Source organism: Luteimonas terricola (assembly GCF_004352845.1).
Classification (GTDB): Bacteria; Pseudomonadota; Gammaproteobacteria; order Xanthomonadales; family Xanthomonadaceae; genus Luteimonas; species Luteimonas terricola.
In genome coordinates, this window is the sequence record NZ_SJRX01000001.1 from 679,596 (window position 1) to 791,266 (window position 111,671).

General features: G+C 70.1%; 106 protein-coding genes, 10 tRNA genes and 1 other RNA gene (2 of these 117 cut by a window edge). 40 read left to right on the forward strand and 77 right to left on the reverse strand.

The features are described from left to right. From rlmD to E2169_RS03100, 3 genes are all read right to left on the reverse strand, one after another. Nucleotides 1-286, reverse strand: the 5' portion of a protein-coding gene (gene rlmD, locus E2169_RS03090) for a 23S rRNA (uracil(1939)-C(5))-methyltransferase RlmD (protein ID WP_132985122.1). Its footprint begins 1,058 nt before the window's first position; 286 of the gene's 1,344 nt are visible here — the first part of the coding sequence; it begins with the start codon at nt 284-286; its stop codon lies off the left edge, out of view. Nucleotides 287-417: 131 nt separating this feature from the next. Further along, nucleotides 418-1,035: a YdbL family probable chaperone protein gene (locus tag E2169_RS03095; protein WP_132985123.1), complete on the reverse strand. Its 618-nt coding sequence runs from the start codon at nt 1,033-1,035 to the stop codon at nt 418-420. Between the two features lie 19 nt (nt 1,036-1,054). Then, nucleotides 1,055-3,070: a hypothetical protein gene (locus tag E2169_RS03100; RefSeq protein WP_132985124.1), complete on the reverse strand. Its 2,016-nt coding sequence runs from the start codon at nt 3,068-3,070 to the stop codon at nt 1,055-1,057. Nucleotides 3,071-3,104: 34 nt separating this feature from the next. Here E2169_RS03100 and E2169_RS03105 point away from each other — a divergent pair, with 34 nt between their 5' ends. Next, nucleotides 3,105-3,827, forward strand: a complete 723-nt coding sequence (locus E2169_RS03105) for a response regulator (RefSeq protein ID WP_132985125.1) — start codon at nt 3,105-3,107, stop codon at nt 3,825-3,827. On the opposite strand, the gene recO is transcribed toward E2169_RS03105, so the two are convergent. The 9 genes from recO to rpoE all read right to left on the reverse strand — a co-directional run bounded on the left by recO (nt 3,803) and on the right by rpoE (nt 12,716). Further along, nucleotides 3,803-4,558 carry a DNA repair protein RecO gene (gene recO / locus E2169_RS03110; protein ID WP_132985126.1) on the reverse strand — a complete coding sequence of 252 codons (756 nt, stop codon included), beginning with the start codon at nt 4,556-4,558 and terminating at the stop codon, nt 3,803-3,805. The two genes, E2169_RS03105 and recO, sit on opposite strands and share 25 nt — an antisense overlap. Nucleotides 4,559-4,609: 51 nt before the next feature. Beyond that, nucleotides 4,610-5,533: a GTPase Era gene (gene era / locus E2169_RS03115; RefSeq protein ID WP_132985127.1), complete on the reverse strand. Its 924-nt coding sequence runs from the start codon at nt 5,531-5,533 to the stop codon at nt 4,610-4,612. Next, the gene (rnc, locus tag E2169_RS03120) at nt 5,530-6,210 is read right to left on the reverse strand and encodes a ribonuclease III (protein WP_132985128.1); all 681 of its coding nucleotides are present in this window, start codon (nt 6,208-6,210) and stop codon (nt 5,530-5,532) included. Before rnc ends, era begins: the two co-directional genes overlap by 4 nt. Beyond that, complete coding sequence (locus E2169_RS03125; RefSeq protein ID WP_132985129.1) at nt 6,197-6,577, reverse strand: DUF4845 domain-containing protein; 381 nt, start codon at nt 6,575-6,577, stop codon at nt 6,197-6,199. Before E2169_RS03125 ends, rnc begins: the two co-directional genes overlap by 14 nt. 58 nt (nt 6,578-6,635) lie before the next feature. Then, nucleotides 6,636-7,427, reverse strand: coding sequence for a signal peptidase I (gene lepB / locus E2169_RS03130; protein ID WP_132985130.1), 792 nt, complete (start codon nt 7,425-7,427; stop codon nt 6,636-6,638). A gap of 37 nt (nt 7,428-7,464) precedes the next feature. Beyond that, the gene (gene lepA, locus E2169_RS03135; protein ID WP_165942328.1) at nt 7,465-9,258 is read right to left on the reverse strand and encodes a translation elongation factor 4; all 1,794 of its coding nucleotides are present in this window, start codon (nt 9,256-9,258) and stop codon (nt 7,465-7,467) included. Between the two features lie 133 nt (nt 9,259-9,391). Next, complete coding sequence (locus E2169_RS03140) at nt 9,392-10,903, reverse strand: Do family serine endopeptidase (protein ID WP_132985132.1); 1,512 nt, start codon at nt 10,901-10,903, stop codon at nt 9,392-9,394. A gap of 93 nt (nt 10,904-10,996) precedes the next feature. Then, complete coding sequence (locus tag E2169_RS03145; RefSeq protein WP_132985133.1) at nt 10,997-12,064, reverse strand: RseA family anti-sigma factor; 1,068 nt, start codon at nt 12,062-12,064, stop codon at nt 10,997-10,999. Nucleotides 12,065-12,071: 7 nt separating this feature from the next. Continuing rightward, entirely contained in the window at nt 12,072-12,716 is a 645-nt protein-coding gene (gene rpoE / locus E2169_RS03150; RefSeq protein WP_132985134.1) for an RNA polymerase sigma factor RpoE, read from the reverse strand. 195 nt (nt 12,717-12,911) lie between these two features. Between rpoE and E2169_RS03155 the strand changes: the two genes are divergently transcribed. Further along, entirely contained in the window at nt 12,912-14,966 is a 2,055-nt protein-coding gene (locus tag E2169_RS03155; protein ID WP_132985135.1) for a 3-hydroxyacyl-CoA dehydrogenase NAD-binding domain-containing protein, read from the forward strand. A 63-nt stretch (nt 14,967-15,029) separates the two neighbouring features. Here E2169_RS03155 and E2169_RS03160 read toward each other — a convergent pair whose 3' ends face one another. From E2169_RS03160 to E2169_RS03220, 13 genes are all read right to left on the reverse strand, one after another. After that, nucleotides 15,030-16,736 carry a tetratricopeptide repeat protein gene (locus tag E2169_RS03160; RefSeq protein ID WP_132985136.1) on the reverse strand — a complete coding sequence of 569 codons (1,707 nt, stop codon included), beginning with the start codon at nt 16,734-16,736 and terminating at the stop codon, nt 15,030-15,032. Nucleotides 16,737-16,885: 149 nt separating this feature from the next. Next, nucleotides 16,886-17,245: a PilZ domain-containing protein gene (locus tag E2169_RS03165; RefSeq protein WP_132985137.1), complete on the reverse strand. Its 360-nt coding sequence runs from the start codon at nt 17,243-17,245 to the stop codon at nt 16,886-16,888. After that, a complete protein-coding gene (locus E2169_RS03170; RefSeq protein ID WP_132985138.1) occupies nt 17,242-18,285 on the reverse strand; it encodes a DNA polymerase III subunit delta' in 1,044 nt (347 codons plus the stop codon). The genes E2169_RS03165 and E2169_RS03170 overlap by 4 nt, the downstream gene beginning before the upstream one ends. Then, a complete protein-coding gene (gene tmk, locus E2169_RS03175; protein ID WP_132985139.1) occupies nt 18,282-18,923 on the reverse strand; it encodes a dTMP kinase in 642 nt (213 codons plus the stop codon). The genes E2169_RS03170 and tmk overlap by 4 nt, the downstream gene beginning before the upstream one ends. Beyond that, complete coding sequence (gene mltG / locus E2169_RS03180) at nt 18,920-19,966, reverse strand: endolytic transglycosylase MltG (RefSeq protein WP_132985140.1); 1,047 nt, start codon at nt 19,964-19,966, stop codon at nt 18,920-18,922. The genes tmk and mltG overlap by 4 nt, the downstream gene beginning before the upstream one ends. Before the next feature lie 72 nt (nt 19,967-20,038). Then, entirely contained in the window at nt 20,039-21,409 is a 1,371-nt protein-coding gene (locus E2169_RS03185; RefSeq protein ID WP_132985141.1) for an aminodeoxychorismate synthase component I, read from the reverse strand. Nucleotides 21,410-21,442: 33 nt separating this feature from the next. Next, nucleotides 21,443-22,681 carry a beta-ketoacyl-ACP synthase II gene (gene fabF, locus E2169_RS03190; protein WP_132985142.1) on the reverse strand — a complete coding sequence of 413 codons (1,239 nt, stop codon included), beginning with the start codon at nt 22,679-22,681 and terminating at the stop codon, nt 21,443-21,445. A 113-nt stretch (nt 22,682-22,794) separates the two neighbouring features. Beyond that, nucleotides 22,795-23,034 (reverse strand): acyl carrier protein, encoded by a 240-nt coding sequence (acpP, locus tag E2169_RS03195; RefSeq protein WP_132985143.1) that lies wholly within the window; start codon nt 23,032-23,034, stop codon nt 22,795-22,797. 113 nt (nt 23,035-23,147) lie between these two features. Then, on the reverse strand, nt 23,148-23,891 hold the full coding sequence (gene fabG, locus E2169_RS03200) for a 3-oxoacyl-ACP reductase FabG (protein ID WP_132985144.1): 744 nt from the start codon (nt 23,889-23,891) through the stop codon (nt 23,148-23,150). A gap of 178 nt (nt 23,892-24,069) precedes the next feature. Continuing rightward, entirely contained in the window at nt 24,070-25,014 is a 945-nt protein-coding gene (gene fabD, locus E2169_RS03205) for an ACP S-malonyltransferase (protein WP_132985145.1), read from the reverse strand. A gap of 355 nt (nt 25,015-25,369) precedes the next feature. Beyond that, nucleotides 25,370-26,362, reverse strand: coding sequence for a beta-ketoacyl-ACP synthase III (locus E2169_RS03210; protein WP_132985146.1), 993 nt, complete (start codon nt 26,360-26,362; stop codon nt 25,370-25,372). Nucleotides 26,363-26,474: 112 nt separating this feature from the next. Further along, nucleotides 26,475-26,669 carry a 50S ribosomal protein L32 gene (rpmF, locus tag E2169_RS03215; RefSeq protein ID WP_132985147.1) on the reverse strand — a complete coding sequence of 65 codons (195 nt, stop codon included), beginning with the start codon at nt 26,667-26,669 and terminating at the stop codon, nt 26,475-26,477. Between the two features lie 30 nt (nt 26,670-26,699). Further along, nucleotides 26,700-27,224 carry a YceD family protein gene (locus E2169_RS03220; protein ID WP_132985148.1) on the reverse strand — a complete coding sequence of 175 codons (525 nt, stop codon included), beginning with the start codon at nt 27,222-27,224 and terminating at the stop codon, nt 26,700-26,702. Between the two features lie 134 nt (nt 27,225-27,358). Between E2169_RS03220 and E2169_RS14390 the strand changes: the two genes are divergently transcribed. Beyond that, nucleotides 27,359-27,718, forward strand: coding sequence for a hypothetical protein (locus tag E2169_RS14390; protein ID WP_229659101.1), 360 nt, complete (start codon nt 27,359-27,361; stop codon nt 27,716-27,718). Continuing rightward, a complete protein-coding gene (locus E2169_RS14395) occupies nt 27,715-28,296 on the forward strand; it encodes a Maf family protein (protein WP_229659100.1) in 582 nt (193 codons plus the stop codon). Before E2169_RS14390 ends, E2169_RS14395 begins: the two co-directional genes overlap by 4 nt. Nucleotides 28,297-28,299: 3 nt before the next feature. On the opposite strand, the gene E2169_RS03230 is transcribed toward E2169_RS14395, so the two are convergent. Beyond that, nucleotides 28,300-30,156 carry a glycosyltransferase family 39 protein gene (locus tag E2169_RS03230; protein WP_132985150.1) on the reverse strand — a complete coding sequence of 619 codons (1,857 nt, stop codon included), beginning with the start codon at nt 30,154-30,156 and terminating at the stop codon, nt 28,300-28,302. 47 nt (nt 30,157-30,203) lie between these two features. Here E2169_RS03230 and E2169_RS03235 point away from each other — a divergent pair, with 47 nt between their 5' ends. The 4 genes from E2169_RS03235 to E2169_RS03250 are packed head-to-tail and all read left to right on the forward strand — an operon-like array spanning nt 30,204 to nt 34,593. Further along, nucleotides 30,204-31,157, forward strand: coding sequence for an AAA family ATPase (locus E2169_RS03235; RefSeq protein ID WP_132985151.1), 954 nt, complete (start codon nt 30,204-30,206; stop codon nt 31,155-31,157). Between the two features lie 5 nt (nt 31,158-31,162). After that, nucleotides 31,163-32,134, forward strand: coding sequence for a DUF58 domain-containing protein (locus tag E2169_RS03240; RefSeq protein ID WP_165942329.1), 972 nt, complete (start codon nt 31,163-31,165; stop codon nt 32,132-32,134). After that, a complete protein-coding gene (locus E2169_RS03245; RefSeq protein ID WP_132985153.1) occupies nt 32,127-34,076 on the forward strand; it encodes a transglutaminase TgpA family protein in 1,950 nt (649 codons plus the stop codon). The genes E2169_RS03240 and E2169_RS03245 overlap by 8 nt, the downstream gene beginning before the upstream one ends. Nucleotides 34,077-34,110: 34 nt before the next feature. Then, complete coding sequence (locus tag E2169_RS03250) at nt 34,111-34,593, forward strand: Slp family lipoprotein (RefSeq protein ID WP_132985154.1); 483 nt, start codon at nt 34,111-34,113, stop codon at nt 34,591-34,593. A gap of 13 nt (nt 34,594-34,606) precedes the next feature. On the opposite strand, the gene E2169_RS03255 is transcribed toward E2169_RS03250, so the two are convergent. From E2169_RS03255 to dnaX, 4 genes are all read right to left on the reverse strand, one after another. Next, complete coding sequence (locus E2169_RS03255; RefSeq protein ID WP_132985155.1) at nt 34,607-34,954, reverse strand: histidine triad nucleotide-binding protein; 348 nt, start codon at nt 34,952-34,954, stop codon at nt 34,607-34,609. Nucleotides 34,955-35,016: 62 nt separating this feature from the next. Continuing rightward, nucleotides 35,017-35,613: a recombination mediator RecR gene (recR, locus tag E2169_RS03260; RefSeq protein WP_132985156.1), complete on the reverse strand. Its 597-nt coding sequence runs from the start codon at nt 35,611-35,613 to the stop codon at nt 35,017-35,019. A 28-nt stretch (nt 35,614-35,641) separates the two neighbouring features. Then, on the reverse strand, nt 35,642-35,962 hold the full coding sequence (locus E2169_RS03265; protein WP_132985157.1) for a YbaB/EbfC family nucleoid-associated protein: 321 nt from the start codon (nt 35,960-35,962) through the stop codon (nt 35,642-35,644). Between the two features lies 1 nt (nt 35,963). Then, a complete protein-coding gene (gene dnaX / locus E2169_RS03270; protein ID WP_132985158.1) occupies nt 35,964-37,904 on the reverse strand; it encodes a DNA polymerase III subunit gamma/tau in 1,941 nt (646 codons plus the stop codon). A gap of 406 nt (nt 37,905-38,310) precedes the next feature. Here dnaX and E2169_RS03275 point away from each other — a divergent pair. Both E2169_RS03275 and ffs read left to right on the forward strand, forming a co-directional pair. After that, nucleotides 38,311-38,403 (forward strand) — tRNA-Ser (locus E2169_RS03275). A 58-nt stretch (nt 38,404-38,461) separates the two neighbouring features. Next, an RNA gene (ffs, locus tag E2169_RS03280) (signal recognition particle sRNA small type) lies at nt 38,462-38,558 on the forward strand. A 9-nt stretch (nt 38,559-38,567) separates the two neighbouring features. Here the strand turns inward: ffs and E2169_RS03285 are convergent. The 3 genes from E2169_RS03285 to E2169_RS03295 form a co-directional block, all read right to left on the reverse strand. Further along, complete coding sequence (locus E2169_RS03285) at nt 38,568-39,629, reverse strand: YncE family protein (protein WP_132985159.1); 1,062 nt, start codon at nt 39,627-39,629, stop codon at nt 38,568-38,570. A gap of 63 nt (nt 39,630-39,692) precedes the next feature. Further along, nucleotides 39,693-40,451: an MBL fold metallo-hydrolase gene (locus E2169_RS03290; RefSeq protein ID WP_132985160.1), complete on the reverse strand. Its 759-nt coding sequence runs from the start codon at nt 40,449-40,451 to the stop codon at nt 39,693-39,695. A gap of 2 nt (nt 40,452-40,453) precedes the next feature. Continuing rightward, nucleotides 40,454-41,215, reverse strand: a complete 762-nt coding sequence (locus E2169_RS03295; RefSeq protein ID WP_132985161.1) for a 3-deoxy-D-manno-octulosonic acid kinase — start codon at nt 41,213-41,215, stop codon at nt 40,454-40,456. A gap of 34 nt (nt 41,216-41,249) precedes the next feature. On the opposite strand from E2169_RS03295, the gene E2169_RS03300 reads away from it, so the two are divergent. Next, nucleotides 41,250-42,293: a glycosyltransferase family 9 protein gene (locus E2169_RS03300; protein WP_229659186.1), complete on the forward strand. Its 1,044-nt coding sequence runs from the start codon at nt 41,250-41,252 to the stop codon at nt 42,291-42,293. A 60-nt stretch (nt 42,294-42,353) separates the two neighbouring features. Here E2169_RS03300 and E2169_RS03305 read toward each other — a convergent pair whose 3' ends face one another. Then, complete coding sequence (locus tag E2169_RS03305; protein WP_132985162.1) at nt 42,354-42,761, reverse strand: DUF6165 family protein; 408 nt, start codon at nt 42,759-42,761, stop codon at nt 42,354-42,356. 107 nt (nt 42,762-42,868) lie between these two features. Between E2169_RS03305 and E2169_RS03310 the strand changes: the two genes are divergently transcribed. Both E2169_RS03310 and E2169_RS03315 read left to right on the forward strand, forming a co-directional pair. After that, nucleotides 42,869-42,959, forward strand: a tRNA-Ser gene (locus tag E2169_RS03310). 373 nt (nt 42,960-43,332) lie between these two features. Beyond that, nucleotides 43,333-44,037 (forward strand): PP2C family protein-serine/threonine phosphatase, encoded by a 705-nt coding sequence (locus E2169_RS03315; protein WP_132985163.1) that lies wholly within the window; start codon nt 43,333-43,335, stop codon nt 44,035-44,037. Between the two features lie 16 nt (nt 44,038-44,053). On the opposite strand, the gene dnaQ is transcribed toward E2169_RS03315, so the two are convergent. From dnaQ to E2169_RS03330, 3 genes are read right to left on the reverse strand one after another with little or no spacing between them, the layout of a single operon-like run. Then, nucleotides 44,054-44,782, reverse strand: coding sequence for a DNA polymerase III subunit epsilon (gene dnaQ, locus E2169_RS03320; RefSeq protein ID WP_132985164.1), 729 nt, complete (start codon nt 44,780-44,782; stop codon nt 44,054-44,056). A gap of 47 nt (nt 44,783-44,829) precedes the next feature. Continuing rightward, nucleotides 44,830-45,276 (reverse strand): ribonuclease HI, encoded by a 447-nt coding sequence (rnhA, locus tag E2169_RS03325; RefSeq protein ID WP_132985165.1) that lies wholly within the window; start codon nt 45,274-45,276, stop codon nt 44,830-44,832. Beyond that, nucleotides 45,273-45,929: a class I SAM-dependent methyltransferase gene (locus tag E2169_RS03330; protein ID WP_132985166.1), complete on the reverse strand. Its 657-nt coding sequence runs from the start codon at nt 45,927-45,929 to the stop codon at nt 45,273-45,275. Before E2169_RS03330 ends, rnhA begins: the two co-directional genes overlap by 4 nt. Before the next feature lie 43 nt (nt 45,930-45,972). Between E2169_RS03330 and gloB the strand changes: the two genes are divergently transcribed. Genes gloB through E2169_RS03345 form a run of 3 tightly spaced genes read left to right on the forward strand, consistent with a single transcriptional unit; the run spans nt 45,973 to nt 48,638 of the window. Beyond that, nucleotides 45,973-46,749: a hydroxyacylglutathione hydrolase gene (gloB, locus tag E2169_RS03335; RefSeq protein ID WP_132985167.1), complete on the forward strand. Its 777-nt coding sequence runs from the start codon at nt 45,973-45,975 to the stop codon at nt 46,747-46,749. Next, nucleotides 46,746-47,789 carry a lytic transglycosylase domain-containing protein gene (locus tag E2169_RS03340; RefSeq protein WP_132985168.1) on the forward strand — a complete coding sequence of 348 codons (1,044 nt, stop codon included), beginning with the start codon at nt 46,746-46,748 and terminating at the stop codon, nt 47,787-47,789. The genes gloB and E2169_RS03340 overlap by 4 nt, the downstream gene beginning before the upstream one ends. Nucleotides 47,790-47,819: 30 nt before the next feature. Further along, on the forward strand, nt 47,820-48,638 hold the full coding sequence (locus E2169_RS03345) for an enoyl-ACP reductase FabI (RefSeq protein ID WP_132985169.1): 819 nt from the start codon (nt 47,820-47,822) through the stop codon (nt 48,636-48,638). Between the two features lie 102 nt (nt 48,639-48,740). Here E2169_RS03345 and E2169_RS03350 read toward each other — a convergent pair whose 3' ends face one another. From E2169_RS03350 to tig, 8 genes are all read right to left on the reverse strand, one after another. Next, nucleotides 48,741-50,720, reverse strand: a complete 1,980-nt coding sequence (locus E2169_RS03350) for a SurA N-terminal domain-containing protein (RefSeq protein ID WP_132985170.1) — start codon at nt 50,718-50,720, stop codon at nt 48,741-48,743. A gap of 111 nt (nt 50,721-50,831) precedes the next feature. Then, a tRNA-Asp gene (locus E2169_RS03355) sits at nt 50,832-50,908 on the reverse strand. 35 nt (nt 50,909-50,943) lie between these two features. Further along, nucleotides 50,944-51,018 (reverse strand) — tRNA-Val (locus E2169_RS03360). Between the two features lie 11 nt (nt 51,019-51,029). After that, nucleotides 51,030-51,302, reverse strand: a complete 273-nt coding sequence (locus E2169_RS03365) for an HU family DNA-binding protein (RefSeq protein ID WP_132985171.1) — start codon at nt 51,300-51,302, stop codon at nt 51,030-51,032. 162 nt (nt 51,303-51,464) lie between these two features. Then, on the reverse strand, nt 51,465-53,891 hold the full coding sequence (gene lon / locus E2169_RS03370; protein WP_132985172.1) for an endopeptidase La: 2,427 nt from the start codon (nt 53,889-53,891) through the stop codon (nt 51,465-51,467). A 227-nt stretch (nt 53,892-54,118) separates the two neighbouring features. After that, complete coding sequence (gene clpX, locus E2169_RS03375; protein ID WP_132985173.1) at nt 54,119-55,408, reverse strand: ATP-dependent Clp protease ATP-binding subunit ClpX; 1,290 nt, start codon at nt 55,406-55,408, stop codon at nt 54,119-54,121. A 130-nt stretch (nt 55,409-55,538) separates the two neighbouring features. Continuing rightward, nucleotides 55,539-56,165 carry an ATP-dependent Clp endopeptidase proteolytic subunit ClpP gene (clpP, locus tag E2169_RS03380; RefSeq protein ID WP_132985174.1) on the reverse strand — a complete coding sequence of 209 codons (627 nt, stop codon included), beginning with the start codon at nt 56,163-56,165 and terminating at the stop codon, nt 55,539-55,541. Nucleotides 56,166-56,189: 24 nt separating this feature from the next. Further along, nucleotides 56,190-57,494, reverse strand: a complete 1,305-nt coding sequence (gene tig, locus E2169_RS03385; protein ID WP_165942318.1) for a trigger factor — start codon at nt 57,492-57,494, stop codon at nt 56,190-56,192. 204 nt (nt 57,495-57,698) lie between these two features. Here tig and E2169_RS03390 point away from each other — a divergent pair. The 6 genes from E2169_RS03390 to E2169_RS03415 all read left to right on the forward strand — a co-directional run bounded on the left by E2169_RS03390 (nt 57,699) and on the right by E2169_RS03415 (nt 59,173). Continuing rightward, nucleotides 57,699-57,775 (forward strand) — tRNA-Pro (locus E2169_RS03390). Nucleotides 57,776-57,779: 4 nt separating this feature from the next. Beyond that, nucleotides 57,780-57,856 (forward strand) — tRNA-Arg (locus E2169_RS03395). A gap of 84 nt (nt 57,857-57,940) precedes the next feature. Further along, a tRNA-His gene (locus E2169_RS03400) sits at nt 57,941-58,017 on the forward strand. Between the two features lie 60 nt (nt 58,018-58,077). Next, nucleotides 58,078-58,153: transfer RNA gene (locus E2169_RS03405), tRNA-Lys, on the forward strand. Between the two features lie 86 nt (nt 58,154-58,239). Next, a tRNA-Leu gene (locus E2169_RS03410) sits at nt 58,240-58,324 on the forward strand. An 87-nt stretch (nt 58,325-58,411) separates the two neighbouring features. Continuing rightward, the gene (locus tag E2169_RS03415; protein WP_132985176.1) at nt 58,412-59,173 is read left to right on the forward strand and encodes a Bax inhibitor-1/YccA family protein; all 762 of its coding nucleotides are present in this window, start codon (nt 58,412-58,414) and stop codon (nt 59,171-59,173) included. A 331-nt stretch (nt 59,174-59,504) separates the two neighbouring features. On the opposite strand, the gene E2169_RS03420 is transcribed toward E2169_RS03415, so the two are convergent. From E2169_RS03420 to grxC, 4 genes are all read right to left on the reverse strand, one after another. Next, complete coding sequence (locus tag E2169_RS03420; protein ID WP_132985177.1) at nt 59,505-60,839, reverse strand: Na+/H+ antiporter NhaC family protein; 1,335 nt, start codon at nt 60,837-60,839, stop codon at nt 59,505-59,507. 160 nt (nt 60,840-60,999) lie between these two features. Further along, nucleotides 61,000-62,013: an isocitrate dehydrogenase gene (locus E2169_RS03425; RefSeq protein WP_132985178.1), complete on the reverse strand. Its 1,014-nt coding sequence runs from the start codon at nt 62,011-62,013 to the stop codon at nt 61,000-61,002. A 127-nt stretch (nt 62,014-62,140) separates the two neighbouring features. After that, on the reverse strand, nt 62,141-62,530 hold the full coding sequence (locus tag E2169_RS03430; protein ID WP_132985179.1) for a carboxymuconolactone decarboxylase family protein: 390 nt from the start codon (nt 62,528-62,530) through the stop codon (nt 62,141-62,143). After that, the gene (gene grxC, locus E2169_RS03435) at nt 62,527-62,805 is read right to left on the reverse strand and encodes a glutaredoxin 3 (protein ID WP_229659099.1); all 279 of its coding nucleotides are present in this window, start codon (nt 62,803-62,805) and stop codon (nt 62,527-62,529) included. Before grxC ends, E2169_RS03430 begins: the two co-directional genes overlap by 4 nt. 189 nt (nt 62,806-62,994) lie before the next feature. Here grxC and E2169_RS03440 point away from each other — a divergent pair, with 189 nt between their 5' ends. The 11 genes from E2169_RS03440 to E2169_RS03490 all read left to right on the forward strand — a co-directional run bounded on the left by E2169_RS03440 (nt 62,995) and on the right by E2169_RS03490 (nt 77,929). Beyond that, on the forward strand, nt 62,995-64,575 hold the full coding sequence (locus E2169_RS03440) for a M48 family metalloprotease (protein WP_132985180.1): 1,581 nt from the start codon (nt 62,995-62,997) through the stop codon (nt 64,573-64,575). 94 nt (nt 64,576-64,669) lie between these two features. Continuing rightward, on the forward strand, nt 64,670-65,359 hold the full coding sequence (gene phoB, locus E2169_RS03445; RefSeq protein WP_132985181.1) for a phosphate regulon transcriptional regulator PhoB: 690 nt from the start codon (nt 64,670-64,672) through the stop codon (nt 65,357-65,359). 9 nt (nt 65,360-65,368) lie between these two features. Continuing rightward, nucleotides 65,369-66,730: a phosphate regulon sensor histidine kinase PhoR gene (gene phoR, locus E2169_RS03450; protein ID WP_132985182.1), complete on the forward strand. Its 1,362-nt coding sequence runs from the start codon at nt 65,369-65,371 to the stop codon at nt 66,728-66,730. Next, nucleotides 66,699-68,855, forward strand: a complete 2,157-nt coding sequence (gene ppk1, locus E2169_RS03455; RefSeq protein WP_132985183.1) for a polyphosphate kinase 1 — start codon at nt 66,699-66,701, stop codon at nt 68,853-68,855. Before phoR ends, ppk1 begins: the two co-directional genes overlap by 32 nt. Beyond that, complete coding sequence (locus E2169_RS03460; protein ID WP_132985184.1) at nt 68,852-70,384, forward strand: Ppx/GppA phosphatase family protein; 1,533 nt, start codon at nt 68,852-68,854, stop codon at nt 70,382-70,384. The genes ppk1 and E2169_RS03460 overlap by 4 nt, the downstream gene beginning before the upstream one ends. A gap of 89 nt (nt 70,385-70,473) precedes the next feature. After that, nucleotides 70,474-70,953 (forward strand): LEA/WHy family protein, encoded by a 480-nt coding sequence (locus E2169_RS03465; RefSeq protein WP_132985185.1) that lies wholly within the window; start codon nt 70,474-70,476, stop codon nt 70,951-70,953. Nucleotides 70,954-70,994: 41 nt separating this feature from the next. Further along, the gene (locus E2169_RS03470; protein ID WP_132985186.1) at nt 70,995-72,785 is read left to right on the forward strand and encodes an acyl-CoA dehydrogenase C-terminal domain-containing protein; all 1,791 of its coding nucleotides are present in this window, start codon (nt 70,995-70,997) and stop codon (nt 72,783-72,785) included. A 91-nt stretch (nt 72,786-72,876) separates the two neighbouring features. Next, the gene (locus tag E2169_RS03475; RefSeq protein ID WP_370465139.1) at nt 72,877-73,494 is read left to right on the forward strand and encodes an HNH endonuclease; all 618 of its coding nucleotides are present in this window, start codon (nt 72,877-72,879) and stop codon (nt 73,492-73,494) included. A gap of 166 nt (nt 73,495-73,660) precedes the next feature. Next, nucleotides 73,661-74,749, forward strand: a complete 1,089-nt coding sequence (locus E2169_RS03480) for a hypothetical protein (RefSeq protein WP_132985188.1) — start codon at nt 73,661-73,663, stop codon at nt 74,747-74,749. A gap of 68 nt (nt 74,750-74,817) precedes the next feature. Then, complete coding sequence (gene dxs / locus E2169_RS03485; protein ID WP_132985189.1) at nt 74,818-76,734, forward strand: 1-deoxy-D-xylulose-5-phosphate synthase; 1,917 nt, start codon at nt 74,818-74,820, stop codon at nt 76,732-76,734. A 133-nt stretch (nt 76,735-76,867) separates the two neighbouring features. Next, the gene (locus E2169_RS03490) at nt 76,868-77,929 is read left to right on the forward strand and encodes a sensor domain-containing diguanylate cyclase (RefSeq protein WP_132985190.1); all 1,062 of its coding nucleotides are present in this window, start codon (nt 76,868-76,870) and stop codon (nt 77,927-77,929) included. Here the strand turns inward: E2169_RS03490 and E2169_RS03495 are convergent. The 22 genes from E2169_RS03495 to E2169_RS03600 all read right to left on the reverse strand — a co-directional run bounded on the left by E2169_RS03495 (nt 77,908) and on the right by E2169_RS03600 (nt 96,731). Next, on the reverse strand, nt 77,908-78,108 hold the full coding sequence (locus E2169_RS03495) for a TraB/GumN family protein (protein ID WP_132985191.1): 201 nt from the start codon (nt 78,106-78,108) through the stop codon (nt 77,908-77,910). The genes E2169_RS03490 and E2169_RS03495 overlap by 22 nt on opposite strands. 27 nt (nt 78,109-78,135) lie before the next feature. Beyond that, nucleotides 78,136-78,753 carry a TraB/GumN family protein gene (locus E2169_RS03500; RefSeq protein WP_165942319.1) on the reverse strand — a complete coding sequence of 206 codons (618 nt, stop codon included), beginning with the start codon at nt 78,751-78,753 and terminating at the stop codon, nt 78,136-78,138. A 115-nt stretch (nt 78,754-78,868) separates the two neighbouring features. Next, nucleotides 78,869-78,945, reverse strand: a tRNA-Pro gene (locus E2169_RS03505). Nucleotides 78,946-78,985: 40 nt separating this feature from the next. Continuing rightward, on the reverse strand, nt 78,986-79,342 hold the full coding sequence (locus tag E2169_RS03510) for a MerR family transcriptional regulator (RefSeq protein WP_132985193.1): 357 nt from the start codon (nt 79,340-79,342) through the stop codon (nt 78,986-78,988). Further along, a complete protein-coding gene (locus E2169_RS03515) occupies nt 79,335-79,637 on the reverse strand; it encodes an integration host factor subunit alpha (protein ID WP_132985194.1) in 303 nt (100 codons plus the stop codon). The genes E2169_RS03510 and E2169_RS03515 overlap by 8 nt, the downstream gene beginning before the upstream one ends. A gap of 14 nt (nt 79,638-79,651) precedes the next feature. Continuing rightward, on the reverse strand, nt 79,652-82,030 hold the full coding sequence (gene pheT / locus E2169_RS03520) for a phenylalanine--tRNA ligase subunit beta (RefSeq protein WP_132985195.1): 2,379 nt from the start codon (nt 82,028-82,030) through the stop codon (nt 79,652-79,654). Between the two features lie 43 nt (nt 82,031-82,073). After that, nucleotides 82,074-83,099: a phenylalanine--tRNA ligase subunit alpha gene (gene pheS, locus E2169_RS03525; protein ID WP_132985196.1), complete on the reverse strand. Its 1,026-nt coding sequence runs from the start codon at nt 83,097-83,099 to the stop codon at nt 82,074-82,076. A 126-nt stretch (nt 83,100-83,225) separates the two neighbouring features. Then, on the reverse strand, nt 83,226-83,585 hold the full coding sequence (gene rplT / locus E2169_RS03530; RefSeq protein ID WP_132985197.1) for a 50S ribosomal protein L20: 360 nt from the start codon (nt 83,583-83,585) through the stop codon (nt 83,226-83,228). Nucleotides 83,586-83,598: 13 nt separating this feature from the next. Further along, a complete protein-coding gene (gene rpmI, locus E2169_RS03535; RefSeq protein ID WP_055249161.1) occupies nt 83,599-83,796 on the reverse strand; it encodes a 50S ribosomal protein L35 in 198 nt (65 codons plus the stop codon). 230 nt (nt 83,797-84,026) lie between these two features. Then, the gene (infC, locus tag E2169_RS03540; protein WP_370465138.1) at nt 84,027-84,548 is read right to left on the reverse strand and encodes a translation initiation factor IF-3; all 522 of its coding nucleotides are present in this window, start codon (nt 84,546-84,548) and stop codon (nt 84,027-84,029) included. 92 nt (nt 84,549-84,640) lie between these two features. Beyond that, complete coding sequence (gene thrS / locus E2169_RS03545; protein WP_132985198.1) at nt 84,641-86,545, reverse strand: threonine--tRNA ligase; 1,905 nt, start codon at nt 86,543-86,545, stop codon at nt 84,641-84,643. 220 nt (nt 86,546-86,765) lie between these two features. Beyond that, entirely contained in the window at nt 86,766-87,770 is a 1,005-nt protein-coding gene (locus E2169_RS03550) for a TrbL/VirB6 family protein (RefSeq protein ID WP_132985199.1), read from the reverse strand. A 10-nt stretch (nt 87,771-87,780) separates the two neighbouring features. Further along, nucleotides 87,781-88,518 (reverse strand): TrbJ/VirB5 family protein, encoded by a 738-nt coding sequence (locus E2169_RS03555; RefSeq protein WP_132985200.1) that lies wholly within the window; start codon nt 88,516-88,518, stop codon nt 87,781-87,783. 28 nt (nt 88,519-88,546) lie between these two features. Further along, nucleotides 88,547-90,976: a VirB4 family type IV secretion/conjugal transfer ATPase gene (locus E2169_RS03560; RefSeq protein ID WP_132985471.1), complete on the reverse strand. Its 2,430-nt coding sequence runs from the start codon at nt 90,974-90,976 to the stop codon at nt 88,547-88,549. A gap of 5 nt (nt 90,977-90,981) precedes the next feature. Next, on the reverse strand, nt 90,982-91,287 hold the full coding sequence (locus E2169_RS03565) for a VirB3 family type IV secretion system protein (RefSeq protein WP_132985201.1): 306 nt from the start codon (nt 91,285-91,287) through the stop codon (nt 90,982-90,984). Then, nucleotides 91,280-91,663, reverse strand: a complete 384-nt coding sequence (locus E2169_RS03570; RefSeq protein ID WP_132985202.1) for a TrbC/VirB2 family protein — start codon at nt 91,661-91,663, stop codon at nt 91,280-91,282. The genes E2169_RS03565 and E2169_RS03570 overlap by 8 nt, the downstream gene beginning before the upstream one ends. A 47-nt stretch (nt 91,664-91,710) precedes the next feature. Beyond that, nucleotides 91,711-92,484, reverse strand: a complete 774-nt coding sequence (locus E2169_RS03575) for a lytic transglycosylase domain-containing protein (protein WP_132985203.1) — start codon at nt 92,482-92,484, stop codon at nt 91,711-91,713. Beyond that, nucleotides 92,481-93,527, reverse strand: a complete 1,047-nt coding sequence (gene virB11, locus E2169_RS03580; RefSeq protein ID WP_132985472.1) for a P-type DNA transfer ATPase VirB11 — start codon at nt 93,525-93,527, stop codon at nt 92,481-92,483. The genes E2169_RS03575 and virB11 overlap by 4 nt, the downstream gene beginning before the upstream one ends. A 20-nt stretch (nt 93,528-93,547) precedes the next feature. Continuing rightward, nucleotides 93,548-94,672, reverse strand: coding sequence for a TrbI/VirB10 family protein (locus tag E2169_RS03585; RefSeq protein WP_132985204.1), 1,125 nt, complete (start codon nt 94,670-94,672; stop codon nt 93,548-93,550). After that, the gene (locus E2169_RS03590) at nt 94,669-95,421 is read right to left on the reverse strand and encodes a TrbG/VirB9 family P-type conjugative transfer protein (RefSeq protein ID WP_132985205.1); all 753 of its coding nucleotides are present in this window, start codon (nt 95,419-95,421) and stop codon (nt 94,669-94,671) included. The genes E2169_RS03585 and E2169_RS03590 overlap by 4 nt, the downstream gene beginning before the upstream one ends. Further along, nucleotides 95,418-96,272: a VirB8 family type IV secretion system protein gene (locus E2169_RS03595; protein ID WP_165942320.1), complete on the reverse strand. Its 855-nt coding sequence runs from the start codon at nt 96,270-96,272 to the stop codon at nt 95,418-95,420. Before E2169_RS03595 ends, E2169_RS03590 begins: the two co-directional genes overlap by 4 nt. A 45-nt stretch (nt 96,273-96,317) precedes the next feature. Continuing rightward, complete coding sequence (locus E2169_RS03600) at nt 96,318-96,731, reverse strand: hypothetical protein (protein WP_132985207.1); 414 nt, start codon at nt 96,729-96,731, stop codon at nt 96,318-96,320. A gap of 277 nt (nt 96,732-97,008) precedes the next feature. Between E2169_RS03600 and E2169_RS03605 the strand changes: the two genes are divergently transcribed. Next, nucleotides 97,009-98,295 (forward strand): alkaline phosphatase family protein, encoded by a 1,287-nt coding sequence (locus E2169_RS03605; RefSeq protein ID WP_132985208.1) that lies wholly within the window; start codon nt 97,009-97,011, stop codon nt 98,293-98,295. Between the two features lie 159 nt (nt 98,296-98,454). On the opposite strand, the gene E2169_RS03610 is transcribed toward E2169_RS03605, so the two are convergent. Then, the gene (locus E2169_RS03610) at nt 98,455-99,798 is read right to left on the reverse strand and encodes a formimidoylglutamate deiminase (protein ID WP_132985209.1); all 1,344 of its coding nucleotides are present in this window, start codon (nt 99,796-99,798) and stop codon (nt 98,455-98,457) included. Nucleotides 99,799-99,849: 51 nt separating this feature from the next. Between E2169_RS03610 and hutI the strand changes: the two genes are divergently transcribed. Both hutI and E2169_RS03620 read left to right on the forward strand, forming a co-directional pair. Next, on the forward strand, nt 99,850-101,073 hold the full coding sequence (gene hutI / locus E2169_RS03615) for an imidazolonepropionase (protein ID WP_132985210.1): 1,224 nt from the start codon (nt 99,850-99,852) through the stop codon (nt 101,071-101,073). A 14-nt stretch (nt 101,074-101,087) separates the two neighbouring features. Beyond that, nucleotides 101,088-102,302: a dipeptidase gene (locus E2169_RS03620; RefSeq protein WP_132985211.1), complete on the forward strand. Its 1,215-nt coding sequence runs from the start codon at nt 101,088-101,090 to the stop codon at nt 102,300-102,302. Between the two features lie 95 nt (nt 102,303-102,397). Here E2169_RS03620 and E2169_RS03625 read toward each other — a convergent pair whose 3' ends face one another. Both E2169_RS03625 and E2169_RS03630 read right to left on the reverse strand, forming a co-directional pair. Beyond that, a complete protein-coding gene (locus E2169_RS03625; RefSeq protein ID WP_132985212.1) occupies nt 102,398-102,589 on the reverse strand; it encodes a 30S ribosomal protein THX in 192 nt (63 codons plus the stop codon). A gap of 77 nt (nt 102,590-102,666) precedes the next feature. Further along, the gene (locus tag E2169_RS03630; RefSeq protein ID WP_132985213.1) at nt 102,667-103,068 is read right to left on the reverse strand and encodes a MerC domain-containing protein; all 402 of its coding nucleotides are present in this window, start codon (nt 103,066-103,068) and stop codon (nt 102,667-102,669) included. 71 nt (nt 103,069-103,139) lie between these two features. On the opposite strand from E2169_RS03630, the gene E2169_RS03635 reads away from it, so the two are divergent. From E2169_RS03635 to E2169_RS03645, 3 genes are all read left to right on the forward strand, one after another. After that, nucleotides 103,140-105,377: a TonB-dependent receptor domain-containing protein gene (locus E2169_RS03635; RefSeq protein ID WP_132985214.1), complete on the forward strand. Its 2,238-nt coding sequence runs from the start codon at nt 103,140-103,142 to the stop codon at nt 105,375-105,377. Nucleotides 105,378-105,462: 85 nt separating this feature from the next. Then, nucleotides 105,463-107,016: a DNA-3-methyladenine glycosylase 2 family protein gene (locus tag E2169_RS03640; RefSeq protein WP_132985215.1), complete on the forward strand. Its 1,554-nt coding sequence runs from the start codon at nt 105,463-105,465 to the stop codon at nt 107,014-107,016. After that, nucleotides 107,013-107,516 carry a methylated-DNA--[protein]-cysteine S-methyltransferase gene (locus E2169_RS03645; RefSeq protein WP_132985216.1) on the forward strand — a complete coding sequence of 168 codons (504 nt, stop codon included), beginning with the start codon at nt 107,013-107,015 and terminating at the stop codon, nt 107,514-107,516. The genes E2169_RS03640 and E2169_RS03645 overlap by 4 nt, the downstream gene beginning before the upstream one ends. 126 nt (nt 107,517-107,642) lie before the next feature. Here the strand turns inward: E2169_RS03645 and E2169_RS03650 are convergent, their stop codons facing one another. Together E2169_RS03650 and gltX are read right to left on the reverse strand one after the other, a co-directional pair. After that, nucleotides 107,643-108,155 carry a transcriptional repressor gene (locus tag E2169_RS03650; protein WP_132985217.1) on the reverse strand — a complete coding sequence of 171 codons (513 nt, stop codon included), beginning with the start codon at nt 108,153-108,155 and terminating at the stop codon, nt 107,643-107,645. A gap of 48 nt (nt 108,156-108,203) precedes the next feature. After that, nucleotides 108,204-109,601 carry a glutamate--tRNA ligase gene (gltX, locus tag E2169_RS03655; protein ID WP_132985218.1) on the reverse strand — a complete coding sequence of 466 codons (1,398 nt, stop codon included), beginning with the start codon at nt 109,599-109,601 and terminating at the stop codon, nt 108,204-108,206. Between the two features lie 190 nt (nt 109,602-109,791). Between gltX and lpxH the strand changes: the two genes are divergently transcribed. After that, nucleotides 109,792-110,523 carry a UDP-2,3-diacylglucosamine diphosphatase gene (gene lpxH, locus E2169_RS03660; protein ID WP_132985219.1) on the forward strand — a complete coding sequence of 244 codons (732 nt, stop codon included), beginning with the start codon at nt 109,792-109,794 and terminating at the stop codon, nt 110,521-110,523. Nucleotides 110,524-110,545: 22 nt separating this feature from the next. On the opposite strand, the gene E2169_RS03665 is transcribed toward lpxH, so the two are convergent. Continuing rightward, a protein-coding gene (locus E2169_RS03665) for a TonB-dependent receptor plug domain-containing protein (RefSeq protein WP_165942321.1) crosses the window boundary here: on the reverse strand, nt 110,546-111,671 show its 3' portion. Its footprint extends 944 nt past the window's final position; 1,126 of the gene's 2,070 nt are visible here — the last part of the coding sequence; the start codon falls outside the window, past its right edge; it ends in the stop codon at nt 110,546-110,548.

Sequence of the window (111,671 nt, forward strand, 5' to 3'; positions counted from 1 at the left end):
CTCCGGCCATGTGCTGCAGGCTGCAGCCGCCGCACACGCCGAAGTGCGGACAGCGCGGCTCGACGCGCTCGGGCGAGGCCTGCAGCACGTCGACCGTCTCGGCCTGGTCGTATTCGCGCGAGCGCCCGGTCTGGCGCGCCATCACCCGTTCGCCGGCCAGGGCGCCGGCGATGAGCACCGTCTTGCCGGCGTGCGGGTGATCCACGGGCCGGCGGGCGATGCCGCGCCCGTCAGGGCCGAGGTCGATGATGTCCGCTTCGAACGGTGTCTGATTGATGCGTGCCAACGGCAGGAACTCTTCCGTAACGAAAGAAGCATTGTCTCAAAAGACACCGCCCCTCTTCCCCCGCGTGTGGGGGGAAGAGGCCCGAAGGGCAGACGGGGCCAATCTTGCAGGAGTGTCCCGTCAAAGCACCCCTACTTCTGCTTCCAGCTCCCACCCTGCTGGTACCACCAGCCGGAACGGGCGCTGGCCAACCACTGCCGTGCAAACACCTCGCGGATCTGCTTCTCCCACTCCGGATGCCCGTTGGCCACCGCGATCTCGCGGTACGCCGCGTTGCGGTCGCGGTTGTCGTCGGCCACCGCGGCGTTCACCGCGACGCGGTCCTTCAGCGGCAGCTTCGAGGCGTCGCGCACCACCACCATGCCGTCGCCGCTGAAGCCCAGCGCGCCGCTGTCGAAGTGCGGGCGCAGGACCGAGGAGAAGCGCGACTCCATCCGCTGCTGGATCGCCTGGATCGCGGGCGTGCGGATGGTGATGTCGGGCGTCTGCGCGTGCGCGGGAGCGATGCCGAGCAGCATCCAGGGATCGAAGGACACGCTCTGCGGTGCTGGCGCCGCGCGCAGCGCCATGCCGCCGGGCGTGCCGTCACCGGGAACATCCGGCGCCTGCGTCGCGCCCTCCTCCCCGATCACGTTCTCGACGAACTCCCGCGCCGCTTCGCGCGCCTCGGCCGCGGGGAAATAGACGTTGATGGTGACGCAGGCGGTGAGCGCCAGCGCGGCGACGAATGGCAGACCGGTCAAGCGCATGCAGTCCTCCTCGGACGGTTCAGTCGAACACCGGCGATACGTCGCCGGAACCCACCGCGGCCAGGCGTTCGACCAGGGTGTCCCAGTCGACATCCCGGTTGAAGCCGACGATGTCCAGGCGCGGCAGCCCGGCACCTTCGACGATAACAAACCCGCCGTCGCGAGGCTGAAGCCCCGCCATCGTGCAGCTGCCGTTCGCCAGCCTGCAGGAGATGCCGATCCGCCGGTAGCCGAAGTCGTCGAACAGGGCCAGCAGCTGGCCCTGCAGGCTGGCCGTGAACGAGGCATCGCCGACGCTGGAGATGTTCTGCACCGCGCGCTGGCTGATCCGCTGGCGTACCCCCCGGCGCGGCTCGGTATGCACTTCGGCGTCGAAGGCCACCGCCTCCCAGTCGACCAGGCGCAGGCCGTCGACGCGGCCGTGCAGGCGCCCGCCGATGCTGCCGAACTCGAACACGCCGGTCAGCGACTGCAGGTCGAGACCGTCGAGAGCGACGTCAGCCAGGAGCGTGGGGGCGACGCCGAAGGGCCGCTCCATCGCCAGCGACGACACCCGCAGCTCGCCGTCGAACGCGCGCACCACCAGGTCGCCGTCGAAGTCGAGGCGATCGCCGACATAGCGCGCGCCCGGGATGCTGCCCGACAGGGTGCCGGGGAACGCCGGCAGTCCCAGCGCCAGGGCGAGCTGCGTCATGTCCAGGGCCTCGACCGCCAATGCACCCTCCACCCTCAGCGGGCCGCCCGCGCCCGGCGGATGCAACAGCAGGTCGGATACCTCGAGCCGGCCATCGAGCAGCGGCACTTCGGCGGTGCCGGTCAGGCGCAGTTCGCCATCGCTGCTTCGCCATGGCAGCCGTGCGGGGCCGAAGGCAATCGCGCCCAGGGCGCCGCCGCGCCAGCGCAGCACACCGTCCGCGCTGCCCGTGGACACCAGGTGGACGCGACCGTCGAGGCCGTCGAAGCGGAAACGGTCGCCGGGCGCGGCGATGTCGAGCGAACGCGGCCGCAGGTCGACATCGGCCAGCCTGCCCTCGACCAGCGCGAGATCGACATCGAGCGCACCCGACAGGGCCAGCCCGCCCAGGCCGGCCAGGCCCAGCCAGCCCGACAGGTAGCGCTCCGGCAGGGGCGACACGTCGTCGCTGCGCAGCGACACCGTCAGCCCATCCAGGCCGTCCGCGCCCAGGCTTGCCTGGCCGCGCACCTCGAGTACGCCCGGATCGCTGGCCGCGAATTCCGTGAGCGCCCAGCCGTCGCGCCTGCCCTGCGCACGCAAGCGCACGGGCAGCGCGCGCTCCGGCAGCACGAAATAGCCACTGCCGAACAGCAGCTCGCCACCATGCAGTTCACCGTCAAGCGCGATCCGCGGCCCTTCGTCCAGAGCCAACCAGTCGAGGGACAGGCGCGCACCCAGCCCGGCCCCGGCATGGCGTGCGTCGACGCTGTCGAAGCCGCCGCCCGACAGCGCCAGCTCGCCTTCGAGGCGCATCGCGCCGTCTTCGGGAACGTGCGTGCGCAAACGCCCGTCGAGGCGACCTTCGCCCAGGCGCACGTCGGCCCACGCGCGCTCCGCGAGCGCCTGCGCCCAGGCCACCGGCACTTGCGCCAGGTCGATGGCGAACAGGTCCTGGGCCGCGTCGGTGCGCTGGAGCGCAAGCCGCGCACCGCGTCCGTCCGACAGCGAAGCCTCGATGCCGCCCGCCGGCAGCGCCAGCGCGAGCCGCAGCGGCGCACCCTGCCCTTCGCGCAGTTCGCCGTCGCAGCGCCATCCCCCGGCGCCGTCGCGACGCAGCGGGCAATGCCAGGCCAGCCGTTCGAAGCGATAGCCCAGGTCGGGCGCATGCGCGCTGCGTGCGGTGATCCGCAGGTCGCCCTCGGACGCGCCTGCCGGCCATGCCAGGCGCACCTCCACGCCTTCCAGCGTGGCCACCGGCGTGGACACCTGTGCCACGCGCGCCACCAGCGCGCGGGCGTCCGCCGCGCTGGCGGGCAGCAGCGCAAACAGTCCAAGCAGGGTTAAGATCCACGCTGGCATGGCTGCCAGAATAGCGACAGGAGCGTCTGCGCCGATGAAGCCCCGCATCCTGCTGGTCGAGGACGACCACACCACCGCGGCATTCCTCGCCGCCGCGGCCGAGGCGTTACCCGCCTGCGTCGACACCGTCGGCTCGCGCGCGGCCGCATGCGTACAGGCCGCCAACATCGCGTATTCGCTGTGGCTGATCGACGCCCACCTGCCCGATGGCGACGGCACCGGCCTGCTCGCTGAACTGCGTGGCCTGGGCCTCTCCACTCCCGCGATCGCACACACGGCCGCGCGCGAGGACGCGCTGCACCAGGCGCTGCACGACGCCGGCTTCGACGCGGTGCTGGTGAAGCCGCTGACGGCGGCGGCGCTGCGCGCTGCGCTGGCGGGGGCGCTCGCGGGACGCAGGTCGTCGCGCGTCGCCGAACCCCCGCCCGGCAGCGCGGGCGGTCCCGGGCCGGCACCGCAGGCCTGGGACGATGCCGCGGCCCTGCGCGCGCTCAACGGCGAGCGTGCCCACGTCGACGCGCTGCGCCAGCTGTTCCTGGCGGAACTGCCCGCAGCCCGCGCGCTGGTGGTGTCCTCCGCAGGCAGGGGTGACCAGGACGTCCTGCGCGATGTGCTGCATCGCCTGCGTGCAAGCTGCGGCTTCGTGGGCGCGGCGCGCCTCGGGCAGGCGGTGATCGCGCTCCAGGACGCACCTGCGTCGGCGGAGGCGCTGGCGTGGTTCGACGCCGCGGCTCAGGAGCTCTCGCCGCCGTCCTGAGCCACCGGCGGCGCGGACACGCGGCCCAGCTCCCCCAGCAGCTGCCACGAGGCCAGCGGCCGACCGCCGAGATGCGCCTCCAGCACTTCGCGCAGCACCCGGCGCAGGCCGCCCAGGTCTTCCACAGGCGGGGCGGTATCCGCCGCGAGCGCCAGCAGCGCGCGCCCGGTGGCCGTGCGCCCACGCTCGCCGCCGCGCTCGCCACGCACGCGTACCGGCCCGTGCCCGGGATCCAGGCGGTAGCGTGCGGCCGCGTCGATCGGATCGCCGTCGCCCTCGTGCGCGTAGTCCAGCCCGACGCCGGTGGCGTCGAGCAGGTCGCGTTCGAAGCGGCGCAGGGTCCAGGCCAGCGGCTCGCCGGCGGCCAGGCGCGCGCGCAGTTCGCCATAGGTCGCGTAAAGCTCGGGCTGCGGATCCTGCCGCGGCGCCAGGCGCAGCACGAGCTCATTGGCGTAGAAGCCCGACAGCATGGCCTCGCCCTGCAGCCGCGGCGCGGCATCGAGCGCCTCGGCGGCGTTCAGGTGCGCCAGCTCACCGCGCAGCACGGCGTCGAAGCGGATGTGCTGCAGCGGCTGCAGCGCCGCGCGCAGCGCCTGCCGGCGGGGGCCGCGCACGCCGCGCGCGACCAGGCCCAGGCGTCCGTGTTCCGCGCACAGGACCTCGACCAGCAGGCTGGTTTCGCGCCAGGGCCGGGCGTGGAGGACATAGGCGTGTTCGCCGAGGATCCGCATAGGAACATTGTAGGAGCGGCTATGGCCGCTCCTGCAGTTGCAGACCCGTGGTTATTGGTCGTAGCCGAAGCTGCGCAGCGCGGCCTCGTCGTCGGACCAGCCGGCGCGGACGCGTACGAAGGTCTCGAGGAAGACCTTGCAGCCGAAGAGTCGCTCCATCGACAACCGTGCCTTGCTGCCGATCTCGCGCAGGCGCAGGCCGCCCTTGCCGATCACGATCGCCTTCTGGCCGTCGCGCTCCACCCATACCACCGCGCCGATGCGCAGCAGCGGGCCGGACTTCGACACGTCCTCGGTGAACGACTCGATCTCGACCGTGGTCGAATACGGAAGCTCGGCGCCGAGCTGGCGCATCAGCTGCTCGCGCAGCAGCTCGGCGGCGAGGAAGCGCTGGCTCTTGTCGGTGATCTCGTCCTCGTCGAAGGCCGGCGGACCCTCCGGGACCAGGGCCAGGAGCTCGGCGACCAGGGCGTCCAGCCCGGTGCGCTTGAGCGCGGATACCGGATGCACGCCCGCGAACTCGCGGCCTTCGGTGGCCTTCTGCAGGTAGGGCAGCAGCGCGGCCTTGTCGCGGATGCGGTCGACCTGGTTCACCACCAGCACCACCGGCACCTTCGCATCGCGCAGCGCTTCGTAGGCCAACGTGTCCTCTTCGTCCCAGCGTCCCGCCTCGACCACCAGCACCGCGGCGTCCACGCCCTCGAGCGCGCCACGCGCGGCCCGGTTCATCATCCGGTGCATGGCGGTGGCCGACTGGCTGCGCTGCCCGCGGTGGATGCCGGGCGTGTCGACCAGCTGCAGCTGGCCACCGGGGAAGGTGGCGATGCCCAGCAGCCGGTGGCGCGTGGTCTGCGGGCGGTTGGAGACGATGCTGACCTTGGCGCCCACCAGGGCATTGACCAGGGTGGACTTGCCGACGTTGGGCCTGCCGACGATGGCGACCGCGCCGCTGCGGCTGGCGCCTTGGATGTTCATGTCTTGGTGGATTCCAGTTGGGCGAGCGCCGCGGAGGCGGCGTCCTGTTCGGCGGCGCGGCGGGAGCTGCCGCTGCCTTCGGCGGTGAGTGTGGGCTCGGTCAGCACGCAGCGCACGTGAAAGATCCGCGCGTGCTCCTCGCCGCCCTCGGAGAGCAGCTCGTAAGCCGGCAGCGGGCGCTGGCGTGCCTGCAGCCACTCCTGCAGCCGGGTCTTGGGGTCCTTGCCGATGCCGCCGGCGGGAAGGGCCCCGATATGCGGCTCGAACCAGGGCATCACGGCCCCGCGGCAGGCCTCGAAGCCGACGTCGAGGTAGATCGCGCCGACCACGGCCTCCAGCGCGTCCGACAGGATCGAGTCGCGGCGGTGGCCGCCGGACTTCATCTCGCCGGGGCCGAGGGTGATGCGCGCGCCCAGGTCCAGGTCGCGCGCGATCCGCGCCAGCGACGACTCGCGCACCAGTTCCGCCCGTGCGCGGGTCATGGCGCCTTCGTCGGCCTTGGGCCAGCGCAGGTACAGCGCCTCGGCGACGATCAGCCCGACCAGGGCATCGCCGAGGAATTCCAGGCGCTCGTTGTGGGGCGCGCCGGCGCTGCGGTGCGTCAGCGCCTGCGCCAGCAGCGCGGGATCGCGGAACACATGGCCCGCGATGCGCGCATCGGCATCAGTCGACCGCACCGGCCCTGGTCAGCATCTGCGTGGACTCGAACTTGCCCACCACGTCGAGATTGCCGATCAGCGGCTTGCGGACCTCGTACCGGACGTCCATCTGCCAGCCGGCGCCGACGCGCTTGATCTTGACGTGTTCGGGCTTCACGTTCTCCGAGTAGCTGATGTACAGCCGGCGGAAGAACAGGTCCTGGATCTTGCGCGGGTCGGTGTTGGCTATGCCCGGCTCGTTGGCCAGGCCCTTCATCGCCGAGCGCACGCTGTAGTACTCCGAGTACATCGGGAACAGCTTCATGCCGACGTAGGCGAACAGCCCCACCACGGCCAGCACGATGATGAACCCGAGCAGGGTGATGCCGCGTTGCGAATTCCTCATTGCCCCTCTCCCCTCGTTCCCCGATGTGGTCGTTTGGTGCCAGCCAGGCTCTGCGGCATCACAGGCGCGTGCCGATGCGGTTGAAGTCGACGCCGCCGGCGGCGCTGTCGAAGTTCATCCACACCAGGAACGCCTTGCCGCGGAGCTGTGATTCCGGCAGCGTGCCCCAGAAGCGGCTGTCGTCGCTTCTATCACGATTGTCGCCCATCACGAAATATTCGCCCGCCGGCACGGCCCACTCGCCCACGCCGTGGTTGGTGAAGAGCGGGCTGTCGATCTCGAGCACTTCGTGACGGCCGTTGCCCAGGTCCTCGGCCAACAGGGTGGCGCCGGTCATTTCCTCGCCCCGGCCCTTGCCCACGTAGGCGCCGATGGCCTGGTACGCGGACGGCTCGCCGTTCACGTACAGGACGTTGTCGCGGTAGGCGATGCGGTCGCCGGGCAGGCCGACCACGCGCTTGATCCAGTCCTGGTCGGGATACTGCGGCGGCCGGAACACGACCACGTCGCCGCGCTCGGGCAGGCCGATGTCGACGATCTTCTTGTTGTTCACCGGCAGCCGCAGGCCGTAGGCGAACTTGTTGACCAGGATGAAGTCGCCGATCAGCAGCGTCGGCATCATCGAGCTCGACGGGATCCGGAACGGCTCGGCCACGAAGCCGCGCAGCAGCAGCACCGCGGCCAGGATCGGGAAGAAGGCGCGGGCGTAATCGACCACGACCGGCTCGCGGTCTTCGTCGAGCAGCCCGGCGCGCGCCTTGCGCGCCTTGGCGAAGAACAGCCGGTCGAGCAGCCATATGAGGCCGGAGGCGAAGGTCAGGATGACCAGCCCGAGTTCGAACCACTTCATGCGCGCACCCCGCCGGCGACGCGCCCTGCGCCCGCCGTCACTTGTTGTCCACCTGGAGCACCGCGAGGAAGGCTTCCTGCGGGATTTCGACGCGACCGACCTGTTTCATGCGCTTCTTGCCTTCCTTCTGCTTCTCCAGAAGCTTCTTCTTGCGCGAGATGTCGCCACCATAGCATTTGGCCAGCACGTTCTTGCGCAGCGCCTTGACCGAGGTCCGGGCGATGATCTGCGAGCCGATCGCGGCCTGGATCGCGACGTCGAACTGCTGCCGCGGGATCAGTTCCTTCATCCGCTCGGTGAGGTCGCGGCCGCGCCGATCGGCGTGGCTGCGGTGGACGATGATCGACAGCGCGTCGACCTTGTCACCGTTGATCAGCGTGTCCACGCGCACGAAGGGGCCGGCATCGAAGCGCACGAAGTGGTAGTCCAGCGAGGCATAGCCGCGCGAGACCGACTTCAGGCGGTCGAAGAAATCCAGTACCACCTCGGCCATCGGCAGTTCGTAGCTGATCTGCACCTGGCTGCCGAGGTACTGGATGCCGATCTGGCTGCCGCGCTTCTCCTCGCACAGGGTGATCACGTTGCCGACGTAGTCCGGCGGCGTGAGGATGTTGGCGCGGATGATTGGCTCGCGCACCTCTTCGATCTTGTTGGCCGGCGGCAGCTTGGCGGGGTTGTCGAGCGACATCACCTCTCCGTCGGTCTGCAGCACCTCGTACACCACCGTCGGCGCGGTGCTGATGAGGTTGAGGTCGTACTCGCGCTCCAGGCGCTCCTGCACGATCTCCATGTGCAGCATGCCGAGGAAGCCGCAGCGGAAGCCGAAGCCCATCGCCTCCGAGCTTTCCGGCTCGAAGCGCAGCGCGGCGTCATTCAGTCGCAGCTTGTCGAGCGCTTCGCGCAGGTCCGGGTAGTCATCGGCGTCCACCGGGAACAGGCCGGAGAACACACGCGGTTGCATCTCCTGGAAGCCTGGCAGCGGCCCGGGCGCCGGGTCCGACGCCAGCGTCAACGTGTCGCCGACGGGAGCGCCGTGCACGTCCTTGATGCTGGCATTGATCCAGCCCACCTCGCCCGCGCGCAGGACCGGCATGTCCTTGCGCTTCGGTGTGAACACGCCGACCTTGTCGACCAGGTGGGTGCGTCCGGTCGACATCACCAGGATCTTGGCGCCGGCCTTGATCTCCCCCTGCATCACGCGCACCAGCGAGACCACGCCCAGGTAATTGTCGAACCAGGAGTCGATGATCAGCGCCTGCAGCTTGTCGGTGTCGCGCGGCTGCGGCGGCGGGATGCGGTGGACGATGGCCTCCAGCACGTCCTCGACGTTGAGGCCGGTCTTGGCGCTGACCGCCACCGCGTCGGAGGCGTCGATGCCGATCACCGCCTCGATCTCGGCCTTCGCACGCTCGATGTCGGCCGTGGGCAGGTCGATCTTGTTGAGCACCGGTACCACTTCCAGGCCCTGCTCCACCGCGGTGTAGCAGTTGGCCACCGACTGCGCTTCCACGCCCTGCGCGGCATCGACCACCAGCAGCGCGCCCTCGCAGGCGGCCAGCGAGCGGCTGACCTCGTAGCTGAAGTCGACGTGCCCGGGGGTGTCGATGAAATTGAGGTGGTAGGTCTCGCCGTTGCGCGCCGTGTAGGGCACCGACACCGACTGCGCCTTGATGGTGATGCCGCGCTCGCGCTCGATCGGGTTGTTGTCGAGCACCTGCGCTTCCATCTCGCGCGCGGTCAGGCCACCGCAGATCTGGATGATGCGGTCGGCAAGCGTCGACTTGCCGTGGTCGACGTGGGCGATGATGGAAAAGTTGCGGATGTTCCGCATCTGGTCTGGAGGCATGGGGGGTCGCAGGCGGGGCCGTATCGGGCCGGGTGGCGTCGAACGGAACATTGTCGCACAGCCCGCCGGGCTCCCTTCCCCCGCAAGGCGGGGGGAGGGTGTCACCGGGACCGCTTCTTTACTCGGCCTCTTCCCGCGGAGTCACCGCGATGAACTGGGTCCCGCCGCTGCGGTTGCGAACCAGCAGCATCACGGTTTCCCCGGCCTTGACCTTGCCGAGCTCGCGGTCGAGCGCGGCCGGGGTGGCCACGTTGACGCGGCCGACCTGCAGGATCACGTCCCCCGGCTGGATGCCGGCGCTGCGCGCCGCCAGGCCTTCGACGCGGGCCACGGCCACGCCTTCGTCGGGCTTGAGGTCGAGCCTGCGACGCTGCTCGGCGCCGAGCTCGCTGCCGACGACGCCCAGCGGATTGCTCTGCTGCGCCGCCGGCGCGCGTGCCGAGGAGCGCGGGCTGGCGGCGGCCAGGCCCTCGTCGAGCTCATCCAGGGTCACGGTGAAGTCGCGGAGGCGGCCTTCACGCCAGACCTTCATGGTGACGCGGCTGCCCGGCGCGCGCGCGCCGATCATCGGCGGCAGGTCGCTGGACTGGTTGATGCGGGTGCCGTCGACCTCGCGGACCACGTCGCCGCGCTCGATGCCGGCCTTCTCCGCCGGGCCGCCCTGGATGACGTCGACCACCAGCGCACCGCGGGTGTCGGGCAGGCCCAGGCCCTTCGCGTCGTCGGCCCGGATCTCCTGCACCTGCACGCCCACCTGGCCGCGACGCACCTGGCCGGTGTCCTTGAGCTGCTCGGCGACGTTCATCACCACGTCGATCGGGATCGCGAAGCTGACGCCCATGTAGCCGCCGGAGTTGGAGAAAATCTGCGAGTTGATGCCGATCACCTCGCCGCGGGTGTTGAGCAGCGGACCGCCGGAGTTGCCGCGGTTGATCGCGACGTCGGTCTGGATGAAGGGCACGTAGCGCTGGTTGGCGTAGCGGTTGGCGCGGCCCACGGCGCTGACGATGCCCGCGGTGACCGACTGGTCGAAGCCGAACGGCGAGCCGATCGCGACCGCCCACTGGCCGGGCTTGACGTCATTGGCGTCGCCCGCGCGCAGGAAGGGCAGGCCCTCGGCGTCGATCTTCAGCACCGCCACGTCGGACTGTTCGTCACTGCCGACGACCTCGGCGGTGAAGCCGCGGCGGTCGGGCAATGTCACCTTGACTTCACTGGCGTTGGCGACGACGTGGTGGTTGGTGATCACGTAGCCGTCGGTGGAGATCAGGAAGCCGCTGCCCATCGACATGCCGCCGCGCCCACCCGGATCCTGCGGAACGCCGGGGAACGGCATGCCGGGGCCGAAGAAGCGGCGGAAGAACTCGGGCATCTCGTCGGGCATCTGCTGCGCCTGACGGTTGCCTCTGGGGCCCATGGTGACCTCGATATTGACCACCGCCGGGGCGACGCGATCGACCAGGCGGGTGAAATCGGGAAGGCCGGTGACCAGCGGTGTGGATGCGGGCGCGGTGGCGGCGGAAGCGGCCTGCTCCTGCTGCGACTGCGCGGTGGCGGCCGGGATCACGACGGCCGCCGTGCCGGCGGCAGTGAGGGCGACCAGGGCAAGGGCGTAGGCAGGAGATTTCATCGGGGAGTGGGCCTCGACAGGGACATGGGAACGAAACGGGAATCGGATCCGCCGGTCGCAGGCGCGACTGACGCGCCTGCGGCGATCGCGAGCTTATCGGGACGGGTCGGACCCGAGCTCGGGGGCGGGTGGTTCATCCACCCCGGCCTCGGGCTCCGGCCGCGCGACGTTGTCATCCGCGCGACGTGCAGCGTTCGGATCCAGCCGCGGCTGGAACGGGGCGAACGCTTCGGCCTGCGGCAGGCCATAGCGGGCGGCGAACGGCTGCGCGCCCGCCAGGCCCGGCAGCACCGCGCGCGGCCAGGGCCGCGTGGTCGCGGCCGGCAGCGCGCCGAACAGGGCATCCCCGTCCATGGCGGCCGACGGCATGGCCGCAAACAGCGACACGCCCGGGTCGGCAGCGGCAGGCACGGAGGCCCCGGGAACGACGGCCGGCGGCGGCGAAGCAGCCGCCACGGCGCGCAACGGCGGAGCCTCGGCGGCCGCCTGCGAGCGCCTCACGGCGGCGCGCTGGGACTGGCTGCGGGTGCTGTTGCGCTCCGCGGCGCGGCGCGGCACTTCGGCCACCGCGACCGCCATCGGTGCGGCAGCAGCGGCCAGCAGGGCCGCCGCGTTGTCCGGTGCGGATGTCGACTCCTGGGGCGGTGCCGCGGTGTCGCCGGCATCGGCCAGCGCGACCGGCGGCGCGTTCTGCACCAGGGCCGGCGCGGAGCGCGCAGGGCTGGCGGCCTCGACCAGCTCCGGCGCCTGCGCGTCGGGCAGCTGCCGGGCCATGAACAGCGCCACCAGGGCCATCGACGCGGCCAGCGCGCCGCCGCCCCAGCGAAGCAGGCGGTGCGGGCGCTGCGGGCGGGTGCCGACGGCGGACGCGGTCACCCCGCCCGCCGCAGGCGCGGCAATCGCCGCCGCCACCCGCTGCGAAAAATCGGCCGGCAGCAGCGCGTGGCCGTGGCCGCGCAGCAAGTCGCCACAGACCTGCCAGCGCTCCCAGCACGCGGCGAGTTCGTCGTCGTGCTGCAGGCGGCGCAGCATGAAGCGCGCCTGGTCCGGGGACAGCTCGCCGTCGAGCATCGCCGACAGCTGCCGACGGTTGTGGGCGTACAGCTTGTCCGGCGGCGCCACTTCGAAATCGATATCGATGTTGTCGTTGTCGTGGGTCATCTCGTGCTCATCGCGCCGCGCGGTCGGGCGCGGATCCGGTGTCCATCAGCGGCTTGAGCTCCAGGTCAATCGCTTCGCGGGCGCGGAAGATGCGCGAGCGGACGGTACCGATCGGGCAATCCATGCGCGTGGCGATCTCCTCGTAGCTCAGGCCCTCGACCTCGCGCAGGGTGATGGCCATGCGCAGCTCTTCGGGCAGTGCTTGGACCGCGCGCAGCACCGTTTGTTCCATCTGCTGGCGCATCAGTTCACGTTCGGGCGTGTCGTTGTCGCGCAGGCCGATGCCGGAATCGAAATGTTCGGCATCCTCCAGGTCCACGTCGTCGGTGGGCGGGCGGCGATTGCTTGCGACCAGGTGGTTCTTGGCGGTGTTGACGGCGATGCGGTGCAACCAGGTGTAGAACTGCGCGTCGCCGCGGAAATTGCCGATCGCGCGATACGCACGGATGAAGGTTTCCTGCGCGACGTCCTGGCATTCGCTCCAGTCCCGCACGTAGCGCCCCACCAGTGCGGCCACCCGGTGCTGGTACTTGCGCACCAGCAGGTCGAACGCCGCCATGTCGCCGCGCTGGACGCGGCGGACGAGGTCCTGGTCGAGTTGCGGGCTGTCGATTGGCGGGCTGTCGATTGGCGTGTCGTCGATTTCGGCCATCGGCCGGTGCTCTCCTCGGGACCGGCCCTGGGACCGGAGATTGACCTTCACACTGCGGAAAAGTTCCGCACTGCAGGATGATCTGGGGTCACGTTCACCGTCCCGCAAGCCGCGGTGGACATCCGGGGCATTTGACGCGGGTGAAACGGACTCTGGATCATAGGCAGTTCCCCGTACTCTGACGGATGGTTCCGCATGATTGCTGGCCTCGATGGTCTGCGCTTCAGCCACTGGCAAGCCGAGCAGCGCCCCGACGGCGTCGTCCTGCTGACATTCGACCGCGCCGGCGAGTCGGTCAACACCTTCGCGCAGGACGTGCTGGTCGAACTCGACGCACTGCTCGAACGCCTGGCCCTGGACCCGCCGAAGGGGCTGGTGCTGCGCTCGGGCAAGGCGCGCGGCTTCATTGCCGGCGCGGACATCCGCGAGTTCGCCGAGTTCGACGCCAAGGGCACGATCGGCGATTCGATCCGCCGCGGCCAACAGGCCTTCCAGCGCCTGGCCGAACTGCCCTGCCCCACGGTGGCCGCGATCCACGGCTTCTGCATGGGCGGGGGCACCGAGATCTCGCTGGCCTGCCGCTACCGCGTCGCCAGCAACGATCCGTCCACGCGCATCGGCCTGCCCGAAGTGAAGCTGGGCATCTACCCGGGCTGGGGCGGCAGCGTGCGCCTGCCGCGCCTGGTCGGGACGCCGGCGGCGATGGACATGATGCTCACCGGGCGCACGCTGTCGGCGTCGGCAGCCAAGGGCATCGGCCTGGTGGACCGGGTCGTGGAGCCGGCGCAGCTTGTCGAGGCCGCGGTCGCGCTTGCGCTGAAGGGCGAGGTACGGCCGTTCAAGCAGCGCTTCATGGGCTGGCTCACCAATATCTGGCCCGCGCGCCAGCTGCTGGCGCCGATGCTGGTCAAGCAGGTCGCGCGCAAGGCCCGCAGGGAGCACTATCCCGCGCCTTATGCGCTGGTCGAGACCTGGCGCCGCACCGGCGGCGGCATCCAGAAGCGCCTGACGGCCGAGCGCAAGTCCGTGGTGAAGCTTGCCGGCACCCCGACCGCGCGCAACCTGACCCGCGTGTTCTTCCTGCAGGAGCGGCTGAAGGCCCTGGGCGGCAAGGACAGTGGCATCGCACGCGTGCATGTGGTCGGCGCCGGCGTGATGGGCGGCGACATCGCGGCCTGGGCGGCATACAAGGGCTTCGAGGTCACGCTGCAGGACCGCGAGCAGGTCTATATCGACAAGGCCATGGCGCGCGCGCAGGCGCTGTTCGCGAAGAAGGTGAAGGTGGAGGCGAAGCGGCCCGAGGTCGCGGCGCGACTGAAGTCGGACCTCGCCGGCGAAGGCGTGGCCGGTGCGGATCTCGTGATCGAGGCGATCGTCGAGCAGCCCGAGGCCAAACGCGCGCTCTACGCGGGCGTGGAGCCGAAGCTCAAGGCCGACGCCCTGCTCACCACCAATACCTCGTCGATCCCGCTGGACGAGCTGCGCACCGGCCTTGTCCGCCCGGCGCAGTTCGCCGGCCTGCACTACTTCAACCCGGTGGCGATGATGCCGCTGGTGGAGATCGTGCGCCACGACGCCATGGACGCCGACACCGAGCGCCGCCTGGCCGCGTTCTGCAAGGCGATCGACAAGCTGCCCGTGCCCGTGGCCGGCACGCCGGGTTTCCTGGTCAACCGGCTGCTGTTCCCGTACATGCTCGAAGCCGCGACTGCGTACTCCGAAGGCATTCCGGGCGCGGTGATCGACCGCGCGGCGGTGAAGTTCGGCATGCCGATGGGCCCGATCGAGCTGATCGACACCGTGGGCCTGGACGTAGCCACCGGCGTGTGCGCCGAACTCGCGCCCTTCCTCGGCCTGCCGGTTCCGGCGTCGCTGTCGACGCCACCGGAAGCCGGCAAGCGCGGCAAGAAGGACGGCAAGGGCCTGTACACCTGGGAAGACGGCAAGCCGAAGAAGCCCGAGGTGCCCAAGGATTACAAGGTGCCGGCCGACCTCGAGGACCGCCTCATCCTGCCGCTGGTCAATGAAGCCGTCGCCGCGCTGCACGAGGGCGTGGTGGCCGACGGCGACCTGCTCGACGCGGGCGTGATCTTCGGCACCGGCTTCGCGCCGTTCCGCGGCGGTCCGATCCAGTACCTGCGCGAGAGTGGCGTGGATGCCGTGCTGCTGCGGCTCAAGGCGCTGCAGGCGACACACGGCGACCGCTTCGCGCCGCGGCCGGGTTGGGATTCACCCGCGCTGCGGAAATAGAACGCAAGACTGCGCTCTCTCCCGAAGCCCGACCCTCTTCCCCCGCATTGCGGGGGGAAGGGATCAGAGACGCGAGGCGGTCAGTTCGATGTCGGCGTTCTTCCAGGCTTCGGCAAAGCGGCGGTCCGCCTCGCCCGCCTCGTCCGCCTTGCGCTGCGCCTTCAGGCTCTCCGCCAGGCCGAACAGCGACCAGCCGTTGCCGGGATTGCGGCGGAGTTCCTCGCGGTAGACCTGCTCGGCATCCCCCGGACGCCCCGCGGCCAGCAGCACCGCGCCCAGCGAGTGCCGCACCGGTGCGTGCCAGCCCGGCGGCTCGTCATACGGAATGCCGTCCTCGATGGCCGTTGCTTCGCGCAGCGCCGCCACGGCGGCGTCATCGTCGCCGCGGGCGGCGGCGAGCTCCGCGGTGAGCATGCGTTCGGCGATCCGCGCCGCGTGGGCCAGCGGATAGCGGTCCCAGACCATCAACTCGTCCATCAGCGGGTCGGCGGCAAGCGGACGCAGCGCGGCGAGATGCCCGTCGGCATCGTCCAGCCGCGACTGCCGCACGGCCGCCATGCCCCGCGCGTAGTTCCAGATCACGGTGACATAGGGCAGGTCCTGCGCGGGATTGGGCGCATTGGCGATCTCGTCCCAGCGGCCGAAGCGCACGCGCTCGAACCAGGGCGTCATCCAGTAGTGCTGCAGGCCGGCGAAGCCCGGCTGGCGCATCAGGTCCTGCAGGTCGGTGCGCTCGGCGGTGTGTCGCGCGGCCTCGCCGGCAAGCGCGCTGTTGCCCTCCATGCTGGCCGCGAACCACAGGAAGTGGTGGTTGTGCGGCACATAGCCCAGCGGGTACACGCCCTGCACGTTGCCACGACAGATCGCGAGGTAGGCGTCGTCGGCCTCGATCGCACGCTGGTTCGCGAGCACGGCGTCGTGCCAGCGTCCGACCCGCGCATAGATGTGCGCGGGCATGTGCACCAGGTGACCCGACCCCGGCACCAGATCACGCAGGCGGTCGGCGGCGACGGCGCCCCGCTGCGGGTCGGCCGAGGCTTCGACCGCATGCACGTACAGGTGCAGGGCCCCTGCATGCTCGGGATTGCGCTCGATCACCGACTCCAGCACATCGACGATCTCGGCGGTGTGGCCTTTCGGTCGCAGCGCCTGGTCGTAGTAGTTCCACGGCTGCAGGTCCATGAGCGCCTCGGCGTGGAACACCGCGGCGTCGAGATCGTCCGGGCGCTGCGCCATCAGCGACCGGGTGGCCTTGGCATACGCCTCGTCCAGTGGACGCCGATCTTCGGGGGGCTCGGCTGGCGTCGCGTAGCGCGTCGACAATGCCTCGATGAACGCCTGCTCGCGCGCGTCGGCGCCGGGTGCCAGTTCGCGCGCCCGCTGCAGCCGGTCCCAGGCGTCGGCGCTGTCGCCGGGGTCCATCGCGGCGTTGACGTGCGGCCCGAGCACCAGGGACGCACCCCACCAGCACATCGCGCATTCGGGGTCGAGCTCGGTGGCCTTGAGGAAGGAGCGCTCAGCGGCGTCGTGGTTGAAGCCGTAGGTCAGCGCCAGGCCCTGGTCGAACCAGCGCTGCACGTCGGGATGCTTGCTGGTGACCGGGAAGCTGTAGTTGCCCAGTCCATCGAGCAGCACCGCGCCGACCAGCGCCATTTCCGGAGGCGAGACCACCGGCTCGGCCGCCACGGGCGGCGCTTGCCTGCAGCCGATGCAGGCGGTCGCGATCAGGCTTGCAGCGAACGAAAGGGCGATGGTGCGTTGGAGGTTCATGGGGGGTCTCCTGCAACGGATGACACTCCCTGACCAACGCGCGGAATATTCCGGGGCGGACACCGGGAAGGATTCCGTGGGGTTGCCCCCCATCCGCCCCCGTTAAGGGCACCTTCCCCCACAGGCGGGGTGAAGGGCGCGCGCCCGGGTTACATCGTGTGGGTGGCCTTGTCGGCGTTCAGGGTGCCGGCCAGCAGGGTCTCGATCTTGCCCTTCACGTTCTCGCCTTCGGCGGTGTCGGCGAACTGCACGCCGATGCCGGCCGTGCGGTTGCCCTGCGCGCCCGGCGGCGTGACCCAGACCACCTTGCCCGCGGCGGGCAGGCGTTCGTTGGACTCGGGCAGGGTCAGCAGCACGAAGACCTCGTCGCCGATGAAATAGCGGCGCGTGGTCGGCACGAAGATGCCGCCGTGCTTGAGGTAGGGCATGTAGGCCGCGTACAGCTGGGCCTTGTCCTTGACCGCCAGGGACAGGATGCCCTGCCGCGCGCCACCACCGGTTGCACTCATCGCATCATTCCCCTTGCCTTGTCGCCGGCCGCGTCGCGCCATGCGAGCAGCAGGTCCACCACTGCCAGATCGGCGCGGATCGTGCTGCGCAGCAGCTCGCGCGTGCGGTTGGCGGTATCGAACCAGGCGGCCAGCTTCCGGATTCGCATCGGATCGGTCAAGCCGACGGCCTGGTCGCGCGACAGGTCGGCCGCGTGCAGCAGGCGCTGCATCGCCAGTTCATCGGCGGTCCAGGCCTTGGCGACCTCGAGCGGCGACGCCGAATTCGACGCGATCTTGGCGAGGTCGGCCGCGACCTCCCGGCGCAGCGCCAGGCCGCCATCGCGCAGCCAGGCATCGGCGAGGCCGGGATGGCCACGGGCGGCGGCCAGCGCCTCGGTGGCCGCGGCGGCCGGGTGGCCCTGCGCATTCAGCCAGGCCATCGCTTCGTCGGCCGGCGGCAGGCGGAACTCCAGGCGCTGGCAGCGGCTGCGGATGGTCGCGGGCAGGCGCGCGGGATTGGCGCAGACCAGCCACAGGTAGCGGCCGGGCACCGGCTCCTCGAGCGTCTTGAGCAGGGCGTTGGCCGCGGCATCGTTCATGTCGTCGGCCGGATCGATGATCGCGACCTTGGCGCTGCCGTACTGCGGCGTGGTGGACAGGCGCACCGACAGCTCGCGCACCTGGTCGACCGGGACCACCGTCATCTGCCGGGGCGGCGACGGCGTGTGCCGCCAGGCATGGCCGACGAAGATGGCATCGGGGTGGCCCGGATGGCCCCAGGGCTGCGACAGCGAACCGTCCGGGCGCTGCTCCAGCGGATCCTTCTGCGAACGCGCGTGGTAAAGCGTACAGGCGCGGCACTGCCCGCAGGGACGCGCCACATGGTCGGTCGACAGGCACAGCACGCGCTGCGCGAGGCGCTCGGCCACCAGCCGCTTGCCGAGCATCGCCGGGCCGCAGAACAGCAGTGCGTGGCCCATGCGCCCCGCGTCCAGCGCGGCGGCGGCGTGGTCGTGCATGCGCTGCTGCCAGGGCGCGAGCGCGGCGTCGAGGCTCATGCCGCCTCCGTGAAGTCGCGCAGCGCCGCGACGGCCACCGCCACGACATCGTCGACCGGGCGCGATGCGTCGACCACGCGGAAGCGCTCCGGCTCGGCAGCGGCACGCGCCAGGAAGGCCGCGCGCACGCGTTCGAAGAAGGCGTCGCGCTCGCTCTCGATGCGGTCGGGCCGCCGGTCGCGGCCCTGGATGCGCGCGCGTCCCGCCGCGACATCGATGTCGAGCAGCAGCGTCAGGCCCGGGCGGATGCCGACCACGCGCCGCTCGAGTGCGGCGATGAAATCCTGGTCCAGCCCGCGCCCGCCGCCCTGGTAGGCGTAGCTGGAATCGGTGAAGCGATCGCACAGCACCCATGCGCCGCGCTCAAGCGCAGGCAGCACGGTCGCGCGCACGTGCTGCGCGCGCGCGGCGAACATCAGCAGCAGCTCGGTCTCCGCCGACACCGCCTCGTCGCCGGGGTGCAGCAGCAGGCCGCGGATCTTCTCCGCCAGCGGCGTCCCACCGGGCTCCCGGGTGACGAGCACTTCGCGGCCGGAAGCCTCGAGCTCCGCGCGCAGCGCGGCCAGCACCGTGGTCTTGCCGGCGCCCTCGCCGCCTTCCAGCGACACCAGGCGCGGATGCATGGGCAGCGCGCTCATCGCGGGCCGTGCCGTTCGCGGTAGCGGCGCACGTACTGGCGCACGGCGGCGTTGTGCGCCTGGAGCGTCGGCGAGAACACATGGCGGCCGCTGCCGTCGCCGATGGCGACGAAGTACAGCGCGTCGGTCTCCTCCGGCTGCGTGGCCGCGCGCAGCGCGTGGGCGCCGACCATCGCGATCGGGGTCGGCGGCAGCCCGTCGCGGGTATAGGTGTTGTACGGCGTGTCGGTGAGCAGGTCGCTGCGGCGGATGTTGCCGTCGAAGCCCGCACCCATGCCGTAGATCACCGTCGGGTCGGTCTGCAGGCGCATGCCGATGCGCATGCGACGGGTGAACACGCCGGCGATCATCGGCCGCTCTTCGGCGATGCCGGTCTCCTTCTCGACGATGGAGGCCAGCACCAGCGCCTCCTCGGGCGTATCGATCGGAAGGCCGTCCGCGCGCGCCTGCCAGGCCGCGTCCAGGGCGCGATCAAGGTCGGCGGCGGCGCGGCGCAGCAGGTCGATGTCGGTGTCGCCGCGGTCGTAGGCGTAGGTCTCGGGCAGGAAGCGGCCTTCGGGATGCACGCCCTCGCGGCCGATCATCGCCATCAAGGCCGCGTCATCGACCTCGTGCAGGGTCCGCACCAGAGGCTCGGCACGGCCCAGCGCGGCGCGCAGCTCGCGGATGCTCCAGCCTTCGACGATGGTGAAATGGTGGCGGACCACCTTGCCATCGCGCATGTGCTCGAGCAGCTGGATCGGGGTGATGCCGGGCTCCAGCGCGTACTCGCCGACCTGGATGCGGCCCCCGGTGTCCTGCAGGCGCACCAGCAGGCGCCATTCGAGGTCCCGCCCGGCGTCGATGCCCTGCGAGCGCAGGCGCGCAACCACGCGCGGCAGCGTGTCGCCGCGCTCCACCATCAGGTTGTCGCCGGCTTCGACGCCCGGGAGCGGGGCGTTGGCGAAGCGCTGGAAGCCACTCCACGCCCACCAGCCGGCCGCGCCCGCGGCCAGGGCGGACAGTACGAACAGGACCAGGACGATGCGCTTGAGCGCCTTCATGGCGCGGTCTCGACGGTGCGGTCGGGGGTCGGATGCATGCGTCGAAGGATACCGTGCCGGCCGCGGTGCCGGTCAGGCACCGATCGCCTGCAGCATGCCGCGGGCCTTGATCCTGGTCTCGTCGAGCTCATGCTCCGGGTCTGAGTCGGCGACGATGCCCGCGCCGGTGTTGAAGCGCAGCGCGTCACCACACACCTCGGCGCTTCGGATCAGGATGTTGAGGTCGAGGTCACCGCTGCGGTCCAGCCAGCCCATGGCGCCGGTGTAGGCGCCGCGGCCAACGCCTTCCAGCTCGGCGATGATCTCCATGCAGCGCACCTTGGGCGCGCCGGTGATGGTGCCACCCGGGAACACCGCGCGCAGCACCTCGCCCGGCGTGGCATCGGCGCGCAGGCGGCCGCGGACGTTGCTGACGATGTGATGCACGTGGGCATAGCTCTCCACGACCATCAGTTCATCGACCTCGACGCTGCCCGCGCTGCAGACGCGGCCGAGGTCGTTGCGTTCCAGATCGACCAGCATCACGTGCTCGGCGCGTTCCTTGGCATGGCCGATCAGCTCGCGGATGCGGCCCGCCTCGTCGTCGCCTTCCAGGCGCGGCCGGGTGCCGGCGATGGGCCGGGTCTCGATGATGTCGCCGCGCACCGAGACCAGGCGTTCGGGCGAGGCGCTGACCACGGCGCCAGCAGCACCGAGGTCGAAGAGGCCGGCGAAGGGCGCGGGATTGGCGCGGCGCAGGCGTTCGTACAGAACCGCCGGTGCCAGCGGCGCGTCGAAGCGCGCCTCCCAGGCGCGGGACAGGTTCACCTGGAAGACGTCACCGGCGCGGATGTACTCCAGCGCGCGGGTGACGGCGGCGATGTAGTCGTCGCCCGGTGCTTCCGTGCACGCGAGCAGGGCCGGCCAGGGCTGCGGTTTCGCGCCGGCGCGTCCGGTCGACGCGCGCGCGCCGGCCGCGGCGTCGGCAAGGACCGCATCCAGCAGGGCTTCAGCGCCCTCCTCGGCCACCACGACCATCTCCCCGCTCACCCTGTCGCGCAACACCGCGACCGGACAGCGGCAGGCCACGGCCACCGGCAATTCGCCGCGGGCCGCGGGCAGGTCCAGTACCGGCTCGACCTCCGCGGCCAGCTCATACGCCAGCAGCAGCGCCCAGCCGCCCTGGAACGGCCACGGAGACGCCCGGGGCGCTTGGCGCAGGGCCTGCCAGTCCGCGTCCAGTGCGCGCAGGAAGTCGTTGCCGGCGGGCGTGCCGTCGGTACGACGCGTGATGCCGTCCCGCCCCAGCGACAGGCGGTCACCATCCGCCACCAGCAGCATGTCCCAGCGCCCCTGGGCGGTGCCCGAGGCGACGGATTCAAGCAGCAGCGGATAGCGCCCGGGGGCGTGCCGCTGCAGTGCGAGCAGGTCGATGCCGGGCGCCAGCGCGCGGACGCGGGTCATGTGCACTTCCGCCGCCCCGGGGTGGCACCGTGATCAGATACGGCGGAACACCAGGCTGCCGTTGGTCCCGCCGAAGCCGAAGGAGTTCGACATCGCCACGTCCACCTGCTTTTCGCGCGCGGTGTGCGGCACGTAGTCGAGGTCGCAGCCCTCGGAAGGATTGTCGAGGTTGATGGTCGGCGGGATGACGCCGGTGTGCAGCGCCATGGTCGAGAACACCGCCTCGACGCCGCCCGCGGCGCCCAGCAGGTGCCCGGTCATGGATTTGGTCGAGCTGACCATCACCTTGCGCGCATGCGCGCCAAGCACGCTCTTGATGCCCATGGTTTCGGCCAGATCGCCCTGCGGCGTCGAGGTGCCGTGGGCGTTGATGTAACCGAGCGCGGAGGGATCGATGCCGGCGTCGCGGATCGCGGCCACCATGCAGCGCGCGCCGCCCTCGCCGTTCTCGCTGGGCGCGGTCATGTGGTACGCATCGCCGCTCATGCCGAAGCCGGCGAGCTCGGCGTAGATCCGCGCACCGCGCGCCTTCGCGCGCTCGTATTCCTCGATCACCAGCACGCCGGCACCGTCACCCATGACGAAGCCGTCGCGGCCCTCGTCCCAGGGACGCGAGGCCCTCTCGGGCTCGTCATTGCGGGTCGACAGCGCCTTCATCGCGCAGAAGCCGCCCAGCGACGTGGGCGTGGTGGCGAACTCGGCGCCGCCGGCGATCATGGCGTCGGCATCGCCGTACTGGATCATGCGCATCGCCAGGCCGATGTTGTGGGTGGCCGTGGTGCATGCGGTGACCGCGGCGATGTTCGGGCCCTTGGCGCCGGTCATCATCGAGACCTGGCCGGCGATCATGTTGATGATGGTGCTGGGCACGTAGAACGGCGAGATCCGGCGCGGGCCGCTCTCGTGGTACTTGATCGCGGTTTCCTCGATGCCCTTGAGGCCGCCGATGCCGGCGCCGATGGCCACGCCGATGCGCTCGGGATCGTCCGCGGCGACGTCGAGGCCGGCGTCGGCCAGCGCCATCATCGCCGCCGCCACGCCGTAGTGGACGAAGGGATCCATCTTCTTGACGTCCTTGGCCGCGATCCACTGCGTGGGATCGAAGCCCTTGACCTCGCCCGCGATGCGCGTGGCGAACGCCGAGGCGTCGAAATTGGTGATCGGGCCGATGCCCGAACGGCCGTCCACGATGCCCTGCCAGGACGAGGCCAGGTCATTGCCAAGCGGCGACAGGATGCCGAGGCCGGAGATGACGACGCGACGCTTGGACATGGGAGCTCCTGGACGGTTGTGCACGCCGCCGCGCGGCGTGCCGGAAACGCCCGAGGCCGCATCAGCGGCCCCGGGTTTTGTGCTCGGTGCGGCGCGATGCGCCGCCTGGCGAGTCAGGCCTTGACGTGGGCCTTCACGTAATCGATCGCCTGCTGCACCGAAGTGATCTTCTCGGCTTCTTCGTCGGGGATCTCGCACTCGAATTCTTCTTCGAGCGCCATCACCAGCTCGACGGTGTCGAGGGAATCGGCACCCAGGTCGTCGACGAAGGAGGCGCTGGCGCTGACCTCGTCTTCCTTGACGCCCAGTTGTTCGACGACGATCTTCTTGACGCGCTCTTCGATGCTGCTCATTGGTATTTGGCTCCGGTGGAGGCTGTTGCGGTGGGTAGTGTAAGGGATTCGCGTGGGGGTGGTACGGGCCGATTCCGTCCCTTTTCATTCAAGGACTTGGCGGCCGTCTTGCATTACGGCATGTACATGCCGCCGTTCACGTGCAGGGTTTCACCGGTGATGTAGCCGGCATCGGGTCCGGCCAGGAAAGCGACCGCCCGGGCGATGTCCTCCGGCTCTCCGAGGCGGCCCAGCGCGACCTGCGCGGTCAGTCCCGACTTGATGTCATCGGACAGGTCGCGGGTCATGTCGGTGGCGATGAAGCCCGGCGCGACCACGTTGACGGTGACGCCCCGGCTGCCGATCTCCTTCGCCAGCGACTTGCTGAAGGCGATGACGCCAGCCTTGGCGGCGGCATAGTTGGCCTGGCCGGCATTGCCGGTCACGCCGATCACCGAGGCGATGTTGATGATGCGGCCGCGGCGCGCCTTCATCATCCCGCGCATCACCGCCTTGCTGCTGCGGTAGACGCTGGTGAGGTTGGTGTCGAGGATGGCCTGCCAGTCCTCGTCCTTCATGCGCATCAGCAGGTTGTCGCGGGTGATGCCGGCGTTGTTGACCAGGATCGAGATCGCGCCGATGTCGTTGCCCACGGCGTCGATCAGCGCCTCGATCGCGCCGGCCGCGGTGACGTCGAGCACGCGGCCGTGGCCGCCCTGCCCCGCCAGCCGCTCACCGATCGCCCGGGCACCGGCCTCGCTGGTCGCGGTACCGACCACCGTCGCGCCACGCGCGGCCAGTTCGTCGGCAATCGCCGCGCCAATGCCGCGGCTTGCGCCTGTCACCAGCGCGATCTCGCCTTTCAGTTCCTGGGTCATATGTCTTCGCCTGTGTCAGTTAGAGCTTTTTTGCCACGGATTTGCGCGGATTACACGGATCGGGCCGAGGCAAGATTGTCACCGCAAATCCTTCTGTGAAAAAAGCAGATGCGGAGCACGGTGTTCGGACTGGCCTCGCCCCGATCCGTGTAATCCGCGCAAATCCGTGGCTAAAAATTCAGCTTTTCCACTCTGCCAAGGCCGCATCGAAGTCAGCAGCGGTGCCGAGCGCGCGGGCTTCGAGGGATTTGTCGATGCGGCGGGCGAGGCCGGTGAGGACCTTGCCGGGGCCGCATTCGGCGATGCGGGTGACGCCGCGGGCGGCCAGGGCCTGGACGCAGTCGGTCCACTGCACCGGGAGGTAGAGCTGGCGCACCAGGGCGTCGCGGATGGCGTGGACGCCGTCGTGCACTTCGGCATCGACGTTCTGCACCACCGGCAGCGACGGCTCGCTCCAGGACAGGCCGGACATCGCTTCGGACAGGCGGTTGGCGGCTTCGCGCATCAGCGGCGTGTGCGAGGGCACGCTGACGGCCAGCTTCACCACCTTGCGCACGCCCTTGGCGGCCAGCAGCTCCAGGGCGCGGTCGACGGCGGCGGCGTGGCCGCCGATCACCACCTGGCCGGGCGAGTTGAAGTTGGCCGGCACCACCACCTCGTCGCCCGATGCTTCGACACAGGTCTCGCGCACCAGCGCGTCCTCGGCGCCGATGACCGCGGCCATGGCGCCGGTGCCGGCGGGCGCGGCGTCCTGCATCAGCTGGCCACGCAGGCGCACCAGGCGTGCGGCATCGGCCAGCGGCAGCGCGCCGGCGGCCACCAGCGCGGAGTACTCGCCAAGACTGTGGCCGGCAAGCACCGACGGCGCGGCACCGCCCGCGGCCTGCCATGCGCGCCACACGGCGACGCCTGCCGCCAGCAACGCAGGCTGGGTGTATTCGGTGCGGTTGAGCTGGCTGTCGTCGGCATCCTGCGACAGCGCCCAGAGATCGATGCCCGCGCCGTCCGAGGCTTCGGCGAACGCGTCACGCACCGCCGTACCGCGCGCGGCGAGGTCGGCCAGCATGCCCGCGGACTGCGAGCCTTGGCCTGGGAACACGAAAGCAAGCTGGGATGCGATCAAGCGTACGGTCCAATTCAAAAAGCCGGAGGATGATAAGGGCGAACGCCCCGCTTCGTCTGTACCCGGCCGTATTGACCGGATCCGCGAACCCTGCCCTTGCCGCAGCTCAACGTGCTCTGGAGCGCTGCAAAGAGCCTTTGCCACGGATTAACGCGGATTACGCGGATCGGAACGAGGCCAGCCCGGATGCCACGCCCTGCATCAGCTTTTTCCTGTAAGGATCTGCAATCACAACCTTGCCTCGGCCGGATCCGTGTAATCCGCGTAAATCCGTGGCAAAAAGCTCTTTCCAGCCACGCAGACAAGCAAAGGGCCGCGAAGAACGCGGCCCTGGCCTTGCGGGATGTGGTGCGGCTCAGTAGCGCAGCAGCGCCGAGCCCCAGGTGAATCCACCGCCGAAGGCTTCCAGCAGCAGCAGCTGGCCGCGCTGGACCTTGCCCGAGCGCACCGCTTCGTCGAGCGCCAGCGGCACCGAGCCCGACGAGGTGTTGCCGTGCCTGTCGACGGTGACGATCACGCGCTCCATCGGCATGTCCAGGCGCTTGGCCGTGGCCTCGATGATGCGCAGGTTGGCCTGGTGCGGGATCAGCCAGTCGATGTCGTGGCGGTCGACGCCATTGGCTTCGAGCGTCTCCTCGACGATGGCGTCGAGCGCACGCACCGCGTACTTGAACACGTCGCTGCCGGCCATCTGGATGCGCACGCCGGCGTTCTTCTCGTTTTCCTTGAACCCGACCGACACCCCGACCGGGTTCCACAGCAGTTCCTTCTTGGCGCCGTCGGCGTGCAGGTGGGTGCTGAGGATGCCGGTCTCGGTGTCGGCCTTCAGCACCACCGCGCCTGCGCCGTCGCCGAACAACACGGCTGTGGTGCGCTCGCTCCAGTCGACCATGCGGCTGAGCGTTTCCGAGCCGATCACGAGCGCGGTCTTCACCGAGCCCGAAACGATGAACTTCTCGGCCACGCTGAGCGCGTAGATGAAGCCCGAGCACGCGGCATTGACGTCGAAGGCCGGGCAGCCGGCCACGCCCAGGCGCGCCTGCACCAGGCAGGCGGTGGACGGGAAAATGAGGTCCGGCGTCGTAGTGCCGACGATGATCAGGTCGATCTCGGAGGCATCGGTGCCGGCGGCTTCCAACGCGCGCAGGGCGGCGTGGACGGCCAGGTCGCCCGTGGTCTCGCCCTCGGCGGCGATGTGGCGCTGGCGGATGCCGGTGCGCGAGGCGATCCACTCGTCCGACGTGTCGACGAACTTTGCCAGGTCGTCGTTGGTCAGGACCTTGGACGGCAGGTAGCTGCCTGTCCCTGCAATGCGCGCATAGATGCGCTGTGCGGCGGGCTCACTCATGTCAAGGACGGACCTCGCGTGTTGCTGGGCGCCGATCATGGCACCGGCGGGCGCGCGGCGCACACGGCGCCACGGCCAGGGCATCGCCCGTCACGGTGACGGGCGCGCGGGATCAGTCTTCCTCGGCCACCTTGCTCTTGGGCACGATGACCTGGCGGCCACGATAGAAGCCGTCCGCGGTCATGTGGTGGCGCAGGTGGGTCTCGCCCGAGGTCGGGTCGGTCGACAGCTGCTTCGCCGACAGCGCGTCATGCGCACGACGCATGCCGCGGCGGGAGGGGGAGACTCGGGACTTCTGTACAGCCATGGGATTGCTCCAGCAACGGAATGGGGTTGATCAATCGTTCTTCTTCAGCGATGCCAACGCCGCGAACGGGTTGGCCTGCGCTGCTTCGTCGGCGGCGACCGGCCAGTCGCGTTCGACGCTTTCCGACCCCGGCGACACCGGTACCACCGGCACGGCCAGGATCAGCTCATCTTCCACCAGGTCGAAGGGGCGGATGGCGCCGTCTCCGGCCACGGCCAAGGCTTCATAGCCCGGCGGCAGCGCGGCTTCGGCAGCCTCGTCCCCCTCGTCCTCGGCCCGCAGCAGCCCCAGCCGCTGCACCAGCGACACCGGGAGCACGAAGCGCTGCAGCGTACGCTGGCAAAGCAGCGGCAGCTGCGCTTCGATTCCCAGCTCGACGTAGGGCACCTGCAGCGCGTCGCGGTCGAAGGACAGCGTGTACGCCACCTCGCCCTCGGCGTCGACCAGTGCCTCGCGCAGGCGTGGCAGAGCGGACAGCGGCAGGCGTCCTGCGAACTCCCGCCGGGCCGCAACCATGCGCCAAGCGTCCAATACCTCGGGCACGTCTGCGGACATAAGCCGCGGAATGTTAGGCCTCGGACTGCCCGCTGTCAAACAGGCCCGCACCGTGAAACCCTTGCCGTGGCGGGCAATTTGCCATCGCGGGCGGTCCCCCGGCAGACTGCGGGGCCGCAAGCGAGGCCTCCGGTTTGACCCCGACACTGCTGTTGATCGCCGTCACCGCGCTGATAGCCTGGCTCATCCTGCGCCGCCGGATCGGCCTGCACCGCCACCAGCGGGCGATGGCCGGCGTCCTGGACGCGGCCGACGCCCTGGAATCGAGGCTTCGCACCGCGCGCAGCGAGATCGAGGCCGTCGCCGGCGAAGGCCAGGACCCGGTGCGCGAAGCGCTGCAGGAAATGTTGCGCCAGCGGCTGTGGCTGCAGCAGCACGGCGCGGCCGCTTCGCCGGGCCAGCTGGATGCGGTGCGGGCGTCCATCGACGGCGCGCGTGCGCGCATCGACCAGCAGCTCCAGCGTATCGAACGCGCCCGGGCCTCGCAGCCGTGAGCGACCCCGCCAGGCTGGTGCTGGCCTCGACCTCGCCCTACCGCCGGGAGCTGCTCGCCCGGCTGCAGCTGCCGTTCGACACCGTCCGCCCCGAGGTCGACGAGACCGCACTCGACGGCGAGACCCCGACCGCCCTCGCCCTGCGCCTGGCCGTGGCCAAGGCCGCAGCGGTGGCCGCGCTGCGCCCCGACGCGCGCGTGATCGGCTCCGACCAAGTCGCGGATTTCGGCGGCGCGGCGATGGGCAAGCCCGGTGGGCGCGCGGCCGCGATCGCGCAGCTCGAGGCCATGTCCGGATCCAGCGTGGCCTTCCGCACCGCGGTGGCCGTGGCATCGGGCGGCGCCGTCACCAGCGCGCTGGACACGACCCTGGTGCATTTCCGCCGCCTCGGCCGTGCCGAGATCGAGCGCTACGTCGACCTGGAGCAGCCCTTCGACTGCGCCGGCAGCTTCAAGTCCGAGGGCCTGGGCATCACCTTGTTCGATGCGATCGAAAGCCGCGACCCCACCGCCCTGGTGGGCCTGCCGCTGCTGGAAACCATCCGCCTGTTGCGCGAATCCGGACTGGCCCTGCCCTGAGGGTCAGTGCCCGGCAGCGGTGACCACGATGCGCTGCTCCGACCAGTCCTCGACGCTGCCGTCCCGGCCGTGCAGGCGCAGGCCCAGCCAGTGCGCGCCCGCGCTGCCGGGCGGCAGCTCGACGGTCGCGGCGAAGCCGACGCGTGGATGGGTGGCATCGGTGGAGATGTCCCAGTAGTCGGCCACTCCGGGACTGTGGATCCCGTACTCGGCCTGCGCCACGACGCGGCCATCGAGCATCACTTCGACGCGTTCGATACCCACGCCATCCTTGAACGCCCAGCCTTCGACCGTGAAGCTCCGGTCCAGCCTGGCGTCGGCCGCCGGGCTGTCGAGCCAGGCCATTGCGGGGAGCGTGCACGCATCCGGGTCTGCTTTTTCCTCTCGGGCGTCCATCGCGAACAGCAGGAAACGGGTGCGTCCGTGGTCGACGTTGAGCACCCGCGGCGGCGGCAGCGGTCCGAAGCGCCGGCACAGCGCGTGATAGCGCAGCAGCAGGTGCTTGTATTCAACCTCACTGGCAGCGACCACCAGCAGCACCGGCCCACCCGGATCGGTGGCGCCGGTCGCCTCCAGGCCCCAAAGGCGCAGCTGCGGAGCGCGACCGTGCTGCCGGTTGACCGGATGCTCGAGCACCTCGATCGAGGGATCGCCCAGCGCGAAGCCGAGCTCGGCACCGACCTTGAAGTTGTCCGCCACCAGGCGCGTGCCTTCGGGCATGCCTTCGCGCACCTCGCGCACGCCGTCGGCCAGCACGTCCCAACCGGAAAAGTTCGACGGATACCACTTCAACGATGCGGTCCGCGCGCGCAGTTCGGGCATCGAGACCAGCGCGTAATAGCCGAGCACGGCGGCCAGCCCGGCACCCGCGGTGCCCCAGGCCAGCGCGCGCAGCCAGCGTGGCCAGCGCAGCAGCAGGGCCGGCAGCAGGGGCAGCAGTGCTACCAGTCCCGGCAGCGGCCAATGGAAGCTCACGCGTTCGGTGTCGGCGAAGAAGCCGAGCACGAAGAAGCCGAGCACCATCAGGCCGCCCGACAGCGCGATGAACCGCACCGGTTCGCTGTCGGCACGGGCGCCGCGCCAACCGGCCCACAACAATCCCGCGAACAGCAGGGGCGTCGCCACCAGCGTCTGGATGGCGATGAACCAGGCGCCATCGGCCTGCCACGCCCAGGGGTGGCGGTCGACCAGTTGGAAGCGCAGGCCGGCCTCGGCGTTCTCGAAGTTCCAGGCCAGCAGCGGCGTCCATGCCGCGGCGCCGAAAGCGATCGCGATCCAGAGTCGTGGATCGCGCAGGGCCTGCCTTCCCTGGGGCAACAGCAGCAACGCAAGCGCGCCAACGCCGATCACCGCCGCGAAGCGATAGTGGCTCAGCGCGCCCATGGCCAAACCGAGGGCCAGCTGCAGTGCGGGGCCATATCCAACCTTGCGCAGCAATCGGGTGCCGGCATCCAGGCACAGCAGCGTGGCCACGACCATCGCCGTGTCCGGCAGCGCCATCAGCCCCAGCGAACCCGCCAGCGGCAGCAGCAGCGCGGCGATGCCCGCCTGCCAGCCCATCCGCTCGCCGAACTCCCGCGCGGTGATGCGCATCACCAGCCACGGCACGAGGGACGCCAGCAGCAGGAACGGCATGCGCAGCGCCAGCGTGCCCTCGCCGAAGACCGAAGTGCCGATGCGGATCAGCCACGCGGTCAGTCCCGGCAGGTCGGAGTATGCCCAGGCAAGGTGCCTGCTCTCCTGCCAGTAGAAGGCCTCGTCCACGAACAGCGGCAGCCGCGCGGCCAACACCGCCTTGAGCAGCAGCAGTGCACACCACAGGGCGACGAAGGTCGCACGCGCGTCGATCTTTTCCCGCATCCGGCAACGACCTCGTTACACTTCAATGGACTCTCACGGAGCACGGCATGACAGCCCAGTCCGCAAACCCGGACATGCTACCTGATGCCCTGCGCAATGCCCTGCATGATGCGCAGGATCAGGTGAACTCACTGGTACTGGGCAAGGCGCAGGCGGTGCGCTTCGCTTTCACCGCGCTGCTGTCCGACGGCCACCTGCTGATCGAGGACCTGCCCGGCCTGGGCAAGACCACGCTGGCGCACGCCCTGGCCGCAAGCCTCGGCCTGGGCTTCCAGCGCGTGCAGTTCACCTCCGACCTGCTGCCTTCGGACATCGTCGGTGTCTCGGTGTACGACGCGCAGGCGGCGCGTTTCACGTTCCATCCCGGCCCGGTGTTCGCGCACGTGCTGTTGGCCGACGAGATCAACCGCGCGCCGCCGCGCACGCAGAGCGCGCTGCTCGAGGCCATGGCCGAACACCAGGTCACCGTCGATGGCACCACGCACGCGCTGCCCGACCCGTTCTTCGTCATCGCCACCCAGAACCCGGTCGACCTCGCCGGCACCTATCCACTGCCCGATTCGCAGCTCGACAGGTTCCTGCTGCGGCTGCAGCTCGGCTATCCCGACGCCGACGCCGAGCGCGCACTGCTGTCCGGCGCCGATCGCCGCGACCTGATCGCCCGTGCGCTGCCGGTGCTCGGGGCCGACGAGGTGCTGCGCCTGCGCGCGGCGGTGCTGGCGGTGCACGCCAGCGATGCCCTGGTGCGCTACGTGCAGGCGCTGCTCGAGCGCAGCCGGCACCACGCCGGGATCCGTGTCGGCCTGTCGCCGCGCGCCGGCATCGCGCTGCTGCGCGCGGCGCGCGCGCACGCGCTGCTGCTCGGGCGCGGCCACGTGCTGCCCGACGACATCCAGACGCTGTTCGCGGCGGTCGCCGCGCATCGCCTGGTGGCCGATGCCGACGCCGGTGACGAGGCCGGGCTGGCGCAGGCGATCCTGCACGCCGTCGCGGTCGACTGAGCATGGTGCGCGGGCGGCTGGCCGGCCTGCGTGCACGCCTCGGTTCGCTGGCGCGTCCGCGGGGGCCGGAGTCGCTGCCGGTCGCCTTCGACCGCCGCCGCATCTACGTCCTGCCGACCGCCTTCGGCGCCTTCTTCGTCGCCCTGCTGGCGGTGATGCTGCTCGGCGCGTTGAACTACAACAACAACCCGGCCCTGCTGCTGGCCCTGCTGCTGGCCGGTGCCGGCAACACCAGCCTGTTCGCCGCGCACCTGCAGCTGTCGGGACTGCGCGTGGTCGCCGTCGACGCCGAGCCGGTGCCGGCGGGTGCGCCGCTGACGCTGCGCGTGCACCTGCGCGCCGATCCCGCGCGCGCGCGCCGCGGCCTGCGCCTGGCGCTGGGCGGCGCGAAGACCTTCGCCTCGCTGGTCGACGGCGCCGGCGAGGCGCGCCTGGCGCTGCCCACCCGGCAGCGCGGCTGGCTGCGTCCGGGCCGCATCACGATTTCGACCACGCGCCCGCTCGGCATCGCGCGCGCCTGGGCATACGCCTGGCCTGCCGAGCCGCTGCTGGTGTATCCCCGGCCCGAAGCCGAGGGACCGCCGCTGCCGCAGGGTGCCGGCGATGCGCCGCAGGCACGACTGCATCCGGCCGGCGACGACGTGCACCACCTGCGCGCCTACCGCCGCGGCGACTCGCGCCGAGCGATCGCCTGGAAGCCGTCCGCGCGGCGCGGGGCGCTGCTGGTGCGCGAGTACGAGCAGCCGCAGGGTGCCGACGTGGTGCTGGACTGGTCGACGCTGGCCCTGGCGTACGAGGACCGCATCCGCCGCCTGGCGCGTTGGGTGGACGATGCCGAGCGCGAAGGCCGCCGCTACCGGCTGCAGTTGCCGCGGCAGGCGATCGGCCCTGGCCGCGGCGCCGTCCATCGCCATGCCTGCCTGCGCGCGCTGGCGCTCATGCCCTTCGCAGCGGAAGGGGGTGCCGGCCATGGCTGAGCCACGCCGCCGCAGCCTGGCGCTGGACCCGCAGGCGCGCGCGTGGACGCAGACCGCCGCGGCCGCCTGCCTGCTGCCGCTGCTGCTGCAGCTGCCGGGACCGCTGGCCGCCGGCCTGGCCGTGGTCGCGGCGGTGGTCAGCGCGCTGTCGTGGCGGCGCCGGCTTCCCGGCGCGCTGCGCCTGGTGCTCTCGGTCGCGCTCATCGCGCTGGTGCTCGCCCAGTCACGCTTCGGCTTCGGCCGCGACACCGGCTGCGCGCTGCTGGCGGCCATGCTCGCGCTCAAGCCGATGGAACTCAGCACGCTGCGCGACGGACGCAGCCTGCTCGGCTTCGCGCTGTTCGCACCGTTCGCGACCTTCCTGCTCGACCAGGGGCCGCTGAGCCTGCTCCTGGGCCTGGCCGGCGCGCTGGCCGCGCTGGCCGCGATGCTGCGCCTGGCCGAACTGGAAAGCGGCGAAGCCATGCCCGTGCGCCCCCGCGAGCGGCTGCGCCGGGTCGGGGCGATGGCCGCCATCGGCCTGCCGCTGGCCCTGGCCGCGTTCTGGCTGTTCCCGCGCATGGCCACGCCGCTGTGGGGCGTTCCCGAGCGCGCGATCGCCCGCACCGGGCTGTCGGACACCATGCGGCCCGGCGAGTGGGTGGACATGATGGCCGACGACACCCCCGCGCTGCGCGTCACCTTCGACGGCCCCACCCCGCCGACCTCGGAGATGTACTGGCGCGGGCCGGTGCTGTGGGATTACGACGGCCGCGAGTGGACCGCCTCGCGCTGGTTCAGCGCCCTGCCGGCCGCCGCCGTCGAACACGGTGATGTCCGCTACAGCTACCAGGTCGAGGTGGAGCCGACCGATCGCCGCCTGCTGGTCGCGCTGGAACTGCCCATCGATACGCCCGAAGGGACACACCGCACTTACGACCACACGCTGTCCACCCGCCGCCCGCTGACGTCGGTCACGCGCTGGCGGATGACGTCGGGCGCGCCGGCCACGTTCGACGCCGAGCTGCGCCCGCTCCTGCGCAGCGCCGCACTGCGCCTGCCCGACGGCTTCAACCCGCGCACGCTGGCGCTGGCGCAGCAGTGGCGCGCGGAGGCCGGTGAAGGCGCGCGCGCCGATGCCGCGATCGTCGACCGCGCGCTGTCCTGGGTGCGCGCGGAGTTCGCCTACACGCTGACCACGCCGCTGCTCGGCCGCCATGCCGTCGACGAGTTCCTGTTCGACCACCAGGAAGGCTTCTGCGAGCACTACAGCTCCGCCTTCGTGGTGCTGATGCGCGCGTCCGGGATCCCGGCGCGCGTGGTCACCGGCTACGTCGGCGGCTACCGCAATCCGATCGGCAGCTACTGGATCGTGCGCCGCTCGGATGCGCACGCCTGGGCGGAAGTCTGGCTACCCGGCCGCGGCTGGGTGCGCGTGGACCCCACCGCGGCGGTGGCGCCCGAACGGATCTACGACACGATCGCCGACGGCGCCACGCGCGGCCCCGCCGGGCTGCAGGCGCTGGCGCCGATGCTGGGCGTGGGCGACTGGATGCGACGGGGCTGGAACGACCTCGTGCTCGGTTTCGACGCCGATCGCCAGCAGCGCATCCTGCGCGCCTTCGGCGGCCGCGACCTCGGCGGCGGCCAGCTGGCCCTGCTGTTCGCACTGGTCGCAGGCCTTGCGCTGGCCGGCATGCTCTGGCTGGTCGCACGCGGCGAACGCGAGCGCGACCCGGTGCTTCGCGCCTGGCACCGCCTCGGGGGGCGCTACCGGCGCCTGGGCCTGGAGCGGCGGCCGCATGAGACCGCGACCGCCTGGGCGGCGCGCGTGGTGGAGGTGCGCCCGCAGGCCGCCGCGCTCACCTCCCTCACTGCGCGCTTCAGCCTTTGGCGCTACGCTCCCGGACACGAGGGCGAGGCACGCGCGTTGCTGCGCGACCTGCGCGCGCACCGCCCCTGACGCCGGCACGCGCCGGGACCCATCGGAGACCCCCATGCGCATCCGCAACCTGCCCGCACTGGCCGCCACCGCGCTGCTGGCCGCCTGCGCCACCCATCCAGCACCGCTGCAGGGCGACTACGCGCCGCTCACGGCGCGCGATGCCGCCGAGGTCGACGCCAGCGGCAGCGTGGTGCGCTGGGGCGGACGCATCGTCCAGGTCGAACCGCGCGCGGACAGCACCTGCTTCGAGATGGTGTCCACGCGCCTGGACCACTTCGGCCGCCCCTATCGGGCCGACGGCGATGCCGGCGGCCGCTTCATCGCGTGCCGCACCGGCTTCTACGACCCTGCGGTGTTCGAACGCAATCGCGAGGTGACCTTCACCGGGCGCCTGGCCGGGCACGAGAGCCGCAGCATCGGTGGCTACAACTATCGCTTCCCGCTGCTCGACACCGACGTCGTCTACCTGTGGCCCAAGCGCGGGCACGTCATCGTCACGCGCCCTGCGCCGTGGCCCTGGTGGGGCTACTGGTAAGCGGGCTGCGCCATCAGGCGGGCGTGCCGAAGCGTCCGAGCGGCGCGCCGGCCAGCAGGTGCAGGTGGATCTGGAACACGGTCTGCCCGCCGTCCCCGTTGCAGTTCATGACGATGCGGTAGCCGTCCTCGGCCAGCCCCTCCTTCTTTGCGTACGCGGCCGCGGCCAGCGCCAGGCGACCGACGACTTCGGCCTGGCTGGCCTGCAGGTCGTTGAGCGTGGCGACGTCCACCTTCGGCACGAACAGCACGTGCACCGGCGCCTGCGGCGCGATGTCGCGGAAGGCGATGAGGTGATCGTCCTCGTAGACGATATCGGCGGGAAGTTCGCGCCGGATGATCTTGTGGAAGATGGTGGTCATCGGTATCGGCACCTGCAGCAGCGTTGCGGCCGATGGTAGCGCTTTGCGCGTACGGGCCGGCCTCAGGCCATCTCGCCGCGGCTGCCGAAGGCATGCGACAGCGTCCCGCGGTCGACGTACTCGAGTTCGCCGCCCAGCGGCAGGCCGTGCGCCGGCCGGCTGGGGCGCACGCCGTGCTGGCGCGCGAGCTGGGCCAGGTAGTGCGCGGTGGCCTCGCCCTCGACGGTGGGGTTGGTGGCGATGATCAGCTCCTGCACCTCGCCCTGCGCCAGGCGCTCGCCAAGCAGGTGCAGGCCGAGCTCGCGCGGGCCGATGCCGTCGAGCGGACTCAGCCGGCCCTGGAGCACGAAGTACAGGCCGCGGTAGCCGGTGGCCTGCTCGATCGCGAGGCGGTCGGCGGGCGACTCCACGGCGCAAAGCAGCTGCACGTCGCGCGAGGCGCTGGCGCAGGTCGCGCACAGCGGGGTTTCGCTGAAGTCGCGGCAGCGCTCGCAGTGGCCGATCTTCTCCACCGCTTCGCCCAGCACCTCGGCCAGGCGCCGGCCGCCGTCGCGCCCGCGTTCGAGCACGTGGTAGGCCATGCGCTGCGCGGTCTTCTGGCCGACGCCGGGCAGCACCCGGAACGCCTCGACCAGCTGTTCGAGCAGGGGGACGCTCACGTTGCGACGGACCCGCGGCGGTGCCGGGTCAGAACGGCATCTTCATGCCGGGCGGCAACGGCATGCCGGCGGTGGCGGCGCCCATTTTCGCCTGCGATTCGGCGTCGATCTTGTTGCTGGCGTCGTTGAAGGCCGCCGCGATCAGGTCTTCGGCCATCTCCGGATCGGACAGCACGCTCGGATCGATACGCACCTTGCGGCATTCCTTGCGGCCGGTCAGCGTGACCTCGACCATGCCGCCGCCGGCGCTGCCGGTGACCTCGATATTGGCCAGTTCGGCCTGCGCCTTCTGCAGGTTTTCCTGCATCTTCTGCGCCTGCTGCATCATCTGGGCGATATTCCCGCGCATGTCAGTGCTCCTGTTCCTGTATGGATCTGATCGAATCCGGCACCAGGCGCGCGCCCTGCTCCATCAGGCGCTGCACGTGCGGATCGTTGTTGAAGGTGTTCTCGGCCGCACCCTGGCGCTCGTCGCGCACGCGCTCGTTGCGCGCGTGCAGGGTGTCGCTCACGGCCGCGCCGGCTTCGAAGCGGATCTGCGGGGGCGTGCCCCACTTCGCGCCAAGCGCGCCGGCGAACTGCTGCACCAGGAAAGGCGCGCGCAGGTGGTCGTCGGACTCCGGCAGCGACAGCCGCAGCACGCTGCCGTCGAACGCGATGAAGGCGCAGCTGGCCGCGAGTTCGCGCACCGGTCCGCGTAGTTCGAGCCCTGCGACGACGTCGGGCCAGGAGGTGGCATCGATGTCGGCCGGCGCCGACGCGCCGGCACGCGGCCGTGCGGCCGGAGTGGCCGGCCGCTCCGCGGCAGTGGGAGCAGCGGGCGCTTGCGGATGCGGCGCATCGACACGCGGCGAGGGCACATCGGCGCGCGTCGACCGGGGCTCAAGCCACGGTGGCGCGTCCCCGGCTGCCGCGGGCGCACTGGGCGACATCGATGGAGGTGGCGGCTCCTGCACGCGCTGCCGGTCCGCGGCCAGCGGCAGGGGCGGCGCCGCGACAGGAGTCGGAGCCGGCTCCGCTGCTGATACAGGCGTCGTTGCCTGCGCGGTCGTCCGTGATCTGGCGCCGGCCTGCGCGGCGGCTGGCGCCGCGGACCCTTCCAGCGCCGCACGCGCCGCGGCCGCGGCCGAGCGGCCGCCACCCTGGCCGCCACCTGCACTGGCCGTTCCGCCGCTGCTTCCGCCTGCCGCCGCTCCGCCCTCGCCGGGCCGGAACGCCAGCATGCGCAGCAGACTCATCTCGAAGCCCACCCGCGCGCTCGGGGCGAGGTTGATGTCGCGGCGGCCGCCGACCGCCATCTGGTACCAGAGCTGTATCAGCTCGGGGCGCAGCACGTCGGCCAGGTCCGTGACATCGATGCCATCGGCCTCGGCGCCGGCGCCCGGCACCAGTTGCCTCACCTGAATGCGGTGCAGCGCCTCGGCCAGCGCGTCGAGCACGCCGGCCCAGTCGGGCGAGAAGCCCGCGAGCACGTCGATCGCGGCCATCAGCGCGTCGCCGTCCTCCTGCGCCAGCGCCGCGAGCAGTGCCGCCACCTGGGTCCGGTCGACCGAACCGAGCATGGTCGCCGCCGCCTGGTCGGTCAGCGCGACGCCCGCGCCGGCGCCGCTGTAGCCGATGGCCTGGTCGAGCAGGGACAGGCCGTCGCGCATGCTGCCGTCGGCAGCCTTCGCCAGCTGGCGCACCGCGCCGGGCTCGGCCTCGATGCCCTCGGCGGCGAGGATCTTCGCGATCTGGCCGCGGATCTGCTCTTCCTCCAGGCGCTTGAGATTGAACTGCAGGCAGCGCGACAGCACCGTCACCAGCAGCTTCTGCGGGTCGGTGGTCGCGAACAGGAACTTGACGTGCTCCGGCGGCTCTTCGAGCGTCTTCAGCAGCGCGTTGAACGCCGCCTTCGACAGCATGTGCACCTCGTCGATCAGGTACACCTTGTAGCGCCCGCGCGAGGGCATGTACTGCGCGTTCTCGATCAGCTCGCGGATGTTGTCGACGCCGGTGTTCGAGGCCGCGTCGATCTCCAGCAGGTCGATGTAGCGGCCTGCGTCGATCGCCTGGCAGGTCTCGCACTCGCCGCAGGGGTCGCTGGACGCCCCGCGTTCGCAGTTGAGGCTCTTGGCGAAGATGCGCGCGATCGTGGTTTTGCCCACGCCGCGGGTGCCGGTGAACAGGAAGGCGTGGTGGACGCGGCCGGAATCGAGCGCGTTGACCAGCGCGCGGACCACGTGTTCCTGGCCCACCAGCTCGGCGAAACGCTTCGGGCGCCACTTTCTTGCGAGGACGAGGTAGGACATGGGTTCATTCTGCCATGCCGGCTGTGTGGGTCGCGAAGAGCTGAGGGTGTGTGGGGTACTCCGCCGGCTGACCACGTGGTGGTCTTTATGCCGGCTGCGTACCCCACACACCCTCAGCTGCCACCGCTGCCGTGGACTGGGGGGAGAGCGTCGTGCCTTTGCATTTCCCCGCGACCGGCCGCAAACGCTGCGAGGCGGGTTGGTGGGTGCGCAGTGGGCATAAAGGCCCGCGCAGCGGGACAGCCCACGGAGCACCCACCAACCCGCCGTCCCGCGCGCCCACCCCGCGCCCGCGCGCCCCTGACGCCCCGACATCGATGTTCCTTGTCGATACATCCGCCGGAAGGCTAGAATTGCCGGTCCCGTGCGGCCACGCCAAGGCAGGCATGACGCACGGGCCAGGTGCGGAGAGGTGTCCGAGTGGTTGAAGGAGCACGCCTGGAAAGTGTGTAAGCGTCTAAACCGCGCTTCGGGGGTTCGAATCCCCCTCTCTCCGCCAGTTCCCGTTCCATCCGCGCGCCGCATGCGGCCGCGTTTCGCAGGTTTCCATGGTGGCCCCGTCGGCCCCTCGCGACGCTAGATCGAAAACCCCGCCAGGGCCGGAAGGCAGCAACGGTATCGATCGACGCGGGTGCCGAGGCAAGTTGGCGGGGCCGCCTCCATTCAGGGCGCCACGATGCCCAGCGCGTCGGGCTCTCGGCCCGTCTCCCAGTACTCCGACACCGTCCAGGTGGCCGTATCGAGCACCGCGATGCGGTCGGCGCCGCTGATCGCCACGAACACGCGCCCGCCCGCCGGGTCGGCGATGGCGCCGATCGGAAGCGCGGCGCGGCCAAGCATGGTCTCGTGCAGCGCCACGCCCTCGGGTTCGAGCGATACCGTGGCCACAGGCTTGCGGCTGGCGGCGTCGAACACCGACAGCGTCGCCGCGCGTGCATTGGTGACCAGCGCATGCCGACCGTCGGGGGTGAAGACCAGCCGGATCGGGAAGCCGGGGCTGGACAGGGTGTCCAGCACGGCCAGCGACTCCGGATCGTGCACCGTCACCGTGCCGTCTTCTCGGTTGCCGACCCACACCGTGCCGTCGGGCGCGACGTCGATGCCCTCGGCACCGGCGCCCGCAGGCGCCTCGCGCACCGCGGCGGCGCGCGCGGCGTCATCACCAGCCGCCAGGGCTGCAGCCAGGTCGACGCGTACCAGCTGCCCGCTGCCGACCTTGCTGACGTAGGCCACGCCGCCCTCGGCCGACAGCGCGACCATGTGTCCCTTGCCGGGACCGATGCCGATCACGTGCTCGACCGCGCCGGCCTCGATATCGACCACCGTCAGCGCATCGCTGCCCTCGGTCGTCGCCAGCAGGCGCCTGCCGCCGGGCAGGAAACGCAGGCCGTGGGGGTGGGTGTTCTCACCGAGCATGATCGTGCGCGAAGCACCTCCCGCGAGGTCGAGCACGGTCAGCGTGTTGCCGGGCGCGGCCGCCGTGCCGTAGTCGGCGACCACCGCTCTGCGGCGATCGGGTGCCACCGCGATCTCATGCGGCCCCTGTCCAGTCGCCGCCTCGCCCGCCTTGCCACCATCCGCCATGTCCAGGCGCCACACGGACGCGGCCGACTTGTTGCCGACCAGCAGTTCGCCCTGGCCCTTGGGCGCGGCCGACACCGGCGCGGCGACAGCCGTCGCGCAAAACGCCAGCAGCAGTGAGTGCAGGATGCGTCGTTGGCTCATGGCGGATCTCCGGACGATTGGGGGAGTGCGATCACTTGCTCGACCCGGCGGCGTGGCAGCTCGTCAGGGTGTAAGCGCTGGATGTGGCACCGGGTCGGCCAGCGCGAACGCCTCCCCGGGTCGGGCCACGCGATGCCCGCGCGCGCGCATGGCGTCGCCGTCGGCTTCGCTGGCGTAGTGGTAGAGCACGCAGCGGGCAAGCAGCTCCGGTGCGTACTCGCGTTCCAGGTCGTCGATGCCGGTGTGCGAGGGGTTGCCGCGCAGGCCGCAATCGTGGGCGATGAGCTCGCCCTGGTCCGCGGCCGCGGCCAGTGCCTCCGGGATCGGACGGGTGTCGCCGGTCCAGGCCAGGCTGCCCCGAAGCCGCAGCCCGAAGGCGGTCCGCGGCCAGTGATGGCGCGCCTCGAACACCTCCAGCCGGGCGCCGTCGTGCCAGAAGGCATCGCCGACCGGCACCACGCGGAACGCGTCCCAGAAGTTGGCACCGCCCTCGGCGAGCGCGTTGGGATACGCCGCCACGCGCCGGTGCAGCAAGGGCAGCACGTCCACCGGCACGTACAGCGGCATCCGGCCGCGACGCCCGGGGTCGAAGTAGTTGGCCACGAACAGGCGCTCGAAGCCGGCGACATGGTCGAGGTGGACGTGGGTGACGAACAGTGCCGGCGGCGGTGCGCCATAGTGCGCGAGATAGGCGGTCAGGCCTTCGGCGCCGCAGTCGATGGCAAGCCATGGCGCGCCGTCGCGCTCGATGGTCGCCATCGGCGACCCCAGCGACACCGCCGACGCGCTGCCGACCCCCTGGAAGCGCAGCGCCCAGGCCATGCTCAGATGCCCCGCTCCCACTGCTTGTCGTAGCCACGGCGCAAGCGGGCGAAGTCCTCGCGCACTTCGGCCTCGCTGCGCGTGCCGCGCACCTTCAGCAGCGAGCGTTCCAGCCGCGCCAGGTTGCGCGAACGCCAGGCGGTGGCCGGGATCTGCATGCGGCTGCGGTCGAAATCGATCAGCCAGCCGCGCCCGGAGTCGTCGTAGAGGACGTTGTGGGCATTGAGGTCGGCGTGGTCGAGCCCTTCGCGATGGAAGCGCGCGACCAGGCGCCCGGTGTCTTCCCAGGGCACGGCGCCGGGATCGCCGCCCGCCATGTCCGCAAGCGAGCGTACGCCCAGCAGCCGCTCCATCAGGATCGCCGCGCGGTAGGTCGGCCCCTCGCGCACGTAGGAGGCCGCGATCGGCTGCGGCACCGGCAGCTTGCGCCTGCCCAGCTCCCGCAACAGCCGGAACTCGGCGAAGCTGCGCACGCGGTCCGCGCCGCGCCACAGGTGGCGGTCGCGGCTCACCGCCGCGGCCATGCCGCCGCGCAGGTAGTGGCGCAGCACGCAGGGTCCGTTGCTGGTGTCGTCGATGAACCAGGCGCCGCCGCGGCCGCTGCCCGACACCGGAACGGCGCGCGGCCCCCAGGCCTCGGGATCGAACCAGCGCGGGTCCGCTTGCCGCAGCTGCGTCTGGTCGAACAGAATCGAGCCGACACCGCGCCCGCCAGGTCCGGCGCGGAACGGCGTCAGGCTCTCGGTGGCGTCGAACATTGCCATCCGTCGGAGTCTAGCAAGCTTGTCGCAACACGATATCGATCCCCCGCGTTCAATCTGCCTGCTGCGCCTGTCCGCGCTCGGCGACGTGACCCATGTCCTGCCCCTGGTGCATACGCTGCAGCGGGCCTGGCCGGGGGTGGCGCTGACCTGGATCATCGGCAAGGGCGAGCAGCGCCTGCTCGAAGGCCTGCCCGGCGTGGAGTTCGTGGTCTACGACAAGAAGACCGGCCGCGAAGGCATGGGCACGCTGCGTCGTGATCTCGCGGGGCGTGACTTCGGCGCCCTGCTGCTGATGCAGCTCGCACTGCGCGCGAACCTGCTGTCGCGCGCGGTGCATGCGCGCCGCCGCATCGGTTACGACCGCGCACGTTCGAAGGAACTGCACGGGCTGTTTGTCAACGAGCGCATCCCGACGGACGCCGGCGGCCATGTGCTGGACGTGCTCGGCGCCTTCGCGCGGCCCCTGGGCCTGCGCCAGGAGCGCATCGAATGGAATCTGCCGGTGCCCGCGGACGCCCGTGAATGGGCGCGCGCGCAGTGGCCCGGGGACGGCCAGCCGACGCTGGTGGTGTCGCCCTGCTCCAGCCACGCCCTGCGCAACTGGAGTCCGGAGCGCAATGCCGCGGTCGCCGCACACGCGGTGGCGCAGGGCTGGCGCGTGGTGCTGTGCGGCGGCCGCAGCGAACTGGAGCGGAACACCGCCGACGCCATCCTCGCCGCGGCCGGCGTGCCGCTGCTGGACCTGGTGGGCAAGGACACCCTGAAACAGCTGCCGGCCCTGCTCGAACGCGCCGACCTGGTGATGACGCCGGATTCCGGCCCCACCCACATCGCCAACGCCATGGGGACAAAGGTGCTGGGGCTGCATGCGGCCACCGATCCGGCGCGCAGCGGCCCGTACTCCGACCGGCGCTACTGCGTGGACCGCTACGACGATGCCGCGCGCCACTTCCTGGGCAAACCGGCGTCCGGGCTGCGCTGGGGCGCGAAGATCGAACGCGAGGGCGTGATGGACCTCATCACCGTGGATGATGCGATCGCCGCCTTCGAGCGCTATCGCGCGGACCACGCGCGCTGAACGCCGCGGGCGCGGTTGCGGCGGCGGTCGCCGTCGCAGTGGCGCCGCAGGGCAGCGGTGTCAGGCCGTCGGGCCGGCGCTGTAATCCCGGTACGACTTTTCCTCGACGTAGCTCGAACCCAGCGCGAGGTTGATCGCCTTCTTGATCCGCGCGCGCTCGTCGTTCTCCAGGTAGACGCTGCGCGCCAGGCGGACGAAGGCCTCGTCGAAGGCCTGCGCCTTTTCCTTCAGGCGGACGGCGTCCTCGATCTCCCAGAGCCGCTCGTTGACCGCCTTCAGGTCGGCGCGCAGGCGGGCGATGTCCTTGCCGGCGGCCGGGTGTGCCATCCAGGTCTTCTCCAGCGCCGACAGCTCGCGGCGGACGTTGGCCAGCTTGGCCTCGTCGCTCATGCGCCCGGACTTGATCTGCAGGATCGAGATCTTGTCGAGGAGCTCGCCAAAGGAGACGGGGACGGTGATCTCGGACATGGAAGCGGCCGGGCGTCTTCGGGGGCCGCACAGTGTAACGCCTCGTCTTGTCGACCCTGCTCCGTGCCCGTATCATTGCGCACCCGGCCCACGCGGCCGGGACCACCGGAGAGGTGGCAGAGCGGTTGAATGTACCTGACTCGAAATCAGGCAGGCGTTTATAGCGCCTCGGGGGTTCGAATCCCCCCCTCTCCGCCAGATACGCAAAGCGCCCCGCAAGGGGCGTTTTGCGTATCTGGCGGAGAGGGGGGAGCTTGATTCAACCATCCGGTTCGACCCGAAGGCGCGCAGCGCCGTAGGGCGCCCGGCCGAAGGCCGGGCCATCCCCCTGCAACAAACACACATGACCCTGGGGCGTTTTGCGTATCTGGCGGAGAGGGGGGAGCTTGATTCAACCATCCGGTTCGACCCGAAGGCGCGCAACCCGATCCCCACACCCCCACCACTCCCCGTATACCATCATCCCCTGACGCCACCCCACGCACACGCCTCCGCACCACATGCCAGCTGACCTCTCCCGCCTACCGCCGCCGTTCTCCCATTCAGCCCTTCCGGGAAACGCGGCCCGCGCATGATCGAGTTCGGCCATCTCACGCACGTCGGCCTGCGCCGCGAGCTCAACGAAGACACCTACTACGGCGACAGCGAGCTGGGCCTGTGGCTGGTGGCCGACGGCATGGGCGGACACGAATACGGCGAGGTCGCCAGCGCGCTGGCGCGCGAGGCGATCGTGCGCGAGACCCGCCAGGGCACGCCGCTGGCGCAGGCGATCCGCATCGCCGACGAAGAGATCATCAGCGCCTCGCGCAGACGCCAGGACGCCCTGCCCATGGGCACCACCGTGGTCGCCGCGCGCATCAGCGGCAACCGCTTCGAAGTGGCCTGGGTCGGCGACAGCCGCGTCTACATCTGGCGCGACGGCAAGCTGGCACAGCTCTCGCAGGACCACAGCTATGTGCAGGAGCTGATCAGCCAGGGCGCGATCAGCATCGACCAGGCCCGCAGCCATCCGCACCGCAACGTCGTCACCCAGGCGCTGGGCGTGACCGATCCGCAGGCGCTCAACGTCGAGACCATGTCCGGCGAACTTGCGCCGGGCATGCAGCTGCTGCTGTGCAGCGACGGCCTCACCGAGGAGGTCGACGACCGCGGCATCGCCCGCGTGCTCGCGCACGACGAATGCAGTGCGCAGGAATGCGTGGACGGGCTGGTGGCCGCGGCGCTCGACGGCGGCGGCTCGGACAACGTCACCGTGGTGCTGGTGCGCCGCCACTGAGCGCGGCGCGCCTGCCTCAGGCCGTGACCGCGGCCTCGTCCACTGCTTCGTCCCACAGCGCCTGCCCCGCGCGGCTGCGGATCGCATCCACGCGCGCCCGGTGCGCCTCGAGCTCGGTCGCCGGCACCGTCACGCGCGGCCGCGGAGCCAGCGCGTCCGCACGCGGGCGGTCGACGCGCGACACGGCGGATTCGGACACCACGGGACCGGCCAGGCCGAGCTCGGTCTGGCCCGCTGTCAGCGCCAGATAGACCTCGGCCAGCAGCTGGGCGTCGAGCAGCGCGCCGTGCAGCTGGCGGTGCGCATTGTCCACGCCCAGGCGGCGGCACAGGGCGTCCAGCGAGTTGCGCTGGCCGGGGAAGCGGTGGCGCGCCATTTCGAGCGAATCGAGCACCGACGCATGGTCGCGGATCCTGCCGGGGCTGACCGGCAGCAGCGAGAACTCGTTGTCCAGGAAACCGACGTCGAAGGCCGCGTTGTGGATCACCAGCTCGGCGCCGGCGATGAATTCCAGGAACTCGTCGGCGATCGCTGCGAACTTCGGCTTGTCGGCGAGGAAATCCAGGGTCAGGCCGGTGACTTCCTGCGCGCCGGGTTCGAACTCGCGCTCGGGATGGATATAGCGCTGCCAGGTACGGCCGGTGGGCCGGCGCTCGACCAGTTCGACGCAGCCGATCTCGACCACGCGGTTGCCCTTTCGCCATTCCAGGCCGGTGGTTTCGGTGTCGAGGACGATCTGGCGCATCTGCTTCTCTGTCTGGCGTGGACGGGGTGGTCGTGGTCGGGAACGGCTCAGCGGGCGGCGGCCTTGAACTTCAGGGCTTCGTTGCGCGCGAGGTCGTCGACGCGCTCGTTGTCGGGATCGCCCGAATGCCCCTTCACCCAGCGCCAGTCGATGACGTGGCGGCCGCTGGCCGCGTGCAGGCGCTCCCAGAGGTCGCGGTTCTTCACCGGGTCGCCACCGCTGGTCTTCCAGCCGCGACGCACCCAGTTGCGCATCCATTCGGTAATGCCCTGGCGGACGTACTGCGAGTCGGTGTGCAGGGTCACCTCGCAGTCCTCGGTCAGCGTCTCCAGCGCCATGATCGCCGCCATCAGTTCCATGCGGTTGTTGGTGCTCAGCGCTTCGCCGCCGACCAGCTCGCGCTCGCGCGCGCCGTAGCGCAGCAGCGCCGCCCAGCCGCCGGGACCGGGGTTGCCGAGGCAGGCTCCGTCGGTATGCACCTCCACCGCCTTCATGCAGGTGCCGCCCCCGTCGCCATCGGCAGCAAGCGGCGCGGACGCACCGGTGTCAGGGGAACGGTGCGCCGCTCGGCACGCACCAGATAGGCGGCGCGCAGGCCCGCCCCGTGCTGACGGCGCGGCTCGGCCACGGGTTTCCAACGTGGCCCCATGCCTTCGGACACCGCCTCGGGTTCCAGGCCGGCCCGGCGCAGGAGGCGACGCCAGGACAGCGGTTCGGCCGCATCCAGGCCCTGGCCACGCCAGCGCCAGCGATACGGGGACAGCGGATTGAGCGCGAACAGCAGGACGCGCCCGCCGGGCACCAGTACCCGCCCCACCTCTTCCAGCAGTCCGGCGCCGCGTGCGTCCGGGATCGCCACGTGCTGCAGCACTACGGTGCCGAAGGCGCCACTGGGCAGCGGCAGGGGCAGCGCGCAGGCCACCTCGCCGTCGAAGCGTTCGCCGCGGGCGTACAGGGCCAGGCCGCGGCTGCCATCGGGCCGCGGCCCAGGCGGCAGCGGCGCGAGCCACAGCCAGGGCTGCGCAGGGCGGGCCAGGAGGGCGCTTTCAACCACATCCCGCTCGCTGTCGAGCAGCACCGCGCCCTCGCTGGACGCGAACCAGGCCTGGGCTGCGTCTGGTTGACCGGGGCGGGAACGGAACGGCATGGTCGCCATTCTAGACGTCCCGCCCCCACCACGGGCCCCGCACATGACCCCGACCCCGTTTCCACTGCCCGCATTCGACGACAACTACATCTGGCTGCTGCCGGCGCACGGCGGGCGCGGCGCGGTGGTGGTCGACCCGGGCGACGCGGCACCGGTGCTGGCCGCGGCCGATGCCGGCGGCTGGCGCCCGCAGGCGGTGCTGCTGACCCACCATCACGGGGACCACATCGGCGGCGTGGCCGCGCTCCGCGCGCGCTGGCCGGACCTGCATGTGGTGGCGCCGGACGACAGGCGGATCCCCGTCGCCAGCCAGCGGGTCGGAGATGGCGACCGGGTGGAGGCGGCCGGCCATGCATTCGACGTGCTCGCCGTACCCGGCCATACCGTGAGCCACATCGCATTCCACGGCCATGGCCTCTTGTTTTGTGGCGACACCCTCTTCAGTCTCGGCTGCGGTCGCCTGTTCGAAGGCACGCCAGCACAGATGCTGGCGTCGCTGGACCGGCTGGCGGCCCTGCCCGGCGACACTCTGGTGTGCTGCGGGCACGAGTACACGCAGTCCAACGCCGCCTTCGCTCGGGCGGTCGACCCCGACAACCCGGCGCTGGCGCGCCGCAGCGAAGAGGTGACCACCTTGCGCAACGATTCCCTGCCCACGCTTCCGGTCACGCTCGGCGACGAACGTGCCTGCAATCCCTTCCTGCGCGTGGATGCGCCCGCGGTCCGCGCGGCGGTGGCCGCGTGGTCGGGTGACGGCGACCTGTCACGGGTCGGGGCCTTCGCCGCCCTGCGGCGCTGGAAGGACGGATTCCGCGCATGACGGCGCGCACGGGCGCGGCAACGCTGGCGCTGCTGTGGGCGATCGCCGCGGGGCCGATCGTCGCCGGCGAGGCGAGCGACACTCCTGCAGGCGAAGTCGCCCCGCTCGCCGCCCCCGCAGCCCCGGACGAACCGCTCGCGGCCGACGCGGCCGGAGGCCCGCCGGCCCAGGCCGCGCCCGCCGCCGCACCCGCGCTGGCAGCAGCCGTGGTGCCGGCGCCCGCGCGTGCGACGAACGGGGTGACGATCTACGAACGCTTCGTCGACGGCCTCGCGCAGCCGGGATGCACGGACGCCAGTCCACGCTGGCGCAGCCACTTCGCGCACGTCCCTGACCAGCTTGCCGCCGGCGACAGCGAAGTGTTGCCGCTGTTCGGCTACGTGGTCGAGGCGCTGCGCAGCGCCCATCTGCCAACCGAGTACGCGCTGATCCCCTTCGTTGAAAGCGGCTATCGCCCGGGCGCGCGCAGCAGCAGCGGACCCGCCGGCCTTTGGCAGTTCATCGCGGTCACCGCGCGCAACCACAAGATTCCGATCCGCGGTGGCTACGACGGCCGCCTTTCACCCGTCGATGCCACCCAGGCGGCCGTGCGCTACCTCAAGACCCTGCACGGCATGTTCGCCGGCGACTGGCGGCTTGCGGTGATGGCCTTCAACGCCGGCGAATATCGCGTGCTCGGCGCCCTGCGCCGGCACGGCCAGCGCCCGGCCGACGCCGAACCCGAGGCGCTGGAGAGTCTGGCCGGCATCACCCGCGCCTATGTGCGCAAGCTGCACGCGCTGTCCTGCCTGATGGTGGAAGCCGGCGACGACGAGGAGTGGCGGCAGGCGCTGGACCGGCCGGTCGCACGCCTGGTCGCGGTCGACCTGGCCGACGAACCCGCGGGCCTGGACGGCTACGCGCGGCGCAAGGGCCTGGACGCCGCGCGCCTGCGGCGCCTCAACCCGGCGCACGCCATCGGCAGCGGCCCGGCCGGGCGCCAGGTCCTGGTCCCGGCGGCAGCTGTCGCGACCCCACCGGCGGCGGCCGTGGCAAACTAGCCAGCTCCCTTCCATCGAGTCGATCACACCATGGGATTCCTGCAGGGCAAGCGCGCACTGATCACCGGTATCGCCAGCCAGCGCTCCATCGCCAACGGCATCGCCGAAGCGATGCACCGTGAAGGCGCCGAACTGGCCTTCACCTACCAGAACGACAAGCTCAAGTCGCGCGTCGAAGACGTCGCCTCGCGCCTGGGCGGCGGACCCGTATTCCCTCTGGACGTCACCGACGACGCCCAGATCGATGCCCTGTTCGCCGACCTCGGCACGCACTGGCCGGACGGCTTCGACATCCTGATCCACGCCATCGCCTTCGCCCCGCGCGAGGCCATCGCCGGGCAGTTCCTCGACGGCCTCACGCGCGACGCATTCTCCGTCGCCCAGGACATCTCTGCCTATTCGCTGGCCGCGCTGTCCAAGGGCGCGCGGCCGCTGATGCAGGGCCGCAAGGGCGCGGTGCTGACGCTGAGCTACCTGGGCGCCGTGCGCACCCTGCCCAGCTACAACGTGATGGGCGTGGCCAAGGCCAGCCTTGAAGCCACCATGCGCTACCTGGCCTACAACCTCGGCCCCGAGGGCATCCGCGTGAACGCGATCTCCGCCGGGCCGATCAAGACCCTCGCGGCCGCGGGCATCGGCGGCTTCCGCAGGATCCTGGGCCATGTCGAAGCGCATGCGCCGCTGCGGCGCACGGTGAGCATCGAGGACGTCGGCAACGTCGCCGCGTTCCTGTGCTCGGACCTCGCGTCGGGCGTCACCGGCGAGGTCACCTACGTCGATGCCGGTTACAACATCGTCAGCATGACCGGGCTGGAAGAGCCCGCGGCCACGGCCGAAGCCGCCGAATGAGCGACGACGCGGAACGGACGGCCTGCGGATAGCGCAGGCCCAGGACGGAAGAAGCCCGGCATTGCCGGGCTTCTTCGTTTCCAGGGTCGTGCCTGCTTCGCGTTACAGGCGCGCCTCGATCGTGGTCACGCGCATCTGCTTGCGCAGCGCGCGCAGCAGGGCCATCGCGTCCTCGTCGCCCGCCATGCGCGAGAGCTGGCCCGCGATCATGTCCCGCTCCTCGGCGCCGGCCCCGGTCACGTCACCCGGCACCACCCTGGTCACGGCGTAGACGACGATGCTGCCGTCGTCCTGCAGCACGCGACCCGCGGACACGCCACCTTCGGCCGGTTCCGGTGCGGCGAAGATGGCCTCGTTGGCCTCCGCCGACGGCATCGGCATGCCGCGGCGCATGCCCGGCAGGGCCATGTGCTGCCAGCTCCGGTCGCCGGCGATGTCGGCAAGCGCCTTGCCGTCGGCAAGCTCGGCCACGGCCGCGTCGGCCTCGGCGAGGACGGCCTGGCGGGCACGATCGACGCGGATCGCGGCGACCACCTGGTCGCGGACTTCAGCCAGCGGCCGCTCGCGCTCGGGCTGGTGGGCGGTCACCCGGATCAGCACGCTGTGGTTTGTTTCGAGCTCGATCGGATCGCTGACCGTGCCGTCCTGGACCAGGGCGTCGGAGAACGCGGCGCGCTGCACCGCCGGATTGGCGGCGATGCCCTCACCGCCACCGCGGATGAAGGGGCCGGCCTTCTGCACCGGCAAGCCGGCCTCGCGGGCGGCCGGAGCCAGCGAGCTCGGGTTGCGATAGACCTGGTCGACCAGGCGGCCGACCAGCTCGTTGAAGCCGCGTTCGCGGTCGGAGACGGCCTGGGTCGCGGCCAGTTCCGCGCGCGCGTCCTCGAACGGCACTTCCCTGCCCTCCCGCACGTCGCGCACCAGCAGCACGTGCCAGCCGAAATCGGTCAGCACCGGATCGCTGGCGACGCCGGGCCCGGCGGCCTGCACGGCGCGGTCGAAGGTCTCGCCCATGAGGCCCTGCTCGAGCCAGCCGAGGTCGCCACCACTGGCCTTGGAGCCTTCGTCATCGGATTCCGCGCGCGCGATGGCCGCGAAATCGGCGCCCGCGGCGCGCGCCCTGGCCGCGATCTCCTCCGCACGCACCCTGGCTGCCTCGCGCGCGTCGGCGTCGGCACCCTCGGGCACGCGCACCAGGACGTGCGACACGAGGTGTTGCGAAGGTTCGACGAAGCGCGCCTTCTCCTGCTCGTAGCGGGTCCTCAGCGTGGCCTCGTCGGCCGGGGCGGGTTCCGGCACGGCGTCGCCGAGGATCTCCACGTACTCGATCGAGACCTCCTCCGGCGCGCGGTAGTCGGCGCGGTGGCTGTCGTACCAGGCCTGGATGTCGGCGGCGGCGATCGCCCCCGTGTCCGGCGCCGGCGCCGGGACCAGCGCCATGTCGACGTCGCGCTGCTGGCCGAGCAGTTGCATAGTCCGCTCGACCTGGCCGGGGCTCGCGAACGCGGTGCCGGCGACGCGGCTGGGCAGCAGCACCATCTGCAGGCGCTCGCGGATCTCTTCCTGGTGCTGGCGCGGGGTCTGCGCGGGCACGCGGGACTGCAGCAGCATCTGGTAGCGCTGCGGATCGAAGCGGCCGTCGACCTGGAACTCGGGCATCGTCGACACGACCTCGGCCACGCGGGCATTGCCCACCGCGACGCCGGCGTTGCGCGCGGCCAGGGCCAGCACGCTGCGGTCGACCACCTGGTCGAGCACGCGCAGCTTGTTCTCCATGAGCTCGAAGGCGCGCGCGTCGAAGGCGTCGCCCTCGGCCGCCCGCGCCTGCTGGCGGGCGCTCTCGAAGTCGCTGCGGAATTCGTCGACCGTGATCTCCTGCGAGACCCAGAACGCCTTGCGCACCGGCCAGATGTCCGGCGCGGAGCGCCACCACGACGGCGGCGCCTCGACCTTGGCGGCGTAGTTCGCCGAGCTTTGGAACAGGTACTGCTCCATGCCGAAGAAGGCGAACGGAATCGCCAGGATGATGACGATCACCAGGGCGATCCAGCCGGAGGTTTTTTCTCGGAGTGCTTGCAGCATGTCGGGGCACGCGTTGGACGTAGCCCGGCAGTCTAGCGCATGCCCGGCAGACGCGGTTCCGGGAGGCACAAAAGAAGAAAGGCGCCCTTGCGGGCGCCTTCCTGGTGTGACTGGCGGAGTGGACGGGACTCGAACCCGCGACCTCCGGCGTGACAGGCCAGCATTCTAACCAACTGAACTACCACTCCGCGTTGTCGAACCTGTTGCGAACGTCAGCCCTTGCTGGTGGGTGCTGAGGGGATCGAACCCCCGACCCTCTCCGTGTAAAGGAGACGCTCTACCGCTGAGCTAAGCACCCAAGCGGGCCGCTTAGTTTACAGCATCCTTCAGCGCCTTGCCAGCCTTGAAGACCGGATTTTTCGAGGCGGCAATCGCGATTTCCTCGCCGGTGCGCGGATTGCGGCCGGTGCGGGCGGCGCGCTCGCGAACCTGGAAGGTACCGAAGCCGACCAGGGCCACGGTGTCGCCCTCCTTCAGGGCCTTGCCCACCGACGCCAGCACGGCATCGACGGCGCGTGCGGCATCGGCCTTGGACAGATTGGCCTCATCGGCAACGGCCTGGACCAGATCGTTCTTGTTCATGTATTCGGTGCTCCTGCGCGACCGACGGGTCGCTCGAATTGGTGGCGGGCCAGCGGGCGGCGTGGCCGCCGCGGCTCCGGGATCGCGTGCGGCCCCAAGCCGTTATGCGAGCGCGAATTTATACCAGCGCCCCCGATGGCACGCAAGAAAAACGCTGTGCCATCAGTGCTTGACATCCGCCCGCGGTGACGTCTTGCGCGCCGGCCGGCGCGCCACGTTCTCGACCGGAACGGGTGCGGGGAGAGGTGGAAGCGGCCGCTCCAGCGCAAGGTCGAGCACCTCGTCGATCCACTTCACCGGCACGATCTTCAGGCCCTGGGTGACGTTCTTGGGGATGTCGGCGAGGTCCTTGCGGTTCTCCTCCGGGATGATCACCGTGGTGACGCCGCCGCGCAGCGCAGCCAGCAGCTTTTCCTTGAGGCCGCCGATCGCGGTGACCTTGCCGCGCAGGGTGATCTCGCCGGTCATCGCCACCTCGGCACGCACCGGGATCTTCGTCAGCGTCGACACCAGCGAGGTCGCCATCGCGATGCCCGCGCTCGGGCCGTCCTTGGGCGTGGCGCCGTCGGGCACGTGCACGTGGATGTCGCGCTTCTGCAGGAAGTCGAGCTCGAGGCCCAGGCTCTCGGCGCGCGCGCGCACCACCGACAGCGCGGCGGACGCGGACTCCTTCATCACGTCGCCGAGCTGGCCGGTCAGCGTGAGCTGCCCCTTGCCCGGCACCAGCGTCGATTCGATCTGCAGCAGGTCTCCACCGACCTCGGTCCAGGCCAGGCCCGTGACCAGGCCGATCTCGTTGTCCTGCTCGGCGCGACCGAAGTCGAAGCGGCGCACGCCCAGGTACTTGTCGAGGTTCTTCGCGTTGACGTTCAGCGCGCGCGCCTTCCTGGCTTGCGGCCCGGCAAGCGCGACTTCCTTGACCACCTTGCGGCAGATCTTGGCGATCTCGCGCTCGAGGTTGCGCACCCCGGATTCGCGCGTGTAGTAGCGCACGATGTCCTGGATCGCGCCTTCGGCGATCTTCAGCTCGCCCTCGCGCAGGCCGTTGGCCTTGATCTGCTTGGGCAGCAGGTAGCGCATGGCGATGTTGATCTTCTCTTCCTCGGTGTAGCCGGGGATGCGGATGACTTCCATGCGGTCGAGCAGCGGGCCGGGGATCCTGAGCGAGTTCGATGTCGCCACGAACATGACCTCGGACAGGTCGAGGTCGACCTCGAGGTAATGGTCGTTGAAGGCGTTGTTCTGCTCCGGGTCGAGCACCTCCAGCAACGCCGAAGACGGGTCGCCGCGGAAGTCCATCGACATCTTGTCGATCTCGTCGAGCATGAACAGCGGGTTCTTGGTGCCGACCTTGTTGAGGTTCTGCACGATGCGCCCGGGCATGGACCCCACGTAGGTGCGGCGGTGGCCGCGGATCTCGGCCTCGTCGCGCACGCCGCCCAGCGACATGCGCACGAACTTGCGGTTGGTGGCCCTGGCGATCGACTGCCCCAGCGAGGTCTTGCCCACGCCCGGCGGCCCGACCAGGCACAGGATCGGCGCCTTCATCTTCGACACCCGCGTCTGCACGGCGAGGTATTCGAGGATGCGTTCCTTCACCTTTTCCAGGCCGTAGTGGTCGGCATCGAGCGTGTCCTGCGCGGCCTTGAGGTCCTTGCGCACCTTGCTGCGCTTCTTCCACGGCACGCCCAGCAGCCAGTCGAGGTAGTTGCGCACCACCGAGGCCTCGGCGGCCATCGGCGACATCTGCTTGAGCTTGCTGAGTTCGGACTTGGCCTTGGTCTCGACGGGCTTGGGCATGCCGGCAGCGGCGATCCTGCGCGCCAGGTCCTCGAGGTCGTTGGGCGCGTCGTCCATGTCGCCCAGTTCCTTCTGGATCGCCTTCATCTGCTCGTTGAGGTAGTACTCGCGCTGCGACTTCTCCATCTGCGACTTCACGCGCCCGCGGATGCGCTTCTCCATCTGCTGCACGTCGATTTCGCCGTCGACCAGGCCGACCAGCATCTCCAGGCGCCCGGCGATGCCGAAGGTCTCCAGCAGGCGCTGCTTCTCGCCCAGGCGCACGCCGAGGTGCGCGGCGACGGTGTCGGCCAGGCGCGAGGGCTCGTCGATGCCGGCAAGCGTCTGCAGCAGTTCGGGCGGCAGCTTGCGGTTGGTCTTCACGTACTGCTCGAACAGGCCCATCAGCGAGCGCGCGATGGCCTCGACCTCGCGCGGCTCGCGGTCCTCGACCGGCTCGACCACGCTGCAGAGGCCCGACAGGGTGCCGTCGACCTCGCGCACGGTGTCCACGGTCGCCCGCGAGACGCCTTCGACCAGCACCTTGATGGTGCCGTCGGGCAGCTTCAACAGCTGCAGCACCTGCGCCACCGTGCCCACCGGATGCAGGTCCTCGGCGCCCGGATCATCGGTCTCCGCGGACTTCTGCGCGACCAGCAGGACCTGCTTGCCGCCCTCCATCGCCAGGTCGAGGGCGCGGATGGACTTGTCGCGACCCACGAACAGGGGGATGACCATGTGCGGAAACACCACCACGTCGCGCAGCGGCAGGACCGGAAGGTCGAAGGTGGCGGGCTGGGGGGTGCTCATCGGAACTCCTGGACATGGCGGGCGGCAGGGTGGGCGCCGCATGGGTCAGGTTATGGGGTTCCGCGGCGATGGATGCAAGCGCTGGAGCGCGCCGGTTGCGGGAGGCAGCGACGCGTAGCGTGTTCAGCCACGGCAAGCCCCGCGGGTGCGGCCCGGCGGGACTCGGGATCGGGGTCTGGCGGGATCGGGCCGGGCCCGGGATGACCCGGGCGCGGGCGAACGGGGCCTCAGTCGCCCGAGGCGGCCTTGGCCGGCGCGGCGGGGGCCGATTCGTAGATCAGGTAGGGCTCGGACCTGTGCTCGATCACCGACTCGTCGACCACGACCTTGCTCACGTTTTCCTGCGACGGCAGGTCGTACATCGTGTCGAGCAGCACCGATTCGACGATGGTGCGCAGGCCGCGGGCACCGGTCTTGCGCTTGAGCGCCTTGCGGGCGATGGCGGCGAGCGCGTCGGGGCGGAACTCGAGCTCCACGCCCTCCATCTCGAACAGCTTGCGGAACTGCTTGGTGATGGCGTTCTTCGGCTCGGACAGGATCTTCACCAGCGCCGCCTCGTCGAGCTCCTCGAGCGTGGCGACGACCGGCAGGCGGCCGACGAACTCGGGGATGAGGCCGAACTTGATCAGGTCCTCGGGCTCGACCTCGGCCAGCACCTTGCCGACCTCGACCTTGCGCTCGCTGCTCTTGATCTTGGCGCCGAAGCCGATGCCGCCGGCCTCGGTGGAGCGCTGCTGGATGATCTTGTCCAGGCCGGCGAACGCGCCGCCGACGATGAACAGGATGTTGCGGGTATCGACCTGCAGGAACTCCTGCTGCGGGTGCTTGCGGCCGCCCTGCGGCGGCACGCTGGCGACGGTGCCTTCGATGAGCTTCAGCAGCGCCTGCTGCACGCCCTCGCCCGACACGTCGCGGGTGATCGACGGGTTCTCGCTCTTGCGCGAGATCTTGTCGATCTCGTCGATGTAGACGATGCCCTGCTGCGCCTTCTCGACGTCGTAGTCGCACTTCTGCAGGAGCTTCTGGATGATGTTCTCGACGTCCTCGCCCACGTAACCGGCTTCGGTCAGCGTGGTGGCGTCGGCCATCGTGAACGGCACGTTGAGCATCCGCGCCAGGGTCTCGGCGAGCAGCGTCTTGCCGGAGCCGGTGGGGCCGACCAGGAGGATGTTGGACTTGGCCAGTTCGACCTCGTCGTTCTTCTGCCGGCTCTCGATGCGTTTGTAGTGGTTGTACACCGCCACGGCGAGGGTTTTCTTGGCGCGCGACTGCCCGATGACGTACTGGTCGAGGACGTCGAGGATTTCCTTCGGCTTGGGTAGCGAGCTGCGGGCGCTCTGCGCCTTCTCCTCGAGCTCCTCGCGGATGATGTCGTTGCACAGCTCGACGCATTCATCGCAGATGAACACGCTCGGACCCGCGATCAGCTTGCGGACCTCATGCTGGCTCTTCCCGCAGAACGAGCAGTACAGGATCTTGCTGCTGTCGCCGGAGCGGCCTTGTCGATCTTCGGTCATGCGTTCGCCAATCGGTGTATCGAGGGGGGTCGGGGTCGAGAATAGCACCCGGGCCCCGGGTCGCAAGCGCGACGGGCCCGGACTGCCGCGGCCGGGGCCGCAGCGGGGGAAGCCGGCGTCGCCGGCCTGTTCAGGCTGGCTGGATGGACTCTTCCGGCCGGCGCTCGAGGACTTCGTCGACCAGGCCGTAGTCGCGGGCGGCCTCGGCGCTCTTGAAATTGTCGCGCTCGGTGTCGTGCGTGACGGTTTCCAGCGACTGGCCGGTGTGGCGGGCCAGGATCTCGTTCAGGCGCTGCTTCATCGACAGGATCTCACGGGCGTGGATCTCGATGTCCGTGGCCTGGCCCTGGAAGCCGCCCAGGGGCTGGTGGATCATCACCCGCGAGTTGGGCAGCGCGTAGCGCTTGCCGGCCGCGCCGGACGCCAGCAGCAGCGCACCCATGCTGGCCGCCTGGCCGACGCAGATGGTGCTCACGTCGGGCTTGATGAACTGCATCGTGTCGTAGATCGCCATGCCCGCGGTGACGATGCCGCCGGGCGAGTTGATGTACAGGTTGATGTCCTTCTCGGGGTTCTCGGCCTCGAGGAACAGCATCTGCGCCACGATCACGTTGGCCACGTGGTCGTCGATGCCGCCGACCAGGAAGATCACCCGCTCCTTCAGCAGGCGCGAATAGATGTCGTACGCGCGCTCGCCGCGGCTGGTCTGTTCGACCACCATCGGCACGAGGTTCAGGGCCTTGGTCTGGATGCTCATTTCAATCCCGTGTCAGCGGAGGCGTCACGCCTGCGGCGCGATCGCCTCCTGGAAGGTCAGCTGCGTGTCGGTGTGGTCGGCGCGTTCGGCGATCCAATCGATCACCTGCTCTTCCATCACCCGGTTCTGCAGTCCACTCATAAGCTGGGGATCGTTGCGGTACAAGTCAATGACCTGCTGAGGCTCCTCGTAGGTCGAGGCGATCAGGCGCAGGCTCTCGTCCAGGCGCTTGCGGTCCAGCATCAGCTGGTGCTTGCCGGCGACCTCGCCCACCAGCAGGCCCACCAGCACGCGCTTGCGCGCGGGCTCCAGGAAATTCTTGTGCGCATCGGCCGGCGGCTCCGACGGACGACCCTGGCGACGGGCCTGCTCGGCAACCTGCTCCACCAGCGCATGCGCCTCCTGCTCGACCAGCTTCGGCGGCAGCTCGACGTGGGCATAGGCGGCCACCAGCTGCTCGCCGACCGCGCGCCGCAGGCGGTTCATCAACGCGGCCTTCAGCTCGCGCTCCAGGTTGGTGCGGATGTCGGAGCGGAACTGCTCCATTTCGCCACTTTTGACGCCGAAGCTGCGGATGAAGGCGGCGTCGGCCTCGGGCAGCACTTCTTCCGAGACCTGCTCGGCGCGCAGGTGGACCTTCGCGGTCTTGCCGGCAAGCGACGGCACGCGCCAGCCTTCGGGGAAGGTGACCTCGATGTCCTTCTCGTCGTCCTTGGACATGCCCACCAGCGCAGACTCGATGTCGGCGAACATCGCACCCGACCCGATCACCGACACGCCGCGCTCGGCGCCCTCGGCCGGCATCCGCTCGCCGTCCACTTCGGACCAGGTCTCGACGTCGACCGCGTCGCCCGCCTTCGCGGGACGCGTCACCGCGCTCCAGCTGCGGCGCTGCTGGCGCAGGTTCTCGATCATCCGGTCGATGTCCGCCTCGGTCACCTCGGCCACCGGGCGCTCGACCTTGAGGCCGGTGACGTCGATCTCGCCGAAGTCCGGGATCACTTCGAAAGTGGCCACGTAGGACAGGTCGTCGGCATCGCCATCGGCGGGTTCGATCTGCGGGCGGCCCGCGATGCGCAGCGCGTTCTCGCGCACGGCGCTGTCGAAGCCCTCGCGCAGCAGTCCGTCGAGCACTTCGCCGCGGACCTGCGGGCCGAAGCGCTGCTCGATCACCTTCGCCGGCACCTTGCCCGGGCGGAAGCCCTTGATGCGTGCGGTGCGAGCGATCTCGCGCAGGCGGCCACCCACCTGGTCCTGCAGGCGGTCGGCCGGCAGGCGAAAGGTCATCTTGCGTCCGAGGTTGCCGACGGTCTCGACTGAAGCTTGCATACCCACTCCTGCAACCGCGGCCATGGCCGCGGGCGTTGGTTGTCTGGTTTGGCCGGCCTGCCGGGCAGGGCCCGCGTCCGGCGACGGAACGGAGCATTTTGACGGAATCCAGCCGCTGCCGCCAGCGCCCCCGCGTTGACACCGCCGGAGGCCCTCCCGACAATGCCTGCGGCTACCCGCTGCGGCATCGCGGGCCGCCGTCGTCGGGGTATAGCGCAGTCTGGTAGCGCGCCTGCTTTGGGAGCAGGATGTCGGGGGTTCGAATCCCTCTACCCCGACCACTCCGCGCCCGTAGCTCAACCGGATAGAGCACCGGCCTTCTAAGCCGGTGGTTGCAGGTTCGAGTCCTGCCGGGCGCGCCAGTTTTCGCCGCGGCACGTCGCACTACCGCTCCGACCGCGCTACAATGCGCGCCCCACCGGCCCAGGCCGGCGCGGACCCCAATGGTGGATGTAGCTCAGTTGGTTAGAGCACCGGATTGTGATTCCGGGGGTCGCGGGTTCAAATCCCGTCTTCCACCCCAGCTTTCGTGGCCGGCAAGTGTTGATCCGCCGGCCGTCGCTTTGCTAAGATTTCCCGCTCGGGGCCGTTAGCTCAGTTGGTAGAGCAGTTGACTCTTAATCAATAGGTCCAAGGTTCGAATCCTTGACGGCCCACCAAATTCCCGAGACGAGACAAGGGGTTGCGTGCGAACGCAGCCCCTTTTTTCTGGACGGCCCAGGCCGTTCGCGCGTGGTGTGCTACTGCGAGAATGGCGGAATTGGTAGACGCCCCGGCTTTAGGTGCCGGTGCCGCAAGGCGTGGGGGTTCGAGTCCCCCTTCTCGCACCACCCGAGCCCCCGCGCATGCGCCGTTCGCACGCGCCCGTGTATCCTCCGTCGCTGGCATACGCACACCTGAACCCTTGGGGGGAATCCATGCGCAGCGGCAACCCGGTCCTGTCCGAATCCACCTTCCTCGACCTTGGAAGCGGCACCGTCGTGTCCCGCGACGCCGGGGCGATGACGATCAACGGCACGGTCAACAAGACCGCCTTCCTGCTCTTCCTGACGGTGCTCACCGCGGCCTTCGCATGGAGCCGGGCCTTCACGCCGGCCGGCGAGATCGCCCCCGGCTTCTCCGTCTACATGTGGGGCGGCCTGATCGGCGGCTTCGTCCTGGCCCTGGTCACGGTGTTCAAGAAGGAATGGGCGCCGGTCACCGCGCCGCTGTACGCCCTGGTCGAAGGCTTCTTCCTCGGCGCGGTCTCGGCGCTGTACAGCCACATGTACGAAGGCATCGTGATCCAGGCGGTGATGCTGACCTTCGCAACCCTGTTCGCGATGCTGTTCGCCTACCGCTCGGGCTGGATCCGCGCCACCGAGAAGTTCAAGTTGGGCGTGGTCGCGGCCACGGGCGGCATCTTCCTGGTCTACCTGGCAACGATCGTGCTGGGCTTCTTCGGCGTCAACATCCCGATGATCCACGGCAACGGCATCGTCGGCATCGGCTTCAGCCTGTTCGTGATCGTGATCGCGGCGCTGAACCTGGTGCTCGACTTCGACTTCATCCAGGCCGGCGCCGAGCAGGGCGCGCCGAAGTACATGGAGTGGTACGGCGCCTTCGGCCTGATGGTCACCCTGGTGTGGCTGTACATCGAGTTCCTGCGCCTGCTGTCCAAGCTGCAGTCACGCAACTGACCGCTCGCCTCGCACCACGCACCACGCATCAGGAGGGCGCCCCACGGGGCGCCCTTCGCGCATGTGGCGTTCGTGGCAACCAGAGCAAGAGCATTTTTGCCACGGATTTACGCGGATTTACACGGATAGAGCAAACGCAAACGCAGGGAGAAAGCGGAAGCTTCCGTCCCGCCACGACCCATTCCCGCTCCTGCTTTATCCGCGTTCATCCGCGTAAATCCGTGGCAAAAATGCCTTTGCTCCATCAGCGGAAATCCGCGGAAAATCCGTGTGGATCCGTGGCAAAGGCTTCTGCCTTTCGCAGCTGCAGCTGCTCCTGCAGATGCCATCGCTATGGGGCGCCGGGGCCCGCCGGCTCCGCTGCGAGCGCGGGTTCGCGCCGTGGCCAGGCGATGAAGCCCATCGCCACCAGCGCCAGGATCCAGCAGTAGAAGACGCTGCCCGCCAGCGCCAGCGGTGATACCGAGGCCAGGCCTGCGGCCAGCAGGATCTGCGCGCCGTAGGGCAGCAGGCCCTGCGGCACGCAGGCGAAGATGTCGAGCACGCTGGCCGCGCGCCGTGGGCTGATGCCATGCCGCTGCGCGATGTCACGCGCGACATCGCCGCTGACCAGGATCGCCACGGTGTTGTTGGCGGTGAATACGTCGGCCGTCGCCGACAGCGCCGCCATGCTGAACTCGCCGGTGCGCCGGCCCTGGTGGCCGCGCGCCAGGCGGGCGATCGTGCGTGCCAGCCACTCCAGTCCGCCGGCGGCCTTCATCAGCGCGCCCACGCCGCCGATCAGCAGCGACAGCAGCAGGATCTCGGTCATGCCTTCGAAGCCGGTCCAGATGTCACCGGCGTACTGCACCAGGCCGTAGTCGGGCGACAGCGCCAGGCCGAAGGCGCCAGCCAGCGCCAGTCCGATCCCGAGCACCAGGATCACATCGAGTCCGCTGAGCGCGAGCGCCAGGACCAGCACATAGGGCAGCACCAGCCAGGGCGAGGTCGCCTCGTCGGTGGTGACCGGGGCCGGGTCGCCGAGGAAGGCCAGCAGCAGCATCGTCGCCAGCGCGGCCGGCAGCGCGATCTTGAAGTTCTCGCGGAACTTGTCGCGCATCTCGGCGCCCTGGCTGCGGGTCGCGGCGATGGTCGTGTCGGAGATCACCGAGAGGTTGTCTCCGAACATCGCACCGCCGATCACCGCGCCGAGCACCAGCGCGCGGTCGAGGCCGGAGGCGTCGGCCACGCCGAGCGCGATCGGCACCACGGCCGCGATCGTTCCCATCGAGGAACCGATTGCCAGCGAGATCAGCGAGGCGACCACGAACAGACCGGGCAGCAGCAGGCTGGATGGCACCGCGCCGATGCCCAGCGTGACCACCGCATCCACCGCGCCGATCGCCTGCGACACGTAGGCGAAGGCCCCGGCCAGCAGGAAGATCAGGCACATGGTCATGATGTTCGGGTGGCCCATCCCGCGCAGCAGGACGTCGCCGGGCTTCACGCCGCGCCGGTGCGCGATCCACGCGGCCAGGGCCAGCGCCGGCAGGATCGCCACCGGCGCACGCAGCTGGTAGAAGCCCATCTCTTCGCCCTGCAGGGTGAAGTACAGGCCGCTGCCGAAGAACAGCGCCAGGAACAGCAGCAGCGGTGTCAGCGCGAGGGCGCTGGGACGGACATCCATCGCTTTATCCGCATGAAAGGATCAGCGATTGTGGGGCCGGCCCCGGGCGCTGTCGAGCGCAGCGCCCGGAACAGCGGCGTTCCGGAAACGAAACGGGCGCCGAAGCGCCCGCCAGGTCGAGTACCGCGCCGCCCGTCCACGGCCGCGCGGGCTGCTCCGCTCAGGCCGCGAGACGGCTGGCGATGGCGCGGGCGAAGCCCATCGTGCTGCCGCTGCCGCCGAGGTCGGGGGTCAGCGAATCCTTCGCCTCCAGCGTGGCGACGATGGCGGCGCGCAGCTGCATGGCCTTGTCGGCCATGCCGATGTGCTCGAGCATCTGAGCCCCGCCCAGCAGCAGCGCGCAGGGATTGGCCACGCCCTTGCCGGCGATGTCCGGCGCCGAGCCGTGCACGGCCTCGAAGATCGCCACGTCGGCGCCGATGTTGGCGCCCGGGATCAGGCCCAGGCCACCGATCAGGCCGGCGCACAGGTCGGAGATGATGTCGCCGAACAGATTGGTGGTCACGATCACGTCGAACTGCTCGGGGCGCATCACCAGCTGCATGCAGGTGTTGTCCACGATCATCTCGTTGCACTCGATGTCCGGGTATTCCCTGGCCACGTCGCGCGCGGCATTGAGGAACAGGCCCGAGGTCGACTTCAGGATGTTGGCCTTGTGCACCACGGTGACCTTCTTCCGTCCGGCCCTGCGCGCGAGCTCGAAGGCGTAGCGCACGATGCGCTCCGAACCCTTGCGGGTGTTGCGGGTGACCGAGACCGCCCAGCTGCCGTCGGGCGCGGTTTCCTGTCCCTCGGCGCTGTAGGCGCCCTCGGTGTTCTCGCGCACGGTGATCACGTCCACGCCCTCGGTGTAACGCGAGCGGGTATTGGGGAACGAGGCCGCCGGGCGCACGTTGGCGTAGAGGTCGAAATGACGACGCAACTGCACGTTGATCGACGAGAAACCGTCGCCGACCGGCGTGGTCAGCGGGCTCTTGAGCGCGATCTTGTTGCGGCTGATCGAATCCAGGGTGGCCTGCGGCAGCAGCTCCCCGTGCTTTTCGAGCGCCACCAGGCCAGCGTCGGCCTCTTCATAGACGAGACCGGCGCCCAGGGCGTCGAGCACGTGCAGGGTGGCGTCCATGATCTCCGGGCCGATGCCATCGCCGCGGATGACCGTGATTGTCTGGGTCATTGTGTGGGGGTCCATGCTGGGGGGTGCCGGGCGCATGCGCGGGGCGCCTGGGGGGACTGGAACAGCTGCCAATTATGCCAAACGCGGCCCTGCCCTGCCGGGAGCGCGGAAGGACACGGTGATCCCATCAGTCGTGCGCATGCTCCGCGGGCGCCGGCGCGCCGGCCTCGAGCTGGTCGAGGAAGTCCACGGCGCGGCGCAGGTGCGGGATCACGATGCTGCCGCCGACCACCAGCCCGATCGAGAACGCCTCGAACATGGCCTCGCGGCCCACGCCGGCCTCGCGGCAGCGGGCGACGTGGTAGCCGATGCAGTCGTCGCAGCGCAGCACCAGCGAGGCCACCAGTCCCAGCAGCTCCTTGGTGGCCACGTCCAGCACGCCGGCCTGGTAGGCCTGGGTGTCGAGCGCGAAGAAGCGGCGCACCACCTGGTTGGGTTCGGCCAGGATGCGCTCGTTCATGCGCTCGCGGAACTCCGTGAACTCCCGGATGCGGTCGTCCCCGCCGCCGGCGCTCATGCGTCCTTGCCCGACAGCAGCGGCTCGAAGCCGCCGGCGCGGTGCAGCGCCATCATGTCGTCGTAGCCGCCGACATGGACATCGCCGACGAAGATCTGGGGCACCGAGGTCTTCCGAGCCAGCGCGACCATGCGCTCACGCTCGGCGGGGTCGGTGTCGATCCGGACCTCGGTCCACGCCAGGCCCTTGCTGCGCAGGAAGTTCTTGGCCGCCACGCAATACGCGCAGACGGCGCTGGTGTACAGGGTGATCTCGGGGGTGGCTTGCTCGTTCAATGCGTTCTCCGGAAACTCTCGCGACCTGATGCTGTCAATTGTGGGGGGCCGGCGCGCCGATTTCAGCAGCCATGATCGGCCCGCTGCGTTCGACGGGCGGATTAACGCGGTATTCACGCCCATCGCGCCCGCCGCCCCCATGCTGTTCACGCACTGCCGCGCCCCCGGTGATTGGATCCCCAGCCTCGAATGCGACTGTTTCCCGCCACCCTCGCCCTCGCCCTTGCCGTGGCCATCGCCCCGGCATCGGCGCCGGCGCAACAGCGACTGCCGGATATCGGCTCGTCGGCCGCCACCGTGCTGGGACCCGCGCAGCAGCGCGAGTACGGGCAGATGCTGCTGGCGCAGCTGCGGCACTACGATTACGTGCTCGACGACCCCCTGGTCGACGCCTGGCTGCGCGGGCTCGGCAACCGCCTGGCGGCGGCCAGCGACCAGCCCGAGCAGTCCTTCACCTTCTTCATGCTGAAGGACCGTTCGATCAACGCCTTCGCCACCCTGGGCGGTTACATCGGGGCCAACGCCGGCCTTGTGCTGGCCGCCGAGAGCGAGGACGAGGTCGCCGGCGTGATCGCCCATGAGATCGCGCACGTCACCCAGGCCCACGTGCTGCGCGGGGTCGAGCGCGCGCAACGTGACAGCGTCCCGATCCTGCTGGCGATGCTCGGCGCGGTGGCTGCGGCATCGCAGTCCGACAGCAGGTCGTCGGGCAATGCCGCGATGGCGGCCATCGTCGGCGCGCAGGGCCTGATGATCCAGCGCCAGATCGACTACACCCGCTCCAACGAATCCGAGGCCGACCGCCTGGGCATGCGCACGCTCGCGCGCAGCGGCTACGACGCCGGCGCGATGGCGCAGATGTTCGAACGCATGCAGGCCATGTCGCGCACCAACCAGGGCGGCGAACGCGAACGTATGCCCGACTACATGAGCACGCACCCGGTCACCACCACGCGCATCGGAGAGACCCGCCAGCTTGCCCAGCAGTACGGCAACGGCCAGCGCAACGCGTTCGCCACCGCCGGGCTTGCCGGAAACAACCCCCTGCTCCCACCAGGGTTGCGTCCCGGCGGGCTGGGCGGAAGCACGGCCGGAGCCCAGTTCGGCTGGGCGCGCGAACGCCTGCGTGCGCTGAGCGCAGACACGCCGACCCAGGCCATCACCGAGTACGGCCACTTCGCGCGCGTCGCCCCGCTGGACGATGCCCAGCGCTACGGCCTGGCCGTGGCCCAGCTCGAGGCCGGCAACGGCGGCGAGGCCGCGCGCGGGTTCGAGGCGCTGCTGGAGACGCACCCCGGCGATACCTGGCTGCTGCTCGGCCTGGCCCAGGCCCAGGCCCGCCAGGGGCGACACGCGGCCGCCGACGCCAGCTTCGAAGATCTCATCCGGCGCATGCCACGCAACCGCGCCGTGGTGCTGGGCTATGCCGAAACCCTGGTCGAACGCAGGGATGCGGAGGCGGGGCGGCGCGCCCAGGACATCCTGCGCCCGCTGATGGCTGGCGCGGGCCAGGATCCGGTGTTCCATCGCAGCTTCGCCCGCGCCAGCGAGATCGCCGGCGACCCGGTGCGCGCCGGCGAGGCCTGGGCGGAGACCGCCTTCCTCAGCGGCCGCGCCGAGCAGGCCCTGATGCAGCTCAACACCCTGCGCAGGCGCGACGACATCGACTACTACGCCCGCGCCCGTATCGATGCCCGCATCGCCGCGATCACGCCGACCGTGCTCGAGCTCCGTCGCCAGGGCATCCGCGACCCGGACCTGCGCAAGTAGCCGGGGACCCGGCCAGGTGGCTGGTGACACTGTCACCAAACCGTCACCAAACCGTCGTCTAATGGCTGCAGTACCCGGAACGAGCGCTAAAAGCGTGCAGAAACGCATCCTGATCGTCGACGATGAACCCGCAATCCGCGACATGGTGGCGTTCGCCGTGCGCAAGGGCGATTACGAAGCGGTCCACGCCGGCGATGCCCGCCAGGCGCAGGAGGCGATCGCCGACCGCGTCCCCGACCTGATCCTGCTGGACTGGATGCTGCCGGGCACCACCGGAATCGAACTGGCCCGCCGCTGGCGCCGGGAAGCGCTGACCCGCGAGATCCCGATCATCATGCTGACCGCGCGCGGCGAAGAGAACGACCGCGTCGGCGGCCTCGAGGCCGGGGTCGACGACTACGTGGTCAAACCTTTTTCCTCGCGCGAGCTGCTGGCGCGCATCCGCGCGGTCATGCGCCGTTCGCGCGACGACGACGAGGACGGCAGCGTGACCCAGGGCGAGCTGCGCATCGACGGCGCGGCGCACCGCGTGTTCGCCGGCAACGAGCCGGTGTCGATCGGTCCCACCGAGTACCGGCTGCTGCACTTCTTCATGACCCACGCCGACCGCGTGTACTCGCGCTCGCAGCTGCTCGACCACGTCTGGGGCGGCAGCGTCTACGTCGAGGAGCGCACGGTGGACGTGCACATCCGCCGCCTGCGCAAGACCCTTGAGCCCTTCCGGCTCGACGGCATGGTGCAGACGGTGCGCGGCGCGGGTTACCGATTCTCCGCCTCGGTCTAGACTGGCGGCATGCCGCCGACTTCCAAGACTTCGTGGCAGCGGACCCTGGCCACGCTGGCCGTGGTCCTTGCCCTGGCCCTGCTTGCCGGCCTCGCCATCGGCCAGCCCTGGCCGGCCCTCGCCCTGGCTGCCCTGGCCCTGCTCGCGGTGCACCTGCTGCGCCTGCGCCGGATCATGGGCATGATCGACGCCCGCATGCGTCTACCGCCACCGCCCGCCGGCGGCGGCGGTGCCTGGGCGGGCATGGAACGCCTGCTGCATCGCGCCCGCCACGAAGTCGGTGGCCGCGAACGCCGGCTCGTGGAGATGATGCGCGCCTACCGCGCGGTCGCCATCGCCCTGCCCGATGCCCTGGTGGTCGTCGACCGCAACACCCAGCGGGTGATCTGGTGCAACGCCGCGGCCGACAGGCTGCTTGGCCTGGACTATCCGCGTGACAAGGGCGCCAGCCTCTGCGAACGCCTGCAGCCGCTGCCCCTCGCCCACTGGCTGAGCGCCGGCCGCCATGCCGAGCCGATCATCGATGCCGCATCACCCGCGGATCCGGCGATCCGCATCAGCCTGCGCCTGATCCCCTATTCCGACGCGCTGTGGCTGCTGGTGGCCCGCGACGTCGGCAAGCTGATGCGGCTGGAGAAGATGCGCCGCGACTTCGTCGCCAACGTGTCGCATGAACTGCGCACGCCGCTGACCGTGATCCACGGCTACCTCGACATGCTCGAACCCGACGAGACCTCGGACTGGGAACCGATCATCAGCGAGATGCGCCGCCAGTCGCAGCGCATGACCCAGCTGGTGGAGGACCTGCTGACCCTGTCCAGGCTCGAGGCCCAGGACACCATCGAAGAGGACGGGGTGGCGATGTCGCCGATGCTCGCCACCCTCCGCCGCGAGGCCGGCGCACTGAGCCAGGGTCGCCACGATGTCACCGTGGAGGACACGGCCGGCGTCGACCTCCGCGGCTCCACCCGCGAACTGCACAGCGCGTTCTCCAACCTGGTCGCCAACGCGATCCGCTACACGCCAAGCGGCGGCCGCATCGCGGTCCGCTTCGCGCCCGCCGAGGACGGCGGCGCCGTGCTGTCGGTCGAAGACAGCGGCTACGGCATTCCCGAGCCCCACATCGCGCGCCTGACCGAACGCTTCTACCGCGTGTCGAGCAGTCGCACGCGCGAAACCGGCGGCACGGGCCTGGGCCTGGCCATCGTCAAACACGTGCTGCAGTTGCACCAGGCGCGGCTGGACATCGCCAGCGAGGTCGGCCGCGGCAGCATCTTCTCCTGCCATTTCGGGCCTGGGCGCATCATCGATCGCCTGGACGACCCGCATGAAGAGCCACATGACCAGACACACACCGGCGAATCCGCCTGAGGCCCGCGCCCCGCGCAGGACCGCGGCACGGGCGACCACGCGCGAAGCCGCCGCGACTTCGGACGCCGCGGCGGAATCGCTCAGCGACCCCGGGCTGTACCTCAACCGCGAGCTGTCGCAGCTCGACTTCAACTTCCGCGTGCTGGCGCAGGCGGAGGACGCGACCGTGCCGCTGCTCGAGCGCCTGCGCTATCTGTGCATCTCCTGTACCAATCTCGACGAGTTCTTCGAGATCCGCGCCGCGACCGTGCGCCACGCACAGGATTTCGAGGTGCCGCTGCCGCCCGACGGCCTGTCGCCGGGCACCGTGCTGCGGCGCATCCACGAGCGCACCGCCGAACTGGTGGATGCGCAATACCAGTGCTGGAACGACATCCTGCGCCCGGCCCTGGACGACGCCGGCGTCCGCGTGCTGGCCCGCGAGACCTGGAACACGCGCCAGCGCCGCTGGCTGCGCGCCGTCTTCCGCGAGGACATCCTGCCGGTGCTGTCACCGCTGGGCCTGGACCCCTCGCATCCGTTCCCGAAGATCCTCAACAAGTCGCTCAACCTCGTCGTCGTGCTCAAGGGCAAGGACGCGTTCGGCCGCAGCGGCCACCTTGCGATCGTCCGTGCGCCGCGCTCGCTGGCACGGATCATCCGCCTGCCGCCGCGGGTCTCCGGCGGCGAGCACGACTTCGTCTTCCTCTCGGCGATGCTCTCCGAATTCGTGGAGGATCTCTTCCCGGGCATGGAGGTCGAGGGCGCGTACCAGTTCCGCGTCACCCGCAACTCGGAGCTGATCCTCGACGAGGACGAAGTCGAGAACCTGGCGCTCGCGCTGCGCGACGAACTCCTCGGCCGCGGCTACCTGCGCGCGATGCGCCTGGAAATCGCCGCCGACTGCCCGGAGCCGATCGTCCGCGGCCTGCTGCAGAACTTCGACCTGCCGGAGAACGCGGTCTATCGCATCAACGGGCCGGTCAACCTCAACCGGGTGATCCACGTCTACAACGAGGTCGACCGCCCCGAGCTCAAGTTCACGCCGTTCCAGCCGCGCCAGCTGCCGGGAAGCGATGCGATGTTCGACCGCATCGCCGCCGGGGACGTGCTGCTGCACCACCCCTTCGACAGCTTCAGCCCGGTGCTGGAGCTGCTCAAGCAGGCCGCGGCCGACCCCGGCGTGCTCGCGATCAAGCAGACGCTGTACCGCACCGGGCGCGACTCGCCCATCGTCGAGCACCTGGTGCAGGCCGCGCGCAACGGCAAGGACGTCACCGTGGTGGTGGAGCTGCGCGCACGCTTCGACGAAGAGGCCAACCTCGGCCTCGCCGACCGCCTGCAGGACGCCGGCGTGCAGGTGGTCTACGGCGTGGTCGGCTACAAGACCCACGCCAAGATGCTGCTGGTGGTGCGCCGCGAAGGCCGGCGCCTGCGGCGCTACGTGCACATGGGCACCGGCAATTACCACAGCGGCACCGCGCGCGCGTACACCGACCTGGGCCTGATGACCGTCGACCCGGACATCGGCAGCGACGTGCACCAGATCTTCCAGCAGATCTCGGGACTGGCGCCGGCGATCCGCCTCAAGCGCCTGCTGCAGTCGCCGTTCACCCTGCACGCCGGGGTGCTGTCGCGCATCCGCCGCGAGGCGCAGTTCGCGGCGGCCGGCCGCCCGGCGCGGATCGTCGCCAAGATGAACGCACTCAACGAACCGCAGGTGGTGCGCGCGCTGTACGCGGCGTCGCAGGCCGGGGTGCGGATCGACCTCATCGTGCGCGGCGCCTGCACCCTGCGCCCGGGGGTGCCCGGCGTGTCCGACAACATCCGCGTGCGCTCGATCGTCGGGCGCTTCCTGGAACACACGCGCGTGTACTGGTTCGCCAACGACGGCGCGCCGGAAACCTGGTGCGCCAGCGCCGACTGGCTGGAACGCAACCTGCTGCGCCGGGTCGAAACCTGCTTCCCGATCCTGGACCCCGCCGTGGCCACGCGTGTCCGCGAGGAGGCGCTGGAAACCTATCTTGCCGACAACACCAACGCCTGGGAACTGCAGCCGGACGGCAGCTACCGCGAACTCGCGCCGGCCGCGGGCGAGGCGCCGCACTCCGCGCAGAGCGCACTGCTGGCGAGGATCTGCGGATGATCCAGGCGCTTGCGCCCGCCGCTTCGCAGAGCCAGCCGCTGGCCGACGGCGACATGCTCGCCGCGATCGACCTGGGTTCCAACAGCTACCACATGGTCGTCGCCAGATACACGCTGGGCCAGCTGCGGATCGTCGACCGCCTGCGCGAAACCGTGCGCATGGCCGAAGGCCTGGATGGACGCGGCGGCCTGGATGCCGAGGTGCGCCAGCGCGCCCTGCGTTGCCTGGCGCGCTTCGGCCAGCGCATCCGCGACATCCCCGCGCACCGCGTGCGCGCCGTCGCCACCAACACCGTGCGCCGGCTGGCCTCGCCGCAGGCCTTCCTTATGCCGGCCGAGACCGCGCTCGGCCATGCCATCGAGATCGTGTCCGGACGCGAGGAGGCGCGCCTGGTGTACCTGGGCGTGGCCCACGCACAGCCCCCCAGGAACAGCCATCGCCGGCTGGTGGTCGACATCGGCGGCGGCTCCACCGAATGCATCATCGGCCGCGGCTTCGAGACCCTGGAGCGCGACAGCGTGCAGCTCGGCGCGGTCGCCGGCACCCTGCGCTACTTCGGCAACGGCAAGCTGTCGCGGCGGAAATGGCGCGAGGCGCTGATCGAGGCCTCGGTGGAATTCCAGCAGTTCGCCGCCACCTATCGCAGCCTCGGCTGGCAGGAAGTCATCGGCGCCTCGGGCACCAACAAGGCCATCGGCGAGATCTGCGCGCAGATGAAGCTCACCAAGGGCGCGATCACCGCGGAAGCGCTGCCGGTCGTGCGCGATCAACTGCTGCGCGCCAGCAGCATCGACGACATCAAACTGCCTGGCCTGTCCGACGACCGCCGCCCGGTCATCGCCGGCGGCCTGCTGGTGCTCGAGGCCGCGTTCGCCAGCCTCGACCTGCAGCGCATGGTGGTGAGCAAGGCTGCGCTGCGCGAAGGCGTGCTGTACGACATGCTCGGCCGCGCCGGCGACCAGGATTCGCGCGATACCTCGGTCGACGCGCTGGGCCAGCGCTACGGCATGGACCGTGCGCAGGCGCTTCGCGTCGAGGCCACCGCGTGCCGGCTGTTCGACCAGGTGGCCGCCGCCTGGCAGCTGTCGGACGACGACCGGATGATGTTGTCCTGGGCCGCGCAGTTGCACGAGCTGGGACTCACGATCGCGCACAGCCAGTACCAGGTGCACGGCGCCTACATCCTCGCGCAGTCCGACATCGCCGGCTTCTCGCGCCAGGAACAGCAGCTCCTTGCCGCCCTGGTGCGCGCGCACCGGCGAAAGGTGCCCAAGACCGTGTTCGAGGCCCTGCCCGACCGCCTGCTGCCGGCCGCGCGGCAGATGTCGATGCTGCTGCGGCTCGCCGTCGTCCTGCACCGGGGCCACGAAGATCCCGACATCCCGGGCCTCGAAGCGCGCGCCGATGGCGACGCGCTCACGCTGCGGCTGCCGCCGCGCTGGCTGGACGAGCGCCCGCTGCTGCAGGCCGACCTGGCCGGCGAGCCGGCGGAAACTGCGGCGCTGGGGATCGCTCTGCGCTTCGCCTAGGTCGCACGGCGGTCGCCGCCGCGCAGGCCGGACCATCCGCCACCGTATCGAGCGATGCTATGCTCGGCCAGTCCTGACGGGAGGCAGCAATGGGTCGTCGAATCCTCATACTTGTGGCCATGTTGGCGGTCGTACTGGCAGCCGCGTGCTCAAGCGGCCCGGTGCGCAGGATCTCGGAGCCCGCCGCCAGCATCCAGCAGCTCGCGGTGCAGGCCGACGGCAGCTGGCTGGTCAGCCTGCGACTGCAGAACTACAGCAGCATTCCCATGCGCTTCGAGGCGGTGGACATCAAGGTCAGCGTCGGCGGACAGGCAGCCGGCGCGCTGCAGCACCGCCCGGGCCTGGAGATCGGGCCGGAGTCGGCCGACGTGGTTTCCGTGGACATGCAGCCCGATTCCAACGCCCGCATGCTGCTGGCCGATGCGCTGGCGGCGGGCCGTCGCGTGGACTACGAACTCGACGGCAACATCGACGCGGCGCCGACCGACCGCGGCTCGTCGCGCACCTACAAGGTGGAACGCAAGAGCGCACTCAGCCCCACGCCCGGCCTTCCCGGCGTGCTGCGCTGAGGCCTGCACCATCGGCACACACAAAGGATCCGTTCCCGCACATGAGCCAGTACACCGCCCCGCTCGACGACATCCGCTTCATCCTCGACGACGTGCTCGACGCGCAGTCGCAGTTCGCCCGCCTCGGCTACGCCGACGCCAGTCCCGACGTGGTGGATGCGGTGCTGGAGGAAGCCGCGCGCTTCACCGGCAGCGTGCTCGCACCGCTCAATGCGGTCGGCGACCAGCAGGGTTGCCGCCACGATCCGGCCACCGGCGATGTCGCCACGCCCGAGGGCTTCAAGGCCGCCTACGGCCAGTTCGTCGAGGGCGGCTGGCCCGGCCTGACGGCTGATCCACAGCATGGTGGCCAGGGCCTGCCGCACCTCGTGGGTCTGTCGGTGAGCGAGATGATCAACGCCGCCAACCTCGCCTGGGGCAACTTCCCGCTGCTGTCGCACGGCGCGGTCGAGGCGCTGATCCAGCACGGCGAGGACTGGCAGCGCGACGTCTTCCTGCCGCCGCTGGTCGAGGGCCGCTGGACCGGCACCATGTGCCTGACCGAGCCGCACTGCGGCACCGACCTCGGCCTGCTGCGCACCCGCGCCGAGCCCGCGGACGACGGCAGCTACGCGATCACCGGCACCAAGATCTTCATCACCGCCGGCGAGCACGACTTCACCGACAACATCGTGCACCTGGTGCTGGCCAAGCTGCCCGACGCACCACCCGGCGCCAAGGGGATTTCCCTGTTCGCCACGCCGAAGTTCAAGGTCGCCCGCGATGGCAGCGTCGGCGAGCGCAACGCGGTGCGCTGCGGCTCGATCGAGCACAAGATGGGCATCAAGGGCTCGGCCACCTGCGTGATGAACTTCGACGGCGCGCAGGGCTGGCTCGTCGGCGAGCAGCACGGCGGGCTCAAGGCGATGTTCACCATGATGAACTCCGCGCGCCTGGGCGTGGGCCTGCAGGGCCTGGGCCTCTCCGAACGCGCCTGGCAGAACGCCCTGCGCTACTCGCGCGAGCGCCTGCAGTCGCGCGCACTGACCGGCCCGAAGTTCCCCGACAAGCCGGCCGATCCGATCATCGTGCATCCCGATGTGCGCCGCATGCTGCTGTCGGTGAAGGCGCTGACCGAGGGCAGCCGCATGCTGGCGATGCACGCCGGCAGCCTGCTCGAGGAGGCCGCCCACGCCAGCGACCCCGCCGAGCGTGAGCGCGCCGAGACCCTGGTCGGCTTCCTGACCCCCATTTCCAAGGCCTGCCAGACCGAGTGGGGCATCGAGAACACCTACAACGCCCTGCAGTGTTTTGGCGGCCATGGCTACATCGCCGAACACGGCATGGAACAGCTGGCGCGCGATGCCCGCATCACCACGCTGTACGAAGGCACCACCGGCATCCAGGCGATGGACCTGATCGGGCGCAAGACGGCGTACTCCCAGGGTGCGGGGCTGAAGCTGCTCCTGGCCGATGTCGAAACCTTCTGCGCGGCGCATGCCGACGATCCGGAGCTCGCCGCCAATGTCGCCGCACTGCGCGCCAGGTGCGTGGAGTGGACCGCCCTGACCACCGAGATCCTGCAGGCCTCGGCCGCCGATCCCGACGAGCTCGGCGCCGCCGCCCACGACTACCTGTTCTATTCCGGCTACGTCGTGCTGGGCTACTGGTGGCTGCGCGCCAGCGTCGCCGCGCGCGCGTCGGCGCGTCCGGCCGCGTTCAAGGACGCCAAGCGCGAAACCGCGCGCTTCTACTTCGCGCGCATCCTGCCGCGCACCCTGGCGCACGCCGCGGCGATCCGCGGCGGTGCCGGGTCGCTGATGGACCTGGACGCGGACAGCTTCGGCGCCTGAGGCCGCTTCCGCTACCCAAGCCGTCACCTGGGGCGTATAAACTGCTGTTCCCATGGAACCAGACAGAGCGCGACTTCGCCTCGTCAGCGGCATGGAACCCCCGGCGCCGCCGGCAGACCGGCATGTGGCCGGCACGGGGGTCCCGGCGCTCGGACGCGTGCGCCTGCTGGCCCTGGACGCGCACGGTCGCGCACTGGACTGGATGAGCTGGCAGGAGGCGACCTGCCTCTATGTTCGCGGCGCGGTGGCCTGGACCCTCGGCGATCCCTGCCTGGCAGTGCGCGGAGGCACCAGCCGCGCCACCGGCCAACGCAGCCTTGTCGAACTCCACCCCATCGTGGCGGCCCGCGGCCACGCCCGGGCGCGGGCCCTGGATCCGACGCCCGCGCTCACCAACCCCGCCCTGTTCGCCCGCGACCAGCACCTGTGCATGTACTGCGGGCACTCGTTCCCGCGGCAGCGGCTGACCCGCGACCACGTGCAGCCGGTGTCGCGCGGCGGCGCCGACACCTGGGAGAACGTGGTCGCCGCCTGCTTTGCCTGCAACTCGCGCAAGGGCGGCCGCAACCCGGCGCAGGCGTCGATGCCGCTGCTCGCCATTCCCTACCGGCCGAGCTGGATCGAACACCTGATCCTGTCCAACCGCAACATCCTCGCCGACCAGATGGCCTTTCTCTCCAGCCAGCTGCCCAAGCGCCGACGACACTGACGGCGCCGCGGGGCACCGCGCAGCGTGTCGCAGGGCCGGCGCGACCGGCGTCACCAAACAGTTCGGAAAGTGACGCACAGCAGCCGCAAGTGCCGCCATGCGCGCGTTGACGGCAGTGGCGCGCTCCGCAACACTCGGCGACTTCACACGTCCGGAATGCTGCGCAATGTCGCTGACCCTCGGCCTGACCGGGATGGATCCCGCCACGGAAACCGCACTCAAGGCCGCGTTCGGCGCGGCCAACGCGCGCCTTGGCACGCGCTGGTCGCTCGTGCCCGATGCCGAGGCCGGACACGTCATCGTCGACATGGACAGCATGTATGGCCCGATGAGCTGGCTGCGCCTGCATGCCTCCGGACGCCGCGTGATCGGCCTCACCTCGGCACCGCGCACCCAGACCGACTACAGGCTCGGCCGCCCCTTCGATACCGAACAGCTCATGGCCCTGCTGACCGAGGTCGCGCGCGCGGAGGGCGTCGAACTGCAGGCGGACGCCACGGATACCGCCATCCCGGCGCCGGTGACCGCCCCCGCGCCGGTTCCCGCAACGCCCGCAGTGCCACCGGCTCCTGCTCCGCCGCCTGCCGCACCGGCACACGTCACCGAGGCGGCAGCCGAGCCCACCGGCGAGGCCCCGGCCGCAGTCGAAGCGCCGCCGCAGCCCACCGGACCAGTGGCCTACCTCAGTGGAGATACGATGGCGGCGTGGCTGCAGCCCGGCGCCTTGGCCGGCCGCGTGCGTTATGGCCGCGGTTCCGGCCCCAGCTTGCTCATCGACGCGTCCACCGATACCTGGTTCGGCCCGACGCCGCTCAAAGCGATCGCGGCCTACTTCGAGGGCGCCGTCACCAGGTCCGACTTCGAACCCGTCGAGGCCGAGGCCTGGACGCGTGAAACTGCGTCCGCCGGCGCGGCGCAGCCCCTGGTGCGCCTGCGCTGGCTCGGCGGCCTGCTTGCCGGCGGCGGCACGCTGCTGCCGGGGCTGGACCCGCAGGACCGTTTCCAGCTCCACAAGTGGCCGCAGACCGAGCGCGAGTATCCCCGCCACTTCCGCATCGCCACCCAGATGATGAAGGGACCGGCGACGGTTGCCGAGATCGCCCAGGCCAGCGGCGTGCCCGAGGCCGACGTCACCGATTTCGTCAACGCCAACCTCGCCACCGGCTTCGCCACGCCGGTCGTCGACACGCCACCGCCAGCCGAGGAAGCCGCCAAGTCGCGCGGCGGCCTGCTGGGGCGCCTGCGCAACCGCTGAACGGGGGCCGCCGCGTGCGGCCCGGTGGTACATGCGCCACGTACGCCGTGGCGTCTTACAATGCCGTCATGATCGACTCCACGCGCTATCCGCGCCTATCGCGCATCGACACACCGGCCCGCCTGCGGGAATTCGACGAAGCCGAGCTGCCGGCGATCGCCGACGAGCTCCGCGCCTACCTCATCGAGTCGGTGGGCAAGAGCGGCGGCCATTTCGGCGCCGGCCTGGGCGTGGTCGAACTGACCGCCGCCCTGCACTACCTTTTCGACACCCCGCGCGACCGCATCGTCTGGGACGTCGGCCACCAGGCCTATCCGCACAAGATCCTCACCGGCCGCCGCGACAGCATCCACACGGTCAAGCAGAAGGACGGCGTGGCGCCGTTCCCCAAGCGCGAGGAAAGCGAGTACGACACCTTCGGCGTCGGGCATTCCTCGACCAGCATCTCGGCCGCGCTGGGCATGGCCGTCGCTGCCGCCCGTGCAGGCGACGACCGCAAGGTGGTGGCGGTGATCGGCGACGGCGCGATGACCGCGGGCATGGCCTTCGAGGCGCTCAACCACGCCGGCGGCATGGAGCCCGAGCCCAACCTGCTCGTGGTCCTCAACGACAACCGGATGTCGATCAGCGAGAACGTCGGCGGCCTGACCAAGATGCTGGGGCGCGCCACCGGCAGCCACACGCTCAACGCGCTGCGCGAGGGCGGCAAGAAGCTGCTGGGCGACAAGAAGAAGACGCCCGCGCGCTTCGTCCGCCGCTGGGAAGAACACTGGAAGGGCATGTTCGTGCCCTCCACCCTGTTCGAGGAAATGGGCTTCCACTACACCGGCCCCATCGACGGCAACGACATCAGGGCGCTGGTCTCGGCGCTGAAGCTGGTGCGGACGCTGAAGGGCCCGCAGCTGCTGCACGTCATCACCACCAAGGGCAAGGGCTACGAACGCGCCGAGGGCGACCAGATCGGCTACCACGCGGTGTCGCCCTTCGACCCGGGGCAGGGCCTGGTGTCCAAGCCGGGCGCAGTGAAAAAGCCGACCTATACCGACATCTTCGGCGACTGGCTGTGCGACATGGCCGCCGCCGACGCCACGCTGATGGGCATCACGCCCGCGATGCGCGAGGGTTCCGGCCTGGTGCGCTTCAGCAAGGAGTATCCGGAGCGCTACTTCGACGTCGCCATCGCCGAGCAGCACGCGGTGACCCTGGCCGCAGGCATGGCCTGCGAGGGCGCGAAGCCGGTGGTGGCGATCTATTCGACCTTCCTGCAGCGCGGCTACGACCAGCTGGTGCACGACGTCGCCGTCCAGGACCTCGACGTGCTGTTCGCGATCGACCGCGGCGGCGTGGTCGGCCCCGACGGCGCCACCCACGCGGGCAACCTCGACCTCAGCTACCTGCGCTGCGTGCCCAACATGGTGGTGATGGCGCCGGCCGACGAGAACGAGTGCCGGCAGATGCTGTCCACCGGTTTCCACTTCCACGGTCCCGCGGCGGTGCGTTACCCGCGCGGCAGCGGACCCGGGGTCGCCATCCAGCCGACGCTCGATACCCTGCCGATCGGCAAGGCGCAGCTGCGCCGCCAGGGCGCGGGCATCGCGCTGCTGGCCTTCGGCGCCACCGTACCGGCGGCCGAGGCCGTGGGCGCGGAGCTGGGCCTGACGGTCGTCAACATGCGCTTCGTGAAGCCGCTCGATCGCGAACTGGTGCTCGAGCTGGCGCGCAGCCACGAAGGCTTCGTGACCATCGAGGACAACGTGGTCATGGGCGGCGCCGGCTCGGCCGTGTCCGAGCTGCTGGCCGCCGAAGGCGTGCTGCTGCAGGTGCTGCACCTGGGGCTGCCCGACGCCTTCCAGCACCATGCCAGCCGCGAGGACCTGCTGGCGGAGGCCGGAATCGACGTCGCGGGCATCCGCAGCGCAATACTGGCGCGCTTGCCGCAGCTTGCACAGGGCGCGGACGCGACCCCGCTCACCGCTGCGGGCTGAAGCCCACGGGGGAAATCCCTCAGGCTTATACTCGTCCGACGTCGGCGCATGACGCCGGCTTGGCCCGGACAGGGGGAGGCCAGCGTTGCAGGAAGCAGGAGTACCCGGCTCACCGTCGCGCGAACGGGTGACCGTGTTCGCGTCCAAGCGTGCGCGCGCATCGCTGCCCCGGCGCATCTACCTCTACCGCAGCCTCGGCATGGGGCTGGGCGCACTGGTGATCGCGATGGTGCTGCTGGAACTGCAGGCCGGCCCCTTGCGCTGGGCGCTGTGCATCTTCACCGGCCTGGCCTGGCCGCATCTCGCCTACCAGTGGTCGCGACGCAGCGCCGCCCCCTTCCGCGCAGAGCAGCGCAACCTGGTGATCGATTCCGCGATCGCCGCACTCTGGGTACCGCTGATGCACTTCAACCTGCTGCCCAGCGTGCTGCTGATGGCACTCTCCGCTGCCGACAAGATGAACACCGACATCCCCGGCCTGGTCCAGCGCACGCTGCTGCCGTCGCTGCTCGCGCTGCTGGCCGGCGGGCTGGCCACGGGCTTCGCCTTCGAGCCCCACTCGAGCACCGCGGTGATACTGGCCTGCCTGCCGATGATGCTGATCCACACCTTGATGGTCGGCCTCGGGCGCCTGCAGCTGGTGCGCAAGGTCCTGCAGAAGAACCGGGAACTCGACCTCCTGAGCCGGACCGACGTGGTCACCGGCCTTGTGCTGCGCGGGCACTGGGAGCGGGGCGCGGTGGCCACGCTGCACGATGTCCATGCGCAATCCCGACCGGCGGCGCTGGTGCTGATCGACATGGACGGCTTCAAGCTGGTCAACGATCGCCACGGCCACATCGCCGGCGACGCCCTGCTGCGCAAGGCCGGGGCGGTGCTGCGGAGCGTGCTGCGCCCGGGCGACATCGCAGGGCGCTATGGTGGCGACGAATTCGCGGTGGTGTGCCCCGACACCGGGCTCGACGAAGCCACGGCGATGGCCGAGGCTTACCGTGCGGCGATGGAAGGCATCGCACTGACGCAGGCACCGGACCATGCGCACTCGGTGAGCATCGGCATCGCCCGCGCACGGGCCAACCACGCGCGCATCGAAGACTGGATCAACGCCGCCGACAAGGCGCTGTACGAAGCCAAGCGCCGCGGCCGCAACTGCCTGGTGGTGGCGTCCGAGCCTCAGGGGGCGTCCACCACGTAGCCGCGCGCGGCCAGTGTCTCAAGCATTTCCCCATCGCCGAGCAGCTGGTGCATGGGCAGCACGGCGAAACCGACCTGATGTTCCGCCAGCGCCGCCTCCACGTTCGCAAGCCACGCCTGCCTGGCGCGCTGCGGCAGTTCGTCCATGCCGAGCCTGCGCGCCAGCTCGCTGCCGGTCACCGCCTCCTGGCAGGTCGCGTAGTGGTTCTACCAGGGCAGCGCGCGCAGGCCCTCCAGGTCGCCCACCGCCCAGGCATTGGCACGCGCGCGCATGGTATCGCCCCCCATGCGCAGCCCGGACTTGCGCAGTGCCGCCTCGTAGAGCTCCCGTGCCGCGAGCAGCGGGCGACGCTTCTCGACGCCGCGGTCGCGGCCCATGTAGCGCGCCTTGAGCACCTCCCAGCGCGCATACAGCTCCGGCGACACCACCTCCCGCAGCGGCCGCTTGCCGGGGTTGTTGCGCGCCCGCAGCATCGCCGGCAGCAGGGCCATGCCGCGGAAGATGCCGATGTCGGCATCCACCACCACCGCCAGCGGCGCGATCACCACCTGCGCGTCCGCGATCACGGACTCGACCTCCGCCGACATCCACTCCATGCGCCGCGGCAGCGGCGAGACCGTGCCGAGGATGTAGAGCACATGGTCGCCGCTTGAGACCTTCCACATGCCGGGACCCGGCTGGGCGCCGGAGACCACCATCGCTTCGAGGTCGACGATATCGTCGTCCGCGGCCACGCGGGCCGGGTCCGCTGCGGTGGCTGGAAAGGCCACCAGGAGGGACAGCAACAGCGTCGCAAGGATCGTTCGTACCGGCTTCGCAAGCATGCAGCGCCCTCCCTCGGGTCCGCGTCGGGTCATCCTGGGAGCGCGACGCGCGCGCTTGGTTCCCCCAAGGGCGGAAAGCACGAAGCCCGCTTGTGGCGGGCTTCGTGGAATCGGATGGTCGGGGTAGCCGGATTCGAACCGACGACCACTTGTCCCCCAGACAAGTGCGCTACCAGGCTGCGCTATACCCCGGTCGGAGAATTATAGCGGTCGCGGCCGCGCTTGGGGAGCTTCAGCGCCGCAGCAGCTGCAGCACTTCCTCCAGCTCCATCCGCACCTGGCGGACGATCTGGGTGCTGAGCGCGGATTCCTGCTTCGCGCCCTCGCCCTCCAGGCGCAGGCGGGCGCCGCCGATGGTGTAGCCCTGTTCGTACAGCAGGCCGCGGATCTGGCGCACCATCAGCACGTCGTGGCGCTGGTAGTAGCGGCGGTTGCCGCGGCGCTTGACCGGGCTGAGGCTGGGGAATTCGGTTTCCCAGTAGCGCAGCACGTGCGGCTTGACGTCGCAGAGCTCGCTGACCTCGCCGATGGTGAAGTAGCGCTTGGCCGGGATCGGCGGCAGTTCGCGGTTGCTTCCGGGGTCAAGCACGGCTGGCTCCTGCGTAGGCCTCGACGCGCTCCTTGAGCTTCTGGCCCGGGCGGAAGGTGACCACGGTGCGGGCGGAGATCGGGATCTCCTCGCCGGTCTTGGGGTTGCGGCCGGGACGCTGGTTCTTGCGGCGCAGGTCGAAGTTGCCGAAGCCGGACAGCTTGACCTGGCGCCCACCCTGCAGCGCTTCGCGCAGCGCAGTGAAAAACGCATCGACGAATTCCTTCGCCTCGCGTTTGTTCAGGCCTACCTCTTCGTACAGTCGCTCTGCCATTTCCGCCTTCGTCAACGCCATGCCAGCCCCCCTGGTCAGCTCCTGATCCTTGCGCCGTGCGCACCCGAGACCGCATCGGTGACCGAGGCCACCACCGCATCCACATCGCGGTCTGTCAGCGTGCGCGAATCATCCTGCAGAATCAAGCCCATGGCGACACTCTTGAATCCCGTTTCCACGCCCTTGCCGGCGTAGACGTCGAACAGGCGCAGGCTGCGCAGGCAGGGGCCGGCGGCCGCGGACGCGGTGGCTTCGAGCTCCCGCCAGGCGAGGCCCTCGGCAACGATGAATGCGAGGTCGCGACGCACCGAGGGGAACTTCGACAGCGGCTTCGCCTGCGGGAGATCGCGCACGACCAGGGCGCCCAGGTCGAGTTCGAACGCCACCACGGCGTGATCCAGGTCCAAGGCCTGCTGCAGGCGCGGATGCAGCTCGGCGATCGCGCCGACCACCACGCCGGCGCGCAGCACCTCGGCCGCGCGGCCGGGGTGCGCCCAGGGCGGCGATGCCGGGCGGAACGCGAGCCGCGCTCCGGACAGCGAGGCGAGCGCTTCGAGGTCACCCTTGAGATCGTGGAAGTCGACGCGCCGCGCGGGCAGGCCCCACTGTTCGGCCACCACGTCCCCGGTCGCGACCGCGGCGATGCGCGGCGTTTCGCGCGGGGCTTCGCCGGCGGTCTCGGCGGCGGCGAACACCTTGCCGAGTTCGAACAGGCGCACGCGCCCCTGCTGGCGCGCAGCGTTGCGCGCCAGCGCGTCGACCAGTCCGGGCAGCAGCCGCGGACGCATCACGCCCAGCTCGGCGCTCAGCGGATTGGCCAGCGGCACCAGGCCTTCGTCGGCCTGCCAGCGCTCGAGCAGGCCGGCGTCGACGAAGGCGTAGTTGATCGCTTCCAGATAGCCGCGACCGGCCAGGGCGCGGCGCAGGTCGTGCTCGGGCACCTTGCCTTCCGGCGGCGACACCAGGCGGGTGGAACCGCCGGGGAGCGTGGTCGGCACGGCGTCATAGCCGTGGATGCGCGCGATCTCCTCGATCAGGTCTTCCTCGATCGCAAGGTCGAAGCGGCGGGTCGGCGCGGTCACCGACCAGCCGTCCGCAGCGGCGTCCACGCCCAGGCCCAGCGCGCGCAGGATGCGTTCGACCTCGGCGTCGTCGACCTGCACGCCAAGCACGCGCGCCAGGCGGGCGCGGCGCAGCAGGATCGTCGTCGGCATCGGCAGCGCGTCGGCAAGCACGGCCTCCGTGACCGGGCCGGGCGTACCGCCCGCGATGTCGAGGATGAGCCGCGTCGCGCGTTCGATCGCAGTGCGCGGCAGCTCCGGGTCCACGCCGCGCTCGAAGCGGTGGCCGGCATCGGTGTGCAGGCCAAGGCGCCGGCCGCGGCCGATGATCGCGGCCGGGGCGAAGTGCGCGGCCTCGAGGAACACGCTGCGCGTGGCGTCGGTGACGCGGGTGTCGAAGCCGCCCATCAGGCCGGCCAGGCCCACCGGGCGATCGGCGTCGGTAACGGCCAGGAAGCCATCGTCGAGCGCGGCCTCCCGGCCGTCGAGCAGGACCAGCGACTCGCCGTTGCGCGCACGGCGCACGCCCACCGGACCCTTCAGCAGCTCGCGGTCGTAGGCATGCATCGGCTGGCCCAGCTCCAGCATCACGTACTGGGTGACGTCCACCAGCAGCGACAGCGGGCGGATGCCGCTGCGGCGCAGACGCTCGGCCATCCAGACCGGCGTGGGGCGGGTGGCGTCGATGCCTTCGATGACGCGGCCGAGGTAGCGCGGGGCGTCGGCGCCGGCGTCGAGCCTCACCTCGACCGTGGCGTCGCTGGCAGCGGCCACCGGTGCGGCATCGAGCTCCGCGACCGCGCCGTCGCAAGCCGCGGCAACGTCATAGGCGATGCCGCGCACGCTGAAGCAGTCGGCGCGGTTGGGGGTGAGCTTGAGCTCGAAGCTCGCGTCGGGCAGGCCGAGGTAGCCGGCCAGCGGCGCGCCCACGGGCGCATCGTCCGGCAGCTCCAGCAGTCCCGAGGCGTCAGCGTCGATGCCCAGCTCCTTCGCCGAGCAGAGCATGCCCTTGGACTCCACGCCGCGGAGCTTCGCGGCCTGGATGGTCAGCTCGCCCACCTGCGTGCCGATGGTCGCCAGCGGCGCCACCAGGCCGGGGCGCGCGTTGGGCGCGCCGCAGACGATCTGCAGCATGCCGGCGGCGCCGGCATCGACCTGGCAGACCTGCAGGCGGTCGGCTTCGGGATGCTTTTCCGCCGACACGATGCGCGCGACCAGCACGCCATCGAGCGCCTCGCCCAGCGGCGTCACCTCTTCGACCTCGAGGCCGATGGCGGTCAGCGTGGCTGCCAGCTCATCGCGCGTGGCCCCGGTGGGGACGTGCTGGCGCAGCCAGTTCTCGGAAAATTTCATTGCAGCACCCGGATGGCAGGTTCGTGGGGGCGACGCTTGGGCGTCACGCGAACTGGCGCAGGAAGCGCAGGTCGTTGTCGAAGAAGCTGCGCAGGTCGTCGACGCCGTAGCGCAGCATCGCGAAGCGCTCCACGCCCATGCCGAAGGCGAAGCCGGTGTAGCGCTCCGGATCGATGCCGACGTTGGCCAGCACCTTCGGATGCACCATGCCGCAGCCCAGCACCTCCAGCCACCGGGTGCTGCCGTCGGGCTGCGCCCAGGCGATGTCGACCTCGGCCGAGGGCTCGGTGAAGGGGAAGTAGCTGGGGCGGAAGCGCATCTCGAAATCGCGCTCGAAAAACGCGCGCACGAACTCCGACAGCGTGCCCTTGAGGTCGGCGAAGCTCGCGCGCTCCTCGACCAGCAGGCCTTCGCACTGGTGGAACATCGGCGTATGGGTCTGGTCGGAATCGCTGCGGTAGACCTTGCCCAGCGCGATCATGCGCAGCGGCGGCTGGCCACCGGCCGCAAGCAGGTCCTGCATGTAGCGCACCTGCACGCCCGAAGTGTGGGTGCGCAGCACGCGGCGGTCGCCGCTGCCGTCATCGGCGATGTAGAAGGTGTCGTGCATCGCGCGCGCCGGATGGTGCGGCGGGAAGTTGAGCGCCTCGAAGTTGTGCCAGTCGTCCTCGATCTCGGGGCCGTCGGCGAGCTCGTAGCCCAGGCGCCCGAAGATGTCGGCAATGCGCTCCATGGTGCGGCTGACCGGATGCAGGCCGCCGGCGTCGCCGTTGCGCCCCGGCAGGCTGACGTCGATGGTTTCCGACGCCAGGCGGGCCTCGAGCGCAGCGGCGTCGAGTCCGGCCTTGCGCGCGGCCAGCGCGGCGCCAATGGCGTCGCGGGCGCGGTTGATGGCTTCGCCGGCCGCCTTGCGCTGGTCGCCGGGCAGCGCGCCCAGCGACTTCAGCTGCGCGGTGACGCTGCCACTCTTGCCGAGCAGGGCCACGCGCAGCGCCTCGACCGCGTCGGGCGTGGCGGCGGCGGCGATGTCGGCGAGCGCCTGCTCGCGGATGTGTTCGATCTGGGTCATCGGGGCACCGTCTGAGGCCAAAACGAAACATGGGGAAGGACTTGCGCCCTTCCCCATGCGTTTACTGCGTTGTACGTCCGCCCCGCGAAGGTTCCATGTACTGAACCTCGCCGGCGCACGACAAACTTACGCTGCGAGCGCGCCCTTCGCCTTCTCGGCCAGCGCGGCAAAACCCGCCGCGTCGTGCACGGCGATATCCGCCAGCACCTTGCGGTCGAGGGTGATGCCGGCCTTCATCAGGCCGTTCATGAAGCGGCTGTAGCTCAGGCCGTTGATGCGGGCCGCGGCGTTGATGCGGGTGATCCACAGCGAGCGGAAATTGCGCTTCTTCTGCTTGCGACCGATATAGGCGTACTGCAGGGCCTTGGTGACGGCCTGCTTGGCAACGCGGAACACCTTGCGGCGCGCGTTGTAGTAACCCTTGGCCTGCTTGAGGACCTTCTTGTGACGGCGGCGCGCCTGCACGCCACGCTTGACTCGTGCCATTGTTCAGTCCTCCTCAGAGATACGGCAGCATGCGATCGAGACGACCGCTGTCGCATGCAGGAATGTGGTTCGTCTGGCGGAGGTTGCGCTTCCGCTTCGTCGCCTTCTTCGTGAGGATATGGCTGCGGTTGGCATGGCCCGCCTTGTACTTTCCGGAAGCGGTCTTCCGGAAGCGCTTGGCCGCGCCCCGATGCGTCTTGATCTTGGGCATTGCTGTGTCCTTGTCGGTACGTCTTCTACTGGCCCGGGCGGTGGCTCGCGCCACGCTTTCCGTCCTGCCCTTGCCTGTTTGATGGCCCCGGGTCCCGAAGGGAGCCGAGGCGGGTCCAACCGGCCCACCCGCAGTACGGGCGAACCGAGCCGCGCATTATGCACGCGTTATCGTTCCTGTTGCAAATCATGGGCTTCGCGGCGGGGTCGCCCCCGTCCTGCCCCCGCGGCCTACTTCTTCTTGGGCGCGATCATCATCACCATCTGCCGGCCTTCAAGGCGCGGCCTGGACTCGATGACGATGTCCTCGCCCAGGTCGGCCTCGATCCGCGCGGCCATGCCGCGGCCGAGCTCCTGGTGGCTCATCTCACGGCCACGGAAGCGGATGTTGACCTTGATCTTGTCGCCTTCTTCCAGGAAGCCGCGCATCTTGCGGAGCTTGATCTGGTAGTCGCCCTCGTCGGTCACCGGACGGAACTTGACTTCCTTGATCTCGACCTGGCGGGTCTTCTTCTTGGCTTCGTTCGCCTTCTTCTGGGCTTCGAACCTGAACTTGCCGAAGTCCATGACCTTGCAGACCGGCGGATCGGCGTTGGGCTGGATCTCGACCAGGTCAAGTCCTTCCGCCTCGGCCATGGCGATGCCTTCATCGCGCGTCAGCACGCCGATCATTTCGCCATCCGAGCCGATCACGCGCACGCGCGGCACGCGGATTTCTAGATTCCTGCGGTTCTGCTTGTCCGGGGTACTGATATTGCGATCTCCGTGGGTGGAACGTCCTGGCAGGGCCCCGTGTCCGGGACCCACGACGCCTGCCGCATGGCAGGCATCGGGCTATATGATACTCAGGGACCCCTCTCCGCGTGCATCCGGGCCATGAAATCGGCCAGCGGCATCGAGCCGAGGTCCTCTCCGGCACGCGTGCGCACGGCGACCGTGCCCTGTTCTTTCTCGCGGTCCCCCACCACGAGCAGGTACGGCACGCGCTGCAGCGTGTGCTCGCGGATCTTATAGCCGATCTTCTCGTTCCGCAAATCGGATTCGACCCGGAGGCCTTGATCTGCAAGGGTTTTCCGGATGTCCTCGGCCCAGTCGGCCTGGGCGTCGGTGATATTCATCACCACCGCCTGCACCGGGGCCAGCCAGGCGGGGAAGGCGCCGGCGTGCTGTTCGATCAGGATGCCGATGAAGCGCTCCATCGAGCCCACGATGGCGCGGTGCAGCATGACCGGCGTGCGCTTCTGGCTGGCTTCGTCGACGTATTCCGCGCCAAGACGGCCCGGCATCATGAAATCGACCTGCATCGTGCCCAGCTGCCAGGTGCGGCCAATCGCGTCGCGCAGGTGGTATTCGACCTTGGGCCCGTAGAACGCGCCCTCGCCCGGCAGCTCCTGCCATTCGACCCCGGCGGCGGACAGCGCGGCGCGCAGGGCGGCCTCGGCCTTGTCCCAGGTGGCGTCGTCGCCCAGCCGGGGTTCCGGGCGCAGGGCCAGCTTGACCTGGACGTCGGTGAAGCCGAAATCGGCGTAGACCTTCATCGCCTGGGCGTGGAAGGCGGTGACCTCCGGCTCGATCTGCGACTCGGTGCAGAACACGTGGCCGTCGTCCTGGGTGAAGCCGCGCACGCGCAGGATGCCGTGCAGCGCGCCCGAGGGCTCGTTGCGGTGGCAGGCGCCGAACTCGCCGTAGCGGATCGGCAGGTCGCGGTAGCTGTGCAGGCCCTGGTTGAACACCTGCACGTGGCCGGGGCAGTTCATGGGCTTCACCGCATAGGTCCGCTTCTCGGACTCGGTGAAGAACATGTTCTCCTTGTAGTTGTCCCAGTGGCCGGACTTCTGCCACATGCTGACGTCGAGGATCTGCGGGCAGCGCACCTCGCCGTAGCCGCTCGAGCGGTAGACGCCGCGCATGTACTGCTCGACCACCTGCCACAGTGCCCAGCCCTTGGGGTGCCAGAACACCAGGCCCGGGGCCTCTTCCTGCAGGTGGAACAGCTCCTGCTGCTTGCCGATGCGGCGGTGGTCGCGCTTTTCGGCCTCTTCGATGCGCAGCACATAGGCCTTGAGCTGCTTCGCGTCGGCCCATGCGGTGCCGTAGATGCGCTGCAGCTGCTCGTTCTTCGCATCGCCGCGCCAGTAGGCGCCGGAGGTGCGCAGCAGCTTGAAGGCCTTCAGGAAGCGCGTGTTCGGCACGTGCGGGCCGCGGCACATGTCGACGTATTCCTGGTGGTGGTACAGGCCCATGGCCGTGACCTCGGGACCCATGTCGTCGATCAGGCGCAGCTTGTAGTCCTCGCCGCGGGCCTCGAACGTGGCGACCACCTCGTCGCGCGGGGTCATGCGCTTGATGACGTCGTATTCGGTGTCGATCAGCTCGCGCATGCGCTGCTCGATCGCCACCATGTCGTCGGGCGTGAAGGGCTGCTCGCGCCAGATGTCGTAGTAGAAGCCGTCCTCGATCACCGGCCCGATCACCATCTTGGCGTCCGGGTACAGCTGCTTGACCGCGTGTCCGACCAGGTGGGCGCAGGAGTGGCGGATGATCTCGACGCCCTCGGGGTCCTTCGGCGTAAGGATCTGAAGGCTCGCGTCGCGGTCGATGATGTCCGAGGCGTCGACCTGGCGGCCGTCGACCTTGCCGGCCACGGTGGCCTTGGCCAGGCCCGGGCCGATGGACTCGGCGACCTGCATGACGGTGACGGGGGCTTCGAACTCGCGGCGGCTGCCGTCCGGGAGGGTGATCGTGATCATCTGGATAGGGGCGTCTGGTCTGTGGCGGGCGTACCCGCGGGCATCAAAAAGGCGCCACGCAGGCGCCTTCCGGATCGGCCGCGGGCAGGTATCAGCAGTGGGCGGTGGTAGTGCTCATGTCGCACGCTCGGCCGGCGCTGGGCGCGGGCCACCTTGTTCCGGAATGAAGCTCTCCCGATTCTAGCCCAAATGGCGACCCTCAATGGCGGCACGACCCCGCTCAGCCACCCCGCCCCGCCACCCCGGGCGGCAGTCCCGAACCCGGGGGCGGTGCTCCGCCGCCCCCGGTCGCGACGCCGACGGCGTTGTAGGGAGAGAACTGGCCCAGCACGCCGTTGAAGAACATCGCCGCCATGGGCGGCGCGCTGACGATCAGCATGGTCAGGATGATGCCCATGCCACCCTGCTGCATCGCCATCGATGACAGGCTCTCCTGCGTCCCGGGCAGGCCGACCAGATCCGCCACCCAGAACGCGAGGCCGACGGCGATCAGCATGTCCATCGCCAGCGTCACCATGACCGTGAGCAGGGCCAGGGAAAACAGCGTGCCCAGTCCGTAATACAGCCATTTGCTGAACAGCTGCCGCGTGCCGCGGAACAGCAGGCACAGGATGAAGATCGGCCCCAGCCCGATCACCAGCGCGATCGCCACCTTGTTCAGCAGCAGCATGCCAGCCGCGACGATCGCGGGACCGCCGAGGCCGACGCCGGTGAACCACATTGCGCGCGACTTCCGCTGTTCGGTGAGCAGATCGCCACCCTCGTCGATGGCACCGATCACCTCCAGTGCCACCTGCATGATCGCCAGCGCCTTGTCGATATCCTGGTAGGCGCTCCCTTCCTGTCCGGTCACGACTTCGGACACCACCCCGGCCAGGCCATCGGTGAGCACGCGATAGATCGATCCGGTGCCGGCCGCGGAACCGGTGGCGATGCCGATGATCAGCACCGCCTTCAGCGAATCCCCGACCAGGGCCATCATCGGCTCGCGCGACAGGCCGGTGGCGATGCGGTAGCCCTGTACCAGGATCCACAGCGTGAGCAGGGTCAGCGCGGCACTCCCGGCCACGACCACCACGCGCCCGAGCAGGTTGCCGGCGAACTCGCCGATCTCGTCGTCGAGGAAGCTGTTGATCTCGTGGAAGAACACCATGTTGGGCAGCGACTGTGCCTGCGCCCAGTCCATGGCCACCGTCATGAGGCACGCCACGCTGTCGATCGCCATCGCGGGCTCCTCAGCGGTCCCGCTCGCGAGCGGCCCGCAGTGCGAGCTTCAGCGCCACGCCCTGGACCAGCGCCCCACCCGGCTGTCCCTGCAGGGCCTCATTGGCCACGCGAACATGGTTTTCACGCAGGGCGCGCAGTGCAGTGTCGTACGCGGCCATCAGCCGTTCGCCGCTTTGCACGTCGTTCTGCAGCTGGCCCTGGATCGACAGGATCCGGTTGGTGTTGGACGCGAGCTTGCCCTCCTCCTCCTTGCCGATCGCTTCGCGCTCGGCATAGGCCGCCCGCAATTCCTCGTCCCGGTCATTGACGACCTCGAGCATGTCCACGATCGCGTTGAAGCGGCGGTTCTCGGTGCGCACGATGGACGTGCAGTAGGCGAACTGTTCCTCACCCTTCGCGTGCCTGGCAGGACCGGTACCGCAGCGCTTGACGAGGTCGGCGTCCGCGTCGCGCTTCTCGAAGTTCTCGCGATGCCCGGCGCTGCCGGAGTAGGCCGTGCCGGTCACCAGGGCCTGCTCGTACTGCTTGTTCAGCGTCTGCAGCTGCTCGAGCTGGCGCTGGTAGTCCTCGATCATCTGCCGGTACTGTGCCACCCAGCCGAGCGCTGTCTTCACCGTGTGCGGTACGTCGACGACCGCCCACTGCGCCATCGCCGGGCCAGCGGCCAATGCACCGCAGAGCGCGAGTACCAGCCCACCCTTTCGACCGCACCGCCTGCGCGGCCCCCCGACTTCCCTGTCGTCCATGTCCCACTCCTTGGGTTGAAACGATGTCCTACGCGACCGATACGTCCGCACGCCTGCCCTTGCGTCGCAGCTGGAACTCCGCAAGCCATTGCTCGGGCCGCAGCGCGTCCGCGGGCGCGCCAATGGCGACGGCCCTTTCCGTGATGACCTGGTGCATGACTTCGATGTTGTCGGTGGATGCCGAGATCACCGCGAGCACGTCGTCCATGCCTCCCAGGTCCAGGCGACACACCGCCGAGGCATGACCCTGCTTGACCAGGAAGCAGCGCGAGCGCTCGTCGAGCGAGACCACCACCCGGTACTCGGCGTCGGTGAGCTTCAGGCCTTCGACGTAGTCCTTGCGGCTGGCGTTCGGGTTCGGCAGCAGGACGAGGGTGGCGGTCTGCTCGACCAGGGCCGCGGCGATGTCGCTGGCCAGCGCGTCTTCCGGGCTCTGGGTGGCGAAGATCCCCAGTCCGTTCTGCTTGCGGATGGTCTTCTGCTTGTTGCGCGCGAACTCCTTGAGCGCACCGCCGCCTTCGAGGATCTTCCAGAACTCGTCCATGACGTAGACCAGGCGCCGGCCGTCGATGATCCCTTCCAGCCGGTGCAGCAGGTAGCGCACCACGGGCACCCTGACCTCGGCGTTGTCGAGGATCTCGGTGTAGTCGAAGCCGATGATGTTCGCGCGCGACAGGTCGACGGTGTCTTCGGGATTGTCGAACACCCAGCCCAGGCTGTTGCCCGCGGTCCATTTTCGCAGGCGCGCGTAGAGCCCGTCATCGCCCATGTTGGGCAGGCTCTTCTGCAGGTTCGCCATGCTGCGCAGGTGCATGGGCGTGTCGAGGATGCCTTCGACCGCCCGGTGCACGTCCTCGTCCTCGCGCGCGGTGTAGACGGGCTTGCCGGCGAGCAGCTTCACCAGTTCGGCGAGGAACTGGACGTTGGCTTCGCTGCGTTCGCATTGCAGGGGGTTGAAACCCGTCGGGCGTCCATTCTCGAGCGCGAGGTAGTTGCCGCCGCATGCACGCACGAAGATCTCCGCGCCGCGGTCCTTGTCGAAGAAGAACACGGTGGGTGCGGGATCGAGCTTCTGCGACTGGGCGAGCAGGAAATTGACCAGCGCTGTCTTGCCGGTGCCGGACTTGCCGATCACCAGGGTGTTGCCCAGCGCCTTCTCGTCGAGGGAATCCTCGGCCGGATGGGTGGCATGGAAGTTGAAGTAATAGGGTTGGCCGTTGCTCGCCTGCAGCGTGGTCACGCAGTCGCCCCAGGGATTGCGCGTCCGCTTGCCGGTGGCGAAGTTGTGCAGCGGCGACAGGCCGAGGAAATTGAGCGAGCTGAGGTTCGCCAGCCGCGTCCGGTAGCGCCAGTTTCCGGGCAGCTGGGCGTAGAAGGCCGACGCCACCGCCAGGTCCTCCTTGGCCGACACGAAGCCGGCATTCGAAAGCTCGGCGCGCGCATCGGCGACGTGGCGCGACAGCGCCTCCTGGCTGCCGGCATGGATGGCCAACGAGAAGTGGTACTCGCCAAGCACGAAGTTGCCTGACGCAAGCTCGTCCATGGCCTGGTCGAGCTCGGCGATCTGGCTGACCGCCCGGTCGCCCGACGACACCATCATGCCCTTGGTGCGGTCGAGCACGCGCAGGGCGTCCTGCCGCCCCATGGGGCTGAAGGATTGCGTGAGTACATACTCGAAGCCCAGGTACTTCAGGCCGTTGAGGATCCCGGGCCAGGTGGCGTCGGTGTACTCCTTCACGTTGAGGATGGCGCCGTAATGGTGGCCGCCCGAAGGCGTGGCGACCACGAAGTCACCCGTCCGCGCGGAGAAGGTGTGGCGACTGGTTGGGAGGTAGTCGGCGATGGCCGCCGGCAATACCGGCACCGGCTCGTCGAGACGATTCAACACGTAACCATAGAGTTCGAGCACTTCCGAGAACACGACGCCGTTGTCGCGTTCATACGTCCCCAGGCGTCGCGGTGAGTAGTCCTTGAGCACGGCCTCGACGTTGCCCGCCAGCTCATGCAGGCGATCGACGGCCTGCCGCTCGATGACCCGGAGGCGCGCAAGGTCCGCCGAGCGCTCGACCAGGCGGCGACCGGCCACGACGGGGCGGTAGATCATGGTCAGGAAGAGTTCGTTCTGAAGCGACTCCTTCTCCGCCAGCGACGCGAAGTACGCGTCCGAGAGCGCCTGGTTGAAGGCGCCGTCGAAGTGCCCGCCGCCCTGGATCTTCCGGCGCCGGCGGATGTCGTGGGTCCAGAACGCGACGTTCGCAAAGTCCGGCGCGCGCAGCGTCTGCAGCATGCGGTTGAAGGTCGCATGCCGATGCTCCAGCTCCCATTCCTCGCGCCCGACGAACGGCAGTCCGTCGAGCCGCCACGCGACCAGGTAATCGCCGCCGGTGGTCTTGACCACGTCATCGGCGACATGGCTCGACAGCGGCACGAAGCCACCGACGGCGACATCGGCAAGCACCGCGTTCACCGGCGCGTCCCGGGATCGCGCCCGGCGATCGGCGCGAAGGACCAGTCGCCGCCGCGCAGCGCGCGGTTGCGCACCCTGGCGCGGAGCTGCCAGCGCAGCCCCAGCAGCCGGAACACCATCTCGTCGCGGCGCGCCATCTGCCGCATGGCCAGTATCACCAGGGGCATCAGTACGAGCAGGAGCAGGTTGACGTACACCGCAAGCAGCAGGCATGCCCCCGCGCCGATGAAGAACGGCACGTAGGGCACGCCAAGGAACATGGCCGGCCGCGTGCATCCGCGGAAGAGCACGTCCTTACGCATGGAACACCGGAACCAGCGCGTCGAGCATCGCCGTGCACTCGCCCGCTTCCGGACCCAGCAGCATGCGCGCGATCTGCGCGGCGGCGCCGATCAGCAGCCCGCCGACGAGGATCGGCGCCACGTCGGAAATGCGCTTGTGCGCGAAGGCGATCTGGTAGCCGGCGAAGATGATGGCGATGGTGACCACGGCGATCGACGCCATGTTCAGCAGGCCGTTGACGTTGTCGAAGAAGCCGCAAACCTTGGCGTCGGCTCCGCCGAAGCCCTGGGCCAGGACCACGGCCGGAGCCGCTGCCAGGAGTGCCGCGAATCCTGCCGCGATGCGGCCCTGCCGGTGATGGCGCGTGCAACTGGTGTCGGAGGTATTGGTATCCATGCTTGCTTCCTTGCTCTGGGTGGTTGGGACCGCGGCATCCACCGCGGCTAGAAGACGAACGCGGAGTCGCCCGCGCGCCCTGGAGATGGCGATGGCGACGAAGGCAACGCCTGCGCCGTCCCTGGGCCGGTGACCTGCGGCACGAACGGAGCTCCATCCAGTCCACTCGCGGGAAAGGCCGCGCCCGGGCCGTCCTCACCCTGGTTCTGGCCGACAAGGGGCAGGTTCCAGGAGCTGCCTGGTGGATCAGGCCTCGCCGGGACGGACACCGGCCCGGCAGCGCGGCGTTCACGCAGATCCGCGGCCACGCCTTTGGGTGTCGCTCGCCGCGGCGCCCCCGACGCAAGCGGGATCGCCGCCATCAGCTCCCCGACAAGATCCAGACCGGCCGCGACCATGGAGCTGCGGATCTTCTGCACGTAGCCGTCGCGGAAGCCGCGGACGAAGTTGCCCGAGTAGTAGCAGCTGAACGCCTTGTCCCAGTCTCCACCGGCCCGTACATGACAGTCGGCGAGGATGCGCGCGCCGGCGGCCAGGTTCGGGCACGCGGCAAAAGCGTCCTCATAGCTCGACAGTCCCTGGGCCGCGAGGTTGTGGCGATTCACCTGCGCAAGCCCCAAGGAGAAGTTGTAGCCATCCAGTTCGAGCCGGGAGGCGGTGGCGACGGCTTCGTCCAGGCTGCGCGGCTGCCGCGCCAGGCGCGCGCCCACGACTCCGATCGCATAGGGGTTGAACGAAGACTCCACGCGCACCACGTGTTCCATGATCTCCGTCGGCACCGCCAGGTCCTGGCATGCCAGCATTTCCAGGCCCGGGATCATGCCGCAGCCTCCCCGGCCAGCGCGTCCGCGCAAGCCCCGCCGAACTCGATGCCCGTGATGTGCCGCCGGCCACCACCGCTGCCGATGTGGACGACGATGTCGATGCTCATGGCCAGCAGCCTGCGGATGGTGGAAAACTCCAGCCCCGCACCCTCAGCCGATGCCTTGACCATCAGTGCAAGCTGGTCCCAGGTCTGCGCGGTGCTCCCGGCGTGGCAGCTGGTGATCGAACCGGGATGCCCGGACGCGCAGTTGCGGATGAAGTAGAAGGCCTCGTCGCCACGCAGCTCGGCGAGGATGATCCGGTCGGGCTTCATCCGCAGGCAGGCTTCCATGCAGGATTTGGCCGTGACTTTCGCCGTGCCCTGCCCACCCTTGGAATACAGCAGGTGCACGGCATTGGGCTGGCTGATGAACAGCTCGCGTGCGTCTTCGATCGTGACCAGCCGCTCGGCGGCCGGGATGTGCTCGACCAGCGCCTTCATGAAGGTGGTCTTGCCGCTGCCGGTGGCGCCCGACACCACGATGTTCCGCCGCAGCTGGACCGCGCGCCGGAAGAATTCCGCATGATCTCCGTCCGCATGCAGGCCAAGCAGTTCGCGCTGCCCCTCGCTCAGGCCCCCGGCGGTGCGGATCGACGAGAAGAAGCCGTCGGCCTCGTAGTCTTCGAGGCGGCGGACGTGGCACGAGGGCAGCCGGATGGTGATCGACACCGTCCCGGCCTCGCATGCCGGCGGGATCACGAACTGGGCACGCTGCCCGGTCGGGAAGGTCAGCGACACCACGGGTTCGGCATCGGTGATGCGCTGCCCGGTATTGCTCTCGTTGACCACCGCGGTGCAGAACTGGCGCGCCCGCTCGAAACTCAGGCCGGGCACCGCCACCCGCTGCCAGCCTTCGCGCGTCTCGAGCCAGATCTCGCCCGGACGGTTGATACAGATCTCGGTGACGTCCGTCGAGGCCATGTGCTCCAGGATTCCCAGCACCTGGTACTGGTAATCGAGGAAGCCTGCGGCAACCCCGGCCACCTGCTCACGATCCATCGCGCGGGTGCCATCGGCCATCACAGCTGCGCCACCACCGCGGAGAAATCGACGTCTCGGGCGACGTAGACATTGAGCACGGTGCCGTGCTGGATGGTGACCGTGGGCGGACGGCGGGCATCGAGCGCCTGGTTCGCCAGCCGCTCCATGCTGCGCGCGGTCGCGCTTTCATAGGGCGAGTGGACGACAACGCCGCCCTCGCCGATCACGGCGCCGGTGGGGCCTTCCTTCGCCGCCGCGTACTTGAAGGCGTCGCTGATCATGCTGACCAGGAGCGCCGAGCCGATGCGCGAACCCCAGTGCGCGCTGTAGTGGCCGGGATGGCCGGCCCCGCCGAGGCCGTCGACACCGGGACTGGCCATGCGGATGTCGATGCCGGTCGGCGTGGTGATCCTGTCCCAGACCACGGCCACGCGCGGGCCGCGCGGCTCGGAATCGTAGCGGCCGAGCACCTTGGAGCCGCTGGGCAGCAACAACCGGCGTCCGTTGATCGAATACACCGGCTCGGTGACGACGCAGGACGTGAAGCCGGGAATGTCGGTGACGATGCGCGTTTCCAGCACGCAGCGGATATAGGTGCCACGGACCAGCAACGAGTCGGCGCGCAGGATCGGCCTGGCCGCGGTGGCCGGATCCGCCGGCGGCGGCGGTGCCTCCGTACCCTGCAGGCCAGCCAGCATGGCCTGCATGTACGGGTCGCCCGAAGGCGGGGCCTCTCCCCCGGCGGTGCGCCGGTCCAGCAGGCTCGGACCCTGCGGTGCCAGCGACGGCACGACAAGTCCGGCCAGCGGCAGCGCCGGCGGCTGCGGCATCGGCACTACCGGGACCGGCTCCATGGCGATCGGCGGTGGCAGCGACGCTGTGGCCGGCGTTGCCGCCACCCGCGGCAGGTCCGGAATGACCACGGCCTGCTCGCGCGGAGCGACGGCGGTGTCTCCGCCTCCGCCGACCGCACGCATCATGCCGACGATCGCAAGCACAAGGAGCAGCACGATGCCCGCGAGGAACACCAATGCCTTGCGGTTGAGCCGTTGCACGTCTTCCACCCGCAGCGCCGGAGCCGCGGCATCGAGATCCGGCGCCGCCTGCTGTGCCGCGTAATGGCCGCCGGCCGTCCCATCCCGGGTCCGTTCCGCGCCGGTCATCGCGCATTCCTCCTCAGTCCAACCACGTCACGATCGTGGCGCACGACCAGGAACGGATAGGTGCCGTGCACCACCAGCACCCCGTCCTCGACCGTGGTGTTGACGGCGAACTCTTCGCCGTCGCGCGCCCGGCGTGCGAACACGGCCGGGAACGTACCGGTGGGAAGCGCCGCCTGCCCGCCCATGCGCAGGTAGGTAAAGCGACCGTCGTCATAGACGTTCACCGGAACCAGCCATGGCGGGGCGCGGCGCGCGGCGGCATCGTAGTCGAAGTTGTAGTGGCGTCCCTTCTCGAGCCCGGTGCTCTGGCCGAGGTCGGCGACCGCCTCGAGCGGCGCGGCGAAGCTCGCATCGGCCGGGTAGCGAAAGGCGACCTTGTACTGCACCCCTGCGCGCCGGACCTGCTCGAGCGTGGTCCAGTCCGTCGCCACCACCTTCAGTTCGAAGATATAGGCATGGGTTTGCGTTCGCACCAGCATGTTGGTGTCCACGTCGACGCCGCGCGGCCGGAGGTAGAACACGTTTCCGCGGCGGATCAGGTCCCAGCCGGTACTGAACCCGGTGCTGAAGTCGAGGATCTCCTCGGCGGGATCAAGCTCGACCTGGGTGGTGATGCCAAGCGCGGCCCGGATTGGATAGACGCCGTCGACGACATAGTCGTAGACGTCGACCTGGGGCGCGGGACCCGGCTGTGCGGCGGCGGGCGGCGCGAGCAGGCAGGCGGCAAGAAACACGGGGACGAGGTTCATGGCTGTGCTGCTCCGGCATGCGGATCGGGGCCATCGACGGGCGCGAGCTCCGCGGCATCCATCTGCTGGCCATCGGGAAACGCCGCTGCATCCACGAAAGCCGGCTCCGGCTCCGCCTCGGCCGGCGGCAGCGGCGCGTAGTCGTTGTCGGCCCGGTAGCTGGTGACCTGGAAACCCAGGGGATTCTCGAGCCGGTCGGGCTCGTCGAGCTTCAAGGCCAGGTTGTAGGTGAAGCCGATGGTGGCGATGCGGCTGTCGAGGGGGCGGGTCGCTCCGCTCGCCTTGTCGTAGATGCTGCGCTGGAAGCGCACCGTGGCACCGTCCGCGCCGCCGCCGCGGCCGTCGACGAGCTGGATGCTGAGGATCCGCACCCGGATCGCCCGGCTGCGACCGTAAGTGTTGTATGGACTGCCTGGATTGTTGGCGGCGTGCAGCGCCGCGTACTCGCGCCCCACCTCGGGCGCGGACATGCCGTGCACCGCGCGCCAGTCGCGGAGGTTCATCATTGCCACGTCGTAGGACTCGCGCAGGCTCACGAAACGCGCGACGTTCGCGCGCGCGATCGCCTCGCTGGCGGTGATGCTGCGGTGGCGAAAGTCGGCATCGAGCCGCGCGACGGTGGCATTGCCGCTGTAGGCGTCGGCCATCACCAGGAAGGGCACCCGCTCCTTGAGCGGCATGACCAGGAGGTAGCCGGCACCCAGCAGCAGTGCGGTCACCGATGCGATCGCAGCCACCCACCACGCGCGGCGCTCGCTGCGAAGCGCAAGGTCGGCGATGCTGGTTTCGTAGTTGACCGCGGCGGCGACCGCATCCCTGGTCGCCGGCCCCGATGGCTTCTTGTCGAACATGCTGCAATCCATGCAAGGTCCGTGTCTGGTTTTCGAGTGCGTCCGCTAGCCTTCCCCGCCACCTCCCGCGGCGACGACAAGCCGGTGCCCCTCCATCCGCATCACGACTCCGTGCAGGCCGAAGGCGCTGTCCAGCTGCGCCACCGCATCCGCGATGCTGTAGGCGCGCACGGCGCGGACCGGCTGGTGCAGGGTGAAGTCGGACGGGTGGCGATAGTCGAGCTCGGCGCCGCTGTCGCGCGCCCAGCGCGCGAGCAGGGTCCGCAGGGTGCGGTCCATCGGCGAGGCCTGGAACACGTAGGCGCCGCGCAGCGGAATCGCTTCGGTGTGTTCGGCGTATTTGTTGACCGGTGCCCAACGCCCGGAGAAGTCACGCGCCTCGTGGCCCGCGCAGGCGCTGGTTACCAGCGACGCGCCAATGACCGCCATGCATGCAAGCTTCGACAACCTGATGTCCATGCCACCCTCCCTGGCCATTGCGCTGGACACGCGAATAAAAAGAGGCCGGAACGATCCTTGTCCTCGGCCGTGGAACTCCCTGGTGCCGCGTCGTGCTGCGGCCAGCGCGCTCTCTCCCCTCGCGCCATGACTCCACGCTAACCCCGCATCACCCCGGGTTCAATACGTGTTCGCGCGCAGTTATGTGACTTCGGCCAGAGAAAGGAAAACTCCTACTGCGGTTTCAGGCAGCAAACAGCGAATACAAGCTGTCATCCAAGCCCTTTATCATCGGCCCATGCTTATCCATCTCCGAACCGCGGCCCCCTTTGCCGCCATCCTCGCCGCCGCGCTCGCCCTTTCGGCCTGCAGCAGCCCCGGCCCGGGCATCACCCCGTCGCCCGCACCCGGCGCCCAAACGGCCGCGCCGGACCCGGTGTTGCTCATCTCCATCGACGGCCTCCACCCCGACCGCATCAACACCACCGACTCGCCCACCATCGCCCGCCTTGCCGCCGGCGGCGTGCAGGCGCGCTGGATGACGCCCTCCTACCCCTCGCTCACCTTCCCCAACCACTACACCATCGTCACCGGCCTGCGCCCGGACCGCCACGGCATCGTCCACAACTCGATGCACGACGAAGACCTGGGCACCTTCCGCCTGTCCGACCGCGACGCGGTGGGCAACGGCGACTGGTGGGGCGGCGAGCCGATCTGGGTGGGCCTGGAGAAAGCCGGCACGCGCACCGCCACCATGTTCTGGCCGGGTTCCGAGGCCGAGATCGCCGGGGTGCGGCCCACGCGCTGGCACCTGTACGACGAGACGATCACGGCGGCCGATCGCGCCGACACGGTGGCCGGTTGGCTGCTGGAAGACGACGCCACCCGCCCGCGCCTGGCCACGCTGTACTTCCACTCGGTCGACACGGCGGCCCATACCTTCGGCCCGGATTCCGACGAGGCGCGCGCCGCGCTCGTGGACATCGATACCGCCATCGGGGGGCTGTTCTCCACACTCGAGCGCGGCGGGCGACTGCAGCACACTAACATCGTGCTGGTCTCCGACCACGGCATGGCCGCTGTACCGCCCGGCAACCAGGTCTCCGTGGGCGACATGGTGACGATGGAGCAGGCGCAGCTGGCCAGCATCGGCCAGGTCGTCCAGGTGCAGCCCAGGCCCGGCTTTGAATCCGAGGTGGAAGCGCGCCTGCTCGGGCGCCACGACCACTACGAATGCTGGCGCCGTGACGAGCTGCCCGCGCGCTGGCACTACGGCACCCACCCGCGCGTGCCGGCCATCGTCTGCCAGATGGACGAGGGCTGGGATGCGCTGCTGCCGCGGATGCTGCAGGGACGTGCTGAAGGCGGCATGCGCGGGTCGCACGGCTACGACCCGGCGCTGCCGTCGATGCGGGCGGTGTTCATCGCCTCGGGCCCCGCCTTCCACGAGGGCGCCGTGATCGATCCCATCGACAACGTCGACGTGTATCCGCTGCTGGCGCGGCTGCTCGGCATCCCGGCCGCCGACAACGACGGCGATCCGGCGGCCCTGCTGCCCGCGCTGGCGCCCGCGACGGCCGACTGAGCGCCGTGGGCGTGGCGCGGTGGGCGCGACCCTGCTTCGAAGAACAGCGTGCCGTCACGCTGGCGCAGGCTCATCGCCATTGCGCCCTGCAACCGGTACTCGCCAACCAGTGCCTTTGAGGAGTTCCTGCGGCGGCGACGCACACGTGGAGCAGCGGAATTACGGAGTGGTGAACCGGTGTCGCGAGGATGCAAGCAGCCCGGCCATCGCGGAGTGGAAGCGCGCGGCCACCGCGTCGCGATCGCGGTGCCGACCTCCCCTGACCACGGTGCTCCCGGCGACCTCCACCTCGACCACCACGGGCCGGTTGCCGCTGAAGATCCAGCGATCAGCGAGGTCCTCAGCGCCCGCCCCGGCCAGGATCGGCGCCTGCGCGTCGAGCACCACGACATCGTCATGCGTGTCTTCGAAGCCGGTGGCGTTGGCCGCAGTGGCATGCACCCCGCCCAACAGCGTCTCGCCCACGCTCGGCGAGTCCGGGCGCACTGCGATATTGCGGTGGCGGGACACCAGCCGCTGGCCGTACTCCAGCCAGCGCAGCTCCTCCACCGGCGATACCGAGATGTGCGAATCCGAGCCGATGCCCCAGGCGCCGCCGGCCGCGAGGTAATCGCGCAGCCGGAACAGGCCGTCGCCGAGGTTGGCCTCGGTGGTGGGGCAGATGGCCACGGTGGCACCGCTGTTCGCGATCCCGGCCACCTCCCAGTCGTTGAGGTGGGTCGCATGCACGAGCGTCCAGCGCGCATCGACCTCGGCGTTCTGCAGCAGCCATTCCACCGGGCGGCGGTCGCGGATCGCGAGGCAATCCTGCACCTCGCCCACCTGTTCGGCGATGTGGATGTGGACGCGCGCATCCGCCGGGAGTGCGGTGAGCACGACGTGCATCGCATCGGCCGGCACCGCACGCAGGCTGTGCAGTGCGCAGCCGACGCGGAGCGTGTCGCTGGACTGCGCGTGCAGCGTCTCGAACAGGCGCAGGTAACCGTCGACGTCATGGCCGAAGCGCTTCTGGCGCTCGCCCAGCGCGCGGCCATCAAAGCCGCCGGCCATGTACAGCACCGGCAGCAGGGTCAGTCGGATGCCCGCGTCGCGCGCGGCGGCGATCAGCGCCTGCGACATCGCCGTAGGGTCGGCATAGGACCGGCCGTCTGGCGCGTGGTGCAGGTAGTGGAATTCGCACACGGTGGTGTAGCCGGCCTCCAGCATCTCGACGTACAGCTGGCTGGCGACCGCGTGCAGGGAGTCGGGATCGAAGCGCGCGGCCATGCGGTACATGGTGTCGCGCCAGGTCCAGAACGAATCCTCGGGATGGGTCTGGCGCTCGGCCAGGCCGGCCATGGCACGCTGGAAGGCGTGCGAGTGCAGGTTGGCGATGCCGGGCAGCTGCCAGCCGGCGTCCACCTGGCGGACGTGAGGCGCGGGCGGGGGGGGGCTGACAGGCATGGCGGAACGCTCCGGCGGAGGGTGCGATAGGCTACCGCGTCGACGCCACCCGAGTTCGATCCATGCCGCACAACGCGATCAACACCGTGCTTTCGCCGGAGGCCGCAGCCCTTGGCCGCTGAGCGCTGGGACGGCCTGCTGGTCGGGGCGCAGTTGGCCACGCTCGATGCCATCGAGGGCTACGGCCTGGTGGACGCCGGCGCACTGGGCTGGCGCGACGGGCGGATCGTGTACGCGGGCGCCGTCGAAGCGCTGCCCGCGCCGCCCGATGTGTTGGCCCATGAAGTCATCGACGCCGGCGGCGACCTGGTCACGCCCGGCCTGGTCGACTGCCACACCCATCTGGTGTTCGCCGGCAGCCGCGCGGCCGAGTTCGAACAGCGCCTGATGGGCGCGAGCTACGAAGCCATCGCGCGCGCCGGCGGCGGCATCGTGTCGACCGTGCGCGCCACCCGTGCCGCGGATGCGCAGGCACTGCTGGCCGAGTCCCTGCCGCGTGCCCGTGCCCTGGTCGCCGACGGCGCGACCACGCTCGAAGTGAAATCCGGCTACGGCCTGGACTTCGAGAACGAACGCAAGATGCTGCGCACCGCGCGCGAGCTGGGCGAAACGCTTGGCATCCCGGTGCGCACCACCTTCCTCGGCGCCCACGCGCTGCCGCCGGAGTTCGCCGGCGACCCTGACGGCTACATCGATGCGGTCTGCGACTGGCTGCCGCGGCTGCACGCGGAAGGCCTGGTCGACGCAGTCGATGCCTTCTGCGAGCGCATCGGCTTCACGGCCGCGCAGACCCGGCGCGTGTTCGAGGCCGCGCGCGCGCTCGGGCTGCCGGTGAAGCTGCACGCCGACCAGCTCAGCGACGGCGAAGGCGCGGCGCTGGTGGCGGAATTCGGCGGTCTGTCCGCCGACCACGTCGAGCACACGTCCGAGGCCGGCGTGCGCGCGATGGCCGCGGCGGGCACCGTGGCGGTGCTGCTGCCCGGCGCCTTCCACGTGCTGCGCGAAACCACCCTGCCGCCGATCGACGCCTTCCGCGAGCATGGCGTGCCGATGGCCGTGGCCACCGACTGCAACCCCGGCACCTCGCCGCTGCTGTCGCTGCGCCAGGCGATGCAGCTGGCATGCACGCACTTCCGCCTCACGCCCGCCGAAGCGCTGCTCGGCGCCACCGTGCACGCCGCGCGGGCGCTCGGCCTCGACGACCGCGGCGCGCTGCGCCCGGGCCTGCGCGCGGACTTCGTGCGCTGGCGCGTGCGCGAGCCCGCCGCGCTGTGCTACTGGCTTGGCGGCGACCTCGCCGCATCCGTCCACTGCAGCGGCCGTCGCGTCGCATGAACCCGGAGATCCGCATGACACCTGCCCCGCCGCTTGCCGCCCTCGCGTTCGCCCTGTCACTCGTGCTGGCTGCACCGGTGTCCGCACAGGCCACCGACGCCGCCCGCGCCCTGGCCGCCGACGCGCTCATCGTCGATACCCACATCGATGCGCCCGGAGTACTCGTCAGCTCCTGGGCCGATCTCGGCGAAGCCGCGCCCGACCGCGAGTTCGACTACCCGCGTGCGCGCGAAGGCGGCCTGGACGTGGCCTTCATGTCGATCTACACCTCTGCGCGGCAGGACGAGTCCGGCGCCGCGTGGCAGGCGGCCAACATCCAGATCGACGCGATCGAGGCGCTGGTCGCGCGCCATCCCGACCGCTTCGCCATCCTCACCTCGCCGGGTGACGTGGAACGCCTGCGCGCAGGAGGCCGCGTGCTGCTGCCGCTGGGCATGGAGAACGGCGGGCCGATCGGCGAGGACCTGGCACAGCTGAAGTTCTTCCACGAGCGCGGCGTCCGCTACATCACCCTCGCGCACAGCGGCAACAACCGCATCGCCGACTCGTCGTACACGGTCGAGAAGCGCTGGAACGGGCTCAGCCCCTTCGGCCGCGAGGTGATCGCCGAGATGAACCGGCTAGGGATCATGGTCGACGTCTCGCACGTCTCCGACGATGCCTTGCGCCAGGCGGTCGAACTCAGCCGCGTGCCGGTGATCGCCAGCCATTCTGCGCTGCGCCACTTCACGCCCGACTTCGAGCGCAACCTCAGCGACGAGTTGGCGAAGCTGATCGCGGCGAAAGGCGGCGTGGTGCAGATCCCCTTCGGCACCGCCTTCGTCAACCCGCAGGCAGCCGCCAACACCCGCGACTGGTTCCGCGAATCCCTGGCCTTCGACCGCCGCAGTGCGGAGCGCGTCGCCGCCGGCGACCCCGCGCTGGATCGCAAGGCCTTCGAGGCGCAGTGGGCGCTGGACCATCCCAAGGTGGAGGCCCCGATCAGCGACGTGCTCGACCAGATCGACTACGCGGTGAAGCTGATCGGCATCGAGCACGTCGGCATCGGCTCCGACTTCGACGGCGTCGATGGCGAGCTGCCCGAGGGCCTGCGCACCGTGGCCGACTTCCCCAACTTCATCGCCGGCCTGCAGGCGCGCGGACATTCGGACGAGGACATCCGGAAGATCCTCGGGGGCAACCTGATGCGCGTGTGGGCGAAGATCGAGGCGGGGGCGGAGGTCCCCTGACCTGACCTGACCGCAGCCACAGCCGCTCCTGCAGGTCCATGAACGACGAAGCCCCGCATCCGCGGGGCTTCGCTGCGTCAAAGCTGGCCCGGGGCTCAGCCCTTGGCGACGGTCTTCTTGGCCACGACCTTCTTCGCCGGGGCCTTGGCCACGGTCTTGGCGCCGGCCTTCTTCACGACCGGCGCGGCGGTCGCGCCGGTCGCCTTGTCGGTGACGTGGCTGCGGGCGTTGCCGTAGCTGGAGTTGTAGCGCTTGCCCTTGGCCGTCTTGCGATCGCCCTTGCCCATCTGTTGCTCCTGGTGGTTCGTTCGGTGGGCGCGCCCGTGCACGCCGCAGGGCGCGAATCCTAGCACGGACGCGGGTTTCACGCCGGCTGGCGGACCGCAGCGGCGTGGGTCAGGCGAAGGTTCAACAGGTGCGCGCCGGCGATCATCAGGCCACCGACAGTCATCAGGCCCGCATGCAGCATGCCGTGGTCGTGCAGCGGGCTGAACGCGCCGATCCAGACCAGCGCCAGGCCCGGGAACAGCAGCATCCAGGCGTGGAAGACGCGGTGGCGACGGTAGCCGATGGCCAACGTGGTCGTGCCCAGCAGGGTGGCGAAGACGGTGACCGCCTGGTCGATGTCCACCCAGCCGCCCACGGACAGCCCCAGCGTCGGCATCAGGGCCAGAGCCAGCGGCACCAGCGCGCAATGCAACGCGCACACGAACGAGGCTGCGAAACCGATCCGGTCAGCTCGACTGAGGTTGCAGGATGAGGCCATGACTTCCGAGGGGTGGCAGGAGAGTTGAAACAGTATAACATTCCAATCAACTTCAAGCACGGTCTCCAATGATGCCCCAGAACGTCCGCAACGCCTCCCGCCTCCGCCTCCGCCCCGCCCTGCTCGCCGGCGCCGTCCTCGCGGCGCTGGCCGCGCTCCCGGCCGCTGCGCAGGAGGCAGCCCCGGAAAGGACCGGCCACGACCACGGCGTCACCGACCTCGACGCCATCCGGGTCCACGCCAACCCGATCCACCGCACCGCCGAGGATCTCGCCCGCCCCGTGGCGGTGCTCGCCGGTGAGCGCCTGGACGAGGCCAAGGCCAACTCCATCGGCGAAACCGTCTCGCGCCTGCCCGGCGTGCAGTCCTCTTTCTTCGGCGCCGGCGTCGGTCGCCCGATCATCCGCGGCATGGAGGGCGCGCGCGTGCAGGTGCTCAGCGACGGCCTCGCCGCCGGCGACGTCTCCACCGTCAGCGTCGACCACGCGGTCAGCATCGAGCCCTTCCTCGCCAACCAGATCGAGGTACTGAAGGGTCCGGCCACCCTGCTCTACGGCAACGGCGCCATCGGCGGCGCGGTCAACGTGGTCGACGGGCGCATCCCCGAGGCCGCCACCGCGCGGCCGCTGGAAGGCCGCGCCGAGCTGCGCGCCGGCAGCGTCAACGACGAGCGCACCGGCATGCTCCGCCTGGACGGTACGTCCGCCTCGGGCCGCTTCGTGTTCCACATCGACGCCCTGCACCGCGAGACCGGCGACATCGACATCCCCGGCTACGCGGAGAGCGCGGCGCTGCGCGGGGAGCACGGCCACGACGACCATGATGACCACGACGACCACGAAGAGGCCGGGCACGAGGACGCGCGCGGCCGCCTGCCCAACAGCTTCGTGCGCACCGACAGCGGCGCGCTGGGCCTGTCCTGGATCGGCGACCGCGGCTTCATCGGCATCGGCCAGAGCCTGTTCAACACGCGCTACGGCGTGCCCGGGCATGTCCATGTCGAGGACGACCACGGGCACGATGACCACGATGACCACGGCGATGACGCTGATCATGACGACGGCGGCGTGCACGTCGTGATGGACCAGCGCCGCAGCGAGATCCGGGGCGGCGTCGACGACATCGGTCCCTTCCAGAGCCTGCGCGTCAAGCTCGCACACACCGACTACACCCACACCGAGTACGAGGGCACCGAAGTGGGTACGGTGTTCGACAACACGACGGTCGAAGGCCGGCTGGAACTCGTGCACGGGTCGCTGGGCGGCTGGGAGGGCGCGTTCGGCGCGCAGTGGTCCCAGCGCGACTTCGCCGCGGTCGGCGCCGAGGCCTTCGTGCCGGACTCCGATTCCAGGGACGCCGGCGTGTTCTGGATCGGCGAGCGCGACTTCGGCCCGGCCAACCTCGAGCTCGGCCTGCGCCACGACCGCAACAGCATCGACATCGCCGCCGACGCCGGCCCTTCGCGCGACTTCGACACCACCAGCCTGTCCCTGGCCACGCGCTGGAACCTGAATCCGGAGATGCACCTGTCGTTCGGCCTCGACCGCGCGCAGCGCTCGCCCACCGCCGAAGAGCTGTACTCCAACGGCATGCACGTGGCGACGCAAAGCCACGAGTTCGGCGATGCCGGTCTCGACGTCGAGACCGCCAACCGTGCCGAGGTCGGCCTGCATTGGCACCGCGGGCCGCTGCGCCTGGAAGCGTCGCTCTACCACGTGCGCTACGACGATTTCATCCACCTGGCCGACACCGGCATCGTCGACGGCGGCCTGCCGGTTCGCGCCTGGCACCAGGCCGACGCCCGCTTCAGCGGTGGCGAGGTGGAAGCTGAGTGGACCTTCATCGACAACGGCAGCGGCGCGTGGACCCTGCGGGCCTTCGGCGACGTGGTGCGGGGGAAGCTCGCCGGCCACGGCACGCGCACGGTGGATATTTCGGTCCCGCATGGTGGCCACAGCCATGACTACAGTGCGCAACTGCCGCTCTCCGGCAACCTGCCGCGGCTCGCACCCTCGCGCGTTGGCGGGGACCTGCGCTGGACCAGCGACCACTGGCGCGCGGGGATCGGCGCGGTGCGCTACGCCAGCCAGGACGATGTCGCGGAGTTCGAAGAAGCGACGCCCGGCTACACCCTGGTGCATGCGAACCTCGCCTGGCATATGGACACCGCCAGCGGCAACGCCGTCGAGCTGTTCGTCAACGGCAACAACCTGCTCGACAAGGAAGCGCGCGCGCACACCTCCTTCCTCAAGGATCTCGCGCCCCTGGCCGGCCGCGGCGTGAGCGCGGGCGTGCGCGTGCTGTTCTAGCGCGAGCGGGCACCGCCCGTCGGCCTTCTGCGCGGATGTCCGAATATGGCCAGTCATGCCCTGGCCGCGGTGCTAGCCTGCGTCCATGCCCTGTCCCGCCCTGCCAACGCACGAAGCCTGCGACCAGGCCCGTCGAAGCCGCGACCCGCGCTTCGACGGGCTGTTCTTCACCGGCGTGCACAGCACGCGGATCTACTGCCGCCCGGTGTGCCCGGCGCCATTCGCGAAGCGCGTGACCTATTTCGCCAACGCCGCCGCGGCGGAAGCCGCCGGCTACCGGCCGTGCCTGCGCTGCCGCCCGGAGCTGTCGCCGTCCGACGGCGCCTGGCGGCGCGGTGACGCCGCAGTCGCGCGCGCGCTGAAGCTGATCGACCAGGGCGCACTCGCGGATGCTCCGCTGGCCGCACTCGCCGAACGCGTAGGCCTTGGCGAACGCCAGCTGCGGCGCGTGTTCGTCGAACGCCTGGGCGTGCCGCCGATCGGCGTGCACGGCACCCGCCGGCTGCTGTTCGCCAAGCAACTGCTGACCGAGACCGCGCTGCCGATCACCGAGGTGGCGATGGCCGCGGGCTTCGGCAGCCTGCGCCGCTTCAACGCCACCTTCCAGGAGGCCTACCGGATGGCGCCGCGCGACCTGCGCCGACAGCCGGGCGCGGCAACGCGCAGCGGCGGCGACACGCTGGCGCTGCGCCTGGGCTACCGCCCGCCGTACGACTTCGCGGCAATGCTGGCCTTCCTCCGCGGCCGCGCCCTGCCCGGCGTGGAAGCCGTGGACGACACCAGCTACGCCCGCGTCATCGCCGGCAGCGACGGTTCGCCGCACGGCTGGCTGCGCGTGTCGGAATGGCCCGGCGGCGAGCACGCGCTGAAGCTGGAACTGCATGCGCCGCTGGCCTCGCGCCTGCTGGACATCGTGCAGCGCCTGCGCCGCATGTTCGACCTGGACGCCGACCCGCACGCGATCGCGACCACGCTGTCCGCGGACCCGCGGCTGCAGCCGCTGCTGCACAAGCGTCCCGGCCTGCGCCTGCCCAGCGGCTGGGACGGGTTCGAGATCGCGGTGCGCGCGGTGCTCGGCCAACAGGTGAGCGTGGCGGCCGCGCGCACGCTCGCCAACCGCCTGGCACAGCGTTTCGGCGAACCGCTGCCGACGCCGTTCCGCGATGGGCTGGAACACCTGTTCCCCACCCCTGCCGCCCTTGCCGAGGCCGACCTGTCGACGATCGGCCTGACCCGTGCCCGCGCAGACACCGTACGCACCGTGGCCCGCGCCCTGCTCGACGGCCGCGTCGACTTCCGCCCCGAGCGCACCCTCGAAGACTTCGCCGCGCGCTGGGTGGCACTGGCGGGCATCGGCCCGTGGACGGCGCAGTACATCGCGATGCGTGCGCTGGGGCATCCCGACGCGTTCCCGGCGGAGGACCTGGTGCTGCAGAAGGCAGTGCCCGGCGACGGCTCCCGGCTCACGGCAAAAGTGCTCGGCGCGCGCGCCGAGGCCTGGCGGCCATGGCGCGCCTACGCCGTGATCCATCTCTGGAAGGAGGCCCTGGCGACCACCGCTGCCGCGAGCGTGCCGCCCGGCAACACGGTTTCGCGCATACACGCGCGCACTGGAACACGAGAGGCAACTACACCATGAAAAATTTCATGCACATGGACACGCCGATCGGCGTGCTGACGCTGGCCGCCGACGACATCGGCCTGTGCCGCATCGACTTCCCGCCGCCGCCTCCGCCGCCGGCCGGTGAAGAGTGGCTTGAAGGCAGCAACGACGTGCTGGTCGAAACCCGGCGCCAGCTCGAGGAATACTTTGCCGGCAAGCGCCGCGATTTCGACCTGCCGCTGTCGCCCCACGGCACCGATTTCCAGCGCAACGTGTGGGCCACGCTCGCCGCAATCCCCTACGGCAGGACCTGGAGCTACCGCGATCTCGCGCTGCGCATCGGCAAGCCCTCGGCGATGCGCGCGGTCGGCGCCGCCAACGGCCGCAACCCGTTGCCGATCGTACTGCCCTGCCATCGCGTGATCGGCGCCGACGGTTCGCTCACCGGATTCGGCGGCGGACTGCCGACCAAGGCGTTCCTGCTGCGACTGGAAGGGTCGCTGCCGGAAGGCAGCAGGGACCTGTTCCCGGTTTGAGGCCGGAGGCTCGGCCGTGGCGCTCAGCCGTGGCGCTTGACGCTTGACGCTCCGCACCCGGACGCAACCCCCGAGCTCTCGAGTCCCGCTCGCTCCACGGCCTGGATGGCCGCGCAGGACGCAAGGTCAGGGCGGACCGCCGGCGCCTTCCGCCACGATGCATTCGGCACAGGTGCCATGCACCTCGAGCGTCTGCGCCCGCGGCCGGAAGCCGAGCCCGCGCGCGCGCTCGTCGAGCGCGGACACGATCTTGCTGTCCTCGAGTTCGACCGCCGCGTGGCAGCTGTCGCAGATCAGGAACGGCACCGAGTGCTGCGCGGTGCTGGGATGGTGGCAGGCCACGAAGGCGTTGACCGACTGCAGCTTGTGGATGAAGCCGTTGGCGAGCAGGAAGTCGAGCGCGCGGTACACCGTCGGCGGCCCGGCGGCGCCGGGGCCGTTGCCCTCGCGCACGCGGTCCAGCAGGTCGTAGGCCTTGATCGGCTGCTCGACCTCGGCGATCAGGCCCAGCACGTGCGCACGGATCGGCGTCAGGCGCAGGCCGCGTTCGCGGCAGGCGCGCTCCACCGCGGCCACGAAGGCGGGGCCGTCGTGGACGTGGTGCTTGGGGTCTGTACAGGCGTGGGCATGCGCGGGCATGCAGAGATGATGGTGCCGAACGTGCGGCGACTCAAGTCGGCACCGTGTTCAGCCCGCGCGCACGATCGCCGCCGCGATGCGCCCGAGCGCCTCGTCGCGCCCGGCCAGGTACACCGTATGCGCGATGTCCGGGCTCACCTGCGTGCCCGTGATCGCCACCCGCAGCGGCTGCGCGACCTTGCCCATGCCCAGCCCCAGCGCCTCCGCGGTGGCCTGCAGCACCTCGGCGATCGCTTCCACCGTCCACTCGGGCAGCGCTTCCAGCCGCTGCCGCGCATCGGCCAGCGGCGCCTGCGCCTCGGGCTTGAGGTGCTTGGCCACGGCCTTCTCGTCGTACTCCAACAGCGGCCGGTACCAGACGGACGCACGCTCGGCCATGTCGGCCAGCGTCTGCACGCGGTCGCGCAGCGCGAGCACGACATCGGCCGGTGCCGGCCCGGCCGCGAGGTCGTAACCCGCCGCCAGCAGATGCCATTCGAGGTGCGTCGCGACATCCGCCGGATCGTCGCTCTTCAGGTACTGCTGGTTGAGCCAGCCGAGCTTGGCCATGTCCAGGCGCGCGGCCTTGGCGTTGACGTCCTTGAGGTCGAACAGCGACTTCATCTCGTCGATCGAGAACACTTCCTGGTCGCCATGCGACCAGCCCAGGCGCACCAGGTAGTTGAGCAGCGCGTGCGGCAGGTAGCCGGCGTCGCGGTACTGCATGACGTCGGCGGCGCCGGTGCGCTTGCTGAGCTTGGCCCCCTGCTCGTCGAGGATCATCGGCAGGTGCGAGAACGCCGGCACATCGGCGCCCAGCGCGCGGTAGATATTGATCTGCCGCGGGGTGTTGTTGACGTGGTCGTCGCCGCGCACGACGTCGCTGATGCCCATGTCGAGGTCGTCGACGACCACGGCGAAGTTGTAGGTCGGGTAGCCGTCCGGGCGGAAGATGACCAGGTCGTCGAGCTCGGTATTGCTGATCTCGATACGGCCCTTGACCTTGTCGTCCCAGGCCACGACGCCATCGAGCGGGTTCTTCAGGCGGATGACGCGGTTGGGGTCATCGCGGTACGGGGCGCCCTGCTCGCGGTAGGCGCCGTTGTAGCGGGGCTTGTCGCCCTTGGCCATCGCCGCTTCGCGCATCGCGTCGAGCGCTTCCTTCGACTCGTAGGCGTAGTAGGCCTTGCCGGAGGCGACAAGCTGCTCGGCGACCTCGCGATACCGCTCGGTGCGGGCGGTCTGGTAGACCGGGCCTTCGTCGTAGTCGAGGCCAAGCCAGTCCATGGCCTCGAGGATGGCGTCGATGGCTGCCTGGGTGCTGCGCTCGCGGTCGGTGTCCTCGATGCGCAGGACGAACTGGCCGCCGCGGCGACGCGCCTCCAGCCAGCAGTACAGGGCGGTGCGGGCGCCGCCGATGTGCAGGTAGCCGGTGGGGCTGGGGGCGAAGCGGGTGCGGCAGGTCATGGCATCGGGGGCTTGCTGGGATGACCGGCGATTTTAGCCCACCCGGGCGCGGCCTCACGGCTGCCTGGGCGATCGCTGCTTGTGAGGCTGGGGCTTTGGGGGCGTCGCGGGGTGGAGGGTTGGTGGGGCAAGTACCCCACGCGCCCGGCGCCACCGCGACCCCACCAGCGCACCCAATTACAATCCCCCGATGACCACCCTTCTCATCTCGGACCTGCATCTCGACCCGGCGCGCCCGGAGATCACCCGCCTGTTCGGGGAGTTCGTGGACGGCGAGGCGCGCGGCGCCGATGCGCTGTACATCCTCGGCGACCTGTTCGAGGCCTGGGTGGGCGACGACGACCCTTCGGAAACCGGCGCGTTCGTGGCGGAGCGGCTGGCGGCATTGGCGGGGAGCGGCGTGCCGGTGTACTTCATGCATGGCAACCGCGATTTCCTGCTCGGTACCGGTTACGCACAGCGGGCGGGCATGACGCTGCTGGAGGATCCGACCGTGATCGACCTGCACGGGCGGCGCGCACTCCTGATGCACGGCGACACCCTATGCACCGACGACGTGGCCTACCAGCAGTTCAGGGCGCAGACGCGGGATCCGGCCTGGCAGCGGCAGTTCCTGGCGCAGCCACTGGCGGCACGGCAGGCCTTCGCGCAGCAGGCGCGCGCCGCCAGCCAGGCGCGTCAAGGAGAGCTTCGTGACGCTGGGAAGATGGAGACAATCACGGATGTCGCACCCGCTGCGGTGGACGCGGCATTCCATGCCCACGATGTCGACCTGCTGATCCACGGCCATACCCATCGACCGGCGGTGCATGCGCTTGATGTCGATGGGCATGCATGCACGCGGGTGGTGCTGGGCGACTGGTACGAGCAGGGCTCGGTGTTGCGCGTGGACGCGACAGGAGTCCGGTTGGCGAGCCTGTAAATCCGCGCGTCCTCGACCCGCCTCAGAACGCAACTTCAAGATTGGCGCGAACGCTGAAGTGCGACGGCCGCAGGCGTTCGATCCGCTGCCTGCCGCTGGCATCGAAGTATTCCGTATCGCTGGCGATGTCCTGCTGCAGCACGTTGGCCACGCCCAGCCGCAGCCGGGCCTTTCCCCACAGGCTGGCCAACATGTAGGCATCAAGTTCCCGCCGCGCGGACTCGCCTGCGATCTGATGGATGCCGGTTCGCGTCGAACCGCCACTGCGATAGCTGTAGCTGGCACCGACCGACCAGGCGGGGCTGAAGCGGTAATCCGCGGCCAGGGTCGAGCTCAGGCTCGGCTGTTTGTCGATGCGGTTGTCCGGCCCCGGCAGATCGTCGACCCGGGACCAGTTGCGGGTCAGGTTGAAGCGGAGTTCCAAACCTGGCGCATCCGCAGCCTGTGGGAACGATAGCCTGGCATCCAGCTCGATGCCCCAGGCGGTCGCGCTGCCGCCATTGCTCGGCATGGCCACCCAACGGTCGCCGATCAGGCGTGTTTCCATGCGAACGACGTCATCGATGGCTCGCGCGTAGCCGCCGAGGCTGAGCATGGCACCGTCCTCCCGGTACGACTCGTAGGCCAGGTCCACGCCGGTGGCCAGCTCGGGCTTCAGCAGCGGATTGCCCATGGTATCGGGATCGAGTTCGCGGTTGTTGGTGGAGGTGTAAGGCCTTGGAACCAACAGGCGGAGCTCCGGGGAGCGGTAGGTACGGCTCAGCCCGAGACGAACCTGGTCTTTGGAATCCGGCAGCCTCCACCGCGACTGCAGCACCGGCGAGAGCACGCTGGAACGGTTGCGGACCGGCATGAAGTCGCTGCCGTCGCTGCGGGTTTCGATCTGCTCCCAGCGCGCCCCGAGGTACAGGGACCAGGCGGGAGTCACCGTCCATTCGTCCTGCGCATAGACCGCGGCGCGCTGGATCCGGGCATCGAATGAAAGATCGCTGAAGCTTTCCGGGATCCCGTCGAAAGCCAGCAGGCGCTGCACGCGCGCTTCGCGCCGGCGGTCCAGGCTGCCCTCCCATCCCGCCTCGAACACATGCGCTCCGCTACCGGGCCAGGTGTACTTGCCGAAGGAGGCGAAATTCTGCACGCGCAACCAT

Bases quoted from the DNA above. Each gene is read 5' to 3' on its own strand.
- E2169_RS03095 (WP_132985123.1), bottom strand. From the start codon at position 1,035: ATGCGCTTGACCGGTCTGCCATTCGTCGCCGCGCTGGCGCTCACCGCC.
- E2169_RS03100 (WP_132985124.1), bottom strand. From the start codon at position 3,070: ATGCCAGCGTGGATCTTAACCCTGCTTGGACTGTTTGCGCTGCTGCCC.
- E2169_RS03105 (WP_132985125.1), top strand. From the start codon at position 3,105: ATGAAGCCCCGCATCCTGCTGGTCGAGGACGACCACACCACCGCGGCA.
- recO (WP_132985126.1), bottom strand. From the start codon at position 4,558: ATGCGGATCCTCGGCGAACACGCCTATGTCCTCCACGCCCGGCCCTGG.
- era (WP_132985127.1), bottom strand. From the start codon at position 5,533: ATGAACATCCAAGGCGCCAGCCGCAGCGGCGCGGTCGCCATCGTCGGC.
- E2169_RS03125 (WP_132985129.1), bottom strand. From the start codon at position 6,577: ATGAGGAATTCGCAACGCGGCATCACCCTGCTCGGGTTCATCATCGTG.
- lepB (WP_132985130.1), bottom strand. From the start codon at position 7,427: ATGAAGTGGTTCGAACTCGGGCTGGTCATCCTGACCTTCGCCTCCGGC.
- lepA (WP_165942328.1), bottom strand. From the start codon at position 9,258: ATGCGGAACATCCGCAACTTTTCCATCATCGCCCACGTCGACCACGGC.
- E2169_RS03140 (WP_132985132.1), bottom strand. From the start codon at position 10,903: ATGAAATCTCCTGCCTACGCCCTTGCCCTGGTCGCCCTCACTGCCGCC.
- E2169_RS03145 (WP_132985133.1), bottom strand. From the start codon at position 12,064: ATGACCCACGACAACGACAACATCGATATCGATTTCGAAGTGGCGCCG.
- rpoE (WP_132985134.1), bottom strand. From the start codon at position 12,716: ATGGCCGAAATCGACGACACGCCAATCGACAGCCCGCCAATCGACAGC.
- E2169_RS03155 (WP_132985135.1), top strand. From the start codon at position 12,912: ATGATTGCTGGCCTCGATGGTCTGCGCTTCAGCCACTGGCAAGCCGAG.
- E2169_RS03160 (WP_132985136.1), bottom strand. From the start codon at position 16,736: ATGAACCTCCAACGCACCATCGCCCTTTCGTTCGCTGCAAGCCTGATC.
- E2169_RS03165 (WP_132985137.1), bottom strand. From the start codon at position 17,245: ATGAGTGCAACCGGTGGTGGCGCGCGGCAGGGCATCCTGTCCCTGGCG.
- E2169_RS03170 (WP_132985138.1), bottom strand. From the start codon at position 18,285: ATGAGCCTCGACGCCGCGCTCGCGCCCTGGCAGCAGCGCATGCACGAC.
- tmk (WP_132985139.1), bottom strand. From the start codon at position 18,923: ATGAGCGCGCTGCCCATGCATCCGCGCCTGGTGTCGCTGGAAGGCGGC.
- mltG (WP_132985140.1), bottom strand. From the start codon at position 19,966: ATGAAGGCGCTCAAGCGCATCGTCCTGGTCCTGTTCGTACTGTCCGCC.
- E2169_RS03185 (WP_132985141.1), bottom strand. From the start codon at position 21,409: ATGACCCGCGTCCGCGCGCTGGCGCCCGGCATCGACCTGCTCGCACTG.
- fabF (WP_132985142.1), bottom strand. From the start codon at position 22,681: ATGTCCAAGCGTCGCGTCGTCATCTCCGGCCTCGGCATCCTGTCGCCG.
- acpP (WP_132985143.1), bottom strand. From the start codon at position 23,034: ATGAGCAGCATCGAAGAGCGCGTCAAGAAGATCGTCGTCGAACAACTG.
- fabG (WP_132985144.1), bottom strand. From the start codon at position 23,891: ATGACCCAGGAACTGAAAGGCGAGATCGCGCTGGTGACAGGCGCAAGC.
- E2169_RS03210 (WP_132985146.1), bottom strand. From the start codon at position 26,362: ATGAGTGAGCCCGCCGCACAGCGCATCTATGCGCGCATTGCAGGGACA.
- rpmF (WP_132985147.1), bottom strand. From the start codon at position 26,669: ATGGCTGTACAGAAGTCCCGAGTCTCCCCCTCCCGCCGCGGCATGCGT.
- E2169_RS03220 (WP_132985148.1), bottom strand. From the start codon at position 27,224: ATGTCCGCAGACGTGCCCGAGGTATTGGACGCTTGGCGCATGGTTGCG.
- E2169_RS03230 (WP_132985150.1), bottom strand. From the start codon at position 30,156: ATGCGGGAAAAGATCGACGCGCGTGCGACCTTCGTCGCCCTGTGGTGT.
- E2169_RS03235 (WP_132985151.1), top strand. From the start codon at position 30,204: ATGACAGCCCAGTCCGCAAACCCGGACATGCTACCTGATGCCCTGCGC.
- E2169_RS03245 (WP_132985153.1), top strand. From the start codon at position 32,127: ATGGCTGAGCCACGCCGCCGCAGCCTGGCGCTGGACCCGCAGGCGCGC.
- E2169_RS03250 (WP_132985154.1), top strand. From the start codon at position 34,111: ATGCGCATCCGCAACCTGCCCGCACTGGCCGCCACCGCGCTGCTGGCC.
- E2169_RS03255 (WP_132985155.1), bottom strand. From the start codon at position 34,954: ATGACCACCATCTTCCACAAGATCATCCGGCGCGAACTTCCCGCCGAT.
- E2169_RS03265 (WP_132985157.1), bottom strand. From the start codon at position 35,962: ATGCGCGGGAATATCGCCCAGATGATGCAGCAGGCGCAGAAGATGCAG.
- dnaX (WP_132985158.1), bottom strand. From the start codon at position 37,904: ATGTCCTACCTCGTCCTCGCAAGAAAGTGGCGCCCGAAGCGTTTCGCC.
- E2169_RS03285 (WP_132985159.1), bottom strand. From the start codon at position 39,629: ATGAGCCAACGACGCATCCTGCACTCACTGCTGCTGGCGTTTTGCGCG.
- E2169_RS03290 (WP_132985160.1), bottom strand. From the start codon at position 40,451: ATGGCCTGGGCGCTGCGCTTCCAGGGGGTCGGCAGCGCGTCGGCGGTG.
- E2169_RS03295 (WP_132985161.1), bottom strand. From the start codon at position 41,215: ATGGCAATGTTCGACGCCACCGAGAGCCTGACGCCGTTCCGCGCCGGA.
- E2169_RS03305 (WP_132985162.1), bottom strand. From the start codon at position 42,761: ATGTCCGAGATCACCGTCCCCGTCTCCTTTGGCGAGCTCCTCGACAAG.
- E2169_RS03315 (WP_132985163.1), top strand. From the start codon at position 43,333: ATGATCGAGTTCGGCCATCTCACGCACGTCGGCCTGCGCCGCGAGCTC.
- dnaQ (WP_132985164.1), bottom strand. From the start codon at position 44,782: ATGCGCCAGATCGTCCTCGACACCGAAACCACCGGCCTGGAATGGCGA.
- rnhA (WP_132985165.1), bottom strand. From the start codon at position 45,276: ATGAAGGCGGTGGAGGTGCATACCGACGGAGCCTGCCTCGGCAACCCC.
- E2169_RS03330 (WP_132985166.1), bottom strand. From the start codon at position 45,929: ATGCCGTTCCGTTCCCGCCCCGGTCAACCAGACGCAGCCCAGGCCTGG.
- gloB (WP_132985167.1), top strand. From the start codon at position 45,973: ATGACCCCGACCCCGTTTCCACTGCCCGCATTCGACGACAACTACATC.
- E2169_RS03340 (WP_132985168.1), top strand. From the start codon at position 46,746: ATGACGGCGCGCACGGGCGCGGCAACGCTGGCGCTGCTGTGGGCGATC.
- E2169_RS03345 (WP_132985169.1), top strand. From the start codon at position 47,820: ATGGGATTCCTGCAGGGCAAGCGCGCACTGATCACCGGTATCGCCAGC.
- E2169_RS03350 (WP_132985170.1), bottom strand. From the start codon at position 50,720: ATGCTGCAAGCACTCCGAGAAAAAACCTCCGGCTGGATCGCCCTGGTG.
- E2169_RS03365 (WP_132985171.1), bottom strand. From the start codon at position 51,302: ATGAACAAGAACGATCTGGTCCAGGCCGTTGCCGATGAGGCCAATCTG.
- lon (WP_132985172.1), bottom strand. From the start codon at position 53,891: ATGAGCACCCCCCAGCCCGCCACCTTCGACCTTCCGGTCCTGCCGCTG.
- clpX (WP_132985173.1), bottom strand. From the start codon at position 55,408: ATGACCGAAGATCGACAAGGCCGCTCCGGCGACAGCAGCAAGATCCTG.
- clpP (WP_132985174.1), bottom strand. From the start codon at position 56,165: ATGAGCATCCAGACCAAGGCCCTGAACCTCGTGCCGATGGTGGTCGAA.
- tig (WP_165942318.1), bottom strand. From the start codon at position 57,494: ATGCAAGCTTCAGTCGAGACCGTCGGCAACCTCGGACGCAAGATGACC.
- E2169_RS03415 (WP_132985176.1), top strand. From the start codon at position 58,412: ATGCGCAGCGGCAACCCGGTCCTGTCCGAATCCACCTTCCTCGACCTT.
- E2169_RS03420 (WP_132985177.1), bottom strand. From the start codon at position 60,839: ATGGATGTCCGTCCCAGCGCCCTCGCGCTGACACCGCTGCTGCTGTTC.
- E2169_RS03425 (WP_132985178.1), bottom strand. From the start codon at position 62,013: ATGACCCAGACAATCACGGTCATCCGCGGCGATGGCATCGGCCCGGAG.
- E2169_RS03430 (WP_132985179.1), bottom strand. From the start codon at position 62,530: ATGAGCGCCGGCGGCGGGGACGACCGCATCCGGGAGTTCACGGAGTTC.
- E2169_RS03440 (WP_132985180.1), top strand. From the start codon at position 62,995: ATGCGACTGTTTCCCGCCACCCTCGCCCTCGCCCTTGCCGTGGCCATC.
- phoR (WP_132985182.1), top strand. From the start codon at position 65,369: ATGCCGCCGACTTCCAAGACTTCGTGGCAGCGGACCCTGGCCACGCTG.
- ppk1 (WP_132985183.1), top strand. From the start codon at position 66,699: ATGACCAGACACACACCGGCGAATCCGCCTGAGGCCCGCGCCCCGCGC.
- E2169_RS03460 (WP_132985184.1), top strand. From the start codon at position 68,852: ATGATCCAGGCGCTTGCGCCCGCCGCTTCGCAGAGCCAGCCGCTGGCC.
- E2169_RS03465 (WP_132985185.1), top strand. From the start codon at position 70,474: ATGGGTCGTCGAATCCTCATACTTGTGGCCATGTTGGCGGTCGTACTG.
- E2169_RS03470 (WP_132985186.1), top strand. From the start codon at position 70,995: ATGAGCCAGTACACCGCCCCGCTCGACGACATCCGCTTCATCCTCGAC.
- E2169_RS03475 (WP_370465139.1), top strand. From the start codon at position 72,877: ATGGAACCCCCGGCGCCGCCGGCAGACCGGCATGTGGCCGGCACGGGG.
- E2169_RS03480 (WP_132985188.1), top strand. From the start codon at position 73,661: ATGTCGCTGACCCTCGGCCTGACCGGGATGGATCCCGCCACGGAAACC.
- dxs (WP_132985189.1), top strand. From the start codon at position 74,818: ATGATCGACTCCACGCGCTATCCGCGCCTATCGCGCATCGACACACCG.
- E2169_RS03500 (WP_165942319.1), bottom strand. From the start codon at position 78,753: ATGCTTGCGAAGCCGGTACGAACGATCCTTGCGACGCTGTTGCTGTCC.
- E2169_RS03515 (WP_132985194.1), bottom strand. From the start codon at position 79,637: ATGGCGTTGACGAAGGCGGAAATGGCAGAGCGACTGTACGAAGAGGTA.
- pheT (WP_132985195.1), bottom strand. From the start codon at position 82,030: ATGAAATTTTCCGAGAACTGGCTGCGCCAGCACGTCCCCACCGGGGCC.
- pheS (WP_132985196.1), bottom strand. From the start codon at position 83,099: ATGACCCAGATCGAACACATCCGCGAGCAGGCGCTCGCCGACATCGCC.
- rplT (WP_132985197.1), bottom strand. From the start codon at position 83,585: ATGGCACGAGTCAAGCGTGGCGTGCAGGCGCGCCGCCGTCACAAGAAG.
- rpmI (WP_055249161.1), bottom strand. From the start codon at position 83,796: ATGCCCAAGATCAAGACGCATCGGGGCGCGGCCAAGCGCTTCCGGAAG.
- thrS (WP_132985198.1), bottom strand. From the start codon at position 86,545: ATGATCACGATCACCCTCCCGGACGGCAGCCGCCGCGAGTTCGAAGCC.
- E2169_RS03550 (WP_132985199.1), bottom strand. From the start codon at position 87,770: ATGGCGATCGACAGCGTGGCGTGCCTCATGACGGTGGCCATGGACTGG.
- E2169_RS03555 (WP_132985200.1), bottom strand. From the start codon at position 88,518: ATGGACGACAGGGAAGTCGGGGGGCCGCGCAGGCGGTGCGGTCGAAAG.
- E2169_RS03565 (WP_132985201.1), bottom strand. From the start codon at position 91,287: ATGCGTAAGGACGTGCTCTTCCGCGGATGCACGCGGCCGGCCATGTTC.
- E2169_RS03570 (WP_132985202.1), bottom strand. From the start codon at position 91,663: ATGGATACCAATACCTCCGACACCAGTTGCACGCGCCATCACCGGCAG.
- E2169_RS03575 (WP_132985203.1), bottom strand. From the start codon at position 92,484: ATGATCCCGGGCCTGGAAATGCTGGCATGCCAGGACCTGGCGGTGCCG.
- virB11 (WP_132985472.1), bottom strand. From the start codon at position 93,527: ATGGATCGTGAGCAGGTGGCCGGGGTTGCCGCAGGCTTCCTCGATTAC.
- E2169_RS03585 (WP_132985204.1), bottom strand. From the start codon at position 94,672: ATGACCGGCGCGGAACGGACCCGGGATGGGACGGCCGGCGGCCATTAC.
- E2169_RS03590 (WP_132985205.1), bottom strand. From the start codon at position 95,421: ATGAACCTCGTCCCCGTGTTTCTTGCCGCCTGCCTGCTCGCGCCGCCC.
- E2169_RS03595 (WP_165942320.1), bottom strand. From the start codon at position 96,272: ATGTTCGACAAGAAGCCATCGGGGCCGGCGACCAGGGATGCGGTCGCC.
- E2169_RS03600 (WP_132985207.1), bottom strand. From the start codon at position 96,731: ATGGACATCAGGTTGTCGAAGCTTGCATGCATGGCGGTCATTGGCGCG.
- E2169_RS03605 (WP_132985208.1), top strand. From the start codon at position 97,009: ATGCTTATCCATCTCCGAACCGCGGCCCCCTTTGCCGCCATCCTCGCC.
- E2169_RS03620 (WP_132985211.1), top strand. From the start codon at position 101,088: ATGACACCTGCCCCGCCGCTTGCCGCCCTCGCGTTCGCCCTGTCACTC.
- E2169_RS03625 (WP_132985212.1), bottom strand. From the start codon at position 102,589: ATGGGCAAGGGCGATCGCAAGACGGCCAAGGGCAAGCGCTACAACTCC.
- E2169_RS03630 (WP_132985213.1), bottom strand. From the start codon at position 103,068: ATGGCCTCATCCTGCAACCTCAGTCGAGCTGACCGGATCGGTTTCGCA.
- E2169_RS03635 (WP_132985214.1), top strand. From the start codon at position 103,140: ATGCCCCAGAACGTCCGCAACGCCTCCCGCCTCCGCCTCCGCCCCGCC.
- E2169_RS03640 (WP_132985215.1), top strand. From the start codon at position 105,463: ATGCCCTGTCCCGCCCTGCCAACGCACGAAGCCTGCGACCAGGCCCGT.
- E2169_RS03645 (WP_132985216.1), top strand. From the start codon at position 107,013: ATGAAAAATTTCATGCACATGGACACGCCGATCGGCGTGCTGACGCTG.
- E2169_RS03650 (WP_132985217.1), bottom strand. From the start codon at position 108,155: ATGCCCGCGCATGCCCACGCCTGTACAGACCCCAAGCACCACGTCCAC.
- gltX (WP_132985218.1), bottom strand. From the start codon at position 109,601: ATGACCTGCCGCACCCGCTTCGCCCCCAGCCCCACCGGCTACCTGCAC.
- lpxH (WP_132985219.1), top strand. From the start codon at position 109,792: ATGACCACCCTTCTCATCTCGGACCTGCATCTCGACCCGGCGCGCCCG.